This is a genomic window from Streptomyces sp. NPDC048479 (genome assembly GCF_040651435.1).
In the GTDB taxonomy this organism is placed as follows: domain Bacteria; phylum Actinomycetota; class Actinomycetes; order Streptomycetales; family Streptomycetaceae; genus Streptomyces.
Map to the genome: position 1 here is coordinate 1 of NZ_JBEZKA010000025.1, position 102,585 is coordinate 102,585.

The following is a 102,585-nucleotide window of genomic DNA, read 5'->3' on the forward strand; positions in this document are numbered from 1 at the left end:
ACTGGCGACGCCGCCATCAGGCCCGGGCCCGGGCCTGCCACTACCAGCGGCAGGCCGCCCACCAACCATGAAGATCACGATCTACGGCTGGAGTACTAGGCCCGTACCGCCTTCTGGGCGTGCTCGGCGAAGGCGGCATGGGCAAGGTCTACTTCGGCCAGGACAACACAGGCCGGACAGCTGCCGTAAAGGTGCTTCGACCCGAACTGGCACACAATCAGCATCTTGCCCAGCGCTTCGTGCGCGAGGCGCAGATGGCCCAGGCGGTGACCAGCAAGGGCGTGGCCCGGGTCCTGGGGTCGCAGATGGAGGGCGGGCGCCCGTGGATCGCCACCGAGTTCCTGGCGGGCCCGACGCTGGACGAGGCGATCCGCTCGTATGGGCCCATGGACGACGCGACCGTACGGGCTCTCGCCTCGGCCCTCGCCCGCACACTCGACGACATCCACGCGGCAGGTCTTGTGCATCGCGACCTCAAGCCGCCGAACATCGTCCTGACGTCCGCCGGACCTCGCATCATCGACTTCGGCATCGCCCGCCCCGAGCACGGGTTGACGCTCACCACCACGGGCCAGGTCCCGGTCACTCCCGGCTACGGCGCACCAGAACAGATCCTCGGGCAGCGGGTCGGCCCGCCCGCCGACGTCTTCTCCCTCGGAGCCGTACTCGCGTTCGCGTCGAGCGGACGCCGTACTTTCGACGCCGACCATGTTACCGCCGTGCAGTACGAGGTGGTGCACGGCGAGCCGGACCTGACTCAGGTGCCACCGGCGCTCCATCCGCTGATCGGCCCATGTCTCGCCAAGGACGCGGCACTGCGACCCGCACCCGGTCAGATCGCCTCGGCCTTCGCACCGCCGCGTGGCGCGGAACGCGCCTGGCGGCAGGGCAGGTTGGCCGACGACATCAAGACCCGCGAGAAAGAAGTCCAGCAGCTCACCACCCAGCCCGGATCGGACACTTCGGGCACCGTCTCCCGCCGTCGGCTTCTGACCACGCTCGCGGCAGGGGGGACCCTACTGGCGGCCGGCGGAGGCGGGAGCTTGTGGTGGCTGCGGCGCGGCGACGAGAGTTCGGGCTCCGGTACGGAGAGCAAAGCAGCAACCGGCCCCTTCGACATCCCGCCTGCTGTGGAGACCCCAAAGGCCCGCATCCGGGACCAGAGCCAGGCCGAGGTCATCAGCGCCGAGGAACTGAACGCCGGGAAATTGAAGGTCAAGCCCCTGTGGGGCCCCCTGGCCGTGAACGCCAGCGACTCGCCGCCACCCAAGGTTGTGCGCGACGTCATCGTCTTCGGTGCGCGTAACGGCGGCCTGACGGCCCACAGCGTCGTCGACGGGAAGATGCGCTGGAGCGCTCCGGAGGTTGACACTGCCGGCGGGTACATTTCCCTGTCCGACCGGCTGATTGCTGCCGTCGGCCTGGGAGGCAAGCTGGTGACCTTCGTCGCCTCCACCGGCGAACGCAAGTGGACGGCCCCCGCCGCGGCCCGATGCGTCCTCGCGGCCGACGAGGACTCGGTCTACGTGGTCACGACGGACGGCCAAGTGCGGGCCATCGGGCGCTCCGACGCCAAGGTGCGCTGGACGGTCGACAGCCCGGCTGACGTCCTCAAGAAAGCAGGACCCAGTGCGGTCGCCGCCCAGGGGCGTCTGATCTTCGGCGCCAAGGGCGGAGTCGTTGTGGCACTCGACGCGAGCAATGGCAGCAAGGCATGGACATTCCCTTCTGGGGCTGAAACCGTCCACACCCCTGCCGTGCACGGAAGCACCGTCTTCCTCGGCGGCAAGAACCTGACCGCACGCCGCATCTCCAACGGCGATGAAATCTGGACGAACAAGCCTTACGAGGACTACGCGGGCGAACTTCTGCCCTGGTCCACGCCGAAGGTCAACGGTGACTGGGTGTACGCCATGCGCGGCAGATGGGCCCAACGCGTCAAGCTGACGAACGGAAACACCCCCTGGGACGCCACGACGACGGCAAGGGGTGACTTCACGAGCCCTGTCCTGGTGCAGGGCAGCTTCGCCTGGATCGTGCGCTACCCCTGGGTGGAGGGGATGGAACTGAATCAAGGGCAGTCCCTCGCGGTCTACGACCTCGAGGAGATTTCCCCGGCCATGGGCCTGACCGCCGACGGCAACCGCGTCTTCCTGATGACCGAGAAGTCACTCACGGCACTGCCGGTGTTCTGAACCCACCCCCTGGTCCGCCACCTCGGTCAGGCCCCGGAGCGGCGTCGGTCAGGCTAGCGGCCTACGGTCTCTATCACCGCGCCGGAATCGTCCTTTTCCGTCCCGCTGCCCACATCCATGCCGACCACCACCCATGCCCGGGCCACGGGGTGCGAGCCGGACAAGGCCGGACCACACCCGGACCGCTCCGTGCTGACGCCGTCGGCGTTCAGGGTGGGTGCGCTTGGACACGCTGAGTGACGCGAACAAGAAATCACCCAACCCGCGACCACCATCGCCACTTCGCGATCCTGCTGCCCTCGCCCCGCAGAGGCACGCGCCTCGCCCGACGTCTGACGTCGCCGCCCTGCATGGCCGCACATCGGCAGCAACTTCCGCCTCACGTTTACTCTTCGCCGATCGCTAGGAGATCCAACCGGATCCCGCATCCTCCAGATCGGTCTGGGCGGTAATCGATGTCATCGCCCCTGTTTTGCCGGATCGTGGTTTCCACGACCCGGTGCGGCGCTACCTGATAGGGCGCGACGTCAAGAAATTAAGAACCCGGGCAGAGGACCTTTCCCCACCCACCCCCAGCCCCCGTCACTCACACGGGTGATCCGCCCCAACCTGGCTGGCGCATATGCCACTTCACGGTGCAGGCTCAGGCTCGACAACCCCATACATGCAACGGCCCCCGGCCGGGACTGGCATCCCGATCGAGGGCCTGACCACCAAGGAAGTTAGGCTTCCCGATGGCTGACCGGCAGCTTAACGCGCCCCCGCGCGCGCCACATCCCGTTCCCACGTCCGGCATCCGGCACATCAACCACCGCCACCCGGACCGCTTCACCGTGGTCGGAAATCACCTCACCCAGCACCGCGAACTCTCCCTCACGGCCATCGGCCTGGCCGCGCACATCCAGTCGCTGCCCACAGGAGCGAAGGTCTCCATCAAGGCGCTCGCTGAACGCTTCCCGGAGGGCGAGGTCCGCATCGCCACCGCCCTGCGCGAGTTGGAAGCCCACGGCTACCTCGCCCGGACGCGTGAGCGGCTGCCGTCGGGCCGAGTGGTGACCCGTACGGTCTCGTACAACAACCCCACGGCTGGGAGCACGAACTCAACCCCGCCACCAACAGCACGCCCGCAACCTGCTTCCTCCGCTGTCGTCCTGCCACTACCCGCCCCGGCAACTCCGGCCGCCTTCGGCCTCCTCGCGTCCCTACGACGCAACGACCCCCGCCTCCTGCTCGCCGAGCGGGACGTACGCCGCCTCGCCCCGGCTCTCGACGCCTGGCTGGAGCGCGGCATCGACCCGGAGGCCGTACGCCGTACCCTGACGGCGGCGCTCCCCGCAGGCCCGATCCACCACCCGGCAGCGTTACTCTCCCACCGCCTGACAGCGATGCTTCCACCACCGCTCCCGGCCAACCCGGAACAGGCCCGCCCGGACCCGCTCCAGAACTGCGACCGCTGCGACCGGGCCTTCCGCGCGCCGGAACCAGGACGGTGCAGGAACTGCAGTCCGCCTGCACCGCCGGCGCCTTGAGCTGCCTCAGGCCAAAGGCTTGGGCACCCCATTCACCAGCTTGGTGTCGTTCTGGCAGCCCAGATCGGCGGCGACCTTGCGCGCGGCGGCGTTGGCCACCGTCACCTGATTCGCCCTGATGTTCTTCTCCGGGGCCTGGTTCCCGCCAGACCCTTGAAGCTCCGCAGTGATGACGATCTCGTGAGCGGGCGCCTTCATGCGGCACTTGAAGGAGACCAACGCACGAGTGTCGGACGACGACGCCGCCTCACCGGTGGAGAAGTAGGTGACGGACTTCTCCAGGCGGGCATCCCGCTCCGGAACTTCCAAGGCCTCGCGGAACTCGATACGGAGGCCGCCTGCCTCCCCACCCTTGGCCGGGAGCAACCAGCAGAAGGGGATGCCCTGCGGGCGCGCTTTCCCGCTCTGTTCCGTACGGGAAGCCTCGCGGAGGGTATCGAGCACCTTGTCCGACTCGGAAAGGTCACTGGTGAAATTCCCGCCACCCGCGACCGCCTTGAGCGCGGCGGAGGCCGGGGCATCCTTCGCGAAGGCCCCACACACTGTGTCGGCCGGATCACCCTGAACCTTCCTACCCCCGCCGCTGCCGTTGTCGGAGGAACAGCCCGCCGTAACCGCCACGGCGACGACGGGCACCAGGAGCACTCTCAGCATGTATCGCATGTTCACGGCTTCTCGTACGGGTCGGGGAGAGAATTGTCCTTCGCATTGTTGCGCGCGTTCCTGACGTTTTCTACCAATTGCTCATCGAGGTAGTTGGCGTCCTTGTCGCTCCAACCCGGAGCACCTGCGTATGCCTTGCCGGGCAACAGGGAATTCTCCTTGCCCATGCGCAGTGCCTCGTCCGAGAGTTCGTCCGACTTCTGCTTGAGGAGATCGTCCTTCTCGTACTTCTCGCCGATGTCGTCGGCTTCCATGCCGAGGAATGTCACGACGGCACCGCCCACGGTTTCCGTGGCCAGCGGAACGAGCGCTCCGCCCGCTCCTCCGGTCAGCGCCGCGACGCCACCCGCAGCGACTGCGCCCACACCGAACTTGACCCACTCCGTGTTCCTGCCGACCGCCTTCTTGTACTCATCGGAGTCCTTCTCGTAATCCTTGTCGATCTGCTCCATACGCGTCGTGTCCATGATGCCCTGCGCCTCACTACCGATCCGCAGGGTGGTCCTGGCATCTGTGAGGTTCCGGTCGTCCGAGAGGTCCGAACCAGGCTTGGGGCCGACATCGTCCAGGACGCTCGTCGTGTACAACATCTGGGCCTGGGACAAGGTGGCGTGGCCAGTCTCGCTCTGCGCCACGATGCCCATGAAGTTGACCGCGTCGCCTCGCTTCCAGAGCAGTTCGGTGTCGAACTTGTCACCGAATCGCGAGTGGCCGACCTTGTCGTTGTTCCCGAAGGGGGAGTTCCGCTTCTCCTCCATGATCTCGTCGCTGTCCTGCTCCAGCGACCGGTCCAACTCGTCGATGTACGCCGCGCCCATCTTGCCGAGGCTGTCATCGATGCCCGGCTGCTCATGCATGTGCTTCGGGTCGCTGCTGTAGTACTCCACGACCTTCTGCATGACCTCGGCGTTCTCAGCCGTACGGACGTCCTTGAGGCCCTCGGGCGTGGCGTCGTACGGGTGGCCCGTCGTCGCGGACTCCAGCGCATGGCCCAGGGAGTCGTACCCCGGCTCCTTGCTCATATGGCCCTTGTCATTGAGCTCTTCGGGCCAGTCCCGGTCCTTGGAGAAGTAGTCGAACGCGTTGAGCTTCTTGTCGTCCTTGCTGTTCTCCGGCGTGAGGTCGATGTCGCTGTTGAAGAAGTCGGTCGACGCCTTCGGGTTGTGGCCGAGCGCCTCCATGAACCCGGACATCGGGTCCTGGCCCGCGCCGCCGCCGATCCAGTTGAGGTGGCTCTGCGGCGTTTGGTACCAGGCCCGGCCCGGCGGATGGGAGCCGCCGTGCGTGATCTTGTCCTCCATCACGGCGAGCGAGTTCCCGTAGTTGCGCAGGAACTTGTCGTCGTAGTCCCCGACGCGCATCAGGTTGCTCATGACCTGGAAGCCGTACGGATGCGTGCCGCGCGTCTGGATCGGCTCACCGCCGGCCTTGATCATGTCGGCCTTCCACTGCTCCATCTCGGGGCTGGTGGAGTGCGTGGCGGTAGCCAGGGTCATGCTCCAATTCTTCTGGAGCTCAGCCAGCTTGTCACGGTGGTCGATGCCGAGGCGGTTTCCGTCGCTCGCGTCGCCCATGTCCGCCCAGTACTCAAGGTTGCCCTTCGCCCCCACCTCGACGGCAAACCGCTCGGCGAAGTACGGGTCGTCCTTGTTGTCCTTGAAGTACTTATTGAGCTTGTCGATCTCCTCTGGCGTGGCGTCGTCGCCCTTCTTGACGAGCTTCGCCGCCTCCTTGGCGTCCTCGGCGTCCTGCGCCTTCGAGGCTTCCTTGAGGTTGTCGTACTCGGTGCCGGAGAAGTTGTTCTCGTCCGTACCAACGATCGTGCGCAGAGCCCGAGATGCCACATCATCGGCGTCATTCGCCTTGTCGACGGCGGCCTTGATGGCAGACCTCATCGCATCGAAGTCGGCCTGCTTGGGCTCGGGCCCGTCGTAGTTCTTGCTCCTGCGATCGGGGTGAATCAGATAGCCGACGACGCCGTGGGGATCGATACGGATTCCCTTGCCCGGTGCTTCTTCGACCAGCCTCTCGAGGTCTTCCTTTGCCGACTTGAACTCGGCCTGCGCGTCCCGAAGGATGTTCCGGATGCTGTCCGCCACCTTGGCGGCGTCTGCGAACTCCTTGGCGGTCTTCTTCACGAAAGGGCGAGTAACGCCAGCGTTCTCGCCCTCCCAGTCGGCCCTGTCCGCCTTCGCCTGAAGCCCGTTCTCGGCCTTCTCCTGCAGCTTTACGAGCTTGTCGTACGTATCCCCCCAGTCCGTGACTGCCTCTTTGAGGCTTCCGAGCCGGACGTGGAGAACCTGATCGAACCTCGGCATCTGCGCGCCCCTCAGCTGAAGTGCTCGGAAATCTTGGACATGGTGAAGTTGGTGACGAGCACTTCCTCGTGATTGGTGTGGCTGATCACCGTGTCTTCGAGGTGATTGTGGATGTGCGCGCATGCGCTCAGCAGCGTCTCGGATTGCGTACGCCACTTGTCCCAGGCAGTCCACATGCCCGAGCCCGTCGCGAAGCCGTCCTGATCAAGGCTCGTGGAGGCAGTTCCGGTCTGAGCCCCCGCGTGGAAGGCGGCGGTATCGAGGCCGTGGTAGAGCTCCTGGGCTTCGTTGCCGATGGCCTGCAGGTCCTTGGACGTGACCTTGTAATCCGAGGCTCCACCGCTGCTCCCGCCCCCGCCCTCCGCAGGCAACTGGTTGAGTCGCATGCTGGTCGCACCGGAGCGTGCGCTGGCCCATTCCTCGTCGAACGACATCGTTCTTCCCCGTTACTGAGTGTCCGTGGTTACCGGGCTGAAGGCTGGTGGATACGGGATCATGCTGAGCACGAATTCAATGCTGACAGCGTCTTGGGCGGGCACCGCCTCAGGACGGCCTGACACCGACCACGGGCCAGATGCAGAGACTGTGGCCGACAGAGAGTCATCGGCGCTCCGGATGGGAAGGGCTCAGCAGTTCTGTGAGCGGCCCATGGCCCGCCCTCGCTTTGCAGCAAGGCTTCCTCCCCGTGTACCACAGCTTCAACAGCTTCAAGGCCACTGTAGCGAGCGGGCGAGTTGCTACGCACTTCCGGATTGCATACGCAATGGGGGCCGCATCGCCACGAGTTGGACATCACGCACCCGTCTGAGACCTGATTGTGAGGCAGTTACCAAGCCGCCCTTGCTACGGGGCGTATGGCCGAGGTCGCCGCTGAGCGGGCAAGGGTTCCGCGATGCGAATGTGCGGTGCATCCAGGGAGGTTGGGGTATCAAGTCGGCTAGAGGACGAAGCAAGAGGGGCAAAGTCGCCGACAGGCCAGGCGCGTTCAGCACACGCAACCTCAAGGCGACCCAGACCAAGGACTACGTGCATGGTCCCGACCGCGAGGTCGGGACCATGCGTTCCATGACCGCAGGCCACCGTCCCGTCAGGCGGTGCGGCGACGGGAGCGGATGGCGGGGACAGCGACAGCGGCACCGATGAGGGCGGCAGCGCCGACGCCGAGGGCGATCCAGAGGACGGTGTTGCTGTCGTCGCTGTTGGCTGCGGGCGCGGCGGTGTCGGACTGCTTCTTGTCGGACTCGGCCCCGCCTGCGGCAGCCTTGGAGGGCTGCGACGAAGGCGACTGGGGTGCGGCGGCCGCGAGGTCCGGCAGCGGGTACTCGTCGGCGGGACCCGGGTCCCCCGGGGTCTTCAGTGCGATTCGGGGGCGCAATGCTCCGTAGCCGATGAAATCGTTGCGCTTCGCCCCGTCCGTGGGGCCGCCGGCCGTGTTCAACATCACCCGCAGAACCTGGTTGTTGGTCCACTCCGGGTGCTGCGACCAGATGAGTGCCGCGGAGGCAGAGGCGAGAGCGGTCGCATCACTTGTGCCGGTGCTCTTGCAGAGACGCGTCTCGCTCGTGCAGGGCGCGACGATGTCCTGGCCCGGCCCCACAAGGTCAACCAGCGGACCGTGCTGAGACACGTCAATCTTCTTGGCGTCCTTGCCGGTCGCTCCGATGCCCACGACGCCTGGCGTGGCAGCAGGAAATTCGATGTCAGTGTCACCCTGGTTGCCGACCGCGGCAAAGATGAGGGCCCCCTTGTCTAGGGCGTACTTCACAGCACTCGTCAACTCGGGCGATCCGTGGATGACGCCTTGGGAGATGTTGATGACCTTGGCGCCATGGTCAGCCGCGAAGCGGATGGTTTCACTTATGGGCTTTTGGAAGTCGTCGGCCTGGTCCTGCCGACTCCCCGAGAGGTCCGTATCCGTGAAGCGGATGGGGAGGATTTTGGCTCCCGGAGCCAACCCGAAGGCTCCCTGACCGCCGTCCCTCTTCCCAGTGCCGGCGATGATGCCGGCCATGGAAGTTCCGTGGCCATCTGGGTCGGTCCGCTCGTTGCCCGACTGCTCGGATGTGTAGTCCTTACCCTTGAGGATCTGGCCTTGCAGGTCTGGGTGCGTTGCATCAACACCAGTGTCAATGACGGCCACCGTGACGCCCTTGCCCGTGCTGACCTTCCACATCTCCTCAGCGTGCATGGCATCCAGATGCCATTGCGTGGAGCGCGTCGAATCCGCCTGCGCGGGTGCGGCGGCAGAGCCCACCAGCAGTAGGCCCAGCGACGTCGCAACAACAGCCCTGCGCCGACGCGATCGATTTCTGCTGGTAGACATCTGCTTCCTTTGACCTATTTCGTGGGGGAGTCAGTCGATAACCGGCGGGACTACGCGGCGGCTGCCCTGCTGCCAGGTCTCTTCGTCTTCCGAGAGATAGTCCGGGCGCCGACCGTTTCGATCATCACGGTGCGAGTTACTGCCAGTCGACCCCGGATGGACCGCTCCGGGCCGGCCCGCCTGTCCGGGATGCGCGCTATCGGTCGAGGTCGGGTTCGCACCTCGGACCAGGCCGGAGCCTCCGGGCGTGAAAGGTCGGGCGCTGTTCTGCCCGGGCTGCTGAGGTCGGCCGCCGACCACGCCGCCCACCTCGGACGCCAAGCGACGCCCGCCGGAGATGCCGTTTTGGCCAGCACCGCCCATGGGTCCGCCGCCGTGCAATCCGGGCATCCCGCGGCCCATCGGCCCGCGGGTATTGGCCGTCCCTTCATGGCCGATCACCGTGCCGCGGGGAATCCCACCAGTGGGACGGCCCGTGTTCGGCGCCACAGGTCGGCCACCGAGGATGCCGTTCTCACGCGGGAACCTCGAGGCGAGGCCTCCCTGCCCGGGAGGCACAATGCCGCGAGCACTGGGAAGAGTCTTTCCTCCGGGCCCGCCACCACCAGGCACACCGGTCTTGCCGCCGCCGAAAGTAGGCGGGATCACTCCCGGCAGTACGGGGCCCGGCGCATCAGGCCTTCCCGCAGGGGGGACAGTGGGAGTCACCGGAGGAAGTTGGGTCTGCGGTGGCAGCGTGTCCACGCTGTCGATCCCCAGGTGGGTGGGCCGCTCCGGCTGGATCTGCGCATGCCTTTCCGCAGGCGTTACTTGCTGAGAAGGATCCGAAGACGTTGAATGCGGACCGCCATCCGAAGAGGACGTACGGACGATCTGGTCACGGCTCCGCCCTTGAGAGCTCACCGACGCCGAGCTCTTGGCAGGAGCCTCAGGCACAAAACGATCCGGCGGTGCCGGAAACGTCGGCACCGGCAGCGCATTCATCTGGCTGGCGCTCTCCGTGTACGACCCAGCCAAGTTCCTCATATTCTGGATAGCGTCCCGGTGAGCCTGTCTCCTCGCGTCGCTCGCCACCGCCAAGGCTTCAGGAGAAACCTTCCCGTTCTCGTCCGGTGGCGGCTGGAACTTGTTGATAGTCGCCCGCGCGCTCGACCCAATCGGCCCCGAATCGGGGTCGTTGTGGAACTTCCGTGCGGCATCGGCAGTGGCCTTCGCGGTGCCCAGGCTCTCAGGCATGGCGCTGTGGGCATGGGCGATGGCCGTCGAGGCGAGCGAAAGCCAATGGGCCGAATCGTAACTATACTTCGCCAGTCGCCTAGTGGAATTGGCCGTGTCCCCGCCCCAGTTGGTGAAGGAAGTTCCTGCCTCCCCCTGCCAATGCACATCCTCCATATGCTTGGTGAGGTCCCCAGCAAGCTTTTCGAGCGCTGCCGAGGCCTCCCTGAGCCTGTCGGAAATGCCCTGGACCGTCCCGCTACTCGAAGGCGTCAACCACGCCCAGAGTTCGTCATGGGACATGCTCTCAAAGTCGGTCTTCACGCCACCGCTGTTGCCCTTGGCACCGCTACCCACGTGCCATCACCCCTCTCCCCCGTTGCACTCCGTCGGCAGCATCAGTACCCGCCGCCCGCCTCGTCCTTGGTGTGGTCCTGCGCCCACCGGGTGGTGTCCCGGTTCAGCGCACGCATGCGCCTCTTGACGTCGTCGTCCATCTCCTCGTAACCGGACTGAGAAGCCTGGACCGCGATGCTCAGACCGTCAACAGAGTCCGAGAGCATCTTAGAAAGCTGCTTCAGCTGGGTCACTACGCTCTCGTACGCGCCGAAGAGCTCCTGCGCCTCGATGAACGCGCCCTGACCCCCGCCCAGTTCCTCACGCACCATCTTCTCGTCGGCCAGCTGCTTCGGCGAAGCCTGAGACCCCAGCAGCTTGGTCAGGATGTCGTCCGCCTTCTTGCGGAACGTCGTCAGCGTCTCCGCCTCGACCAACATGGCCTGCTGTGGGTTGACCCTCCACAGCGTTTCCATCTCGCTTGGTGGTTTCGGTACCGGCGGGCCGTACACCGGTCGCCCCGTCCCGTCGTCCTGTGCCACGAACGCCTCCCCGTTTACACACGTCTACAGGGATCACTGTACCGAGCCTCAGTGACAGTGCGCACCCTTGGATTGCAGGTGCAATGCGCTTCACACGGTCACGAGTTGGGAACAGCCACGGCCGCCTGAGGCCTGATCGGGAGCCTGTTGACCGGCCTCCCCGTTGCCGCGCGTACCGCCGAAGCCACCGCCGCCGGGGAAGTCACCACCGGGGCCGCGCTCGCCGGCTTCGCCCCGAACGGGGCCACCACGTAGCGGCAGGCCGGATACAGGTCCGGCTCGCCTTCGGTGGAGACTGGATCGACGGCTTCGGTGTCTGAGATTCTGCTTCCCGACCCATGTTGATCTTCCCAACATTGACCCTTCTACCCAGCCCCATGGCTGCACGTCATTCGGTGCAGCCCTGCGCTTGAAGTGCCTCTGGAAGATAGGACTTCAGGAAGTCGGACAGCATCCGACGGCGCTCCTGCGTGTCGTCGGGCACTTCCCCCTTCAGCTCCACCTCCACAGCGAGCTTCCGTCTTACCCCTTTGTACGTGCACGCGCCGACTGACATCGCTCCCCGGTCCGCGATCCGCGCATCGTCCCCGATATCGGCCTTCGCGGGGTTACCGAGGCGCGCCAGGCCCTGGCTGTTGGCCTGGATGGGATCCGTGTCCGCAGGGACCACGTCACCTCGCAGATCCACCGCCAACCGATTGTCCACGAGCAGTCGACAGCGTGGGCTCTCGGAACCTTGGTCGGTGTCCTTCACCTGCAGCTTGTCGCCCTTCGGCAGCAGCGGAGCAAGCAGACCGGCATCCACCGAGACCCCACAGGCCTTGTTCGGGACCGCGTAGTCCCGGGACTCTCCGCAGCCCGCCAGGGCTGCCAGCAGGGTGGCGCCGACAAGCAAAGCACCGCCCTTGGGCACGGCACCGAGCCCCGTCACTGGTCACCAGCCAGGCCTTGGGCTCGGTCATTTCCGTTGAACGCGGCGGTGTTGATTTCGTTCGTCAGCGTGTAACGGTTGTTCGCGTTGTTGGGGTTGGCCTTGGCCCATTGGTCGGCGAGAGCCTGCAGCTGGTGCTCTCGCGCGGTGAAGGTACTGCCGTTCTGCCGCGCGATCTCGTCGTTGATGCGCGCCTGCTCATCCAGCTGCCACTGGTAGGCCAGGGCATCGACACCGCGCTGAGCGGCGTCACCAACGACGGGAATGAAGTTCACCGCGCCGCCGAAGCCATGGTAGAGCCACTTCGCGTTCCAGCTGGGGTCAGCTTTGTCCGTCTTCAAGGCCTGGTAGCGGGCCTCCTCCAGGAACCCGACGGTCTGGCCGGCCCGCTGCAGTGTCTCCTTCGGGTCACTGGTGTGGTCGCCGTGGATGTCCCGCAACATCTCTTGATTGAGGCCCTCGTTCAGAATGCCGTACGCATCCTGGCTGCGGGAAATCTGCTTGGAGACCTCCATCAGCTGATGGCGGTCAAGCAGCTTGGGGTCGTTCGGGTCATCGGCCAGTGCACTGGCAGTGTGGTGCACCTCGTCGCCGTGGTTGACCAGGACGGTGGCCATGTCGTCGCGCATCTCGGAGGGAAAGTCGTTCCCTGCTTCGGAGATGTACTTCAGCGAGCGCTCGAGCACCTCGCGGTGCTCGGGGCTGTGCGCGACGGGGCGGGCGTTCAGATCATTGGGGCTGACGCCGGTGGCGGCGGCGACCAGCGCCTTTCCAGTTGCTTCCCGGGACTGATTGGAATCCTTGTCGTTCAGCGGTGTGTCGTCAAAGACTTCCCGGTCCTTGAGCACGTACTGCGCGTTGTCCTGGGGCTGAGTTGCGTTGAAGAACTCGGTGGACGCGTCAGGGCTGTTGGATAGGGCCGTCATGAAGCCCGTCATCGGATCGCGGCCGAAGTCCTCGCCCATGAAGTTCATTTTCGGCATCGGCGGTCCGCCCATGCCCTGCCAGTAGTTCCGCGGGAGCTTCATCTTTTTCTCGGTGTCGACCAGGGCATTGCCATAGTCGTTAAGGAACTTGTCGTCATAGTTCCCGACCCGCATGAAGTTACTCATCAGCTGGAAGCCATAGACGTTGGCTCCTCGCGTCTTGATCTGCTCATGGCCGAGATTGACCATATCCCGCTCCCAAGCGTGCATTGCGGAACTGTCGGACTGCGTCGCACCAGCAATCGTGAGACTGACGTTCTTCTGGAAGTCGCCGAGTTGATCGTGGCGGGCGCGCTGCAGATCCCCTCCGTCCGACGGGTCGGAGAGGTCGGCCCAGAAGTCCAGCATGCCGCGCGCGCCGAGCGTCGTGGCGAACTTCTCCTGGAAGAGGCGATCGTTCTTGTACGCCGCCAACTGCCGGTTCAGCTCATCAAATTCCTCGGGAGACATATCGTCCCCCTTTTTCTTGATGAGCTCCGCGTAATGCTCGGCATCCTTGATTGCCTTGGCCGCGGTGTCACGATCCTTGTAGGAGGCATCAGAGAAGCCATATGGAGTCTGGTCGACAATCACGAGCAGAGCTTGCGCCGCGGTATTGTCGCTCTCGGTCGCCTTTTTCATGATCCGCTGCACTTCGTCCCGGAGGTTCTCGGCATCAGCGGGGCTGTGATCAGGGAGGGTGGTCCCCTTGGCCGCACGGTCGGGGTGGATGTTCATCGTAACCGTGAAGCCGCCATTGCCTGTACCAACGACCGTCAGATTCTTCTTCAGGCCGTGGCTAATGGCCTCGTTGAGCTTCTCCTGCCAATCAGAAAGCTCACTGTGAGTGTCGCGGAGGATGTTGCGGATAGTGGTCGCCTCAGTCACCGCATCACCAAATTCCTTGGCAGTCTTGGTGATGAAGCTCTGTGTGACAGTGGCGTTTATGCCTTTCCAATCAGCCTTCTTCGAACGCCCGTCGAGTTGATCAACCGCTTCAGACTTGAGCTGCTCAAGCTTGGTGATCATGGTCGACCAGTCAGCAACGGCAGTGCCGAGCTTGGAGAAATTTCCGAAACGGAGTGCGTCCAGATCCATTAGCGCTGCGCTCCGTCCTCGAAGCCCTTTTCCAAGTCTGCAAATGAATACTTGAACCCAGTAGCGATGTAGTACTCGTTGCCCGCGTGCGCCTTTTTCGAGTAGTCCAAGTGGTTGGATATGTGTGCGCACGCCTCCAACAACGTGTTGACCTGATCACCCCACTTGTCAGTTACGGTCGACAGAGCGGCGCCGAGCGCGAAGTCCGGCTTCAAGGAGGCGGCGGCTTCGCTACTGCTCCCTTTGGCATGATCACCGTCCATGTCCAACCGCTGGTAGAGTTTGAACGCCTCGTCGCCAATAGCAGCCAAGTCCCCTTGGTCGACCCTCAGGTCGCCTTCCGGGGTAGGGCCACCTCCTGGATCCACCTGATTGAGACGCATAGAGACGCTCGCTGGCGCGTCGGCTCGTGCACTGGCCCATTCCTCGTCGAACGACATCGATCCCCCGTTTCTGAGTGCCGGTGACTACCGGACTGAAGGCTGACGGTGACGCGTGATCTCCCTGAGCATGAAATTCAAGGCTGACCGGGTCCGGGCGGACCCGGGTACGGCGGGTTCTGGCTCGGGCTGGCCGGCGGCGGGCCGTAGGCCGGGTACTGCAGCTGCTGTTGATTAGCGTTGGGCGGGAAGGGCGGAGCCGACGGGACAGCCGTGCTGCGCCGGCGGGAGCGAATGACGGGGATGGCGACTGCCGCGCCAATGAGGACAGCCGCGCCGATGCCGAGTGCGATGAAGAGGCCGGTGTTGCTGTCGTCCTTGGACGCGGACGCCGGGGCACCGGGCTGGCTCTTGTCGGTCCCGGTGCCGCCCTTGGCCTTGGAGGCGTCCGGGGAAGGTGACTTGGGGGCAGCGGCCGCGAGGTCCGGAAGGGGGTACTCGTCGGCGGGGCCGGGGTCGCCGGGGGTCTTCAAGGCAACACGGGGACGGACTCCGCCGTAGCCGATGAAGTCGGTGCGCTTCGCACCGTTCGCGGCACTGCCGGCCGTGTTAAGCAGGACCCTGAGGATCTGGTTGTTCGTCCAGTCCCGATGCTTGGACCAGACCAGCGCCGCCGAGGCAGATGCTAGGGCGGTTGCGTTGCTGGTGCCGTCACCGTCGCACAGCAGGGTGGGACTGCACGCCGCGAGAGTCTTCACAGCAGGCGCCACGAAGTCGACTTGAGTGCCGGTCTGCGACTTATTCCACCAATTCAGCGTCTTATCCACCCCACCAATCCCGACCACACCGGGAGTCGCCGCAGGGTATTCCGGCGCGTTGCCCTCATCTGCTGTGTTGCCCACAGCGGCGAAGATCAGCTTGTTCTTTTCCAGCGCATACTTGACCGCTTGCGTGAGTTCATCAGATCCCGATTCACGCTGACCCATCGAAATGTTGACGATCTGGGCGGGCGAGTCAGCGGCGTACCGGATCGCCTCGCTCATCTTTTGAGCGTATTCCTTGCGAGGGTCCCCGGGGCCGAACTTCTCATCTGCGTAAGGCATTCGGATAGGGAGGATCTTGACGCCGGGCGCCAAGCCGAAGGAGCCGGTAGTCGGTCCCCGACCTCCGGTTCCCGCGATCAGTGTGGCGATCCCCGTCCCATGGTCGGCGATGTCGTTGTTCTCATCGCCGGACATATGGGAGTAGTTCTTCCCTTTCAGTACCTGTCCCTTGAGGTCAGACAACGTGTCATCGACACCGGAGTCAATGACGGCGACCGTAATCCCCTTGCCGGTGCTGGTCTTCCAGATTTCATCAGCCTTCATGGCGTCGAGATGCCACTGACGCGAACGAACGGTGTCCGCATGCGCCGGAGTGGCCGCGATGCCCACCAGCAGCAGTCCCAGCACCCCCGACATGACGGTCCGGCGGTGGCTATTTCCAATAGTGCTGGTAGGCATCTGCTTCCCTTGGCCTGTTTCTCTGCGGGGTCAGTCGATGACCGGGGGCACTACGCGTCGGCTTCCCTGCTGCCAGGTCTCTTCGTCCTCCGACAGGTAGTCCGGGCGCTCGCCGCTCTGTTCATCACGACGAGAGTTGGCACCGTGCGTGCCCGGAGGGATCGCTCCGGCGCGGCCTCCCTGTCCGGGGTGCGCGCCATCAGTGGAGGGGTTCGGGTTCGTGCCTCGCACCAGGCCTGAACCACCAGGCGTGAAGGGCCGAGCGCTATTCTTCCCGGGCTGGCCAGGTCGGCCTCCGACAACCCCACCCGTCTCGGATGCCAGGCGACGCCCACCAGAGATGCCACTCTGGCCCGCGCCTCCCATGGGACCGCCGCCATGCATACCCGGCATGCCGCCGCGGCCCATTGGTCCGCGGGCAGTGGTGTTTTCATTGCCGATCACCGTGCCACGGGGAATCCCACCAGCGGGACGGCCCGTGTTCGGTACGACGGGACGGCCACCGGCGATGCCATCACGCGGCATTCGCGAGTTGATTCCCGCCCGTCCAGGCGGCACGACACCCCTCGTACTGGGAAGCGTCCTGCCGGGCGAACTAGCACTGGGCAGGCCTGTCTTGCTGCCCCGGAACGTGGGTGGGATCATCCCGGGCAGCACGGGTCCCGAGCCTTCGGGCCGACCAACCGGTGGAACGTTGATGGTCGTTGCGGGGGGCGGCGCCGTGTGAGTCTCAGGCAGCGTCGCCACGCTGTCGATCTCCATGCCCACCGGGCGCTCCGGACGGGCGACTGACGCCGGTGACGTCTCGCCATCGCTCTGGGGCTTGCCCACAGCTACGGAGCGAGTTTCGGAGCTCTCTGATACGCCAGAGCGGGTGGTACCTGCCCCGGTACTACGGGCCGAACCCTGGAACTCCCCATAGCCATAACCGCTCTTGGAGCTCCGCCAAGAGTCACCCAGCTGCATCGCCGGGGGCGGAAAGGTCGGAGGCTGGAGCTTGTTTATCTGCTCCCCGGACTGCGTGTAGGTCTGGCTGAGCTTTGTCAGCCTCTGCACGCTGCTGATCCGAGCCGCCTGCATGGTCGAGTGTGCAAGGTCCATGTCCGATTTGGCGTCCTTCACAGCGCTCTTGCCAGCGCCCGGATCGTGAACAGCCGCGTTGTGCGTCTTCTTGGCGTCGCTGTAGTTGGACTGTGCGGTCGCTGCACTGGTCTTCAGCTCATCGAGCCCGCTGTGCGCCTCGGCAATGGCCTGGGCGACGTCGGTCATCCACTTGCCGGCCTCCTCCGCATAATCCCCCAGGAGCAAGGTGGCCTTCGCCGTCTGACCGGCCCACGCCTTGAACGCATCGGCACCCTCGCCCTCCCACTTCACGAGCGGAACGCGGATCTTGAGGTCCTCGCCGATGTCGTGGATGGCTTCCGACGCCTTGGCCAGCTTCTCGGCGAGGGTCTGCGCCGTTTCCTTGTTGGCAGGCGAGAGCAGCGCGAACAGCTGCTCCTGGGACATGGAGTCGAAGGGCGTCTTCCCTGGAGTCGGCTTCTTCCCGTTCGATTCACCCATTGTGCATCACCCCCGTAATAATTGGTCTGTTACTCATGAGACCTGGGCCTGTCCAGCAGCTTCGGCGTGAGTAGGCTGACTCTTCGGTACCCCGTGGCTCTTGTCACTCACGCCCGCGTTCGGGTCCCGATCCCTGTCGTAGTGCTCGGCGATCTCCGCGTTCAACCGACGCATGCGCTCTTTGATGTCGTCGTCGATCTTGCCGTACCCCGTCTGCGAGGCACGAATAGCCAACTGCATGCTCTCGATCTGCAGGCCAAGCACCTTGGAGAGGTTCTCAAGCTCGTCGTGGACGAGGTTGTACGACGCGTGCAGGAACTCGGCTTCCTTGAAGCCGGCGCCACCCAAGTTGCTCTGCGTCAACCGGTCCTCGGCAACCTTGTTGTGAGCGGCCGGAGACTTGTTGAGCTCCTTCAAGAGCTCGTCGACCCGATTCTTGAAGTTGTCCATCTCGCTGAGCTCGACAAGCAGATTCTGCGCGGCCGCAGCCACCGCCCCGGCAGCCCCGAAAAACGGAACCGCTCCGAACGCCCCCGCAACCGCTGCCGCCCCTGACCCGTTGTCCTCCGCCACGAACGCCTCCCCGTTTACACACGTCTACAGGGATCACAGTACCGAGCAACACTGACACCGCGCACCCCTGGATTGCAGGTGCAATGAGCGTCACACAGTTACGAGTTGGGGACGGCCACGGCGGCCTGAGGCCTTATCGGCAGCCTGTTGATCGGGCGCCCCGTTGCCGCGCGTACCGCCGATGCCACCGCCGCCGGGGAGGTCACCACCGGGGCCGCGCTCGCCGGCTTCGCTCCGAAGGGGGCCACCACGTCCCGCTCCTCGACCAGTTTCACGATGCGAATGTCCGGAGCGTCAAGAGATGTCGGGAGTGCGTAGCCCGTCAGGTCCGGGTGGCGGACCAGGCCGCGGGCCGTGCGGAGGTTTTCCGTCAGGGCCGTGCCGACGCCCTGGGTGACGCCCGCTTCGATGCGGGCGTTCAGCTGGGCCGGGTTCAGGACGCGGCCCACGTCCTGGGCCACCGCCATTTCGACCACGCGGACCGAGCCCAGTTCGATGTCGACGTCCACCACCGCGCGGATCGCGCAGAAGGCGAGGCCCACGAAAGCGTCTCCCTGGCCCGAGTCGTCGAGAGGTTCGGTCGGATGGGGGCGGCACTGGGCCGTTGCCCACAGCTCCTTGCCGTCCATCGCCTCCGTGACGGTGGTCGAGAGGACACCGTCGTACGACGTGATCTTGCCGTCGGTGATCTGGAGCAGCTCCGTGGACATGCCGAACTTGTGGGCCAGAGGCTGCAGAAGCTGGGTGCGGACCATCTTCGCGGCCCTCTCGACCGCGCCGCCCGAGACCCACGTGTGGCGGCCGTGGGCCGCCGGGCCCGCCGGGGGCTGGTCCGTGTCGACCGAGGCCACGCGGACCTCTTCGATGCCCAGCGTCTCCTGGACGATCTGGCGGGCGAGCGTGGCGAAGCCCTGGCCCGTTTCCACTGCCGCGCAGATGACGGTCGCGATTCCGTCGTGGACCTTGACCGTGGCTGTGGAGACTTCGTCGGTGCCTTCCGCGCCGAGCATGTGGACCATGCCCAGTGCGTAGCCGACGCCGCGGCGGATCGCTCCCGGTTCGCCCGCGCCCTCCGGGCCGCCCGGGAGCAGCCAGTCGTTCTCCGGTGAGTCCTTGGGAAGGTCGGGGAGCGGGAAGTCCCGTACGGCGTGCAGGAGTTCCGCGACAGGCGCGGGGCAGGTGACCGTCTGGCCGGTGGGGAGGATGTCGCCGGTGGCAAGGGCGTTGCGGAGGCGGAGTTCGGTGGGGTCGAGGCCGAGCTTCGCGGACAGTTTGTCCATCTGGGCCTCGTAGGCCGCGCACACCTGCATCGCTCCCTCGCCGCGCACATGGCCCGAGGGAGGGTTGTTCGTACGGACCGCCCAGCCCTCGATGAAGGCGTGCGGGACGACGTACGGGCCGCAGGCGAAGGCGACCGCGGCCGCGAGTGATTCGGAGGAGGCATCGGCGTACGCGCCTGCGTCCAGCAGCAGTTGGGCCTCGACCTTGATCAGGTGGCCCTCCGCGTCCGCGTGGTGGCGGTAGCGCAGCAGCGTGGGGTGGCGGTGGGCGTGGCCGAGGAAGGACTCCTCGCGGGTCGCCGTCAGCTTGACCGGGCAGCCCGTCTTCAACGCCAGCAGGCCGAGCGGGAGTTGGAAGCCGGGGTCCTCGCGGTCGCCCGTCGCGCCCGGGACGCCCGTGACGACGACCTTCACCCGGTCCGGCTCCAGGCCGAAGCACGCCGCCGCCAGATCGCGGTCCGTGTGGGGGTCGGTCGAGGCGACGTACAGCTCCACGCCGCCGTCCGGGCGTGGGACGGCCAGGCCGGCCTCGGCGCCGATCGGGGCCGGGTCCTGGCGGCCGATGCGGTAGAGGCCCTCGACGATCACCTCACCCGCCACATCGGGGTCGCCGTAGCGGAGCGGGATGTGACGGATCAGATTGCCGTCGGGGTGCAGTGGGTCGGCGGCGAAGGCCTTCTCCGGGTCGGTGACCGGTTCGAGGAGTTCGTACTCGACCGCGATCGCCGCCGCCGCGAGGCGGGCCGTGTCGGGGTGGTCGGCCGCGACCGCCGCGATCGCCTCGCCGTGGTGGCGGACCAGTTCGGAGGCGAAGACAGGACGGTCGGCGATCCGCCTGCCGTACGACGAATCACCCGGAATGTCCTCGTGGGTGACTACTGCCCGCACTCCCGGCATGTCCAGCGCCGCCGAGGTGTCGATCGAGCCGATACGGGCGTGCGGGTGCGGGGAGCGCAGGATCGCCGCCCACAGCAGGCCCTCGGCCCACAGGTCGGCGGCGTACGGAAACGTGCCCTCGGTCTTGGCGCGGGCATCGGCCGGCGGGAGGGAAGCGCCGAGGCCGAGGGCGGGCGGCTGCGGCTGAGGGCCGTCGACCGCCTGGGGCGTCGCAGTGGTGGCCGCGTCGTTGCTCACGCCATGCCTCCGTCGTGCGGGTGGAGCTGCACACTACCTGCACCGGGGGGCGCCTGGTGCGGGATGCGGGCTTCCTCACTCGCCTCCGCCGCGGCCACGGCGCTCGCTCCGCGCTCGGCGACCACTTCGCGTACGGCATCGAGGACGCCCCGGTAGCCGGAGCAGCGGCACAGGTTGCCGCACAGGGCCTGCCGCGTCTCGAGCTCGGTGGGGGCGTGGTTGCCCTCGAGGAGGTCGTGGAGGGTCATGGCCATGCCGGGGATGCAGAAACCGCACTGGACCGCGCCACAGGCCGCCAGAGCGCGCTGGACGTCGGAGGGTTCGCCGTCGGTGGCGAGGCCTTCGACCGTACGCACCTCGGAGCCCGCCGCGGTCGCCGCGGGGACCAGGCAGGAGGCGACGAGACGGCCGTCGACCTGGACGTTGCACGCGCCGCACTCGCCCTGCGAGCAGCCGTCCTTGGCGCCCGCGAGACCGAGGCGTTCGCGCAGTACGTAGAGCAGGGATTCGCCGATCCAGGCGTCGGTGACGGGGCGGTCGGTGCCGTTGACCCGCAGGACGTAGGAGGTGGGCGGGTGCTCGTCGCTGCCGGTGGAGGAGGTGGGGAGGGGTTCCTCCTCGGGGCTCTCCGCAGGAGCTTCCGCAGCGGCATCCTCAGGGGCTGCGGCGGTCTCCTCGGAGGCTCCTTCGGGCTCGGCCGGCCCCTCCGCCGCCGAAGTCTCCTCCACCGCCGCGGGCTCCTGTGCTGTCGCCCACGGCGCGGGCGCTCCGCCCGGAAGCGTCGCCGGGGCGTCGGGCGAGGGCGCCCACGGGGCTGTCGCACCGCCCGGCAGCGTCGCGGGGGCCGTATCGGCCCACTGGGACTGCAGCGCCGTCGTGGTGAACTCGCCCGACTCCTCCGGCAGGTCGCCGCCCGCCACCGGAATCGTCCACTGGCCGGTCAGCTCCGAGGCGGCCTGGACCGGCTCGGTCTCGTTGAAGGTCCACTGGCCCGTGGCGTGCGGGTCGGCGGGCCCTGTGTACCCGGAAGCCGGTTCCGGCCACCGCACCGCGGCCGGCTCCCCGTCCGCCTGATGCGCGGCCCAGGTGCCCGTCGCCGCCGGATCCGTCGCGTCGGCCGGCGTCAGTGGCGTGATCATCGGCGGTACGTAGCCATGGCCCGGCGCCTCGAGCGGCGCAGCGTCCAGCGCGCCCTCGGGCGGCAGCTGCAGGAAGGCCGTGGCCTCGGCGTCGTACTCGCCGCCGTGCGGAATCGGCTGCCAGCCGCCCTGCTCCGGCGGGAGCTCGTGCGGCAGTTCGTGCGGATTTTCCTCATTGCTCACGACAGCGCCCTCCCCAGTGCACGTCGGGCCAGCGCGGCGACCGTGCGCCGCAGATGCAGTACGGCGGGTGGCAGCGCGGGCGGCTCCTCGCCCTGCGCGGCCGGGGCCGGATCCGGGATGCACGCCGCCGCGACGTACTCGCCGAAGGCCGCCAGCGCCTCGGTCGCCAGGCCCCGCTCGCCGTCCCAGTCGATCAGCGACGCGATCCAGCGCTCCGCCTCCAGCGGCCGCAGCGGCATCGGCGCGATCGCACCCACCGCGCAGCGCACCCCGCGCCGCGCCGGGTCGAGGACGACGGCGACGGATGCCGTGGCGCGGCCGGGTCCGGTCCGGCCGGTCGCCTTCAGGAAGACCTGCGGGGCGTGCAGCAGGGGTACGCGGACGAATCCGATGAGTTCCGCGGGGGCGAGCATCTCGCGGCCGGCCAGCAGATGGGAGACGGGGATCTCGCGGCGTGCGCCGCCGGGTCCCGCGATCACCAGGTCCGCCTCGAGGGCGGCCAGTACGGGCAGGGTGTCGCCGGTGGGGGCGGCGGTGGCGATATTGCCGCCGAGCGTGCCCGCGTTACGGATCTGGGGCGGGCCCGCGGCGCGCGCGGACGCGGCCAGCGCGGGGATGAGAGCCGCGAAGTCGGGCCGTCCCATCCGGGCGTGGGTGAGTCCGGCGCCGAGCAGCGCGTGCCCGTCCATGTAGCGCCAGCCGCGGATCTCGCTGATACGGCCGAGGCCGACGAGGCCCGCGGGGCGGAGTTGGCCCTTGTTGACGGCGGCCATGAGGTCCGTACCGCCGGCGACGGGCACGGCGGCGGGCACGGCGTCGAGCGCCGCCACGGCCTCGTCGAGCGAGGCCGGCAGCGTCACCGACTGCGCCGCCTGCGGTGCGTGCGTGGTCACCCAGCTGCCCCTTCCCGGTGTCCCGGCTGTCCCGCCTGTGTTGCCGTACCGTACGTGCTCACAGCCCGGACGTGGCAACTCTGGCACATCTTCCGAGCCGACCGACGAGAGGGTCCGCGAAGGGCACATCCGTACCGGATGCACCCACTCGTGACGATGGTCCGATTTGCAACACCATCGCCGCCACGTGCGGATTGCCACTCTTCGGAGAGCCTTGTACGACTTATTCCTTACGGGCTTCCACGGTCCCAGGCTCTGCGGCGCAGGACACACAGCTTTACCCCGGGCTCACACGTTTGGGGGCGCACCCTCGATCGGGCGTCCGATCACGCCGGGTCGCTTCTGCCACGGCAACGGGCCGCCGGGCGGGCGGTAATCGACGCCGAGCGCGTCAAGGCGCGCGTAGTGGGCGGTCATTCGCCGCTCGAAGTCCGCGAAGTCGCGCTCGGCGGGCGCAGGGAGTGCGGACCAGGCGACCTCGGCGAAGGCGGCGAGCCGCGGGAAGACCTGGTAGTCGACGCGGGAACGGTCCTGCATCACCTCGGTCCAGACGTTGGCCTGGGTGCCGAGGATGTGCGCGGCGGCCTCGGGCGACAGGGACGGCGGCACGGGCTCGAAGCGGTAGACATCTTCGAGGGTGCGTACGTAGCCGATGGGCATCGGCTCGTCGGGGCCGCCGTGCTGGCGGTGGTCCAAGTACACCTGCTGCTCGGGGCACATGACGACGTCGTGTCCTGCTTCGGCCGCGGCGATGCCGCCGGCGTATCCACGCCATGAGGAGACGGCGGCGCCCGGGGCGAGGCCGCCCTCGAGGATCTCGTCCCAGCCGATGAGACGGCGGCCGCGGTCGGCGAGCCAGCTGTCGAAGTGCCTGATGAACCAGGACTGGAGTTCGTCCTCGTCGGCCAGGCCGAGTTCCTTGATACGGGCCTGGGCGGCCGGAGAGGCCTTCCACTGGTCCTTCAGGCACTCGTCGCCGCCGATGTGGATGAAGGTGGCGGGGAAGAGGCCGAGGAGCTCTTCGAAGACGCCCTCGTAGAAACGGAGGGTGTTGTCAGTGGGGGCGAGTACGTTCGGGTTGATACCCCAGTTGTCCCAGACGGAGAGGGTGGTTGTGTCGATGACGTCGGTATTGCCCAGTTCCGGATACGCGGCGATGGCGGCCTGCGAGTGGCCGGGGATGTCGATCTCGGGGACGACGGTGATATGCCGTTCGGCGGCGTACGCGACGATTTCGCGGATGTCGTCCTGCGTGTAGTAACCGCCGTGCGGCCTCTCGTCCCAGAGCGCGGAGGCGCGGTGGCCGTATTTGGTGCGTTCCCGCCAGGCACCGACTTCCGTCAGCCTCGGATGGCGCTTGATCTCGATGCGCCAGCCCTGGTCGTCGGTGAGGTGGAAGTGGAAGACGTTGAGCTTGTGGGCGGCGAGGAGGTCGAGGTGGCGCAGGACGTCGTCCTTGGGCAGGAAGTGCCGTGAGACGTCGAGCATGAGGCCGCGCCAGGGGAAGCGGGGGCTGTCCTCGATGACCTGGTGCGGGACGCCTCGCCAGGCTTCCGGGTCCGGGCACGCCCGTCGGTGCGCATCAGGACCGAGGAGTTGACGCAGCGTCTGGGCTCCCCAGAACACCCCGGTGGAGCTGCCGCCCACGATCTCGACGGCCGACGAGACCGTGAGGCGGTAGGCCTCGGGCGCCAGGGACGGATCGATCAGCAGCGTGATGGTGTGGTCGGCTCCGGCCGCACCCGGGGGCAGATCGCGGCCGAGGGCGGTGCCCACGACCGTACGGAGCCAGCGGGCGACGCTCTCCGTGCCGGGAGCCGCGGCGAGTGCGGTACCGGTACCGAAAACGAAGGGGGTGCGGTACGGACCGTCGACAGTTCGCGGCGCCGGAATCAGATCCGTGGAAGTCGGCGTAGAGGTCTCTGTGGAGGTCGATGTGGAGCTCTCTGCGGAGGTCATCGCGTCAGTCCTTCACCGCGCCGCCGAGTCCGGAGACCAGACGTCGCTGTACGAGTACGAAGAAGACGAGCACCGGCACGGTCATCACGGTAGACGCTGCCATGATCCCGCCCCAGTCGTTCTCGTCCGGCTTGAAGAAGACCAGCAGCGCCATCGGCAGCGTCGACTGCGAGGTGTCGCTGATGATGAAGGACTTGGCGAACAGGAAGTCGTTCCAGGTCGAGATGAACGAGAACACGCTCGTCGCCACCAGCCCCGGGAAAACCAGTGGGAAGAGGATCTGCCACAGGAAGCGCGTCCGGCTCGCGCCGTCGATGTACGCCGCCTCCTCCAGCGCATCGGGGACCGCCTTCACAAAGCCGCGCAGCATCCAGATCGCGAACGGCAACGAGAAGACGATATGCGGCAGGATCAGCGAGCCGAGGGTGTTCAGCTGACCGAAGTCCCGCATGAGGAAGAACAGCGGGATCGTCAGCGCCTCGATCGGCACCATCTGCGCGCCCAGGAACATGATCAGCAGGGTGGTGCGGTACTTGAAGCGGAACCGGGTGACCGCCGTCGCCGCCAGGAAGGCGATCAGTGCGGAGACAACGACGACCACCCCCGCGACGAACAGGCTGTTGAGGAAATAACGGCCGAATTCCTGCTGTTCGAAGACGCGGCGGAAAGAGTCGAGCGAAGGGGAAAGCGTCCAGGGCCGTGCCTCGGTCGACTGGATCTCGCCTGCCGGCTTGAGGGCGGAGAGCACCATCCAGTACAGCGGGAAGGCCACGACGACCGCGATGACGAGCGTGGATGCCTCGGCGGCGAGGCGCCAGGGGCGGTGGATGCGGGGCAGGCTCACAGCTCTTCTCCCTGGCGTCGCAGCAGTCGCAGATATACGAGGGTGACCACGAGCAGAATCAGCAGCATCACGACGCCGATCGCCGAGCCCAGGCTGTACTGCGAGGACGCGAAGGCTTTCTGATAGGCGTACACGTTGAGCACGAGATTCTGTCCGGCGATGCCTCCGCCGTTCGTCATCACATAAATCTGAGTGAAGACCTTGAAGTCCCAGATGATCGACTGGATGGTGACGACGACGAGAATGGGGCGGAGTATCGGGGCGGTGACGGAGCGCCAGGTCCGCCATTGCGAGGCGCCGTCGAGCGAGGCCGCCTCCAGCACCTCTCCGGGGATCGCCTTGATGCCCGCGTACACCGTCACCATCACGAACGGGAATGAGCACCACACCACTTCGAGGAGCACGAGCGCGAAGGCGCTGTACCGCCCGTACGTCCACGAGAAGTCGCCGAGGCCGAGGAGCCGGTTGACGGGTCCGTAGTCCGGGTCGAAGAGGAAGACCCAGACCGTGGAGCCGGTGATGGCCGGGGTCGCCCATGCGCCGAGCGCGGCAAGCATCAGCGCGAGGCGGGGCAGGGCCCGTACGCGTGTCAGCAGGACGGCGAGGCCGCAGCCCACGGCGAGCGTGGTGACGACGCAGGAGGCGGCGAAGACCAGGGTCGCGAGCAGGACCTGCCAGAACTGGCTGTCGGCGAGGAGGGTGCGGTAGTTGCCGAGCCCCTGGAAGGTGGTCGGTTCGCCGCCGCTGACCTGTGCCTGGGTGTACTCCAGGAAGGAGATCAGGCCGAGCTGGTAGATGGGGTAGACGAGCAGCCCGCCGAGGACGACGAGTGCGGGCGCGAGGTAGAGCCACGGCGTCCAGCCCCCGCGCCCCTGGCCGCGCCGGGGCCCGCGGTATGCGCGCGCCTTCCCGGCACCCTGCGGGCTGTGCGGGCCGCCCTTGCGCCCCGAGCCCGCGGGCACCGCGGCTACCGCGGCTACGCCGGACCGGCCGGCCGAGGTCCCGACGCGCGGGCCCGGGACGTCTCGGACGCCCGCGCTGTCGGTGGCGACCGAGGCGTCGTCAACGCCCGCCCCACCGGCAGACGCGGCCTCGCTCGAAGCGCTCACGGAGCCGCCGGTCTCGTCGACCGCCGCAGGACCACCGACTGCGCACGGGCCCGGGACGTCTCGGGCGCCCGCACTGCCGACAGCGACCGAGGCGTCGTCAACGCCCGCCCCACCGGCAGACGCGGCCTCGCTCGAAGCGCTCACGGAGCCGCCGGTCTCGTCGACCGCCGCAGGAGCACTGCCCGGCCCACCGGACTCGGCGCGCGGGCCCGAGCCATCCGGGACGCCCGCCTCGGCAACAGGCACCGCTGTCCACTCGCGTGCCCCCGCGCTGTCCGGGGCGTCCGGGCCGTCCGGACCCCGGTTCGTACCGTTCGTCATCGCGTTCAGCCCGCGGCAGCGAACGCCGCGTCCATCTTCTTCACCGCGTCACCCGACGCCGCCGCCACGTCCTTCTTGCCGCTCACGATCTCCTGGAACATCGTCGGCAGCACCAGCGACGCGTCGATCTGACCCCAGCCCGGTGAGGCCGGGACGAACTTGGCTCCCGCGCCCAGGGTCTTGACGAAGGGGTCGACGAACGGCTCCTTCTTCGCCACCTCCGACCGGACATCCGTGTACGTCGGCAGGAAGCCCATCGCGTCGAACAGCTTGCGCTGCGTCTCCTTGCCCGCGAACTGCTTCATCAGGTCCACCGCCAGCGTGCGGTGCGAACTGCTCTTCAGCACGCCGATGTTGTTGCCGCCCGCGAAGGCCGGGGCCGTCTCGCCCGCCTTCAGGCCCGGCAGCGGCACCACCGCGTACTTGCCCTTCACCGAGCCCGCCTCCACCGCCTGGTGGCTGAAGTCGCCGCCGATAGCCATCGCCGCCTTGCCGGAGGCAAAGGCCGTCACGGTCGCGTTGCCGCCCATCGAGGCGCACTTCGCGGCCGGACAGTTGTCGTCGCCGAAGAGCGAGGTGTACGCCGTGATGCCCTTCTGTGCGGCCGGGCTGTTGATGGCCGCCTTGTACGAACCGCCGCTCTCCTCGGCGAGCTCGCCACCCTGCGCCCAGATGAACGGCATCGCGCCATAGGTGTACGCGCCGCCGACCGCGAGCCCGTACAGCTCCGGCTTCGCCTTGTGGATCTTCTTGGCGGTGGCGATCAGCTCGTCCTGGGTCTTGGGAGCCGCGATGCCCAGCTCCTTGAAGACATCGGTGCGGTAGTACAGCGCGCGTACGCCGACGAAGAGCGGCGCGCCGTAGATCTTGCCGCCGACCGTGACCGACTGCCTGGCGGTCGGGTCGGTGTCCTTGGCCTCGTCCCAGGCGGTGAACTCCGCGCTGACGTCCGCGAGTCCGCCGTCCTTGACGTATCCGGCCGTGTCGGTGTTGCCGTACTCGATCAGATCCGGCGCGCTCTTCGGGTCGTTGAAGGCGGCCTTGATCTTCTGGGTGCGGGTCTCGACCGGTATGTACTCGATCTCGACCTTCGCGTCCTTGTGCTCCTTGCCGAACGCGGCGACGGCGGCGTCGACGACCTGCTCCTTCGGCTTGTTGTTGACCTCCTGGAAGAGCCAGACGCGCAGGGTGCCGCTCTTCTCGTCCTTCTTGGCGCTGTTGTCGGAGGTCTGGGGCGCGCAGGCGGTGGCGGTGAGGCCCGCCAGCACAAGTGCCGCGGCGGGGGCGGCAATTCGGGCAGACAGCTTCATGCGTTGTCCCCTACGAGTAGGCGTTGCAACATGTGCAACGTACGTTTCGTTCTGCACAACACGCAGGAGGCTAGAGCCGGGCAAACAACCGGACAAGAGGTCTCAACCACTCTGTGACCGGCAGCTGCACCCCGTGCAACGGGAGCACGCACGCAAACGGCCCCCGGGGTACGCACGCATGCGCACCCCGGGGGCCGTTCACGACGGCAGGACCCGAGGAGTTACTTCTTGTCCTTGCCGCCCTTGTCCTTGTCGCCGCCAGGGCCCATGGACTCGTAGATCTCCTTGCACATCGGGCAGACGGGGTACTTCTTGGGGTCGCGCCCCGGCACCCAGACCTTCCCGCACAGTGCCACCACGGGAGTGCCGTCGAGGGCACTCGCCATGATCTTGTCCTTCTGGACGTAATGGGCGAAGCGCTCGTGGTCGCCGTCCGACACCTGCGGCGTCGGCTCCACGAGGGTTCCCGTGCCTGTCCCGCGCTCGGGCTCAAGAGTGCTCATGAGCTCCAAGGGTACTCACGTCGACGCCCCACCGGCCGCCACGGGGCCCCACCCGCGCCCGGGCGCCGTCCACGCGGGAGGTCACGGGAGGCCGCGACACGTCGCGGGAGGTCAGTTGAGCGACGGGTCGTCCGGATACGTCGCGAACATCGCCAGTTCGCTGCGCTGCCGCCGCAGCACCGCCCGCCACAGGCTCTCCGGCTGCGGCGACGACACATCACCCGGCTCCGACTCGACGACGTACCAGGCGCCGCCGTTCAGCTCGTCCTCCAACTGGCCCGGCCCCCACCCTGCGTACCCCGCGAAGATCCGCAGTGAGCCCAGCGCCGCACCGAGCAGCTCCGGTGGCGTCTCCAGGTCGACCAGACCGATCGCGCCGTACACCCGCCGCCAGCCCAGCGGCCCCTCGTCGCCCGGGATCACGGCGACACCGAGCGCGGCGTCGAGCGAGACCGGGCCGCCCTGGAAGACCACGCCGGGCTCACCCGCCAGTGCGGCCCAGGACTCCAGGATGTCGCCGACGACCACCGGCGTCGGCCGGTTGAGGACGACGCCGAGCGAGCCCTCGTCGTCGTGGTCGAGCAGCAGAATCACCGCCCGGTCGAAATTCGGGTCCGCGAGGGCGGGTGTGGCGACAAGCAGCCGCCCTGTGAGCGAGGACACCTCGGTCATGCGAGACATGATCCCGCATCTTCGCCCTCCGCGGGGAGCGCGGGGCACAGTGTGAGCCGACGCAGCTCAGGGCACGGCGGACGCCGCCGACTCGGGAACACCCGGCGGTGACGCTCCGTACAGACGCGCGGACTGAACGTGTTGTGCCCAATTCATTACGTCCCAGGACCGTCCTTGGCCTTACGGGACAGGGGTGTACGCCCCTTACCCTTTTCACTGGCCCCCCGTCCGACCACTCCGGAACGCGAGATTCATGACCGGCACAGACGATGTACTGCTTGTCCACGGCGGAACCCCGCTGGAGGGCGAGATCCGCGTTCGCGGCGCGAAGAACCTCGTGCCCAAGGCGATGGTCGCCGCCCTGCTCGGCAGTGAGCCGAGCCGGCTGCGCAATGTGCCCGACATCCGTGATGTACGCGTCGTACGCGGACTGCTGCAATTGCACGGAGTGACGGTCCGGCCCGGCGACGAGCCTGGTGAGCTGGTGCTCGACCCGTCGCACGTCGAGAGCGCGAACGTCGCTGACATCGATGCACATGCGGGCTCCTCACGCATCCCGATCCTGTTCTGCGGCCCGCTGCTGCACCGGCTCGGCCATGCCTTCATCCCGGGCCTGGGCGGCTGCGACATCGGCGGCCGGCCGATCGACTTCCACTTCGAGGTGCTGCGCCAGTTCGGCGCGACGATCGAGAAGCGGGCGGACGGCCAGTACCTGGAGGCCCCGCAGCGGCTGCGTGGCTGCAAGATCCGCCTTCCGTACCCGTCGGTCGGCTCGACGGAGCAGGTGCTGCTGACGGCGGTACTGGCGGAGGGCGTCACCGAGCTCTCCAACGCCGCGGTGGAGCCGGAGATCGAGGACCTCATCTGCGTACTGCAGAAGATGGGCGCGATCATCTCCATGGACACCGACCGGACCATCCGGATCACCGGTGTCGACAAGCTCGGCGGCTACACCCACCGGGCCATCCCGGACCGCCTGGAGGCGGCGTCCTGGGCATCGGCGGCGCTGGCGACCGAGGGCAACATCTATGTGCGCGGCGCGCAGCAGCGTTCGATGATGACGTTCCTGAACACGTACCGGAGGGTCGGCGGCGCCTTCGAGATCGACGACGAAGGCATCCGCTTCTGGCACCCGGGCGGCTCGCTCAACGCGATCGCCCTGGAGACGGACGTACACCCCGGTTTCCAGACCGACTGGCAGCAGCCGCTGGTGGTGGCGCTGACCCAGGCGGCGGGCCTGTCCATCGTCCACGAGACCGTGTACGAGTCGCGGCTGGGATTCACCTCCGCGCTCAACCAGATGGGTGCGCACATTCAGCTCTACCGCGAGTGCCTGGGCGGCTCGGACTGCCGCTTCGGTCAGCGCAACTTCCTGCACTCGGCGGTCGTGTCGGGCCCGACGAAGCTCCAGGGCGCGGACCTGGTCATCCCTGACCTGCGCGGCGGCTTCTCGTACCTGATCGCGGCGCTGGCGGCGCAGGGTACGTCGCGGGTGCACGGTATCGACCTGATCAACCGCGGCTACGAGAACTTCATGCAGAAGCTCGAGAAGCTCGGTGCGAAGGTCGAACTCCCCGGCGGCGCGCTCATCTGACCCCCAGGGGCTCCGCCCCCGGACCCCCGCGCCTCAAGCGCCGGCGAGGCTGAATTGCGACCCCGGATCCTTCAGCCCGTCCGGCGATTGAGGACACGCCCGAAGGGCGTACGGGGGGTCTGGGGGCGCAGCCCCCGGTAACGGGCCTCCACGGGGCCCTGGAAGGCCCGTAGGCACGCAAAGGGCGGCCACCCGACACACAGGTGGCCGCCCTTCGTGCTGTGCCTCGGGGCTTACTTGCCCTTGGCGGCTTCCTTGAGCTTGGAGCCCGCGGAGACCTTCACGCTGTAGCCGGCCGGGATCTGGATCGGGTCGCCGGTCTGCGGGTTACGAGCGGTGCGAGCGGCACGGTGGGTGCGCTCGAAGGTCAGGAAGCCGGGAATGGTGACCTTCTCGTCGCCCTTGGAGACGACCTCGCCGACCACCTCGGCGAGAGCGGCCAGTACAGCGTCGGCGTCCTTCCGGGTCACCTCGGCACGGTCGGCCAGCGCGGCCACCAGCTCACTGCGGTTCATGTTGTTACTCCCGTGTTCTTCTTGCCTGTGAGGCGTGAGATCGAAGCCGATGCTGCCAGGGCCCTCGGACAGTCCCCGGACCCGGGTCTGCTGTCAGACCCTCGCGCCCGAATACGCATCCTGCCCCCACCAGCGGCGGGAAAGCCAATCCGGCACCCTCCGGAGTCACACGAAAAGCGCCACTGCCTCGTCGTGGTGACGTTCCGTCTACTCACCGGAGACTCCGCGGAGCCGCAGAGCCTCGAGCGCGGGGCTCATGGTCCGTCACCCTAGAGCCGCATTCCCGGCCCCGCGACCCGCGACGCGCCGTACGTCAGGACGACGTGGGGCCCGTCACAGCCGCGCCGGCCGCCTTTGCGGCGTTGCGTACCGCTCCGGCGACCGCTCCCGCGACCTTGTCGTTGAAGACGGACGGGATGATGTAGTTCGGGTTGAGTTCGTCCTCGGTGACGACATCCGCCAGCGCCGCGGCCGCGGCGAGCATCATCTCCGTGTTGACGGTGCGGGACTGGGCGTCCAGAAGACCGCGGAAGACGCCCGGGAAGACCAGCACGTTGTTGATCTGGTTGGGGAAGTCGGAGCGGCCGGTGGCGACAACGGCCGCCGTCTGGCGGGCGATTGCCGGGTCGACCTCCGGGTCGGGGTTCGCGAGCGCGAAGACGATCGCGCCTTCGGCCATCGCAGCGACATCCTCCGCGCCCAGCACGTTCGGGGCGGACACGCCGATGAAGACGTCCGCGCCGGCGACCGCTTCCTTGAGCGTTCCGGTGACACCCTCGGGGTTGGTGTTGTCGGCGATCCAGCGCAGCGGCGAGTCGGGCGCGGCGGCCACCAGGTCCGCGCGGCCCGCGTGCACCACACCGTGGATGTCGGCGACGACGGCGTGCTTGACGCCCGCCGCGATGAGCAGCTTCAGGATGGCCGTACCGGCCGCGCCGGCGCCGGACATGACGACCCGTACGTCCCCGATGGCCTTGCCCACCACGCGCAGCGCGTTGGTCAGCGAGGCGAGGACGACGATCGCGGTGCCGTGCTGGTCGTCGTGGAAGACCGGGATGTCCAGGGCCTCGCGCAGCCGTGCCTCGATCTCGAAGCAGCGGGGCGCGGAGATGTCCTCGAGGTTGATGCCCGCGAAGCCGGGGGCGATCGCCTTGACGATTTCGACGATGGCGTCGGTGTCCTGGGTGTCGAGACAGATCGGCCAGGCGTCGATGCCGGCGAAGCGCTTGAAGAGGGCCGCCTTGCCCTCCATCACCGGGAGCGCGGCCATGGGGCCGATGTTGCCGAGGCCGAGGACGGCGGAGCCGTCGGTCACCACTGCAACGGAGTTGCGCTTGATGGTGAGGCGTCGGGCGTCCTCGGGGTTCTCGGCGATCGCCATGCAGACCCGCGCCACACCGGGCGTGTAGATCATCGACAGATCGTCACGGTTGCGGATGGGGTGCTTGGACTGCATCTCGATCTTGCCGCCGAGGTGCATCAGGAACGTACGGTCGGAGACCCTGCCGAGGACGACGCCCACGATCTTGCGCAGCTCCTCGACGATTTCGTCGGCGTGCGCGGTCGAGGTCGCTGCGATCGTGACGTCGATCCGCAGCTTCTCGTGGCCGGAAGCGGTCACATCCAGGCCGATCACAGAGCCGCCGGAGGACTCCACGGCCGTGGTGAGCTGGGAGACCGCGGTACCGCTCGCGGGGACCTCCAGCCGGACCGTCATCGAGTACGAGACGCTGGGCGCCGTTGCCATGACCGGGTTCCTCTGCTTTCGCTAGCTTCATTGCCATGCGGCCGCGGCTCATGCCCGGCGACGCATTCCGATGGTCGCACCTACCTGCGAGTAGCAGGTAATAGTGGTCATTGAGTTTTCGGAAACAGCTTTCCACCATACGAGATAGGGCTGTCCCGGCGGAAGCCCCCAATGAAACAGGTCCGCGCCACCTTCCGGTGACGCGGACCTGTCTCTCGTACGAAAAGGTGGCACCGACCCGCCATGCTCGCCTCGCGGCAAGTGGTCGCTCGCAGCGACGAAGGTTGGGCCCGGGGGCTTGGATCGAGCCGGTGCCACACCCAGGCTAACACTGTGCTTTTCCCGGGAGACGCCCCCGGACCAACAATCCCGGTAGGCGATTCCAGCATCGCGGGTTGCCTGGGAATCAGTACGGATCAGCCTCCGTTCAGTCCCAGGCCGGCGTCGGACCGGCCCCCCAGCAGTCCCGGATCAGTCCCGCAGGAGGTCAGGCACGCCGTTCGCGTCCGGCTCGTCGCGCCGGTCCGAGACCACCGTCAGCTGCTGGGTCGCCCGCGTCAGCGCCACGTACAACACCCGCAGCCCGGCCGGGGACTCGTCCGCGATCTCCGCGGGCGAGACAACGACGGTCGCGTCGTACTCCAGTCCCTTCGCCTCCAGCGAGCCGAGCGCCACCACGCGCTCGCCGAGCCCGGCCAGCCAACGCGCCGCCTGCTCGCGCCGGTTCATCGCGACGACGACACCGACCGTGCCGTCCACCTGGTCCAGCAGGCGCTTCGCCTCCGCCCGTACGGCCGAGGCCCGGTCACCGTCCTGCACCACCGCGAAGCGCGGCCGTACGCCCGTGGAGCGGACCGCGGACGGCGACTCCATGCCCGGCATCGCCAGCGCCAGCACCTTGGCCGCCAGCTCGGCGATCTCGGCCGGATTGCGATAGTTGACGGTCAGCTCGAAACGGCGGCGCGGACGGCTGCCGAGCGCCTCGTCGCGTGCTTCGGCCGCCTCGTCCGGGGACGACCAGGACGACTGCGCCGGATCGCCGACGACCGTCCAGGTGGCGTGCCGGCCGCGGCGGCCGACCATCCGCCACTGCATCGGAGTCAGGTCCTGCGCCTCGTCGACGATGACATGCGCGTACTCGGTACGTTCCTGCGCCAGCCGCTCGGCACGCTCGCGCTGCGACTCCTGGCGCTGCGGCATCAGCTCCTCCAGACCGGTGAGCTGGTCCAGCGGGTCGAGTTCGCGCATCCTGCGCGGACGGGCCAGGGTGCCGAGCAGTGTCCCCAGCTCGTCCAGGAGGGCCACGTCGTGTACGGAGAGAGGGCCCCGGCCGTCGTCGCCGAGCCGCCGCAGGGAGCGGGCCAGACGGCGCACCTCGCCCGGGTTGAGCACCCGCCGCGCCCACCGGCCCAGCCGCCGCTCGTCGGCCATCGCGACGAGCACGCCGCGCGGCGTCAGCTCCGGCCACCACGCGTCCAGGAACTCGATGAAGCTGTCCTCGCCGCTGATGTCCTCGTCGAAGGAGGACCGCAGCTCGGCCGCGAGCTCGGCGTCGCCGAGAGAAGAAGACGCACCGCGCCCCGCGGATCCGGACTTCGACCAGAGGGCGTCCAGCAGCAGCCTGCGGGCGCGCGGGCGCAGCAGATTGACCGGGGTGGTGCCGCCGAGGACGTTGTGGCGGATGCGATGGAGCTCGTCCGCCTCGATCTCGAGGCGGCGGCCGAAGGCGACGACGCGCAGCCGGTCGGGCGCTCCGGACGGGGCCTGGGGCTCCTCGCCGAAGGCGAGCTGCCCCGTCGGCTCCACCGCGGGTCCCGACAGCTCCAGCGCGCCCCGCGCGGCATGGCGCAGCACTTTCAGCATCCGCGAGGAGCCCTTGATCCGGGCCACGGCCGGCTCGTCGTACGCCGTGGCCTCCGCGCCGTCGACCAGACTGCCGACCGCGCGGATCGCGACCTGCCCCTCCTCGCCCAGCGAAGGCAGCACGCCCTCGGTGTACGCGACGAGCAGCGGGGTCGGCGAGACGATGAGGATGCCGCCCGCGTATCTCCTGCGGTCCTGGTAGAGCAGATACGCCGCCCGGTGCAGGGCCACCGCGGTCTTGCCGGTCCCCGGGCCGCCCTCGACATACGTCACGGAAGCGGCCGGGGCGCGGATCACCAGATCCTGCTCCGCCTGGATGGAGGCGACGATGTCCCGCATCGAGTGGCTGCGGGCCTGTCCGAGCGCCGCCATCAGCGCGCCGTCCCCGATGACCGGGAGCGCGGCGCCGTCCAGCGTGGCGGTCAGCTCCGGGCGCATCAGGTCGTCCTCGACGCCGAGGACCTTGCGGCCCTTGGAACGGATGACCCGGCGGCGTACCACCCGGCCGGGATCGACCGGTGTCGAGCGGTAGAAGGGCGCGGCGGCCGGGGCCCGCCAGTCGATGACCAGCGGCGCGTAGTCGGAGTCGAGAACGCCGATACGGCCGATGTGCAGGGTCTCGCCGATCTCGGCGGTGTTGTCGGCGCGTACGGCGTCGTCGGCGGGCTCGACCGAGGTGTACGCCCCGTCCGGGCCCTTCTCGCCGTCCTTGCCGTACAGCAGGTCGATCCGGCCGAAGAGGAAGTCCTCGAACTCGTTGTTCAGGCGGTTGAGGTGCACACCCGCCCTGAAGACCTGGGCGTCCCGCTCGGCTAGTGCGCCCGGCGTGCCGACCTGGCCGCGTTTGGCGGCGTCGTTCATCAAGAACTCCGCCTCGTGGATCTTCTCCTCGAGGCGGCGGTACACCTGGTCGAGATGTTCCTGCTCAACACCGATTTCATGGTCCCTGACCGTGTCAACGGCGGATTCGACCATGGAATCAACAGCGGCATCCTGCGCGGCCACCGAGGCCCCCTTCTGACGTGCACTGGGCAGCCGTCAACCGTACGCGAAGGGGGCGAATATGTCAGGCTTCGACCTCCACCAGTCGCTTGCCGTCAAACGTACGGACCTCGAAGTGGTCGATGTCGTTGCGGTCCATCGCCGCGCCGCCATGGACGTAGAGCGGGTTCTTGCCCAGGGCGTTCGGGCTGTTCGCGATCCCGTACCCCCACTTCGGCACCGCCCAGGAGGTCACGACCTCCTGCTCGCCGCTCTTGGAGACGGCGACCAGATTGCACTTCAGCGGACCCTTGACGTTCTTCAGTTCGAGAACGGTGTGGGTGCCCCAGGCCTTCTTCTCCATACCGACGGTCGCGCTGACCTTGGTCGTCGCGTCCGTCGCCCGGACCTTCTCCTCCATGTGGTTGAAGAAGGCGTCCTCGGCGGGACTGGTGGGGTGCGGGTCGGTGGTCGCGCCCGCCTCGTTCTTGGTGCCGGCGTCGTTCGCCGTGACGACGACCGCGACGGCGGGACCGCCGATGATCAGCGCCGCGGCGGCCGCGACCAGATACATCCCGCGCCTGCGCTTCTGCGCCCGCTTGGCCGCGACCTCGTCGAGCAGTCCGCCGAGCAGCTTCGGGCTGGGCGCCTTCGGCACCACGGGAACGGGCCTCGGTGGCGGGAATTCCGCCCCCGGCATGGCATGCAGACCGGGCATGCTCAGCACATTCGACTGCTGGACCGGTGCCGGGGCCTCCGCCAGCATGGCCAGCATCGGCTCCATCCCGGAGAACTCCTCGAGGTGGGCGGCGCAAATGTCGCAGCCCGCCAGATGCGCCTCGAAGGCGGAGGCGTCCGCGTCGTCGAGAATGCCGAGCACGTATGCGCCGACCGCATCGTGTACGGATTCCTGCTCATACATGGTCATGCCGTGACCCCCCTCTCCTCCAGAGCGAGCTTCATGGAACGGAGTGCGTAGAACACGCGGGACCGCACCGTCCCGCTGGGTATGCCGAGCGTTTCGGCCGCCTCATTGACCGTACGGCCCTTGAAATACGTCTCGACCAACACTTCCCTGTGGGCGGGCGTCAAATCATCGAGCGCATCTGAGAGCGTCATCAGCCACAACGCCTTGTCGATCTCGTCCTCCGCGGGCATGACCTCCAGCGGCGACGGATCGACCTCCTGCGGCCGGGCCTGCCGGCTGCGGTGACCGTCGATAACGATGCGGCGTGCCACCGTCACCAGCCAGGGTCGGACAGAGCCGGTCGCTCGGTTGAGCTGACCGGCGTTCTTCCAGGCACGGATGAGCGTCTCCTGCACCACGTCCTCGGCGCGCTGGCGATCGCCGGCGACGAGGCGCAGTACATAAGCGAGCAAAGGTCCCGCATGTTCGCGATACAACGCGCGCATGAGTTCCTCGTCAGGTGCTGAGGAGTCGATGCGTGGCTTCTCGCTGCGATGGCGGGCCCTTTGCGGACGGTCATCGGCCACGGCCGCATCCTTGCGCACCTGAACCTCCCGGTCGAGACCCTGATTTCGGCTGACTGCTTCTCCCCCATCACTACGGGGACCACAGACGCATCACTCAACGCACAGCCAAAAAACTTTCAAGATCTTTTACGGCGGCCCCCGGAGGGGTCTCAGGCCCTCGCCACGGCGGCCCTGCGGCGGTGCCTGGCAACCCGCTCGCGGTTCCCGCACACCTCGCTGGAGCACCAGCGGCGCCGCCGTCCCCGCGAGGTGTCGAGGTAGACGCGGCGGCAGCTGTCGCCCTCGCACCGCCGCAGCCGGGCCCGGGAAGCCGGGTCGGTCAGCAGCTCCACGGCGTCGCGGGCGACGGCGGCGAGCAGCGCCTCGCAGTCGGGCGCGGCGCTCAGCGTCCGTACCAGCGAGCCGTCCGGGGCGCGTACGGCTCTGACGCCGGGCGGCGGCCCCGCGGCGAAGACATTGACGCGCTCGAGAGCGAACTCGGCGCAGCGGCCGTCGATCTGGGCCCGCACCAGCTGCCCGACACAGTCCCGCAGTTCGACGAACCCGGCCGCCCAATGGCCGTCGACGGCCGCGAGCGGTGTCCCCGCGGGCACCAGCCCCGCCCCCACCAGCCACTGCCCGAGCCGTCCGGCCTCCGCCAGCGGCTCCTCGGCGCCGGAGGCCGCGCCGGAGGCCGCGCCGGAGGCCGTCTCCGAGGTCGCCACCAGGTCCAGGCAGATGCGCCCTGAGTCGAATCGCCAGTCGTACGAGCCCATGCCCGCCGTCATGCGCCTGTCACCGCCTCGGGGTCTCGGAGCTTGTCTCGGAAATTGCCGGTGGGAGCCGTTCCCTTTCAGAGTGCCCGTCCAAAGGCGCGGCCGGAACCCCTCCTCCTGCCCGGTCCGGCCGCGTTTTCCGGCGTCAGTGGCGTGCGATGCCCGGCGCGATGTCCTCGTACCGTTCGACGTGGTGCTCGGCGTACGGCCCACCCGGCGTCGTGGCGCGTGCGGTGGGCCCTGTCGGCGCGGCGGCCGGCTTGCCGCAGAACGCCGCCTCGAGCGTGCGGGCCATGACGCCGAGGACGTTGCTGTTGTTCGAGGTGTTGGCCACCGCGGTGATACTGCGCTGCCCGTCCTTCGAGGTGAAGGAGTACGTGTAGTAACCCTGGACGGTGCCCGTGTGCCCGTACACGGAGATGCCGCAGGACAGATCACGGCGGCGCAGGCCGAGTCCGTAGCCCTGCGTGCTGTTGACCGGCACCCACTGCTGCATCTGCGTCAGCAGGCCGGCCGGGAGGAGCCGGCCTCGGAGCAGCGCGGAGAAGAACGTGTCCAGGTCCCGTGTGCTGGAGATCATCGCGCCGGCGCTCTGCGCCCAGGAGACGGTCTGCCGGGTCGAGTCGACCAGCGGCGCACCGGTCTCGTCGGGCCTGAGGTAGCCCTTGGTGTGCCGGCCGGGGATGGCCGTGTCCGGGTGTACGTAGGAGGTGTCGCGCAGTTTCAGGGGCGCGATGATCCGGTCGCGGTACTCGGTGCCCAGGGAGTGGCCGGTGAGCTTCTCGATGAGCTGACCGACGACGACGAAATTGGTGTTGGAGTAGCGGAAGGTGGTGCCCGGCTTGTCCGTGAGCGGCTTCCGCAGCGACAGATCCAGCAGTTCCTGGAGGGTGAACACCTTGTTCCGTACGGACTCGAAGCCCGGGACCGTCGCCTCGAACATATCGTTCGTGTAGTCGTACAGGCCGCTGCGGTGGCTGAGCAGATGGCGCACCGTGATCTGGTCGTCGGGGAGCAGGCCGGGCAGATAGGTGTTGACCGAGGTGTCCAGATCGAGCCTGCCCTCGTCGACGAGTTGCAGCAGCACGACGGTGGAGAAGCTCTTGGTGACGCTGCCGACCCGGAAGCGGTCGCCGGTACTGATGGCCCGTCCGGTCTCGCGGTCCGCGACGCCCTCGGCCGCCCGGTGGACGGTGCCGTTGTCGTCGATCCTCGCCATCGCGCCCGGTGCGCCTTCCGCCAGCGCCGAGCGCAGCACCTGCTGAAGGCCCGTCAGATCGGGTGCGGGCATCCCCTCGGCGGCCGAAGTGGTGCTCTTCGCAACGGAAGTGGTGCTCTTCGTGGCCGAACTGGCTCTCTCGGCAGCCGTCGTGGCTGATGCGGCCTGCGCCGGGACCGCCAACAGAGACAGCAGGACCGCGCCCAGCGCCGTACCTCTGCCGACCATGCCTGTGCTCACCATGCCTGAGACCATCTGGTTGTTCTCCATTCCGGTGCGGGCCGCGCCGCTGATGCGGACGTCGGCAACATCATTACGCGCCGGACACCCGGGCAGGTTGCATGCCTCAGGGAGTGAACTTCAGGGCATCGGTGGGTCGTTGTGCAGAATCCGCTGGAAGAGGCGGTGGTCACGCCACTCGCCGTTGATGTGCAGATAGCGCGAGGCCGTGCCGATGACCTCGAAGGAGCACTTGACGAGGACCCGTTGGGAGGCTGCGTTGTCGAGGAGGGTGCCTGCCTGGATGCGGTGCAGGCCGAGCTCCTCGCGGGCGGCCCGGCAGACCTCCTCGACCGCTCGGGTGGCGAGCCCGCGGCCGGTGTACTCGGCGTCGATCCAGTAGCCGAGACTCGCGCTGCGGAAGGGGCCGAGGACGATGTCGGTGAGAGTGAACTGGCCGACAACGCGGCGGCCGTCGGTGAAGTGCCAGCGCCTGACCGCCGGATCGGGCGCGAGCCGGACGGCCTGCCCCTCGGGCGTGAAGAACTCGGCGGGACGGTGCGGCGACCAGGGCCGCATCTGGTCGCGGTTGCGGACCAGGGCGTCGGCCACCGCCTCGGCGAGGCGTGCGGCGTCGTCCGGGCCGTCGAGGCTGAGGCGGACATGATCAGTGCTGATCCTGCGTACCGTAGACGCCCGCACCGTAGACGCCCGCACCGTAGACGCCCGCACCGTAGACGCCCGCACCGTAGACGCCCGCACCGTAGACGCCTGCACCGTAGACGCCTGGACATGGGGTTGCGACGCTCGCCCATGGAGAGCGTCCACTGCCACCGCTTGACTGATGACATGACGCAGAACAAGGCAGAGAACAGGGCGGAGAGCAGGGCAGCCGGCAGGAGCGCTCAGGCCGTCCTCGGGGCGGCGACGGTGGCCAATGGCCTGGTCGCGGGCGTCTGGTACGCGTACGCGACCTCCGTGATGCCGGCGCTGGCGCGCAGCGACGACCGGATCTGCATCGAGGTCATGCAGAACATCAACGAGGTGATCCAGAATCCCGTCTTCTTCGCGGGCTTCTTCGGTGCGCTGATCCTGGCCGCGGTCGCGGCCTGGCAGCAGCGCCGCTCCCCGGCGCGCTGGTGGGCGGTGGCGGCGCTGGTGCTGTACGCCGCGGTGCTGCTGGTGACCACGGCGGTGAACATTCCGCTCAACGACGAGCTGGCAGCGGCCGGTGACCCGGCCCGGATCGCCGATCCTGCCGCCGTGCGCGAAAGCTTCGAGGACCCGTGGGTCGCCTGGAACGTGGTGCGCCTGGTGCTGTCCACGGCCGCGCTTGCCTGCCTGTGGCGGGCGACCGCTCTCGTACGTCAGACGTCGGCGTACTTGGTGTCGGCAGCCGGGTCCAGCGCCAGCCGGTAGCCGCGTTTGACGACGGTCTGGATCAGCTTGGGCGCGCCCAGCGCCGTACGCAGCCGGGCCATGGCGGTCTCGACGGCATGCTCGTCCTTGCCCGCGCCCGGCAGCGTGCTCAGCAGGTCGGAGCGGGATACGACCCAGCCGGGGCGCCGGGACAGGGCGCGCAGCAGGGCCATTCCGGCGGGCGGCACGGGGCGCAGGTCGTTGTCGACCAGGACCGCGTGGCCGCGGATCTCGATGCGGTGTCCCGCGACCGGCAGGGTACGGGCGCGGGAGGGCAGCTCAACGCCGAGCAGTTGGACGAGCGGGCCGAGCCGGAAGCGCTCCGGCTGCACCGTGGTGACGCCCACGGCCTGCAGCGGCAGCGCGGTGACCGGCCCCACGCAGGCCGCCAGCACATCGTGGTCGAATGCGCGCAGCAGCTTGGGGAGCAGGCCGCGGTTCTCGGCGCGGGAGAGCAGCGAGGCGGCGGCCGGGGCGCTGGTGAAGGTGACGGCGTCCAGGGCGCGGGAGACGGTCGCGTCGAGGAGCCGGTCGAGCGGACCGAGATCCTCCGGCGCCATCCACCGGTAGACCGGTACGACGACGACGTCGGCGCCCCCGGCCCGTAGCGACTCGACGAATCCGGGCAGCGGCTCGCCGTGCAGCTGGAGCGCGATGCGGCGGCCGTCGACGCCTTCTCCCAGCAGCCGGTCGAGGACCTCGGCCATGGATTCGGAGGCCGGGGACCACTCCTCGGTGAGCCCTGCGGCGCGGATCGCGCCCCTCACCTTGGGCCCGCGGGCCAGCAGTTCCACACCGCGCAGCCGGGTCAGCAGTTCCTCGCCGTGCCCCCAGCCGTCCGCGGCCTCCACCCAGCCGCGGAAGCCGATCGCGGTCGTCGCGACCACGACATCGGGCGCATGATCGATCAACTCCTTGGTGGCGGCGAGGAGTTCGGCGTCGTCGGCGAGCGGGACGATACGCAGGGCCGGGGCATGGAGAACGTCGCCGCCGCGCCGCCGGAGGAGCGCGCCGAGCTCGTCGGCGCGCCGGGCTGCAGTGACGCCGACGGTGAATCCGGCGAGGGGCCCGTGCTGTTGGTCTTGCATGTGATCGTCCCTACTCTGTCCCACCCTGTACGGATGTGACGGCCGAGCCTGCCAACGGTGCGTGACAGGCTCGGTTCGCCCACATTTCCCAGCCGTTACGGCGGGTCCCTACGGTGTCGTCCCGCTCACACCCGGGCGTAGCCGAGCTGCGGTTCCGCCTCAGCCGCCTCGGCCGCCCCAGCCTGCACAGGGGTGGCGGCGGGTCGGCGAAGGTATACCGCCCAGGTGACCACCGAGCACGCCGCGTAGAAGGCGAGGAAGGCGATGAAGGCGCTGGTCCCCGTCCCGGCGGTCAGGAAGGACTGCCGGAAGGCGAGGTTGATGCCGAGGCCGCCGAGCGCGCCCACGGCGCCGATCAGCCCCATCGCGGCCCCGGACAGCCTGCGGCCGTACGCGCCCGCCTCCTCGCCCGTCATGCCCTTGGCCAGCGCCTTGGCGTTGAAGATGCCGGGGATCATCTTGTACGTCGAGCCGTTCCCGAGCCCGGTCAGAACGAACAGCGCTATGAAGCCGACGAGGAAGACGTTCAGGGACTCCTGGACCGAGGCGGCGACGACCACTCCGGTCGCGGCCGCCATGGCCACAAAGTTCCACAGGGTGATGCGCGCCCCGCCGAACCGGTCGGCGAGCAGACCGCCGACGGGCCGGATCAGTGAGCCGAGCAGCGGCCCGATGAAGGTGAGCGACGCGGCCTGCAGCGGCGTACGGCCGAACTGCGTCTGCAGGACGAGGCCGAAGGCGAAGCTGTAGCCGATGAAGGAGCCGAAGGTCCCGATGTAGAGGAACGCCATGATCCAGGTGTGGGCGTCACGGACCGCCTCCTTGGCCGCTCCGGTGTCGTTCTTCACCGGCGCGAGGTTGTCCATCCACAGCGCAGCGCACACCGCGGCCACCACGATCAGCGGGATGTACACGCCCAGCAGGATGCGCGGATGGGTCGCCCCGATCGTCCCGATCACCAGCAGGCCCACGAGCTGCACCACCGGCACCCCGATGTTGCCGCCGCCCGCGTTGAGCCCGAGGGCCCAGCCCTTCTTGCGGAGCGGGAAGAAGGAGTTGATGTTCGTCATCGACGAGGCGAAGTTGCCTCCGCCGACGCCGGTGAGCGCCGCGACCGCCAGGAAGGTGGTGTACGAGGTCCCGGGCTCCATCACCGCGTACGCCGCGCCGGTCGGCAGCAGGAGCAGCAGTGCGCTGAAGATGGTCCAGTTGCGGCCGCCGAAGCGGGCGACGGCGAAGGTGTAGGGCACCCTGATCACCGCCCCGACCAGCGTCGCCGTGGCGATCAGGAAGAACTTGCCGGCCGGGTCGATGCCGTACTGCGGCCCCATGAAGAGCACCATCACGGACCACAGGGTCCAGATGGAGAACCCAATATGTTCACTCAGAACGGAGAAGGCGAGATTACGCCGGGCGATCTTCTCCCCCGTCGCTCGCCAGAAGGTCTCGTTCTCAGGGTCCCACTGTTCGATCCACCGGCCAGCCATCAGGTGCCTCCACGGTCCTCGGGTCGTGGGAGCGACGTTATGGACGGCGCGTTTCCGCCCAGGTGGTGTGAGGTGACCGGTAGGCAACCTTGCTCTCACCCGGCGGTCAGCGCCGGTGTGAGCCGTTCTCCGCCTTACGGGCGCGGCCCTTACTGGCGCCGGTCGGCCACAGCCGCGGCTTCCGTTTCGCCGCCAGGTCCTCGATCCAGCCCACGGTCACGATCATCAGCCCGATCAGCGGCCAGACCACCACGAACATCAAAGGTGTGTAGACCGCTTCAAGTGCGCCGCCCAGGTGCGCGTCGACGAACGGGATCTCCCACAACAGATCGAGCAGCGGGATCGTCGCCATGATCAGGGTGTTGTGCCAGAGGTAGATCGTCACCGCGCGGTTGTTGGACAGCGTGACGTACTTGTCGACCCGGGCGAGCCTGCCCGGAAGCTGCTGCCACGACGGGGAGTACAGCAGCAGAATCACCACGAAGCCGAGCGACCACGTGGCCTGGGCCAGCGGAATGTCGTTCAGGTCCCAGCCGTCCACGGTCTGGTGGCCCGAGGCCCACCACAGGCCGAAGGCCATCACCAGTGAGCAGCAGGACAGCGCGAGATGGCGCGGGATCTGCTGCAGCAGGCCCTCGTGGTGGGCGAAGCCGAGGACCCAGCAGGCACCGAACGTCGCGAAGTCGACGATGGCGGAGCCCGTCTCGCCGGGGATCTTCACCAGGTCGGTGCCCACCACGGCGCACAGGGCGACCGGGGCGAGCAGCGTCACCCACGGCACCTTGCGGAAGGCCCACAGCAGCAGCGGCGACGCGATCACGAACCAGAGGTAGGTGCGCAGGTACCAGAGCGGTTCGCCGGCCTGCACCGCCCAGGTGGTCTCCACCAGGCCGGACTTGTCGCCGAGGGACCAGGGGAACGGCGGGGCGCCGACCGGGAAGAGGTAGTTGAGCAGGTCGGCCCACCACCACAGGCCGTCCTTCTTGTCGGGCTTCCAGCCGCCCAGGAACATCATCGGCACAAGAACGGCCGCGAACGCCCACAGCGGTGGCAGCAGCCTGCGGATGCGGCCGCGGATCACCCCGAGCGCGGGCCGCGACAGCGAGCGCGCCATCAGCGAGCCCGCGAGCGCGAACATCACACCCATGGACGGGAAGAGGATCGTCAGCCAGGCCCAGCCGAAGAGGTGGTAGACGACGACGCGGACCAGCGCGACGGAGCGCAGGAGGTCGAGATAGCGGTCGCGGCCCGGGCGCGGAGCCGGCCCGGCGGCTGCCAGGTCCGGCTCCGCGGCGGCCGTGGAGCTGTGGCTCACGCGACCGGCCTCCGGTCCTCACTGCTGCGCCGCTGGCTCGGTATCACTCCGGGCGCCTCCACCGTTCCCGTACGCCGCAGCTTCTGCCAGCGCAGCCGGCCGCCGGTGAGCGCCGTGATCCAGGACTGCAGCAGCACGACGTACATCAGCTGCCGGTAGAGGAGCTGCTGGAGTGGCAGCGAGATCAGATGGATCATGCGCTCGCGGTCGAGCCGGAAGGCGTACGCGGCGCAGACGAGCTGGATCGCGAGGACGCCGAGCCAGGCGACGATCGTCTTCTGGGTGGGGCCGAAGACCAGCCCGTACAGCAGGAAGACGTCGATCAGCGGGGCCAGCAGCGGCGCGAGGACCATGAAGAGGGAGACCAGCGGCAGGCCCACCCGGCCGAAGCGGCCCGAGGGCCCGCGTTCCACCAGGGCGCGGCGGTGCTTCCAGATCGCCTGCATGGTGCCGTACGACCACCGGTAGCGCTGGGACCACAGCTGCTGCACGGTCTCCGGCGCCTCGGTCCAGGCACGGGCCCGCTCGGCGTAGACGACGCGCCAGCCGTCGCGGTGCATGGCCATGGTGATGTCGGTGTCCTCGGCGAGGGTGTCCTCGCTCATGCCGCCGACGCGCTCCAGCGCCTGGCGACGGAACGCGCCGATCGCGCCGGGGATGGTGGGCATGCAGCCCAGCAGGTCGTACATCCGGCGGTCGAGGTTGAAGCCCATCACGTACTCGATGTGCTGCCAGGCGCCGATCAGGCTGTCGCGGTTGCCGACCTTGGCGTTGCCAGCGACCGCGCCGACGCGCATGTCGCCGAAGGGCTGGACCAGTTCACCCACGGTGGACGGCTCGAAGACGGTGTCGCCGTCCATCATCACGACGATGTCGTACCGAGCGTGCCTGATGCCGTTGTTGAGGGCGGCGGGCTTGCCGGAGTTCTCCTGGCGCACGACACGGACGCTGGGCAGGCGCAGCGCTTCGACGATGTCGGCGGTGCCGTCGGAGGAGCCGTCGTCGATGACGATGACCTCGATGGGGTGCTCGCTCGCCATCAGGGAGCGGACCGTGTTGGCTATGCACTCGCGTTCGTTGTACGCGGGGACCAGCACGGAGACGCGTTCGTTGATCGGGCGGCCCCAGCTGAAGCCCTTGCGGCGCACCTTGCGGGCGTGCGCGAAGGAGAGGATCAGCATCAGTCCGAAGCGCGCGAAGACCAGGACGCCGACGATGGCGAGGCCGACGACGAGAACCTCGGTGGTGGCCTCGGAGAAGGCCACGGCGGAGACGAAGGCCTTGCCCTTCCACAGCTCGGGGCCGGTGACCTTGGTGTGCGCGGTGGGCGCGCCGAGAGCCTCGGTGAGGTTGGTGAAGCGGTAGCCCCGGTCCTTCATCTGCGGCAGGAACCGGTCGAGCGCGGCGACGGTCTGCGAGCGGTCACCGCCGGAGTCGTGCATCAGCACGATCGAGCCCTGGGTGCCCTTGGGCGTGGCCTGCTTGATGATCGCGTCGACGCCGGGGCGCTTCCAGTCCTCGGAGTCGGTGTTGTTGAGGGCGGTGATGTAGCCGCGGCTGCCGATGTACTGGGTGACCGGCCAGGACTTGTTGTCCATGGCGTCCGAGAAGGAGGAGTACGGCGGCCGGAAGAGGGACGTACGGATACCTGCCGCGCCCGCGATCGCCAGCTGGTTCTGCGAGAGCTCCCAGTCGATGCGGTCGGTGGACTGGAAGGACAGGTCGGGGTGGTTGAAGGTGTGCAGACCCACCTCGTGCCCCTCCCGCACCATCCGTTCCACCAGCTCGGGGTGGCGGGAGGTCATGGTGCCGGTGACGAAGAAGACGCCGTGCGCGTGGTACTCCTTCAGTTTGTCCAGCACCTTCGGCGTCCAGACGGGGTCCGGGCCGTCGTCGAAGGTGAGCACGAGCTGCTTGTCGGGGATACGCAGCGCCTTGGGCGCGGACTTGCCGCGGGCGTCGATGACCGGTCCGCCCTCGAGGATCTCGTCGGGGACCTGGTCGGTGGGCGCCGGCGGACGGACGCGGTGGTCGGCGAGGATCTCGCTGTGCACATAGCCGCGCAGCATCAGCATGGCGAGCAGCGCGACGAGGAAGACCACGGGCAGCAGATAGCGCATGGGCAGTCTGCGCCGTACGGAGCGCCGGGCTCTCCGCCGCTGTCGCGGGGCCCTGTTGCTGGGGAGTGTCATGTGTTAGAGCGCGCCTTCTTGCATGGGTGGCTCGGTCGGACCGCCGGTCGGACCGGGGTCGGGCGGCGTGGGAGCGGTGGGGCTGCCGTCGGGCTCGGGTCCGGGATCGCTTCCGCCGCCGCCCGGGGAGGCGGAGGCGGAGGGCCCGCCGGGAAGCGGAAGGCCGCCGCCACCGGAGGGCTTGGGCGATACCGAGCCGGAGGCCCCGGGACCCGGTGCGGCCGGCCCTCCGACGGAGTTGCCGTTCGACGCACGGCCCGACGGCTGCGGCAGCACGGCGCCGTTGGAGTCGGTCGGGGTGGGGGCGCCGGGTACGCCGCTGGGGGTGGCCGCCACGGAGGCGCCGTCGGTGGGGGCGGGCTGTATCTGGACCTTGTCGGTCTGCTCCTTGCCCTGCTGACCGATGCCGGGCAGCCAGGGCGCGGTGGAGTTGCCGCCGACGAGGGCGGCGACGAGCGTCACGGCGTAGCAGGCGCAGGCGATCGCGAGGACCCAGCCGAGGCGACGGAACTTCTTGCTGCGGCGGCCGCTCTCATCGACGAACACCGGTCCGTCGGAGCCCTCCTGGGCAGCCGGCTCGGGCGGTAGATCCCCCAGTATTCGGCCAAGCCCGTCCAGTTGGACGGTGACTTCGTACGGCTCATGAGTATGACCGATACGGGAATCTTCTTGCCAATTATCCACAGTTGTACACACACCCCCACCTGGCTGAAATACGAGCGCGCATACGACTGACCAGTGTTCGCCGGACCGGGTCCCCACCCAATCCGAACGCCCCTACCCCATGCACCCGGACCAAGAATGTAGCGCACACCGATGACACTCGTGCCCTTGTGTCAGTTGTTGTCACACATCAGCGACATGTCACATTCCGGCAACCATCCGGATGGGTCCCATTCCAGCCATCCTTCTTGCGCGGCGAGTTCGGCGGCCGCCGCTCGAAGCGCGTCCACTCCGGGGTGGCGCGATCCTTTGCGCCACACCAGCGAGAGCGGTGACAGCGGTACGGGGTCGACGATCGGGCGCAGCACGGTGTCCGGCATGGCCGGAAAGTCCACGACAGCCAGGACCGGGTTACGCGTCTTGGCCATCACCCTCCGGAACTCCTCTGCGCCGATCGCCACGGGCGCGGGCGGCGCGATCGCGATCCCTCGTCCCGCGAACAGCCGCCGCGCCAGATCCGTCCACTCCAACGTGCGCGGATTGCCCGCACCGGCATATACGGTCTCGCCCGCCAGAGCGTTCAACGGGATCCGGGGCGTTGTGGCGAGGGGGTGGTCGTGCGGCAGCAGTACAGCCATCCGCTCGTACCGCACGGGCTGGTGGGACAGGAGCGCCCGTATGCCGGGCTCGAGCCCGGCGAACCGCCCGAAGGACACATCGAGCCGACCGGCGACGATCTCGGCGGCGGCGCCGGTCAGCCCGCTCTCGAAGCGGGCCATCAGCTCGCACTCCGGGGCGAGTTCACGGGCCCGCGCCAGCACCCGGCCGGACGCCATGCCCTCGCCGTTGAGGTCGACGAGGAGCGGCCGGGACGCGCCCGAGGCGGCGGCCAGCAGATCGTCCTGAGCCTGAAGCACCCGCCTTGCGTACGGCAGCAGCCGCTCGCCGTCGGCCGTGAGGGTCACCTGGCGGGTGGTCCGTACGAACAGCTCGACGCCCAACTCCCGTTCCAGCCGCCGGATATCGCGGCTGAGGGCCTGCTGCGCGACATACAGCCGGGCAGCGGCACGGGTGAAGTGCAGCTCGTCGGCAACGGCGATGAAGGCGCGGAGCAGCCGGGGGTCCATGTCCTGGGGCACGCGGTGAATTTACAACGTGGGTGCGTCAATGGGTGCCGAGCAGGTGTTGGACGCGGCGGGAGCGCCGCGGCGAGGGTTGCCCCATGCCGCAATCCCGTAACCCGGGGCTTCGTCCCCGGACCCCCAGTCCTCAATCGCCGGACGGGCTGAAAGATTCAGCCCGTCCGGCGGAAGATCAAGCCCCGTCGGCGTTTGAGGCGCGGGGCCCGGGGCGGAGCCCCGGTTACGGGAAGGGGCGGGTAGCGGAAAAGTCCCGCCTCGCGCCCTGCCTCCGGCTCTTCGACCCGCGGGGCGCCACCCGGACCCCGCGGCAGAACCCCTACGCCCGGCTCTTCGCGACCCCCGGCGCCCGCGCCTTCACCGCCGGCAACCTCATCGCCCGCCTCCCCATGGGCATGTTCAGCGTGAGCGCCGTCATCATGATCGCCGGGTCACGTGGCTCGTACGCCCTCGCCGGAGCCGTCACCGCGACCGGCCTCGCCGCCACCGCGCTGGTCGCGCCGTGGACCGCGCGGCTCGTGGACCGGTACGGGCAGGCCCGTATCGCCGTGCCCGCCACCGCGCTCGCCGCTCTCGGCTCTCTCGCGCTGCTGCTGTGCGTACGCTTCGGCGCACCCGACTGGACCCTCTTCGCCGCGTACGCCGCGACCGCCAGCACCCCCAACACCGGCGGCATGTCCCGCGCCCGCTGGGCCCATCTCCACAAGGGCGACGCGGCCGCGCTGCACACCGCGAACTCCTTCGAGCAGGCCGCCGACGAGCTGTGCTTCATGCTCGGCCCGGTGCTCGGGGTGTTCCTGTGCTCCGCGCTCTTCCCCGAGGCGGGCACGCTGACCGGTGCGGTCCTGCTGCTGACGGGCGTACTGATCTTCGCGGCCCAGCGCTCCACCGAACCTCCGGTGTCCGCGCGCTCGACGCACGCCGGATCTCCCCTCCGTACGCCGGGAATGCCCGCGATGCTCGCCGTCTTCCTCGCCACGGGAACGGTCTTCGGCTCCATGGAGGTCGTGACGATCGCGTTCGCGGACGACCGCGGGCATGCGAGCGCCGCGGGCGCGGTGCTCGCGCTCCAGGCGGCCGGATCGTGCGCGGCCGGCCTGCTCTACGGCTCCGTACGCCCCGCCCGCAGCCTTCCACGCCGCCTGCTGACCTGCATCGCCGCGATGACGGCGCTGATGTCGCTGCCGCTGCTCGCCGCCGCCACCGGCTCGCTGCTCACGCTGGCCGGCGCGCTGCTCCTGGCCGGGATGGCCACGGCCCCGACCATGGTCACCGGCATGACGCAGGTGCAACGCCTCACCCCGGAGGGCCAGTTGAACGAGGGCATGACGCTCGCGGTCACCGCGCTGCTCGGCGGCATAGCGGCCGGCTCGGCGACGGGCGGCTGGACGGTGGAGCACGCGAGCGCACCGTACGGATACGTGGTGCCTCTCTCGGCGGCCGCGGTCGCGCTGCTGCTGTCCGCGGCGGTATCCGCCCGGCGGCCCTGACCCCAGCCCCCGGGCGGATACCGCCGCGGACAGGGCGATACGCTGCACCGCCCCCGAAGCGGGGGCCTGCGTTCCGTTCAGGGGAGGGCCCATGGCCATCAAGAAGGCAACCATCCAGCAGCAGGTGGCAGCCGCCATCGCACAGGCCAATCCGGCCGACCGGCCTGTCGTCACCATCCAGGCCATCGCAGGCCCCAGTGTGTGGCTGATGAGCATGCTCGGCCTCATAGGCCAGGCGTTTCTGACGTACTACTTCATCACCGTGACCGAGCAGGCCGTGGTCGTCCACAAGGCGGGCCGAATGAGCAATCGCCCGCAGGAGATCGCTTTCGCACTTCAGCCGGCCGAAGTCGTCGGAATGATCGGTGACGTCAAGCGCAACGCCATCTGGAGCTCGTTCCGCTTCCAGCTGCCCGGGCAGCCGCAGCCGACCCGGATGAATGTGCACCGCATCTGGCGCACCGAGATGGACCACCTGCTCGGACTGCTGACCGGCGGCCACCAGCCGGCGGCCTGAGCCGCGGCAGGCACGTCGGCGTACACGGCAGTGCACACGCCTGAGCACACGCCTGTGCACACGCCGTACGACACGACAAAGGCCCGGCTGCCGTAGCAGCCGGGCCTTCGCCTCACATGGGAATTGTGGAGATGGCGGGAATCGAACCCGCGTCCAACGGTGCAGAAACAGGGCTTCTCCGAGCGCAGTTCGCTGCGATTTTCTCAGCCCCGGAGATCACGCGAACAAGTCTCCGACGGGCTCAGTCACTGTTTGATTTCCCTCTACGCCCCGTGACCGGGCTTAGAGGTTTAGTTCCCTAGCTGATGCCAGGATCCGGGTCGGGAACAGCCCCGGGCTGACACCCGAAGGCCTTCGCTAGCTGCTAATTAGGCAGCGAGCGCGAAGGCGCGGGAATCGCTCTTGGAAGTGGCGATTATTGGTTGCGACATATGGTTTACGAGATCATTGCCGCTTCCTCGGCTCGCTTCCCCTGCTTCGACATCCGCTGTCGAAACCGATCATCCCCATGTTTATTTTTCAAGGTGGTGCTGGTGGTGCACACCCCGTGAGGGGCAGTTGCCATCGTACGTGACCAACGCACGACCGTGCCAGCATATTCCCCCGCGCCCACGGCTCAGGCCCGCTGACGCCGCTTCGCCGCCGAGATCACGCGGTCAGTCTCCCGCCGGTCCTGCTTCTCCCGCAGCGTCTGCCGCTTGTCGTACTCCTTCTTGCCCTTCGCCAGCGCGATCTCGACCTTGGCCCGGCCGTCCTTGAAGTACAGCACGAGGGGCACGATCGTGTGCCCCGTCTCCTGCGTCTTCGACGCGAGCTTGTCGATCTCGGCGCGGTGCATCAGCAGCTTCCGCTTGCGCCGGGCGCTGTGGTTGGTCCACGTCCCCTGGGTGTACTCGGGGATATGCACGTTGTGCAGCCACGCCTCGTGGTCGTCGATCTGGACGAAGCCGTCCACCAGCGAGGCCCGCCCCTGGCGCAGCGACTTCACCTCGGTACCTGTCAGCACGAGACCGCACTCGTAGGTGTCGAGGATGTGGTAGTCGTGCCGCGCCTTCTTGTTCTGCGCGATCAGCTTGCGCCCTGTTTCCTTTGCCATAGTGCGGTCATTTTCGCACTACGACCCTCCCCCGAGGCCACTCAATACCGTCTGGGCCCGTTTCTCGGCCCCCTTGCCCGCCACCAGGTCCGGTGTGATGCCCCGGCCGTCGACGCTGTGGCCCGCCGGCGTGCGGTAGTGGCCGACGGTCAGCTCGGCGACCGAGCCGTCGGGAAGGCGGCTGGGCATCTGGACCGAGCCCTTGCCAAAGGTGCGCGAGCCCACCGTGATCGCGCGACCGCGGTCCTGCAGCGCCCCGGTGACCAGCTCGGCGGCGCTCATGGTTCCGCCGTCGACGAGCGCGACCACCGGTCGCTCGGTGTTACCGCCTGCTGCCGCGTACAGAGCACGCTGCTCGCCTCGTATGTCGTACGTGGCGACCAGGCCGCCGTCGAGGAAGGCGGAGGCCGCGGTGACGGCCTCGGCGACCAGGCCGCCGGCGTTGCCGCGCAGATCGAGCAGGACGCCGGCCCCGGCGGGAGCGGCCCGGACCGCGTTCCGTACCTGCGCGCCCGAGCCCTTGGTGAAGGAGGCGACCTTGATCATCACGGCCCCGCCGGCGAGGTTGCGGACGGTGACCGCCTCGGTGGTCAGTGTGGTGCGCAGCAGTGTCTCGGACCACCTCCGTCCGGCACGCTCGAGGCCCAGGACCACGCTCGTACGGTTGCCGCCGCGCAGCAGCGCCACGACCTCGGTGACGGGACGCTTGTCGACGTCGATGCCGCCGACCGTACGGAGCCGGTCGCCGGCCTTGATGCCCGCCTTGTCGGCGGGCCCGCCGGGCTGGACCCTGGCAACCTCCACACGCCCGTCGGCAGCGCGTCTGGCCCCGAGACCGACGCCCGTGTACTCGCCGTCGAGGGCCTGCTCGAACTCCTCGTACTCGCTCTTGTCGTACACCGCGCCCCAGCGGTCCCCGCTGCGGCTGACGACATCCTCGGCCGCTTTCGTGCCGGACTTGCCGTCGGCCATCGCCTCCGCGGCGGCCCTGGCGACGTCGTCGCGGTCGACGGTCGCGGCAGCGGCACGGGCGGCAAGGGGGCGGGGCGTTTTCTCGTCGTCGCGCGGCAGACCGTCGGTGGCGGCCGCGGTGGCGAGCACGCTGGCAAAGACCAACGTCAGGGCCGCCCCGCGGCGGATGCGGCGGGGCCGAGGGCAGAACTCCGGGCCCGGCATGGCGCCCACTCTAGGACAAGCAAAGGGCGCCGTACGGCCGTTGGCCGTACAGCGCCCGGGGCGCTTGTCACACCTTGAGGTACTTGCGCAAAGCGATAAAAGCGGCCATGGCGGGCATCAACAGCCCGATCGCGATCACCAGCGGCAGCTTGGTGACCACCGCGTCCCAGCCGATGAAGTTGACCAGCTGCATCTTCTGGGAGAGCGCCAGACCGTGGTCGATCAGGAAATACCTGCCGACGAGCAGCATGGCGGAGGCGACCAGACCGCCCAGCAGACCGGCGAAGGCGGCCTCCATGATGAACGGCATCTGGATGTAGAAGCTGGATGCTCCCACAAGTCGCATGATGCCGGTTTCACGACGGCGGCTGAACGCCGACACCCGCACGGTGTTGACGATCAGCATCAGCGCAATCACCAGCATCAGCGCCATCACGAAGAGCGCGGCGACATTCATGCCGTTCATGAGGGAGAAGAGGTTCTCCAGGATGTTGCGCTGGTCCTGGACGGACTGCACACCGTCCCGGCCCGCGAAGGCGGTCGCGACGACCTTGTACTTCTCCGGATCGTCCAGCTTGACGCGGAACGACTCCTGCATCTGGTCCGGCGTGATGGTGGAGGCGATGGGAGTGTCGCCGTACTGCTCCCGGTAGTGCTTGTACGCCTCGTCGGCCGACTCCTTCTGGACGCTGTCGACGACATCCATCTTCTTGAGATCGGCCTCGATCTGCTCCTTCTGCTGGGCGGTGACGGCGCCCTTGGCGCACTTGGGGGACGTCGCCGCGTCGTTCTTGTTGCAGAGGAAGATCGAGACGTTGACCTTGTCGTACCAGAAGTCCTTCATCGTGCTGACCTGCTCGCGCATGAGCAGCGCACCGCCGAAGAGGGCGAGCGAAAGGGCTACCGAAACGATGACGGCGAAGGTCATCGTCAGATTGCGGCGGAGACCGACGCCGATCTCCGACAGGACGAACTGGGCGCGCATGGCGAGCTTTCAGCCTTTCAGTCTGTACGGGCTCAGTGCTGGTAGCCGTAGACGCCGCGTGCCTGGTCGCGTACGAGACGGCCCTTCTCGAGCTCGATGACGCGCTTGCGCATCTGGTCGACGATGTTCTGGTCGTGGGTCGCCATGATCACGGTGGTCCCGGTGCGGTTGATCCGGTCCAGCAGCTTCATGATGCCCACGGAGGTCTGCGGGTCCAGGTTTCCGGTCGGCTCGTCCGCGATCAGCAGCATGGGGCGGTTGACGAAGGCCCGCGCGATCGCGACGCGCTGCTGCTCACCACCGGAGAGCTCACCGGGCATCCGGTCCTCCTTGCCGCCGAGGCCGACGAGGTCGAGGACCTGGGGCACGGCCTTGCGGATCTCACCGCGCGGCTTGCCGATGACCTCCTGCGCGAACGCCACGTTCTCGGCGACGGTCTTGTTGGGGAGGAGGCGGAAGTCCTGGAAGACGGTGCCGAGCTGGCGGCGCATGTGCGGCACCTTCCAGTTCGACAGCCGGGCCAGGTCCTTGCCGAGGACATGCACCAAGCCCTGGCTGGCGCGCTCCTCACGCAGGACAAGGCGCAGAAAGGTCGACTTTCCGGAACCGGACGAGCCCACGAGGAAGACGAACTCCCCCTTGGCGATGTCGAGCGACACATCGCGCAGGGCTGGGCGGCTCTGCTTGGGGTAGGTCTTGGAGACGTTGTCGAATCGGATCACGGGTGCACCACGGTCGGCCGGGGGTAGGTGTGCGTGACACTACGCGAAGGAGACTGGCGCTCGCAGTCGACGTCGCGGGGTTGCGCATTTTGTCCCGTAACGGAACGGGCGTAATCCGGGGCGGCGCGCCGAAACGCGCGGGAGCTGGCACAGTGGTAGGGGAACAGTTGCATTTCCTTGAGCGTTGTCGGGAGAGAACTGTGCTTACGGTCCGCACCTGCGGCTCCGGCGCGCGGGAGGAGGAGAGCGCATGACCTACGACCGATTGGTGTGCGCCAACTGCGCGGCCCCGGTGAACGAGGGCCGATGCCCGGTATGCCGGGCGAACCGCGAGCGGCTGCAGCAGGAGGGCCCCTTCGGCGGCCTGAACCCGGTGGCGCTGCTGACCCTGCTGGTGGTGCTGATAGCGGCGCTGGCGCTGCTGGCCGCGCACCAGACCGCGTAGACATACGTAAGAGGAGGGCCCGGGGCGCTGTAGCGCCCCGGGCCCTCCTCTTACGTGCTCTTACGTGCTGTGTCGCTTAGGCGACGGTGCGTCCGCCACCGACGAGGCGCGGCAGCATACGGAAGCCGATGCCACCGGCGATCATCGTCGCGGCACCGATCAGCAGGAACGTGGTCTCGGCGGCGCCGGTCTCAGCCAGCTCCTCCTTGGCCTTGCCCTGCTCGACCGGCTTGGAGCCGGCGCTGTCGGTGTCGGTGTTGTCCGCGCACTTGGCACCGTCGAGGTCGACGGTGCAGGTACCGGCGTCGCCGTTGTCACCGGTGCCGGTGCCCGGGTTGCCGGTCGGCTTACCGGTCGGCTTGTCCGTCGGCTTACCGGTCGGCTTGTCCGTCGGCTTACCGGTCGGCTTGTCCGTCGGGGTGTCCGTCGGAACATCCGTGGGGACGTCAGTCGGGACGTCCGTGGGGACATCGGTCGGAACGTCGGTCGGAACGTCGGTGGGGACATCCGTCGGGATGTCCGTCGGGATGTCCGTCGGAATCTCCGTCGGGTCGGCGTCGACACCGATACCGGCGTCGATTCCCGACTCGTCGGCGTTGGCCGACACCTCGAGGGGACCCACGTTGATGCCGACACCGACGGCCGAAGCGGCGCCGGCGGCGGTCAGTGACGCACCGGCGGCGATCACCGCGCCGGCGGCAATGCGCGCCACACGGATACGCGTCTTCTTGGTCATCTGGTTGCTACCCCCAGTAGCTATTCGTCAATGGAGCAGCGTCCGGGGCAACTGCCGTTGGGGGCTGTTTCGTTCGGCCCCACTCACACGCGCCCCAGTAGATACGCATGCCGCGCGTCAGCTTTCCCAAGATTTGGTAAGGCGTCAAGGCGGTTGCGCGTGCGATGTCCGGTATGAGGGAGGTTGCCTGACCTGCGGGGATGCAACTGTGACATAAAAGGGAACTGCCGCCTCGGAGGCGGCAGTTCCCTTGTCGACAAAGCGTCCTTTACTTCTCCTGCTGCTTGCGCCAGCGAATTCCTGCTTCGAGGAAGCCGTCGATCTCGCCGTCAAGTACCGACTGGGGGTTGCCCACTTCGAACTCCGTACGCAGGTCCTTGACCATCTGGTACGGGTGCAGGACGTACGAACGCATCTGGTTACCCCAGGAGTTGCCGCCGTCGCTCTTGCCGAGGGAGTCCATGAGGGCCTGCTCCTCCTGGCGGCGGCGCTCAAGAAGCTTGGCCTGGAGGACGTTCATCGCGCTCGCCTTGTTCTGGATCTGGGAGCGCTCGTTCTGGCAGGAGACGACGATGCCGGTCGGGATGTGCGTGATGCGCACGGCGGAGTCCGTCGTATTGACGCCCTGGCCACCGGGGCCGGAGGCGCGGTAGACGTCCACGCGCAGTTCGGACTCGTCGATCTCGACATGGTCGCTCTGCTCGACGACCGGCAGCACCTCGACGCCGGCGAACGACGTCTGGCGGCGGCCCTGGTTGTCGAAGGGCGAGATGCGCACCAGGCGGTGCGTGCCCTGCTCGACGGAGAGCGTGCCGTAGGCGTACGGCGCCCGCACGACGAAGGTGGTCGACTTGATGCCGGCCTCTTCCGCGTACGACGTCTCGTAGATCTCGCTGGAGTAGCCGTGGCGCTCAGCCCAGCGCAGATACATACGCTGCAGGCGCTCGGCGAAGTCGGAGGCGTCGACGCCTCCGGCCTCGGCGCGGATGTTGACCAGCGCCTCGCGCTCGTCGTACTCGCCGGACAGGAGCGTACGGACTTCCATCTCGTCCAGCGCCTTGCGGACCGCGGCGAGCTCGGACTCCGCCTCGGCCTGGGCGTCCGCGTCGTCCTCGTCCTCGGCGAGCTCGAAGAGCACGCCGAGGTCGTCGATCCGCCCACGGAGCGCCTCGGTCTTGCGGAGCTCGGCCTGGAGGTGCGAGAGCTTGCTGGTGATCTTCTGCGCCGCCTCGGGGTCGTCCCAGAGGGACGGTGCCGCGGCCTGCTCCTCGAGCACAGCGATGTCTGCCCTCATCCTGTCGAGGTCCAGGACGGCCTCGATCGACCCCATGGTCGAGGAGAGGGACTTCAGCTCTTCGGATACATCGACGACTGCCACGCCCCCAGCGTAACGGCTGGGCGCGGCGGCCCGACCCGCTAGGGCTCGGAGGGTGCCGACTGCTTCGAGTCCTGCGGCGGCGCTTCCGTATCGCCGTCGCTCGCGGCCAGCCAGCCTCCGACACCCACCACCGCGGCCAGCACCAGTGCCGCCGCCCCCAGCGTGATGCGGCGCTTGCGGACCGCGTCCGACTTGTGGCGGGCCGAGCCCGGGCGGCGTTGGCCGGGAGTACGGGGGGCGCGGGCCGTGCCGCGGGCGCCGCCTGCCAGCTCGTCCGGGGCCGGGACCCGCATCGAGGTGTGGGTGTCGCGGTTGGAGTCCGCGGGGGCGGCGCCGGGGACGAGCGGGACGGCGCCGCGGCGGCGGGGCTCGTCGGGGGTGGCCGGAGTCACCTCCGCGTACGGCTCCGAGGGCGGCTCGGCATCCGGCTCGTCGACATCCAGCGGCGGCATGCCCGCGAGGAGCGGGAGCAGGTCGTGGAGGCGGGTGGCCAGTTCGGAGGCGCGAAGGCGGGACGCGGGGGCCTTGGCCAGGCACTGGACGATGAGCTGCCACAGCTCGTCGGGGATGCCCGGAAGCGGGACCACGGTCTCGGTGACATGGCGGCGCAGGACCGCGCCGGGGTGGCCGCCGCCGAAGGGTGTGAAGCCCGCGAGGAGCTCGTACAGGACGGTGGCGAGGGCGTAGATGTCGACCGCGGCCCGCGGCGGCAGGCCCTCGACGATCTCGGGGGCGATGTAGTCGGGGGTGCCGATGATGCCCGACGGGTTCGGGACGTGTCCCGCCGAAGGGCGCAGTGCCTTGGTGCGGCGCGGGGTGTCGATCAGCTTGGCGACGCCGAAGTCGGTGAGCAGCGCCGGGTGCGAACCGGCAGGGCCGAGCGGGCCCTCCATGTCGAGGAGGATGTTCTCAGGCTTGACGTCGCGGTGGACCACTCCGGCGGCATGGGCCGCGGCGAGGCCGTCGGCGACGTCCGCGATGATCGCGACCGCCGCTTCGGGGGCGAGGCGGCGCTCCCGGTCGAGGCGGGTGCGCAGATCGGTGCCGCGGACGAGGTCCATGACGAGCGCGAGGTCGTTGCCGTCGACGACGAGGTCGCGGACGCCGACGACCTTGGGGTGGTCGAGTCCGAGCAGGGCCGTCCGCTCCTGGACGAAGCGCCCGACGAGCTCCTGGTCCGAGGCCAGGTCCTCGCGCAACAGCTTGATGGCGACGGGCCCTTCGGGTCCCTCGCCGAGCCACACCGTGCCGGCGCTGCCCCGCCCCAGGATCTGGTGGGCCGTGTACCGGCTGCCGATATTCCGTGCCAAGACTGCTCCCTCAGCGGCTGGCGTTGCCCGCTGTGTCTACCCGGGGGACGACCCCCGGACCCCCGGCCCGAAAAGAAGGCCGGGCACCGTGGCGGACGGCGACACGCGAGGCGCACCTGAGTAACGTACGCGGGCATCGGGGGGCTGTGTGCCCCGGATGGCGCCAACCTTCACTTCTGCGGGGGAAATCACCCCGCAGAAGTCGACAAAGCTACTGAGTCACTACTGTCCGGCGCCCGAGCCGTTGCCGGTGCCTCCAGAACCCGGGTCCGAGCCGCCGAGATTCGAGATCCACTTCGTCACCTTCGAGATGCCGTCGCCGATCGCGTCCCAGTAGCTCTGGCCCTGGGAGACCCAGTCCTGGAGGAACAGCTCCCACGCCAGCCAGCCCGCGCCGACGAGAATCAGGACGGTGAAGAGGCAGCCCTTGAGGCAGCCGAGTCCCGGGATCCTCATGCGGTTGGGGTTGGGCTGGCGCGGCTGCCTCGGCTGGCGCGGCGCGGGCTGCTGGGGCGGCGCGTACTGCTGAGGCTGCGGCGGGCGCTGTTGCTGAGGACGCTGCTGAGGGCGCTGCTGCTGAGGCTGCGGCGCGTACTGCTGCGGTTGCCGCGGCGGCTGCTGCGGGGGCCTCTGCTGCTGGCGCTGCGGCCGCCGGCGCAGCGGGTCCTGACTCGGGTCGAGGTACTGGACCTGTGTCTGCTCGTTGCGATCGCGGGCCGCCTGCAGCTGGGACTGCCAGGGGTGCGGGTCCTCCGGACGCGGCTGACCCGGCGGTACGGGCGGCATCACCGTGGTCGGGTCGCCACTCTGCGGGGGTCCGGACTGCGGGGCGCCGGTGTGCGGCAGGAAGCTGGTCGCGGCGTTGGGGTCGTACGACCCCGCGTTGCTCGGCAGGACCTGCGTCGGGTCTGCCGCACCCGGCGCCCCGGGCACCTGAGCGGGCGAAGGGTCGGGCGCGAGCAGCGCGGCGACCCCGAGCGCGGCGTCGACCTGCGCGGGCGTGGAGTGCACGCCGACTCCGGCCGCGACGGTACGCAGTCCACGGGCGAGGTTCTCGGCGCTGGGCCGCTGGGCCGGCTCCTTGCGCAGGCAGCGCTCTATGACCGTCCACAGCGGCTCGGGGACGGTGGTGGGGCGGCGGGGCTCCTCGCTGAGGTGGCGGTGGAGCACCTCGAGGGCTGTGCCGCCCGCGAACGGGGGCCTGCCTGTGACCAGTTCGTACAGCAGGATGCCCGCGCCGTAGATGTCGACGGCGGAGGTCTGCGGACGGCCCTCGGCCGACTCCGGCGCGACATACGCGGGCGTGCCGACGAACTCGTGCGTACGGGTCAGGCCCGGGGAGTCCGCGAGGCGCGCGATGCCGAAGTCGGTCAGCATCGGGTGCATCTGGCCGTCGGTGTCGGTCTTGAGGAGTACGTTCGCGGGCTTGAGGTCGCGGTGGACGACGCCGTCCGCGTGGCTTGCGGCGAGCGCGTCCGCGATCTGGGCGGTCATCAGCGAGGCGGCGACCGGGCTGAGCGGGCCGTTCTCGCGGAGGTAGCGGTGCAGGTCGGGGCCGTCGACGAGGTCCATGACGAGGGCGAGGAGATCCCCTTCGACGACCAGGTCCCTGGTGCGCACGATGTTCGGGTGGGTGAGGCGGAGCAGGACGGAGCGCTCGCGCAGGAAGCGCATCACCACGTCCGCGTCGTTCGCAAGCTCCTCCTTGAGGACCTTGATCGCGACGGTCTCGCCGGGCTGGCCCGCGACGGCCGCCTCGGCGCCCGCGGTCTCCCGCTGGCTGGCTCGCCAGACGGTGCCCGTGGCGCCGCGCCCGAGGGGCTCCTCGAGCAGGTACTTGCTGCCTACCGGCCGCACGTCATGCGCTCCCTGCTGATCGTGGTCCTTGCGTGGTCCCGGGCCACTGTGGGCCTTGCTCGGAGGCGCGGTGGCCCGCCCGGGTGTCCGACCCACTTTAGTGCCGCCGGACACGGCACCGGCCGGTCGTCTGCCCGACTTCCTCCTGCGCATCCCCTCCTGATGGACCGCTGGTCGTGTTCGAAAGGAAGACGCGGGCATCGTACGGATGGTTGCCGAAGAGCCGTGCCGCGAACGTCACGCATGTTCCGGATCAGATCCCAACCAGGCATTTTTACGCCCAGAGCCGACCAATCAAGATCACGTACTGGTGGTCCCCGGGCGTGTTGTCAGTGGCAGGTGCGAAGATGCCCTCAGCACGGAGTCGTGGGGGCGGGAGCCCTGTGGCGCGTGCCGACCTGCCGGGTGGGGGCGATCACATGGCGGCTCCCCTGCCGGGCACCCCGCGCAGAAGGGATTGCTGACGGCGATGCAGATCCGGCTGACTGTCCTCGCGCCGCGCAGCGGCCGATCCGCGACCGCGGGGCATGCCTCCGTGGGACACGCCCCGGCGGGACATGCCGCGGGACACGCCTGCGACGTGCTGATCACCGCGCCCGCCGGGACGGCGCTGGCCGCCGTGGCCTCCGGCCTCGCGGCGGCCGTCTCCGGCCCCGATGTCTCGGGTTCCGTCGTGCTGTACGCGGGCCAGGAGCGGCTCGACGCGCAGCGGCGCACGCTGGGCGAGCCGCCGCTGGTGGACGGCGCGGTGCTCTCCCTTCAGGTCCCCGGTGAGGACGAGTCTCCCGGGGCGGACGCCTCGGCCCAGCTCCATGTGGTCGCCGGTCCCGACGCGGGCGGGGTCCATCTGCTGCACGGCGGCCAGATCAGGATCGGCCGCTCCGCCGAGGCGGACGTACCGCTGGACGACCCGGACGTCTCGCGGCTGCACTGCGCGGTCACGGTCGCCGAGGACGGGCGGGTGACGGTCGCCGACCTCGGCTCGACGAACGGCACCACGCTGGACGGCGCGGCCCTGAGTGCCCGCCCGGTCAGGCTGCCCGCGGGCGCGCTGCTGCGACTGGGCGAGTCGACGCTCCGGGTCACCCCGTGCGACCGGACGCCTGCGCTGCCGACGGCGCCGGACGGCGAGGGGCATCTGCGGGTGACCCGGGCGGACGGGGCTGGTCCGGGCGGGTCCGGTCCCGGTGGCTCCGGTCCCGGTGGAGCCCGTTCCGGTCCCGGTGGTTCCGGTCCCGGTGGAGCCGCGGCGGGGGCGTTCGTTCCTGGCGGGTCGGATCGGGGCGGATCGGCTCCGGGCGGGGCCGCACCGGGCGGAATCGGTCCGGGGGACGACGGTCCCGGCAGGTCAGGCCCCGGCGGCTCCGATTCCGGCGGATCAGCTCCTGGCGGTTTCGGGCCGGGCGGCTCGGGCCTCGGCAGCTCCGGTCCGGCCGACCCCGGACATCGCCGACCGGTTCCCAGGTGGGCCCGCCGGGACGACGCCGGTTCCGGCACCGGCTCCCGCACCGGCGGCTACGGCCCCGACGCATCGGCTCCGGGCGGTTCCGGATCGGGCACTTCCGGGCACGGTGGCTCGGGCGCGCGCGGTGCGGATCCGGGCAGTCCCGGGTCCGCCAACCGGGCTCCCCACGCTTCGGGCCCCCGCGAAGCCCCCCAGGCAGGCGATCAGCGCCGTGTGCCCTTCGAGTACGACCCCACCGCTCCCTCGGCCCCGACGAGCGCCGGGCGCGGCGGTGCCGAGACGCTTTATACATACGGCACATACGGCCCGGACGGCAGCGCCCACGGCGACGCCATGCACTCCAGGGCGGACGAGACCCACGAGGTCCCCGAACCGGCCGAGGCCCACAGCCCCGCAGCTCCCAGCGGCCCGCCGCGCCAAGCCGCCCCCTTCCGCGGCACCAGCCTGCCCGACGGCGCCACCCCCCGCAGACGCGGTATAGGAGCCTGGGCACGGCGGCTCGCCGGAGGCCGGGAGGAGCCTGTCCCGGGGCTCCCGCCGCAGCCCGGACCACGCAGTGCCGCGACGCGCGCCGTCGAGAGCTGGCCCGATCCGGCCGCGGTGCTGCTCACCGCGCTCGGCCCCGGCCCCCGGCTCTGGGAGCGGGGAGCGGGGCATCCCGAGTCCCTTGTGCTCCGCCTCGGCACCACCGACCGGGCCGAGCTGCCTGCCGTGCCGGTGACCGTCGGCCTGCGCGAGGCCGGTTCGCTCGGGCTCGCCGGGCCCAGGGCGCGGCTGGCCGGTCTTGCCAGGTCCGCCGTGGCGCAGCTCGCAGCGCTGCATTCGCCTGTCGATCTGGAGATCGTGCTGATCTCCACGGACCGGTCGCGGAGCCTCGAGGAGCGCAAGAGCGAGTGGGCCTGGCTCGGCTGGCTGCCGCATCTGCGGCCCGCGCACGGCCAGGACTGCCGACTGCTCCTCGCCTACGACCGGGACCAGGCCACCGCCCGCAGTGCCGAACTCACCCGCCGCCTGGACGACGGGCCGCTCGGCCCGGGCTGGCCGAGCGCCGAGCGCAGGGCCGTCACCGAAGCCGCCGCGCGGTACGAAGGCGCGCGTACCGTCGTCATCATCGACGGGGACCCCGGATCGGCCGCGCTGCGCGAGACGACGGCGAGGCTGGCCGGCGCCGGACCCGCCGCCGGGATCCATCTGATCTGTCTGGCCGAGACTCCGGCCGCCTCGCCGCTCTCACCCGTCGCCGCGACCTACGAGGCGGCGTGCGCGGCCTCGGTCGCCTTCCGCGAGTGCGGGGCGGTCGCCCTGCTCAGCGGCGATGTGGCGACCGCGCTGCGGCTGATGCGTACGGCCGGCGGGCAGCCCGTGGGGCACGGCACGGTCGGCGCGGTGGACGCAGTCTCGGCGCCATGGGCGGAGCGCTTCGGGCGCGCCGTCGCGCCGCTGCGCGCCGAGGGCACCGGCACACACCTCGACCGGGTCGCGGCGCTGCCGCGTTCCGCACGGCTGCTGGACGAGCTGGGTCTCGCCCGCGCCACCCCCGCATCTCTGATGGCGCGCTGGGCATCGGCGGGCGACGGCACCGCTGTGCTCGGCGCGGGTCCGCGCGGCCCGCTCACCGTCGATCTCACCGAAGAGGGCCCGCATCTGCTGATCGAAGGCCCGGCGGGCAGCGGCCGCACTGAGCTGCTGCGCTCCGTCGCGGCCTCGCTGGCCGCCGCGGGACGCCCGGACCGGCTCGGGCTGCTGCTGGTCGACGGAGCCGGCGGCGAGCGCGGCGAAGGACTGGCCGCCTGTACCGAACTGCCCCATGTCACCGAGCACCTGGTGGCCTCGGACCCGGTCCGGATGCGAGCGTTCGCGCAGGCGCTCGGGGCCGAGCTGAAGCGGCGGTCCGAGCTGCTGGGCAGCGTCGGTTTCGCCGAGTGGCACGCCCAGCACGAGGTGGCCGACCGGATGGTGGGCCAGCGCCCGCCGAGCGCCGCCGAGCAGCGCGGTGACCTCGACTCCCCCGCCAGCGGCACGCTCCGGCTGCGCCCCGGGGCCCGTACGAAGGCCGAGGGTCCGCCTCCGCTCCCGCGGCTCGTCGTGCTGGTGGACGACTTCGACGCGCTGGTCGCACCGGCGCTCGGCAGCCCCGGGCGGCCCGCGGCCGGTTCGGTCGTACGGGCCCTGGAAACCGTGGCCCGGGACGGCGAGCGGCTCGGCGTACATCTGATAGCGACGTCCGCGCGCCCCGACCGTACGGCCGACACCGAGTTGGCACAGGGTGCGCGGCTGCGTGTCGTGCTGGATGCGCCGCCCGCCGCGCCGGGGCCGGACGATCCTGCCCCCGGTCGAGGCAGGCTCGGGCATCCGGACGGCCGGGTGACACCGTTCCAGAGCGGCCGGGTGACGGGACGCATTCCGCGTACGGCGACCTTGCGTCCCACTGTGGTGCCGCTCGAGTGGGAGCGGATGGGTGACCCGCCGACCCGTCGGCCCGTTCGTGAACTGGGCAATGGGCCAACGGACTTGGCACTTCTGGCCAGTGCCCTGGAGCGAGCTGCACGATCAGTGGACGCGACTCCGGTTCCGCCGCTGAATCCGGCCCGCCCCTGAGCGACAGCACAGACCCGCCCTTTGACCTGACATCACGTCACAAGGCCATCACAAAAGGCTGGTTGACGCCTGGTGCGGTATTGCGGCCCTCCAGTACCGGGCGTACACCTGTCGGCACGGGACAGGGCACGGGAGAGACGGGGCAGTGATGCGCACAACTCTTCGCACGGGCAGGACCGCAGTGGTGTTCGCCGCCATCGGTGCTCTCGCACTCGCCGGTTGCGGCGACAACAAGGACGACAACAAGGCGAAACCGGGCGAGGGCAAGGGCAAGGAGTCCGCGGCGACCGTCCAACTGCCCAAGCTGAGCGGCGAGAAGATCGAGGTCGTGGCCGTCTGGACCGGCCCCGAGCAGGAGAACTTCACCAAGGTCCTCAAGGAGTTCGAGAAGCGCACCGGGGCTTCCGTCACCTTCGTCCCCACCCAGGACGCGATGCTCAACTACCTCGGTACGAAGATCGCCGGCGGTCAGCCCCCGGATGTGGCACTCCTCCAGCAGGTCGGCGCGCTCCAGCAGGCCGTACAGCGCAAATGGGTCAAGCCGCTGGGCGCCGAGGCCAAGGCGGAGCTGGCGAAGAACTTCACCAAGGGCTGGCAGGATCTCGGCGCGGTCGGCGGCACGCAGTACGGCGTCTACTTCAAGGCCGCCAGCAAGTCCTTGGTCTGGTACAACGCCAAGGCCTTCGAGAACGCGGGCGCGAGCGAGCCGAAGACCTGGAAGGAGTTCCTGTCGACGGCCGAGACGATCTCCGCCTCCGGTGTCACCCCGGTCTCGGTCGGCGGCGCGGACGGCTGGACACTCACCGACTGGTTCGAGAACATCTATCTCTCCCAGGCGGGACCCCAGAAGTACGACCAGCTGGCCAAGCACCAGATCAAGTGGACCGATCCGTCCGTGAAGACCGCGCTGACCACGCTCGGCGAGCTCTTCGGCAAGCCGAACCTGATCGCGGGCGGCGCCGACGGCGCGCTCCAGACGGAGTTCCCGGCGTCGGTCACCCAGACCTTCACCGGCGGTGAGCAGCCCAAGGGCGCGATGGTCTTCGAGGGCGACTTCGTCTCGGTCAACATCGCGCAGACCGACGCCAAGATCGGTACGGACGCGAAGGTGTTCCCGTTCCCCGCGGTGGGCGCCGAGCCTCCGGTGGTGACCGGCGGCGATGCGGCCGTGGCGCTGAAGGACTCCAAGGGCGCGCAGGCGCTGCTGACCTTCCTGGCCTCCCCGGACGCCGCGAAGATCTGGGCCGAGTCGGGCGGGTTCATCTCACCGAACAAGTCGCTCGACATCTCCGCGTACCCCAATGATGTGCAGCGCGATATCGCCAAGGCGCTGATCGCGGCGGGCGACACATTCCGCTTCGACATGTCGGACCAGATGCCGCAGTCGTTCGGCGGTACGCCCGGCAAGGGCGAGTGGAAAGCACTCCAGGACTTTCTGAAGAACCCGAAGAACGTCGCCGGGACCCAGCAGAAGCTGGAGTCGGACGCGGCCAAGGCGTACAAGAGCTGAATCGGGTGACAACTGCGGCGACCGCGAGGGGCTCCGTACGTCCGACGCCCCCCGCCGACAAGCGCAAGAGCGTGACAGGCACACCTAAGATCATCGCGGTCGGCTTTCTGCTGCCCGCACTGGTGCTGCTGGGCGCGCTCGTGGTCTACCCGATCGGGTACTCGGTCTACCGGTCCTTCTTCGACCAGTCCGGCAGCGGGTTCGCCGGGATCGACAACTACAAGGAGATATTCACCGAGGACACCATCCTCACCGCGGTCAAGAACAATGTGATCTGGGTGGTGGTCGCGCCGACCGTCTCGACGGCGCTCGGTCTGATCTTCGCCGTGCTCACCGAGCGGGTCCGCTGGGGCACAGCCTTCAAGCTGATCGTCTTCATGCCGATGGCGATCTCGATGCTCGCCGCGGGCATCATCTTCCGGCTGGTTTACGAGCAGGACCCGGACCGCGGTGTCGCCAACGCGGTGTGGGTGGGCGTCCATGACACCTTCGCCGAGTCGGCCGGATTCCCCAAGGCGCGTCCGCTGGCCGTCCATCCGCTCGAGGCAGGTCCGGGCGGGTCCTTCGTCACCAAGGAGCCGGCCACCGCGGGCAAACAGGTCCAGCTCCCGCTGGTCGGTGTCGCGCCCGACAAGATGCCCTCCGACGCCAAGCCCGCGAGGGCGGCGCAGCCGGACGACGGAAAGATCACCGGAACCGCCTGGCTGGACTTCACCAAGGGCGGCGGCGGCAAGCCCAACGCCATCGACGCCAAGGAGCTCGGCCTCAAGGGCATCAAGGTGGAGGCGGTCAAGGACGGCAAGGTCGTCGCATCGGCACGGGCCGGAGCGGACGGTACGTTCAGCCTGCCCGCGTCCGCCGAGGGCGCTCAACTCCGGCTGCCCGCCGACAACTTCCGGGAGCCGTACAACGGCGTCAACTGGCTCGGCCCCTCGCTCGTCACCCCGGCGATCATCGGCAGTTACGTCTGGATGTGGGCGGGCTTCGCGATGGTGCTGATCGCGGCGGGCCTGGCGAGCGTGCCGCGTGAACTCCTCGAAGCGGCGCGGGTGGACGGCGCGAACGAATGGCAGGTCTTCCGCAAGATCACGGTGCCGCTGCTGGCGCCGGTACTCGCGGTCGTCCTGGTCACCCTGATGATCAATGTGCTGAAGATCTTCGACCTGGTCTTCATCATCGCGCCGGGCTCGGCCCAGGACGACGCGAACGTCCTCGCTCTCCAGCTGTACCGCTCGTCGTTCGGTACGGATTCGAACGTGGGGCTGGGCAGTGCCATCTCCGTACTCCTGCTGCTGCTGGTGATCCCGGTGATGCTGTTCAACATCCGCAGGATGCGAAGGGAGAGCCGCCGATGACCACGACCGACGGTGTGGTGAAGGCCAAGCAGTCACTCCCGGCGCGTATCGCGGCAGGCGCCGGCGGTGGCGTGACGCGGGTGTTTCTCATCCTGGTGGGCCTGTTCTGGCTGATGCCGACGTTCGGGCTGTTGCTGTCGTCGCTGCGCGACGCGACGGACATCAGTGAGAGCGGCTGGTGGAAGGTGTTCTCGGCCCCGGCACAGCTGACCACCGAGAACTATTCGCGGCTCCTCGACAACACGGCGATCACCGATTCGCTGCTGTCCACGGTGCTGATCACCGTCCCTGCCACGGTTCTGGTCGTGGTGATCGGCTCGCTCGCCGGATACGCCTTCGCCTGGATGGAATTCCCCGGCCGCGACTGGTGGTTCATGGTGGTCGTCGGCCTCCTCGTGGTCCCGGTCCAGGTCGCGCTGGTGCCGGTCTCCAAGCTGTTCGGCCAGATCGGCATCTTCGAGACGACGATCGGCGTGATCATCTTCCATGTCGCGTTCGGTCTGCCGTTCGCGATCTTCCTGCTGCGGAACTTCTTCGCGGAGATCCCGAGAGAACTGCTGGAGGCGGCGCGGCTCGACGGAGCGGGCGAGCTACGGCTGTTCACGCGCGTCGTGATGCCACTGGGCGGCCCGGCGATCGCCTCGCTGGGGATCTTCCAGTTCCTGTGGGTGTGGAACGACATGCTGGTGGCGCTGATCTTCGCGGACTCCGAGAGCGCGCCGATCACGGTGGCACTCCAGCGCCAGGTAAGGCAGTTCGGCAACAACATCGACGTCCTGGCGCCCGGCGCCTTCGTCTCGATGATCATCCCGCTGGCGGTGTTCTTCGCGTTCCAGCGGCAGTTCGTGACGGGAGTCATGGCGGGAGCGGTCAAGTGAGCGGGCGTGGATGAGTAGTTGAGCGGTGTCGGGGCCGGCCCGGTGCGAACTGTTGGCGCCCGGTCCCCCGCCGGCGGGGGACCGGGCCACGCCGCAAGCGAGGCCGTAGTGGCGGCAGGCCTGCAGCCACTTGGCCGCGGCCGGCCAGCCGGTCCCGCGCGCGGCTCCAGACGGCCCCCCGGCACAATCGGGCCCCGGCGCAAGAGGCTGCACCCCCATCTCGCCAAGCCCGAGACCACCCGGGTCCCCGCCGCAAACCGACCACCCGCCACGTGACGGCACCCCCACCTCGCGCGGTACCGGGCAAACCCGGTCCGGCCGGGAAGCGGTCACCGGGGGGCGCGGCGGTGTGCCACTTCACCGAGGACAGGGCCGCGCCCGGCTGCGCCGCGAAGCAAGCGCCGGGCCCGCCGAACGCTCGGCGCGAAGCTGCCGCCCGGAGGCGTGGGGTGCGCCCCCTCACCTACCCCCGGGGCCCGGGAGCCTGCCCCCGGTTCGGGAAGGGGCGGGGAGGGGAACAACCCCCGGTCACGACCGGAGCGCCGCCACCGCACCGCGCCGGTCACGACCGGAGCGCCGCCACCGCCCCCCGCGCCAGCTCGTCCAGGTACCCCTTCGGCAGCCCCGTCCGCACCACCACCAGCCGCCAGTACAGCGGCCCCACAATCAGGTCCAGCGCCTTGTCCGGGTCCGTCGATTCGGGGAGTTCGCCCCGTGCGACCGCGTCCCGTACCACCATCGCCGCCACGCCCTGCTGGCTGTCCAGCAACGCCGCCTTGATCGCGTCCGAGATCTCCGGGTGGCGCGCCGCCTCCACCAGCAGGTCCGGGATGACCTGCGAGGCCACCGGGTGGCGCAGGGCGTGCGACGCCACCTCGAGCAGCGCCCGTACATCGCCGTACAGCGAACCCGTCGCCGGCGCCGGCAGCCCCTGCGCCGCGAACACCGAGACCAGGTCCAGCACCAGCGACAGCTTCGACTTCCAGCGCCGGTAGACCGCCGTCTTGCCGACGCCCGCCCGCCGCGCGATCCCCTCGATCGACATCCGCGCGAAGCCGACCGCGGCCAGTTCCTCGAAGACGGCGGCGCGGATGGCGTGGGTCACGTCCTCCCGGAGCACTGCGGCTCCCGCCGGCGCGCGACGTGGTGTTCCCGGATCCGTGGTCATGCACAGGAGCATACCGGGACGACGAAACGGTTGCGTTGCGACGTCACTCCGTCCTACTCTCGTCGTAGCGACGATACGGGTCCGTCCCATCGCTGGGCCACTCCCATCGCGGGCGCCGCCAACGCCCGCGCCCGACGTACCCCACCCGTGCCCCTGCCTCCGCGCCTGTCGAAAGCGAGCACCGTGAGCAGCCAGACGATCGGCCGGCCAGAGCCGCATCCAGACCCGAGCGAATCCGCCCCGGACGGCCCGTCCGACCTCGCCGCGCTCGCCGCCCGCCACGGTCTGACCATCAGCGGCGCCCGCCCCACCCTGCGCTCCTACATCGACCAGCTCTGGTCCCGCCGCCACTTCATCGTCGCCTTCGCCACCGCACGGCTGACCGCCCAGTACAGCCAGGCCAAGCTGGGCCAGATCTGGCAGGTCATGACCCCGCTGCTGAACGCGGCGGTCTACTACTTCATCTTCGGCATGCTGCTCGACACCAGTAAGCACGTGCCCGACTTCATCCCGTTCCTCGTCACCGGCGTGTTCATCTGGACCTTCACGGCCAACTCAATCATGGCCGGCACCCGCGCGATCTCCGGCAACATCGGCCTCGTACGCGCCCTGCACTTCCCCCGCGCGAGCCTGCCCATCGCCATCGCGCTCCAGCAGCTCCAGCAGCTGCTCTTCTCGCTCGGCGCGCTGCTCGCCATCCTGGTCTGCTTCGGGCAGCTTCCCCAGGTCGGCTGGCTGCTCGCGATCCCGGCACTGACCCTGCAGGCCGTGTTCAACACCGGCATTTCGATGATCATGGCGCGGCTGGCCAGCAAGACCCCGGACATCGCCCAGCTGATGCCGTTCATCCTGCGCACCTGGATGTACGTCTCCGGCGTGATGTGGTCGATCGACAAGGTGCTCAGCCACGACAAGGTGCCGCACACCGTCAAGCTGGCGCTGCAGTGCAACCCGGCCGCCGTCTACATCGACCTCATGCGCTTCGCGCTCATCGACAGCTTCACCGCCGCCCAACTCCCCCCGCACGTGTGGGCCGTGGCCCTCTTCTGGGCAGTGCTCTTCGGGGCCGGCGGATTCCTGTACTTCTGGAAGGCAGAGGAGGAGTACGGCCGTGGCTGACTCCAGGATTCCCACCGTCGTCGTCGACGGCGTCCACATCACGTACAAGGTGAACGGCGTCCGCACCGGCAAGGGCAGCGCCACCACCGCCCTCAGCCGGATCGTCTCCCGCAAGGGCGCACCCGGCGTTCGCGAGGTGCACGCCGTCAAGGGGGTCAGCTTCGCCGCGTACAAGGGCGAGGCGATCGGCCTGATCGGCTCCAACGGCTCGGGCAAGTCGACCCTGCTCAAGGCCATCGCGGGCCTGCAGCCGCCGTCCAAGGGCAGGGTCTTCACCCAGGGCCAGCCCTCGCTGCTCGGCGTGAACGCGGCACTCATGGGCGATCTGACCGGCGAGCGCAATGTCATCCTCGGCGGACTCGCGATGGGCATGACCCGCGAGCAGATCCGCGACCGCTACGACGACATCGTCGACTTCTCGGGGATCAACGAGAAGGGCGACTTCATCACGCTGCCGATGCGTACGTACTCCTCCGGCATGGGCGCCCGGCTGCGGTTCTCGATCGCCGCGGCGAAGAGCCACGACGTGCTGCTGATCGACGAGGCTCTGTCCACCGGCGACGCCCGCTTCCAGCGGCGCAGCCAGGAGCGCATCAACGAGCTGCGCGAGGAGGCCGGCACGGTCTTCCTGGTCAGCCACAGCATCGGCACGATTTCCGAGACGTGCGACCGCGCGATCTGGCTGGAGGCCGGGACGTTGCGGATGGACGGCCCCGTGAAGGACGTCGTCGCCGCGTACAACGAGTTCACCAGCCCCAAGAAATAGCCCCTAAATCACCTCAAATTATCCCTAACGCGGGCTAAAGTGCAGGCCGATGACGAATCATCGGACTGCACCGCCCGCCCATGGCTCCGCCCGGGTGCCCAGGACCGCGCTCCCCGGCGCCCGGGCGCCCCTCGGCGCCGACCCGCCCCGGCCCACGCAGGCCGTCGCCCTCGGCGCCGTCTGGGCAGCCACCCGCATCGGGATGCTGCTCCTGCTCATCGTCGACCGCCTCGGCGACAGCGGCGTCGCCGGCGAGGTGCACACCATCTACCGGCACTGGTACGAGCAGCTCGGCCAGGGCGCTTTCCCCCTGAACGACGTCACCTGGCAGTACCCGCCCGGCGCCGCGCTGGTGTTCCTCTTCCCCGGCACACTGCCCTGGCTCACCTACTTCCAGGCCTTCGTCGCCATCACCCTCGCCGCCGACGCCGTCGTCACCCTCGCGCTCGCCCGCGCCGGTGTGCCCGGCGCCTGGATGTGGGTGTGCGGACTGCCGCTGCTGCTGCATCTGCCATTCGCGCGGTACGACGTCCAGGTCACCGCCCTCGCCGTGCTCGCGCTGCTGGCGATGCGCGGCCGGCCGCTGCTCGGCGGGGCGCTCGCCGGCCTCGGCGCGATGGTCAAGGTCTGGCCGCTGCTCACCCTGCTCGGCACACCCCGGGGACGTACGACACGCGCCGCCTGGCTCTCGGCCGCCACCTCCGCGGTCGCGCTGCTCGCCGTCCTCACGCTCGTCTTCACGCACTCCCTGGACTTTCTGCGGCAGCAGGGCGCCAGAGGCGTCCAGATCGAGTCGCTCGGCGGAACCGCGCTCCAGCTCGCACGGAAGGCGGGCTGGCCGGGCACGGTCAGGTACCAGTACGGGGCCTTCGAGTTCATCGGTCCCTATGTGTCGAGCGTGGCGCGGCTCTCGCTGCTGCTGACCGCCGCGGCGCTGTGCTGGTTGCTGCTCTGGCGGGTCAGGGCCCGGCGCTGGAGTGCGGCGACACCCCTCGACGCCGCGTTCGCCGCCGTCCTGCTCTTCACCGTCAGCAGCCGGGTGATCAGCCCGCAGTATCTGGTCTGGCTGCTCGGACTGGCCGCGGTCTGCCTCACCTCCCGGCACACCACCCAGCGCCCGGTCGCGCTGTTGATGCTGCCGACGGCCGCGCTGAGCGCGCTGGCCTACCCCTTGCTCTACGACGATGTGCTGGGCGGCACACCGCTCGGCTGTCTGATCATGGTCGTACGGAACGGTCTGCTGGTCACGGCGGCTCTGCTCTCCTGCAGGCGGCTGTGGACGGCCACGGCCGCGCGATAGGCTCCGCTGCCGACGATGGGCAGGGGCACGCCAAGGGGAGTGGGAATGCGGAACGGGGGGCCTCAGCCGCTGCGCGACGACGATCCGCGGGAGATCGCGGGCTATGTGCTCGAGGCGCGGATCGGCGAAGGCGGGATGGGCACCGTCTATCTCACCCGCACCGGCGAAGGACGGCCCGTCGCGCTGAAGCTGATCCGCCGCGAGCACGCACAGAGCGAGAGCTTCCGGAAACGTTTCGCCCGCGAGGTCGAGGCGGTCCGCCGGGTGCACGGACACCACCTCGTACCGGTCGTCGACCATGACGCGGAGGCCGCCCGGCCCTGGCTCGCCACCCGTTATGTACCGGGGCTGCCGCTCGACGACGCGCTGGCCGAACACGGGCCGCTGCCGCTGAAGTGCGTGCTTCAACTGACCGCCTGCGCGGCCCACGCGCTGGACGCCGTACACACCGCCGGGGTCATCCACCGTGATGTGAAGCCGGGCAATCTGCTGCTCACCGCGGAAGGGCCCTGGCTGCTCGACTTCGGCATCGCGCGGGACGTCGGGACGTCATCCATGACCACCGTCGGCCGGATGGTCGGCACACCCAAGTACATGTCTCCCGAGCACGCGCTCGGCAAGCAGCTCACGCCCGCATCCGATGTGTTCACGCTCGGACTCGTCGCCGCCGAAGCCGCCGCCGGGCGCCATCCGTACGGAGAGGGCGGCGGCCTGGTGGTCGCCACCCGGATCGCCGGCACCGACCACGAGCCGCCGGATCTCCGCGCGCATCCGGCGGTGCTGCGCGAGGTGCTGGCGGCCTGCCTCGCCGCCCGGCCCGAGGAGCGGCCGACGGCGGCGGAGGTGGCCGAGCTGTGCCGGCGGGCAGCGGGACGCGACGTACGTGATTTCGACGGCTGGCTGCCGAAGCCGCTCGCGGCGACCCTGGCAGGGATCGAGCGGGCCGCCAAGGACCCGAGGGCGTCCGGCTGGCTGACCAGAATCCGCCGGGCCCCCTGACGGGCTGTCCACGATCGCAGGACGGGCTTGTGCTCAAAAGCCCGTCCGGCGATCGAGGGCGAAGCGCGCCGGACGGACCCGGCGCCCCTCGTTCCCGTACCGCTAGCTGTGCGTACGCAGCAGCTGCCGCATCGTCCGCATCGCCACCGACAGGTTCGCCAGATCGAACGTGTCCGAGCCCTGGATCTCCTCCAGCGTGGAGCGCGCCCGGCCGAGGATCGCCGCGTTCTTCTGCTCCCAGGCCTTGAACCGCTCCTCGGGCGTCGAGCTGCCGTTGCCCACGGAGAGCACGTCCGCCGTCAGCATGGCGTGTGCGGCGTACAGGTCCTCGCGGATGGAGGCGCGGGCCATGGACTGCCAGCGGTCGGCCCGCGGCAGCTCTATGATCCGGTCCATCAGCTGGGTGATCTGCAGCCGGTCGGCGAGGTCGTAGTACACCTCGGCGACCGCCATCGGATCCTTCTTCGTACGGTCCGCGATCGCGACGATGTCGAGCGTCGGGAAGGCGGAGGAGAATCCGGCGACCCGCAGCGCAAGCTCCTCGGGAACACCGGCCTCGGTGAGCTCGTCCAGGATCCCCTGGTACCACTCCAGATCCGCGCCACGCAGCATCTTCGGCAGCTCCGCCCAGACCTGCTCCACGCGCTCGGCGAAGAAGTCGATGGTCTCGGCGAGCTCCAGCGGCTGCGGCCGGTTGCCCAGCAGCCATCGCGTACCGCGCTCGACGAGGCGGCGCGAGTGCAGCCGGATACGGGTCTGGACGTCGGCCGCGACCTTGTTGTCGAGGGCCTCGACGGCGTCCCACACCGCGCTGAGTCCGAAGATCTCGCGGGCCGCGGTCTGCGCCCGCACGACCTCCTCGGTCGACGCACCCGTCTCTTCGCGCAGCCGGTGCAGGAAGGTCGAACCACCGGTGTTCACCGTGTCGTTGACCAGCACCGTCGTGACGATCTCGCGGCGCAGCGCATGCCCGTCGATCGCCTCGGGGAACTTCTCGCGCAGCGGCTGCGGGAAGTACGCGTGCAGCAGCCGGCGCAGGTACGGGTCGTCCGGCAGCCCTGTCCCGATCAGCTCGTCCGCCACCGTGATCTTGGTGTAGGCGAGCAGCACGGCCAGCTCGGGCTGGCTGAGCCCCTTACCGGCGTTGAGCAGTTCACGGATCTGCCGGTCGGCCGGCAGGAACTCCAGGGCCCGGTCCAGATGCCCGTCCCGCTCCAGCCGCCGAATGAAGCGCTGGTGGGCGTGGAGCAGACTCGGCGCCTGGACGACGGCGTTCGCCAGGGCGACGTTCTGCGCGTAGTTGTTGCGCAGCACCAGCGCCCCGACCTCGTCGGTCATCTCCGCGAGCAGCTTGTTGCGCTGCTTGACGGTCATGTCGCCGTCCGACACCAGGCCGTTGAGCAGGATCTTGATGTTCACCTCGTGGTCGGAGGTGTCCACGCCCGCGCTGTTGTCGATGGCATCGGTGTTGATCTTGCCGCCGCTGCGGTCGAACTCGATCCGGCCGAGCTGGGTCAGGCCCAGGTTGCCGCCCTCGCCGACGACCTTGGCCCGCAGGTCCTCACCGTTGACGCGGATCGCGTCGTTGGCCTTGTCGCCGACGTCCGCGTTGGACTCGGTGGAGGCCTTGACATACGTACCGATGCCGCCGTTCCACAGCAGGTCCACCGGGGACTTGAGGATCGTCTTCATCAGCTCGGCGGGCGTCATCTTGGAGATGCCGGGCTCGATGCCGAGCGCCGCGCGCATGTGCGCGTTGATCGGGATCGACTTGGCCGTACGCGGGTGGATGCCGCCGCCCGCGGACAGCAGCTCCTTGTTGTAGTCGGCCCAGGAGGAGCGAGGCAGCTCGAAGAGCCGGCTGCGCTCGGCGTACGAGGTTGCCGCGTCCGGGTTCGGGTCGATGAAGATGTGCCGGTGGTCGAATGCGGCGACCAGCCGGATGTGCTCGCTGAGCAGCATGCCGTTGCCGAACACGTCACCGGACATGTCGCCGACGCCGACGACCGTGAAGTCCTGGGTCTGGGTGTCGTGGCCGAGCTCGCGGAAGTGCCGCTCGACGGACTCCCATGCGCCGCGGGCGGTGATGCCCATCTTCTTGTGGTCGTATCCGGCGGAGCCGCCCGATGCGAAGGCGTCGCCGAGCCAGAAGTTGTACGAGAGCGCGACCTCGTTGGCGATGTCGGAGAAGGACGCGGTGCCCTTGTCCGCGGCAACGACGAGATAGGTGTCGTCCCCGTCGTGGCGTACGACATCGGCCGGCGGTACGACCTCGCCCGCCACCAGGTTGTCGGTGATGTCGAGCAGCGCGGAGATGAAGATCTTGTAGCAGGCGATGCCTTCGGCGAGCCAGGCGTCCCGGTCCACGGACGGGTCCGGGAGCTGCTTGGCGACGAAGCCGCCCTTTGCACCGACCGGCACGATCACGGTGTTCTTCACCATCTGCGCCTTGACCAGGCCCAGGATCTCGGTACGGAAGTCCTCACGCCGGTCGGACCAGCGCAGACCGCCGCGCGCGACCTTGCCGAAGCGCAGGTGCACACCCTCGACGCGCGGGGAGTGGACCCAGATCTCGTACGCCGGGCGGGGCGCAGGCAGATCCGGGATGACCTGCGGGTCGAACTTCATCGACACATAGCTGTGGTGCGTGCCGCCGCCGGCCTCCTGGAAGAAGTTGGTCCGCAGCGTCGCCTTGATGACCGTGAGGAAGGAACGCAGGATCCGGTCCTCGTCCAGGCTGGCGACCTGGTCGAGCGCGCCCTCGAGCTCCTCGAGGAGACCGTCGATCAGCTCGGTGCCCGCGCGCTGGCGCTCCGGGGACATCCTGGCCTCGAAGAGCGAGATCAGCAGCCGGGTGGTGTGGACGTTGGTACGGAGGGTGTCCTCCATGTACTCCTGGCTGAAGGTCGAACCGGCCTGGCGCAGGTACTTGGCGTACGCGCGCAGCACCATCGCCTGCCGCCAGTTCAGACCGGCGCCCAGGACGAGGGCGTTGAAGCCGTCGTTCTCGGCCCTGCCGGTCCAGACCGCGGCGAAGGCGTCCTGGAAACGCTCGCGGGCATCGTCGGCGAGATAGTCGCCGTTGCCGTTGGCCAGCGGCATGCGCAGACCGAAGTCGTAGATCCAGGCGGTCGTACGGTCCGAGCAGCGCAGCTCGTACGGACGCTCGTCGACGACCTCGACACCGAGCCGGTTGAGCGCGGGCAGGACCGCGGAGAGGGAGACCTGCTCTCCGGTGCGGTAGATCTTGAAGCGGCGCTCGCCGGGGCCGGCACCGACCGGTTCGTACAGCGAGAGCGCGAAGCCCCTGCCGTTCTCGGTCAGCCGTTCCAGGTGCACGAGGTCGGCGACGGCGGCACGCGGCGAGTGGTCTGCCTTGTAGCCCTCGGGGAAGGCGGAGCCGTAGCGGCGCAGCAGCTCGGCGGCACGCTCCTCACCGCACTCGGCGTTGAGTGCCTCGGCGAAGCCGTCGGCCCAGGAGCGGGCGGCCTCGACCAGCCTGGCCTCGATGCGCTCGACGTCGGAGTCGGTCAGGTGGGGCAGCTCGGTCCCGGACGGGACGCGGACCACGAAGTGCAGCCGGGAGAGGATCGACTCGGTGTTCCAGGCGGTGAAGTCGACGCTGCTGCCGCCGAGCTCCTCCTTGAGGATGTCGATCAGGCGCAGTCGTACGCCGGTGGTGTAGCGGTCGCGCGGCAGGTAGATGAGGGCGGAGTAGTAGCGCCCGTACTCGTCCTGACGCAGGTAGAGCCGCAGCCTGCGGCGCTCCTGGAGGTAGAGCACGCTCGTGACGATGGAACGCAGCTGGTCGACGGGCGTCTGGAAGAGCTCGTCGCGCGGGTAGGTCTCGAGGATCTGCAGCAGGTCGCGGCCGTCGTGGCTGTTGGGCGAGAAGCCGGCACCCTCCAGGACCTCGGCGACCTTACGGCGGACGACCGGCACCCGGCGCACGGACTCGGTGTACGCGGCGGAGGAGAAGAGACCGAGGAAGCGGCGCTCACCGACGACATTGCCCTCGGCGTCGAACTTCTTCACGCCGACGTAATCGAGGTAGCTGGGGCGGTGCACGGTCGCGCGGCTGTTGGCCTTCGTCAGCACGAGCAGCTTGTGCTCACGGGCCTTGGCACGCGCATCGGCGGGCAGTCGGCTGAAGGACGGGCTGACCGGGTGCGCCTCGTCCGTGCTGTGCTGGGGGTCGGAGCGCAGTATGCCGAGCCCGGTCCCCGGTACGGCGGCGAGCGCGTCGTTCTCGGTGAGCTCGTACTCCCGGTAGCCGAGGAAGGTGAAGTGATCGGCGGAGAGCCAGCGCAGCAGCTCACGCGCCTCCTCGACCTCCTGGTCGCGCAGATCGTCGGCCTTCGGCTCGCTGGGCAGCTCTTCGGCGATGCGCAGCGCGGCGTCGCGCATCTTCTCCCAGTCCTCGACGGTCTCGCGGACGTCGGAGAGGACCCGCAGCAGGTCGGAGGTGATCTGCTTCAGATCGGCGCGGTCGGTCTCGCGGTCGACCTCGACATGGATCCAGGACTCGACGAGCGCGTCGTGCGGCAGCGCCTTGCTGTGGGCCTCGGAGGGCAGTACCTCGATGAGCTTGCCGGTCACATCGCGGCGGACGGTGACCTGCGGGTGGATCACGACATGGATGCCGCGGCCCTGGCGGGAGAGCTCATTGGTGACCGAGTCGACGAGGAAGGGCATGTCGTCGGTGACGACCTCGACGACGGAGTGGCTGCACGTCCAGCCGTTCTCTTCCACGGTCGGAGTGTGGACCCGCACATTGGCCGTCCCCTGGGGGCGGTTCTCGGCCAGCCGGTAGTGGGAAAGTGCCGCGCCGAAGATGTCGACCGGGTCGCGGTCGGCAAGGTCCTCTGGAGCGGTGTGCAGGTAGTAGCGCTGGAGGTACGTGAGCAGAGCGTCCCGGTCAGGACGCTTCCCTTCCTCGGACCCAGTCGGAAGGTTCCCCCCGAGCGGGCTGTTCTCAGCTACCCGGGCGGCCCGTTCGAGCAGCTCGGCCTTGGCTTCGTCCAGCTTGGTCTGCATGTCCTCTGGCTCCTGTCGCGCGCCGTTGCGTGACGTAGGTGAAAGAAGCGACGCAACGCCGTGACGCGGGGTATCCGGTCGGAGTCGACGTTATGCCGCGATGAGAGTCGCCCGAGCGGTTATTGGCCAAGTTCGGCAACCCGGTCGGAACGAGGAGAGCAACGATCGCCCGGGTGCTGTGGCACTCCGGGCGCAGGCCGGGGGCTTCGCTGCCCCCGCGGCGTATCGCGCTGATCACGGGTCAAGGCTATCGTCCCGCCCCCCCGACCCGTCATGAGCCGTATGTGTACAAAAGCGGGGCCTGAAGTTTGACAGTCTGGACAGCGACACAGGCCCTCTTGGCAAGCAGCCCCCTCGCCGTGCACGTTGACGGTGACGACACGGTCACACGTCGACAGCACGACACCGGGAGTACCGTCGACAGCACGACACCGGGAGCAGTCATGACAGCGAAGATCCTGATCGTCACCGGCGACGCAGCCGAGTCCCTCGAAGTCCTCTACCCGTACCAGCGGCTGCGGGAGGAGGGGTACGAGGTGCATATCGCGGCCCCCTCCCGCAAAAAGCTGCAGTTCGTGGTGCACGACTTCGAACCGGGCTTCGACACGTACACCGAGAAGCCGGGCTACACCTGGCCCGCCGACCTGGCCTTCTCGGAAGTCGATCCGGGGCAGTACGCAGCGGTGGTGATCCCCGGCGGCCGCGCCCCCGAGTATCTGCGCAACGACCCGGAACTCCGCAAGCTCCTCAAGTCCTTCTTCGACTCCGACAAGCCGGTCGCCCAGATCTGCCACGGCCCGCTGCTGACGGCGGCGCTCGGCAGCCTGGAGGGCCGGCGCGTCACCGCCTACCCGGCGCTGGAACTGGACATGCAGGCGGCCGGCGCCACCTTCCAGGACGCGGAGGCGGTCGTCGACGGCACCCTTGTCTCCTCCCGCGCCTGGCCGGACCACTCCGCGTGGATGCGGGAGTTCCTGAAGGTGCTGCGCGCGAAGGCCCCGGTGAGCTGACGCCGCGACGCACGCCGCCACGGCGAAGCGTCTGGCGGCGCGCGTCAGACAGCCGGGCGCTGGGCCTCGGCCACTGCCTCAGCGAGTGTGTCCACCACGGGCACGCCTGTCCCCGCCGCCTGCAGGCTGGCGCGGCTGTGTGAGCCGCCCGTGTAGAGGACGGCTCGCGCTCCCACATGCTGCGCCGCAACCGCGTCGTCGACGGCGTCGCCGATGACCACCACGCGCTCCGCCCGTACTCCGTCGAGCCCCGCGAGGTGGCGCGCCATGTGCTCGGCCTTACCGGTGTGCGATCCGCCGACCCGGCCGTCCACCCGCACAAAGTGCTGCTCGATGCCGTGCGTGCGCACGATCGGTATCAGGTTCTCGTGCGGGGCGAGCGAACACATCGACTGCGTCAGCCCGGACGCCTGCCAGTCGACCAGCAGCTCCCTGGCTCCGGCGGCCAGTCCCGCGCTCTCGGCCAGCACCCAGTAGTGCCGGTGGAAGGTCTCGTCCATGACGGCCCACTCCGCATCCGTGGGCAGCCGCCCCATGAGCCGCTCGTAGAAGAGCGGCACCGGCACGCAGTACAGGTCCCGGTAGCGCTCGAGCGTGATCGCGGGCAGCCCTATCTCCGCGAACGAGGCGTTCGTCGCCTGGATGACCGCGTCGATGTCGTGGAACAGCGTGCCGTTCCAGTCCCAGACGATGTGTGTGTCCACGTGCTTCCCCATACCAAAACAGTACCCAGCAGGACTGACAGGCGGCCGGACGGGATGACCGTCGGGAAGGGTCAGGAGGTGCCGGGCGAGGCGGAAGGGGGCGGGCAGGCACGAGGGGGCGGAGAGGGCCGGCAGGCGTCAGGAGATCAGGTTCGGGATCTCCTGCACCCCGAACCAGAGCAGCTCGTGGTCCTCCGCGCCGTCCACTGTGAACTGGGCGTCATCGTCGCCCTGGTCCGCCGCTCCCAGTGCCTCCGCCGCCGCCACCACATCGTCCACCGCGTCGTCGGCGTCCACATGCACCGCCGCCGCCTTGGCCAGTGGCACCGCGGACGCGATCCGCACCTCGCCGAGCGCGCTGGCGACGAGCACCCGGTCGGGATCGGCCACCGCGTCCTGGTCCGGTACGTCGACGGCGACGACGACCCGGCGCCTGGCAGCGGCCGGATCACCCGCGAGCAGCCGCAGCGAGGCGGCCGCGGCACGGTTCAGCGCGGCGTACTCGAGCTCCTCGATGTCGTCGGAGACGTACCACTCGCGCAGTCCCGGGGTCACCGCGTAGGCGGCCAGCGGACCGGGGCCCAGCTTGCCCGCCTTGTGCGCCTCTGCGAGACCGGGGAGGGTCAGGGGGACGTAGACGCGCATGGCTGGCCGCTTTCGTAGTCGGAAGACGCCCTCAGGATACGTGCGACGTCCCCCTTCGGGGTGCCGCTACCGGGCTCGCGCACCGTCCACCGAAATACCCCGCGCACCTGCCCGCCACGGCTCGGGGCCACCGCTCGTCACCCTGATAGGTGAAGTTTCCCGTCGCCCTCCGGCGGTGCCCGCACACGTTGCGGCCGCTCGCCCCGCCCCCGTAGAAGATCACCAGTGAAGTTACCGCCCGGTATCAAGACCGGGCCCGGATATCGGGGGCGATCTGCATGGACAGGACCCGGCCCGCAGGACGGCGCGATCAACGCAGGCCCGCAGTGGTGGCGGCAGCGGCGATGGCCCGCGCACGGCGGCAGCACCAGCCGCACTACTGGTTCGCCGACCGCCTGCTCGCGGTGCTCAGCGGACAGCGACCGGTGCACTGGATGCTCGGGCACACCATCGGGGAGGCGTACGAGCAACTGGTGCGGCTGGCTCCAGGGGCTCCGCTGCGCCCGGCGGAACGGGTCACGCCTGTCGTACGGCACTGCGGCGAGTACCACCCGGGCCCCGGCGTGATCGAAGCCTTCGCCCGGATCGGCTCGGGCGACCGGGTCAGCGCGATGGCCTTCCGCCTGGAGCAGGGCGCGGACCAGCGCTGGCGCTGCGCGGCGGTGGAGCTCGGCGGGGAGCGCGTCGCCGCACGGCCGGCCCGGTAGCGGCCGCCGGTGCCCCGCTCAGCCGCCGTCCACACCGAGCCTGGCCGCCTGCCCCTCCTGCACCTGACGGGCAGCCTGAAGGAAGTCCAGGATCGTGGCGAGCTGGTCCTCGTCGTAACGGCTCAGCGCCGCGGCCCCGGCGGCGCCGACGGGCAGGTAGACCTCGGCCTCGGCGGCACGGGCGGAATCCGTGGCGGTGACGAGTACGCGCCGCCGGTTGGCAGCGTCGCGGCTGCGCGTGACGAGGCCGGCGCGCTCGAGCCGGTCGATGACCGTGGTCGTCGCCGCCGGGCTGAGCTTCAGTGCGGCGCTGAGCTCACCGGCCGACGGCTCTCCGACAGACCCTTCGCCGCCCGACCGCTCGCCCGCACCCAGCACCAGATCGAGGCAGCGCAGGTCGGTGCGGTTCACGCCGAGCCGTGCCGCGGCGGCCTCGTCGAAGGCGTCGAAGCTCTGTTGCAGCAAGCGGAGCTGCTGGGCAACATTCCTCACCAAAGCTTCTTTCGACATTCGAATCTTTCTGTTATCGTAAGTTTCGTCAGCCGAAAGGATATCACTCGCGGAGGACTTGCCATGAGCACCAGCGACATCCAGATCCAGGACCTCTTCCAGCGCTTCATGCAGACCTGGAACGACGGCGACGCGGTCGCCTTCGGCGCCTGCTTCACCGAGGACTCCGACTACGTCTCGTACGACGGCACCCGTGCCGTGGGACGGGCCGAGCACCAGGACAACCACGACCGGCTGTTCCGCGGGGTCCTCACGGGCTCGGCGCTGGTCGGCGAGATCGAGGCGATCCGCTACATCGCCCCTGGGGTCGCCATCGTGTATGGCACCGCCTCCGTACTGATGCCGTGGCGCTCCGAGCTCCCCAAGCGGCGCCTGTCACGCCAGACGGTCGTGGTCGTGAACACCGACGACGGCTGGCGGATCACCGCGATCCACAACGGCCGGGTCCGCCCGGTCACCATCCCCGCCCCCGACTCGATGCCGTCGAAGATGTCCCGGACCACGACCCGCGCCGCCCGCCTCCTCGGCCTGGGCCGCCGCAACACGGCGAGTGCCGGCGCCGGGGCCAGTGCCGGCGTCTGAAGGAAACGGCCGGGGCCCGGAAGGACAGGAACGAAACGGCCGGGGCCGGACACCGCAAGAGGTGTCCGGCCCCGGCCGTTCGCATCGAGCAAGCGCTACTTCTTGCGGCGGCGGCCGGCGCCCTTCTGCGCCTTGCGTCGCTCGGCACGCGTCAGCCCGTCCATCTCCGACCGGGCAGGCTCGCCGTCGTTGTCGAAGTCGCCCTCGACGACACCGCCTTCGCCGTCCACCGTGGGAGCGGAGAAGTGCAGCCGGTCGGGTCGCTGCGGGGCGCCGAGGCCCTTCGCGCGAATCTCCGGACGGGAAGCGCCCGCGGGAACGGCGTCCTCCTTGGCGAGCGAGGTCCGCTCCGCCGTGTCCTGCACCGGGACCTCCTCGACCTGCTGCTCGACCTGGACCTCCAGGTTGAACAGATAGCCGACGGACTCCTCCTTGATGCCCTCCATCATGGCGGTGAACATGTCGAAGCCCTCGCGCTGGTACTCGACCAGCGGGTCCTTCTGCGCCATCGCGCGCAGGCCGATGCCCTCCTGGAGGTAGTCCATCTCGTAGAGGTGCTCACGCCACTTGCGGTCCAGTACGGACAGCACCACGCGCCGCTCGAGCTCACGCATGATGTCCGAGCCGAGCTGCTTCTCGCGCTCGTCGTACTGCTCGTGGATGTCGTCCTTGATGGACTCGGCGATGAACTCGGCGGTGATCCCGGCCCGGTCGCCGGCCGCCTCCTCCAGCTCCTCGACGGTGGCCTTCACCGGGTAGAGCTGCTTGAACGCGCCCCACAGCCGGTCCAGGTCCCACTCCTCCGCGAAGCCCTCGACGGTCTCCGCCTGGATGTAGGCGTCGATGGTGTCGTCCATGAAGTGACGCACCTGCTCCTGCAGGTCCTCGCCCTCCAGGACACGGCGGCGCTCGCCGTAGATGACCTCGCGCTGGCGGTTGAGGACCTCGTCGTACTTCAGGACGTTCTTACGCGTCTCGAAGTTCTGCTGCTCGACCTGCGACTGGGCCGACGCGATCGCGCGCGTCACCATCTTGTTCTCGATCGGCACGTCGTCCGGCACGTTGGCCATCGACATCACGCGCTCGACCATCTGCGCCTTGAACAGACGCATCAGGTCGTCACCCAGCGACAGGTAGAAACGGGACTCGCCCGGGTCGCCCTGACGGCCGGAACGACCGCGCAGCTGGTTGTCGATACGGCGCGACTCGTGCCGCTCGGTGCCCAGCACATAGAGGCCGCCGAGGTTGGTCACCTCGTCGTGCTCGGCCTTGACGGCCGCCTCGGCCCGCTCCAGCGCGGCAGGCAGGGCCGCGGCCCACTCCTCGACGTGCTCGACCGGGTCCAGGCCGCGCTGGCGCAGCTCCGCCTCGGCGAGGTCGTCGGGGTTGCCGCCGAGTTTGATGTCCGTACCACGGCCGGCCATGTTCGTGGCGACGGTGACGGCGCCCTTACGGCCGGCCTGGGCGACGATCGTCGCCTCCCGGTCGTGCTGCTTGGCGTTGAGGACCTCGTGCTGCACACCGCGCTTGTTCAGCTGCTGCGAGAGGTACTCGGACTTCTCGACCGAGGTGGTGCCGACCAGGATCGGCTGGCCCTTCTCGTGCTTCTCGGCGATGTCGTCGACGACCGCCGCGAACTTCGCGACCTCGGTCCGGTAGATCAGGTCGGACTGGTCCTTGCGGACCATCGGCTTGTTCGTCGGGATCGGCACGACGCCGAGCTTGTAGATCTGATGGAACTCGGCGGCCTCCGTCATGGCCGTACCGGTCATTCCGGAGAGCTTGCCGTAGAGGCGGAAGAAGTTCTGCAGGGTGATCGTGGCGAGGGTCTGGTTCTCGTCCTTGATGTCCACCCCTTCCTTCGCCTCGATCGCCTGGTGCATGCCCTCGTTGTAGCGGCGGCCGGCGAGGATACGGCCGGTGTGCTCGTCGACGATCATGACTTCGCCGTCGATGACGACGTAGTCCTTGTCCTTCTTGAACAGTTCCTTGGCCTTGATGGCGTTGTTCAGATAACCGACGAGCGGGGTGTTCACCGACTCGTAGAGGTTGTCGATGCCCAGCCAGTCCTCGACCTTCGCGACACCCGGCTCATGGATGGCGACGGTCCGCTTCTTCTCGTCGACCTCGTAGTCGCCGGTCTCCTCGATGCCCTTGAGCTGGTTGCCCGGCTCGCCCTTGGCCAGGCGCGTCACCAGCTTGGCGAAGTCGCCGTACCACTTGGTGGCCTGGTCGGCGGGGCCGGAGATGATCAGTGGCGTACGGGCCTCGTCGACAAGGATCGAGTCGACCTCGTCGACGATGGCGTAGTTGTGGCCGCGCTGGACGAGCTCGTCCTGGGACCACGCCATGTTGTCGCGGAGGTAGTCGAAACCGAACTCATTGTTCGTTCCGTACGTAATGTCGCAGTTGTACTGCTCGCGGCGCTGGGCGGGCGTCATATTGGCGAGGATGCACCCGACGCTCAGGCCCAGGAACTTGTGGACCCGGCCCATCATCTCGGAGTCGCGCTCGGCCAGGTAGTCGTTGACCGTGATCAGGTGGACGCCCTTGCCCGAGAGCGCGTTGAGGTAGGCGGGGAGGGTGCCGACGAGGGTCTTGCCCTCACCGGTCTTCATCTCGGCGACGTATCCGAGGTGCAGGGCGGCGCCGCCCATCATCTGTACGTCGTAGTGGCGCTGGCCGAGGGCGCGCTTGGCGGCCTCGCGGACGGTCGCGAAGGCCTCGGGGAGCAGGTCGTCCAGACTTTCGCCGTCTGCGTAGCGCTCCTTGTACTCGTCCGTGAGCGCCCGCAACTCGGCGTCGGAGAGGTTGACGAAGTCCTCTTCGATGGAGTTGACCTGGTCCGCGATGCGGTGCAGTTTGCGCAGGATCTTGCCTTCGCCTGCACGCATGAGCTTGTTGAAGACGGACACTGAGGTTGGTCTCCTTGCCGATCGGGCCTGGCACTGGGTCGTGTTATGGACACTGGCGCGGGCGCGGCAGGTGGGCCCCACCGCAACGGCCATCGTAAGCGAGGACCCCGCCGGGTCGGGAGGTCCGCCGTCAGTCCGCCGTCGCTCGGGCCTGCTGTCACCCGCAAGAAGAACGCTCGGGACTCGCGGAAGGTGCCGGTGAGGCCCGAAAAGTGCTCGCATCCGCCCGCGGTCCTGACCAGAATCCGGACATGGAGCCCATCACTCTCACCACCGAGCGCCTGCTGCTGCGTCCCTTCACGACCGATGACACGGAGGCCGTGTACCAGGCCTGCCAGGATCCCGACATCCAGCGGTGGACGACGGTCCCTTCGCCGTACGAACGGCAGCACGCGGCCGAGTTCACCGGGCAGATGGTGCCGGACGGCTGGCGCACCAGCACGATGTGCACCTTCGCGGTGCTGCCGCGCGAGGGCGGTCCGCTGATGGCGTCGGTCGCGGTCACCCTGCGGACCTTCTCGGGCACCTGGGAGATCGGCTTCTGGACGGGCAAGGAGCACCGTGGGCGCGGCGTCATGGCGGAGAGCGTGGCCGCCGTGGCGCACTGGGCCTTCAGCAGGCTGGGGGCGACGCGTCTGGAGTGGCGGGCGGAAGTCGGCAACGCGGGGTCCCGGGCCGTGGCTGAGAAGTCCGGCTTCGTGATGGAGGGCGCGCTGCGCGCGGCTCTGCTGAACAAGGACACCCTCAGGGACACCTGGGTCGGCGCGCTGCTGCCGTCGGACCTGGGGCTGGCGAGCACGCATCCGTATCTCCCGGCCCGTGCCAGGGGCTGACGGGCCCCGAGGGCTGACGGGGGCCGGGCGCGTCGCGAGCGCGGCACGACGGGGCGGTGGGCCGACCTCGGGCGGGACCGGCCCCGGGGCCGGCTGTCAGTGCCGACGTCTATCGTGCGGAACATGACGACGCTGCCGCCTCCCGCCGCCGAACTCTCCGCCGACGAGGCGCGCCGCATAGCGCTGCGCGCCCAGGGGTTCATGGGCGCGCCCGACCGGCGGGGCGGAGTGCGGGGAGTGCTGCGGCATCTCGGCGCCGTACAGCTGGACACGATCTCGGTGCTGGCGCGTTCGCACGAGCTGATTCCGTACGCCCGCCTCGGCGCGGTGGGCCGCAGAACGGTCGAGGACGCGTACTGGACGGAGGGCCACAGCTTCGAGTACTGGTCGCACGCGGCCTGCATCCTGCCCGTAGAGGAGTGGCCGCACTTCGCCTTCCGCCGCCGCGCCTACCGTGGCCGTCCGCACTGGCACCACGACCTGCCGGACGGCTCGTACGACCAGGTGATCAAACAGCTGCGCGCCGAAGGCCCGCTCACCGCGACGGAGTTGGGCGGCGCGAAGAACGGCGGCGAGTGGTGGGACTGGTCGGCGTCGAAGGTAGCCGTCGAGCGCGCGCTGATGTACGGCGAGGTGGTGTGCACCGAGCGGCGCAGCTGGAAGCGGGTGTACGACCTCGCCGAGCGCGCCGTGCCCGATGCGCTTCTGCACGACGAGCTGGACGACACCGAGTGCCTGCGTCGGCTCGTCCGGCTGGCCGGACAGGCACTGGGCGTCGGCACCCGCGCCGACATCGCGGACTATCACCGGCTCAAGGGCGAGCAGTTCGACGCGGTGGTCGCGGACTCCGGTCTTGTCCCGGTCACGGTCCAGGGCTGGTCCAAGCCCGCCTGGGCGGACCCCGAGGCACTCGCCGCGGCGCCGCGCGGCCGGCACCGTACGACCCTGCTCTCGCCGTTCGACTCCCTCATCTGGGAGCGGGCGCGCACCGAGCGGATCTTCGGCTTCACCCACCGCCTGGAGGCGTACGTACCCAAGCCGAAGCGGGTGTACGGCTACTTCGCGATGCCGCTGCTGTCGGGTGGCAGGCTGCTGGGCCGCGTCGACCCGGCGCGCGAGGGGACGACTCTGGTGGCACGCCAGGTGTCCCTGGACACCCCGAAGGCCGTGGCACCCATGGCTCAGGCGCTGCGTGAGGCGGCGGAGTGGGTCGGCTGCGATTCCGTACGGATCGAACGGGTCGACCGCGCCGAGCTCACCGCGGACCTCGTCCGGGCCGTCTCCTCCTGACCGCCGCCGCAGCCACCGCTCCTGCTTGCCGGAGCCGCCGCTCCTGACCACTGCCGCAGCCGCCGGTCGCTGCCCTACCGGATCTCGAGGATCTTTTCCCTCATCGCGTAGACCACGGCCTCCATCCGGGAGTGCAGCTGCAGCTTCTCCAGGATGTTGCGGACGTGATTCTTCACGGTGTTCTCGGAAATGAACAACTGCTTGGCGATATCGCGGTTGTTCATCCCCGTGGCGACCAGCTTGAGCACTTCGAGTTCCCGCTCGGTCAGCCGGGGCGCGGGGACGAGCCTGCGCTCATCGGTGCGCTGGATCATCGACTTGAACTCGGTGAGCAGCTTCGACGCCATGGACGGGCTGATCTGCGACTGGCCGTCGGCCACCGCACGGATCGCCGTGGCCACCTCGTCCGTGGAGATCTCCTTGAGGAGGTAGCCGGTGGCGCCCGCCTTGATCGCGTCGTAGAGGTCGGCCTCCTCGTCACTGATCGTCAGCATGATGATCTTCGCGCTGGGGGCCACCTCCTTGATGGAGGTACAGGCCTCGATGCCGCCGCGCTTGGGCATCCGCACATCCATCAGCACGATGTCGGGCAGCAGATCGGCCGCCTTGTCGACGGCCTCCGCGCCGTCGCCCGCCTCACCGACGACCTGGATGTCCTCCTCCTGCGCGAGGACAATCTCCAGGCCCCGCCGGAAGAGGGCGTGGTCGTCCACCACGAGGACCCGGATCGGCTCCTTGCGTGAGTCGTCGGCGTCCGCGCCGGTCTCGTTGACTGTGGCACCGGCGTCGCCGGCGTCGTCGTGAACCGGGCCGAAGCTGTCCGCCATCGTTCCTCCCCCTGAAGGCCGTGGCCTGAAGATCATGTGTGGTTCGCCAACGTCAGTGCACAGCGCATCGGTTGGCTTGCGACGCCATGCTTTCATGCCCGGACGACAGAGCGGTGATCCCGTGGTCGCACGGTGGTGCCCCTGGGGGCACACAGGGCGCTCCAGGGGCACCAGCCGCCTGCTGACGGGGTCAGCCGCCGAGTGCACCTCCTGCGCCGCCCGCCTCGGACCCGGCCAGCGGGTCGGTCTCCAGGTGGATGACGCCATAGTCATAGGCATGCCGTCGGTAGACGACACTGGGCTGCTTCGTCTCGGAGTCGACGAAGAGGTAGAAGTCGTGCCCGACCAGCTCCATCTCGTAGAGCGCCTGGTCGAGCAACATCGGGGCTGCGGTGTGGATCTTCTCGCGGACCACCAGCGGTCCTTCGCCCTGGACTTCGAGCGAGCCGATCCTGGTGGTGGCAACGGATTGGGGCGCCTCTTCGGCGACGGGCCGGCCATTGGCGTTCAACTCGGCGACGCCGGGAACGACATCGGCCACCTCGGATGCCGAAATGCGGCCGTTGCCGCGGCGGTTGTGGCGCTTTTCGTGCTGCTTGCGCAGCCGCGCCTCCAGCTTGCCCGTGGCGAGATCGAGCGCTGCGTACGGATCGGCTGCCGCTGCCTCCGCCCGGATCACCGGGCCTCGGGAGTGGAGTGTGATCTCCACACGGTCGGAACGGTCGGCCTGCCGCGGGTTGTGCTCCTTGGACACCTCGACGTCCAGGCTGATCACCTTGCCGTCGAGCTTCTGGATCTTGTCCAGCTTCAGCTTCTCGGCCACGTGCTTGCGGAACCGCTCGGGCACCTCGGTCTTGCGGCCCTTGACGACGATGTCCACGCAGAACTCCGTTCCCGGATAGCCCCGCCCGCTCGCAGGCTGCGGAGCATCTCCCTCTTGCACCAGACCCCGGTGATCACCGGAGCCTCGGACGGACTTTCACCTCCTCCTCCCCAGTCGACAAGATCCCCACCCCACCAATTTTCGAGGTTCTCACTTCCTCGAAAGCCTGGCCGGAGGCACGACAGTGCATTCGGTGAGGTAAACAGCTGTCGCCATTCCTCACAACCGAACATAGCTCGATCGGACGGGTGTCGGCACCCGCTACCAGCGCGTACTTCCGATCAGAGCGTTTTCGCCTCTCACTACCTGCAACGACGCAAGTTCTCTGTCAGTTCCAGTTTATTTCGAAAGACAGCGGCGGCACTGCGACAACCGCCGCGCTCAGCTGTACGAATCCAGAAAATTGCCGACCGGAGGCCGCGCGGAGCGCCCGCGCCGCCTCGGCCAGCGAAGCCCCGGTCGTCATGAGATCGTCCACCAGCACCGCCCGGCCGCCCTCCAGAAGCCGTCCGCCCCCCGCCACGACCTCCAGTGCCCCCGCCAGATTCGACACCCGTTCGCGGGCCGTGAGCCCCGACTGGTCGGCCACCGCCCGCCGCTGCCGCGGCACCGGCAGAGCCCTCGCCTCGATCCCCGTACGCCGCAGCTCACCCGCGGCCGCCAGCGCGATCCGCCGCGCGGCGTCGTGCCCGCGCGCCCTCACCGCCCGCCGCGCGGACGGCACGGGTACGAGCAGCAGCGGCCACCGTCCCCCGGCGGCCCGGGACACCGGCAGCGATGCGCGTACCGCCCCGGCGAGCGCGACACCCAGCGGCCGGGCCAGCCCCAGAGCACCCCGCTCCTTGTGCGCCAGCAGCACCGCACGCACGGCGTCCGCATACGGGGCGGCGGCATGCACCACCGGCAGGCCCGCAGGCTCCGGCACAGGCCTCGCCCGGCGCGCCCCGGCGCCGTACAGCGCACCGGCGCACGCCTCACACAGCGGCGTACGAGGAGTGCCGCAGCCGCCACAGGCGGCCGGCAGCACCAGACCGGAGATTTCGCGCCACCACCCCCGCATGGCAACCACTGTGCCAATGCCGGGGGCGCCGTGCCACCCCTGTGGACAACCCGTCCCTGGCGACAGGGCGGCCGGTTCCGCTACCCCGGATAGACCGGCGACGATCCGTCCTCGACCAGCGTCTGCCAGTTGGCACCGGTCGGCAGCCACACGATGCCGTCGTCCTCGGAGTACGCCACCAGGGGCCGGTTCTCGTCGTCCGACGCCGCAACGGCCTTGACCCGGTTGAGCCCCGGCAGAACGCTCGCGGCCGAACTCGAGCCGTCCGTCTGGATGTAGCGCACCTGCTGGACCCCGCCGGACTCCTTGCCGACCACCACGAGCCTGCTGTGACCGGCCCAGGAGACGGCCGTCACGGTCTCCATCTGGGGCGCGGCGGGCCGCAGATCCGCCACGGAGACCACCGGGTTGTCGGTGGCGCCCTGGCGCTCCACGCGTCCGATCTTCAGCGTGGTCGTCCCGTCCTTCGTGAGCAGCAGCGCGATCCGCACACCGTCCGCCGACACCCGCAGCGCCTCGATACGCGCACCCTCAATACCCGGCACGATCTTGACGCTCTTCGGTGCGCCGGAGCCGCCCGCGAGGCGCAGCAGCGCCGGATTCTTGGGGTCGCGGTCCGCCACCCACAAATCGCCCCGGCCGTCCCAGCTGGGCGCCGAGAGGCGATGGGCGGCGTCCTTGCCCTTGCTCTGCACGACCGCGTCGCCCACCTCGCTCCCCGCCTTGATGGACGCCACGAAAAGACGGATGGAGTCGGTGGAAACCGCTGCCGCGGTGCGCTCGTCGCGGGCCACGCCGACCAGGCCGACCGGCAGCTGCCCATTGCCGAACGGCCCAGGCACATGCTGCGATTCGCTGATGTCCTTGGCGCCGCCCGACAGCAGCGTCAGCTGCTTCTTCTTGTCGACGAAGTACTGGCTGACGGGCCTGACCGAGGTGTGGTCCGGCGCGATCGCCTCCGCCTGGCCACCGTCGAGCACGCACAGCTGTGAGCCGTTCGCGCGCTGAATCTCCACCTGCTCGATCCGAGTGGCCGAAAGGTCCTTCAAGGTGAAGAGGATCTGGGCCGCCAGCTTCATACACTGCGGGTGGCCCACATTGGACGCCTTCTCGTTCAACGGCACCTTCAGCGCGTTCCGGTCGTCGAACGCCAGCAACTTGGTGCCCTCCTTCAGCGCCGTACCGGCAGGGAACGGCGATTCGACCACCGGCTTCAGCCAGTTGGTCGGGCCTTCGAGCAGCGCCTTGACCGTCTGCGTGACCGGATCCATCCGGGTCACCGGATCCAGTCGCTGCCGGATGTAGACAGGATCGGCAACGACCACATTCCTCCTGGATGCGGAGGCGAAGTAATACTTGTTAACGGAACGGTAGTTGCGCTGGAAGTCGGATGCTCCGAGCACCAGCCCCGACGGCAGGGCGTCGATGCGCCATTCCTTGCCGTCCGGACCGTTCTGCAGCGAAAGGTGAATGGTCGTGCGGTACGGGGTGGGTGAAACCGCCTGATAGGCGTGCTGCGAGTCCACCGTCGCGATCTGCTTGCCGATGAGCGGATAGTCCATGCCCGGGTTGTCCCGGCCACCGGCTACGGGCTGTCCGGAGTCCGGCGCTGCCGTCAGCACTGTGGTACTCGCCTCCGGCCGCCACCTCTTGGACGTATCCGGCGTCAGATACTTCCGGGCGACGGCGAAGTTCGTGTCGTCGCTGGTCATGGCTTCCAAGAAACCTGCGACGATCTCGGCCGGCGTCGCCCCCTGCCGCGGCGGCACCGCATACACCCGTACCTGGGAGTCCGCACGCTGGGACGCCTTCACCGCATGAATGTCACCGCTGTCCGGCATCGACGCGCACCCGGCCAGCAGCACACCGCTGCAGGCGAGCAGCGCCGACGCGCGCACGGCGCCTGTGCGGCCGGTCCGACGGGGATCAGCGCCCACGAGTCGTGTCCTCACGTTCCGAACGCTCCGAAGAAAGCTGTGGCGCTGAGTCGCCGTCTCGCCGCTCCCCGGCCTGGCGTGCCACCACCCGGGCACCGTTGCCCGGAAGGGCCGCTGGATCCACCCCGCCGGGCCCTGTACGGGGCGGCACGGGGGCGCGCGGTGGTACGGGCAGGGGCGATCGGTCCAGCACCGGCTGCATGGGCACGGACGTCAGCAGCTGCCCGCTCGTCTTCGGCCCCGCGAAATCGGCGCGCTCACGGTTCTGCCGCGAGTCCTCCGGCTCCAGCGGTATCGGAGAACCACGCAGCGGCTCGTCCGCCGTACGCGGCAGGGTCAGCCGGAACTGCGAGCCTCCGCCGGGCTCGCCCCACGCTTGCAGCCAGCCGCCGTGCAGCCGGGCGTCCTCGACCGCGATGGACAGACCAAGGCCGGTGCCGCCGGTGGTACGGGCACGCGCCGGATCGGCCCGCCAGAAGCGGCTGAACACCCGCGTCGCCTCGCCCGGCTTGAGTCCCACGCCGTAGTCCCGCACGGCGACCGCGACGGCGCCGCCGGCCACGGCCATCCGCACCACGACATCCCGGCCCTCGCCGTGCTCGACGGCGTTGACGACCAGGTTGCGCAGCACACGCTCTACGCGCCGGGCATCGGCCTCCACCACAACCGGCTGCTCGTCACCGGTCACCCGTATCAGGGTGCCCTTGCGCTCGGCCAGCGGCTCGGCACCGCCGATCACTCGTCGTACGACTTCGCGAAGGTCTATCGCCTCGGCCTCCAGCGCCGCGGCTCCCGCATCGAAGCGGCTGATCTCGAGCAGGTCGGAGAGCAGTGACTCGAAGCGGTCGAGCTGATCGCCGAGAAGCTCGGCGGAGCGCGCGGTCACCGGGTCGAAGTCGACGCGCGCCTCGTGGATGACATCCGCGGCCATCCGTACGGTCGTCAGCGGCGTACGCAGCTCGTGCGACACGTCCGAGACGAAGCGCCGCTGCATCCTGGAGAGCTCCTCCAGCTGCTGGATCTTCAGCTGGAGGTTCTGCGCCATCTTGTTGAAGGCCTCACCCAGCCTTGCGATGTCGTCCTCACCCGTGACCTTCATCCGCTCCTGGAGCCGGCCCGCCGAGAGCCGCTCGGCGATCCCGGCGGCCATCCGCACGGGCGTGACGATCTGCCGCACCACCAGCCAGGCGATGGCTCCCAGCAGGACGACCACGAACAGCCCCGCCGTGGCAAGGGTCCCCCTGACCAGGTTGAGCGACTGCTCCTCCTGCGCCAGCGGGAAGAGGTAGTAGAGCTCGTAGGGGTTGCCCTCGATGTCGTTCAGCCGGGTGCCGACGACCAGCCCGGGCTCCGGCTCGTGCACATCGTTGTTGTACTTGATCCGAACGTACGTCTCGTACGTCCCGGTGCCCTGGTCGACGGCTTCCCGCAAGGCCACGGGAATGCTCGTGTGGTCCACACCGCCCGAGGTCCGGGGCGCACGGCTGGAACCCGCGTCCTGGGAGTCGGCACTCAGCGCCACCAGGTTGAACGCCCCCTGCCCGCCACTGGCGAGCTGGTCCACCAGATCGGACCGCCAGGAGCTCCGCGCGGTCCGGCCGTCCGTGACGGCACCGTCCTGCCCACCGGGCCCCACCGAGGCATTCGCCTTCTCCCGCGCCACGGCGAAGCCACCGGCCGCCTGGCTCTGCGCCGCCTTGCCCTTGGCGTCGAGCAGACCGTTGCGCACCTGCCCGATGACGACGAAGCCGAGCAGCAGCACCACACCGAGCGACATCAGCAGCGTGCCCGCGACCACCCTGAGCTGGATGTTCCGTCGCCACAGCCGCACCGCGGGCAGCAGCAGACGGCGGATCAAGCGCATGACGAGCCGGAGCACCGGTCCACCCGGCGCCCCGCCCTGGAGCGGCCGTCCGCCCTGGAGCAGACGGCCGAATCGCGAGGCCCCCCACCCCGGTCCGGCAGCCCGCCCCGCACGGACTCCCGGCTGCCCGGGCTTCGGAGCAACACTGCCTCGGGACATGTCAGCTCGGCCCGGCCTTGTAACCGACACCACGGACGGTCACCACGATCTCCGGGCGCTCGGGGTCCTTCTCGACCTTGGAACGCAACCGCTGTACATGCACATTGACCAGCCTGGTGTCTGCGGCGTGGCGATAGCCCCACACCTGCTCCAGCAGCACCTCGCGGGTGAACACCTGCCAGGGCTTACGGGCGAGCGCGACCAGCAGGTCGAACTCGAGCGGGGTCAGAGCGATGGACTGTCCCTCCCGCTTCACGGAGTGACCGGCCACATCGATGACCAGATCCCCGATCGCCAGCTGCTCCGGCGCCGGCTCCTCCGACCTCCTCAGCCGCGCCCGGATCCGGGCGACCAGCTCCTTCGGCTTGAACGGTTTGACGATGTAGTCATCGGCCCCGGACTCCAGGCCGACCACCACATCCACGGTGTCGCTCTTGGCGGTGAGCATCACGATCGGCACGCCGGACTCGGCCCTGATGAGCCGGCACACTTCGATGCCGTCCCGTCCGGGCAGCATGAGATCCAGCAGAACCAGATCCGGTTTGGCCTCACGGAAAGCGGCAAGTGCCTTGTCGCCGTCCGCTACGAACGACGGCTCGAAACCTTCACCACGCAGCACAATCCCGAGCATCTCGGCCAGTGCGGTGTCGTCATCGACGACAAGGACTCGTCCCTTCATAATCGACATCATCCCATTAGCTAATCGTTACCTGGCGTGACCTGGCACACAGCACCGCGATTCCTCCCCCTGTGACCGGGGACAACGCACCCTCCTCGGTGACGATCGCCGTCACCAGATCCGGGGGCGTGACATCAAAAGCCGGGTTGTACGCCTGGGTTCCCAGCGGCGCGACCGGCAGCCCGACGTCCGCTCCGGCCCCGGCCGCCGCTATCTGCGGCGCAGTGACTTCGGTCACTTCATGTCCCGGCCGTTGTTCCACCTCTATCGACGCCCCGTCCGGCGTGTTCAGGTCCACCGTCGTGGTCGGCGCGACCACGATGAACGGCACATGGTGGTACTTCGCCAGCACCGCCAGCGGATAACTGCCCACCTTGTTCGCCACCGATCCGTCAGCCGATATCCGGTCCGCCCCTATGAGTACGGCATCCACCTCCCCCGCCGCGAAGAGCGACCCCGCGGCATTGTCCGTGAGCAGTGTGTACGGCATTCCACTGCGCGCCGCCTCGTAGGCGGTCAGCCGGGCGCCCTGCAGCAGCGGCCTCGTCTCGTCAACCCACAGCCGCCGCAGCCGGCCCACCCGGTGAGCCGCGAGCGCCACCGCGAACGCGGTGCCCTCGCCTCCCGACACCAGCGCCCCGGTGTTGCAGTGGGTCAGGATCCGGTGACCGCCGCCCGGCAGCAGCTCATCAAGGAGCACCAGCCCGTGCTCAGCCATCCGGACACTGTCCTCGGCATCCTCCTGGTGCAGTGCCTTGGCCGCAGCGAGCGCCGCCCGGGCCGCCTGCTCCGGGGCCGCTCCCTTGTCCACCGCCGCCCGGTAGGCGCCCGCCGCCCGCCGCACTCCGCGCCCCAGGTTCACCGCGGTGGGCCTCGCACTCTCCAGCAGGGCCACCGCCTCATCCACGTCGAATCCCCGCACGGCGGCGAGGGCCACACCATACGCACCGGCGATGCCCAGCAGCGGCGCCCCTCGCACAGCGAGCGTCTGGATCGCCCGCACCAGGGCAGGCACATCGGTACAGACCAGTTCGACCTCCTCGGCAGGCAGCCGGGTCTGGTCGAGAAGCACCAGTACGGGCCCTTCCGGTGGCTCGTCCCAGCGCAGAACCGGAAGGGTGGGCGGCTCTGTGCCGGCCGGGTTTTGTACGTACTGATCAGCCATCCGCCCAGTCTGCCCCGTGAGGCACCGACAATGAAGGTACGAAGGAGACACAGGGCCCCGCACACCAGCGGGCAACGCGTGGCACGATGACTGCCAACCTGCCGCCTTGATGGGCGGACGGGCACCGTGAACGTGTCGGCTCGCCGAGCCGGCCCCGCGACCAAGCCATGAGGTGGACGACCGTGAACGACACTCCGGGCTGGGCCTCGCCCGGATCTGCTCCCTCCGACGGGCAGGAAACCGGCGTGCCGCAGCCCGCCGCGCCCGCCGACGAGAGCGGCCCCGCCTCGAAGTGGTCCAAGGCACAGCCGCCCGCGGGACAGTGGTCCGCTCCGACCGCACCTCGTACCGACCCCGTACCGGGGCCACCGCCTGCCCCCGGCTGGGGCGGCGGTCAGCCTCACGGCGGCTGGGGCCGACCGCCGGCCGCGGCGAAGCCCGGCGTCATCCCGCTGCGTCCTCTCGGTGTCGGCGAGATCCTCGACGGCGCGGTGTCGACGCTGCGCGCTCACTGGCGCACGGTGCTGGGCGTCACGATCACCGTCTCCGTGATCTCCCAGATCTGCAACATCCTGGTCGAGCGCTACCTGCTCCCGGATCCGCCCGAGGTCGACCCGAACGCAAGCCCGTCCGAAGCCCTCAGCCAGTCCGTGGACTCGCTGCAGTCCAGCCTGCTCGCCATGGGCCCGTCGCTGCTGATCACCTTGGTCGGCACGCTCTTCACCACAGCACTTCTCACCATGGTGATCAGCCGCTCGGTACTGGGCCGCCCGGTGACGCTCTCCGAGGCCTGGCACGAGGCCCGGCCCCGGCTGCCTCAGCTGCTGGGCCTGACCCTGCTGCTGCCTCTTATGAGCGCCGCCATCATGACCGTGGGCATCCTCCCCGGCGTGCTGCTCGGCAGTGGTGCGGGAATCGCGCTCGCCCTGCTCGGAGGCCTCGCGGCCGGCGGCGTCATCCTCTGGCTGATGATCCGGTTCGCCCTGGCCTCCCCCGCGCTGATGCTGGAGCGCCAGGGCGTCATCCCGTCCCTGCGCCGTTCCGCCAAACTGGTCCAGGGCGCCTGGTGGCGGACTTTCGGGATCCTGGCGCTCACGCTGCTGCTGACCCTGCTGGTGTCGATGATCATCGCCGTGCCGTTCAGCCTCGTCGCGTATGCGGTCGACGGCAGCAGCTTTAGCGACCTCTTCGCCGGGACCACCCCGGACTTCGGCTGGCCCTTCCTGATCATCACGGGAATCGGCTCGGTGATCGCCTCCTCCATCACCTACCCGATCTCCGCCGGCGTGACGGTCCTCCTCTACGTGGACCAGCGCATCCGCCGCGAGGCCCTCGACCTCGAACTCGCACGTGCCGCCGGCGTCCCCGGCTACGGCTCCGAGCCGCCTGGCAACAACTCCACCAGGAGCTGATGCGGTGTCCACGACGGGGGGCGTGACGACAGCGCGGCTACTGATCCGTGCAGGCGATGACGTACCGGTGGACACTCCGCGGATCCCCGCCCGAGAGGCGGCGGAGCGGGAGTTGTCCAAACCGATGTACCACGAGAACGACCCGAGCCTCCTCCAGCGCGCGCTCAACCGCTTCTGGGACTGGGTCGGCAGCATCTTCGACGCCGCGTCCGGCGCCGCCCCCGGCGGTCCGCTCGGTCTCCTCGTCGTCATCCTGGTCGTCATCGGCCTGGTGGCCGCTCTCTGGTGGCGTCTTGGCACGCCGCAACGCGCCCCTGGCTCCGGAGACACCCTTTTCGACGACAGCCCCCGCAGCGCGTCCGAACACCGTGCGGCCGCTGAAAAACACGCCACCGCCGGACGCTGGAACCAAGCCGTCCAGGAACGGATGCGGGCAATCGTCCGCTCCCTGGAGGAACGAGTCGTCCTCGACCCGCGCCCGGGCCGCACAGCCGACGAGGCCGCCGCCGAGGCCGGCCGTTCCCTCCCCGACCACGCCGACGGACTCCGTGCCTCCGCCCGGGAGTTCGACGACGTCACATACGGTGGCCGCACCGCCGACCGGCAGGCATACCTACGCCTTCGGGATCTGGACGTCGAGCTGGAGCGCGCGAAGCCCCGGCTGACCGGCGCGGCCCAAGGAGCAGCCGAATGACCGCGGCCACCCTCAGCTCCACCTCCACGTCTCCCACCACCCGCCAAGTGTGGACCCGCACTCGCGGCCTGCTCCTCGCGCTCGTCATCCTGGTAGTAGCCGGGATCGCCATGGCCGCCCTGCGCTCCGGGGACCAGCACGGCCGCCTCGACCCCCGGTCCGCGGACCGCTACGGCAGCCGCGCGGTGGCCGAACTCCTCAAGGGCCGCGGCGTCTCCACCCGCGTGGTCACCACCCTCGACGAGGCCACCTCCGCAGTCGGCCCCGATACCACGCTTCTCGTCGCCGCTCCCGACCTGCTGACGGACCACCAGCAGCAGACCTTCCACACCGCCACCGCCTCGTCCGGCGGACGCACAGTCCTCCTCTCCGCCGGTCCTGTGTCCATCGACGCGCTGGCCCCCGGCGTCCACACCGAGACCCCAGCTCCGGTTTCGGCGCGCACCCCCCAGTGCGCCCTCCCCGCCGCGCGCGGCGCCGGCAATGCCGACCTCGGCGGTGAGCGGTACGCCACCGGGACTTCCCATGCCGACAGCTGCTACCCGAGCGGTGGCCTGCCCACCCTGCTCAGGATCGACGACGCGAACGATGGCGACACAGTCCTGCTCGGCTCCCCCGACATCCTCTACAACCACCGTCTGGACAAGCACGGCAACGCTTCCCTCGCCCTGCAACTCCTCGGTTCCCGCACTCATTTGGTCTGGTACCTCCCTTCGCTCAGTGACAGCTCCGCCGCTGACGGCAGCACCGACGGCGGCGGCAACAGCTCATTCCTCGACCTGATCCCCCCCGGCTGGCTCTGGGGGACTCTCCAACTCGCCCTCGCCGCCGTCCTGGCCGCCGTCTGGCGCGCCCGCCGACTCGGCCCCCTGGTGACCGAACAGCTCCCCGTGGCCATCCGCGCCTCCGAGGCCACCGAGGGCCGCGCCCGCCTCTACCGCAAGGTGAACGCCCGCGACAGCGCGGCCTCAGCCCTGCGCTCGGCAGCCCGCACCCGCCTCGCCCCGCTCCTCGGCGTCCCCCCGATCGACGCCCACTCCCCCGAGGCCCTGCTCCCCGCGGTGTCGGCCCATCTCCCCGCCGGCGACCGGGACCTCAAGACCCTGCTCTTCGGCCCGGCACCAGCCGACGACACCGCTCTCATCCGTCTGGCAGACCAACTCGACGCCCTCGAAAGAGAGGTACGCACTTCATGAGCGCCCCGACCCCCGAGACAGCTCAGAACTCGGACCGCGCCCGCACCTCCCTCGAGGCACTGCGCACCGAGATCGCCAAGGCCGTGGTTGGCCAGGACCCCGCTGTCACCGGTCTCGTCGTGGCTCTGCTCTGCCGCGGCCACGTCCTTCTCGAAGGAGTACCGGGCGTCGCCAAGACGCTGTTGGTGCGCACCCTCGCGGCCTCCCTCGAACTCGACACCAAACGCGTCCAGTTCACCCCCGATCTGATGCCCAGCGACGTCACCGGGTCCCTCGTCTACGACGCGCGCACTGCTGAGTTCTCGTTCCAGCCCGGCCCCGTGTTCACCAATCTCCTTCTCGCCGACGAGATCAACCGCACCCCGCCCAAAACCCAGTCATCGCTCCTGGAAGCGATGGAAGAGCGGCAAGTCACCGTCGACGGCACGCCCCGCCTGCTGCCCGACCCGTTCCTGGTCGCCGCGACCCAGAACCCGGTGGAGTACGAAGGCACTTACCCTCTCCCCGAAGCCCAACTGGACCGCTTTCTCCTAAAATTGACGATCCCTCTACCCTCACGCGACGACGAGATCAACGTCCTCACCCGTCACGCCGAAGGCTTCAACCCACGCGACCTCCAGTCCGCAGGTGTGCGCCCCGTGGCCGGCCCCGCCGACCTGGAAGCGGCTCGTGCCGCCGTCGCCAAGACCTCGGTCTCCGCCGAGATCGCCGGCTACGTCGTCGATATCTGCCGTGCCACCCGTGAATCCCCCTCACTCACTCTCGGTGTGTCTCCCCGAGGCGCTACAGCCCTGCTCTCCACCGCACGCGCCTGGGCCTGGCTCACCGGGCGGGACTACGTCATACCGGACGATGTGAAAGCCCTGGCTCTGCCGACCCTGCGCCACCGGATCCAGCTCCGCCCCGAGGCGGAGATGGAAGGAGTCACCGCCGACTCCGTCATCACCGCGATCCTCACCCACGTCCCCGTCCCCCGCTGAGGCAGCGACCCATGGCCCTCACCGGAAGGACAGCGCTTCTCGCCGCTCTCGGCTCTCTCCCCATCGGCGTCCTCGCCCCGAGCTGGACGGGGATGCTCGCCGTGAACGCGCCTCTCTCACTAGCAATCCTGTGCGACTACGCCCTCGCCGCGCCAGTGCGAACGCTCCGATTCACCCGAAGCGGTGACACATCAGTTCGATTGGGTGACAGCGCGGAAGTGCAGCTCACCGTCACCAACACCTCCACCCGCCGCCTGCGCGCCCACCTCCGCGACGCCTGGCCACCCAGCAGCTGGCTCACCGGCACCGAACAAACCGCGTCCCGGCACAAGCTGACCATCCCTTCCGGTGAACGCCGACGTCTCACCACCGTCCTCCGCCCCACGCGCCGCGGCGATCGCCAGGCGGAACGCATCACCGTCCGCTCATACGGACCACTGGGCCTCGCCGCCCGCCAGGGCAGCCACAAGGTCCCCTGGACCGTGCGCGTGCTGCCGCCCTTCACCAGCCGCAAACACCTGCCGTCCAGGCTGGCCCGACTGCGCGAGCTCGACGGCCGCACCAGCGTCCTGATCCGCGGACAGGGCACCGAGTTCGACAGCCTCCGCGACTACGTCCCCGGGGATGACACCCGTTCCATCGACTGGCGCGCCACCGCCCGCCAGACCACCGTCGCCGTACGCACGTGGCGCCCTGAACGCGACCGCCACATCCTCGTCGTACTCGACACCGGCCGCACATCGGCCGGCCGAGTCGGAGATGTCCCGCGCCTCGACGCGGCGATGGACGCAGCACTGCTTCTCACCGCACTCGCCTCGCGCGCCGGTGACCGCGTGGACCTCCTGGCCTACGACCGCCGTATCCGCGCCCAGGTCCAAGGCCGCTCAGCCGGCGACCTGCTGCCAGCCGTGGTCAACGCCCTCGCTCCGCTGGAACCCGAACTCGTTGAAACCGACGCACGGGGCCTCAGCGCCACGGCGCTGCACAGCGCCCCGCGCCGCGCCCTCATTGTTCTGCTGACCAGCCTCGACGCCGCGCCCGTCGAGGAGGGGCTGCTCCCGGTCCTTCCTCAGCTCACAAAACGCCACACGGTACTCGTGGCCTCGGTCGCCGACCCCCACATCGAGCAGATGTCCAAGACCCGAGGCACCGTCGAGGCCGTGTACGAGGCCGCGGCCGGCACTCAGGCCCAGGCTCAGCGCCGCCGCACAGCAAAACAGCTCCAGCGCCACGGAGTCACGGTCGTTGACGCCACTCCTGACAAACTCGCCCCTGCCCTTGCGGATGCGTATCTGGCATTGAAGGCCGCCGGCCGTCTCTAAGGGCGGGCGCCACATGAATTGAGAGGGGTTGAAGCAATGGGTCCTGAACGCAGGAAAGCCCCGCACCATGACGGTGCGGGGCTTTCCCACAATGATTGTTCGGCGGCGTCCTACTCTCCCACAGGGTCCCCCCT

The 102,585-nt window shown here is 69.1% G+C and carries 79 protein-coding genes, 1 other RNA gene and 1 pseudogene; 25 read left to right on the forward strand and 56 right to left on the reverse strand.

Translation table 11 applies throughout. The annotated features are described in order from the left end of the window. Positions 1 to 113 precede the first annotated feature (113 nt). Both AB0D12_RS31055 and AB0D12_RS31060 read left to right on the forward strand, forming a co-directional pair. Positions 114 to 2,195 (forward strand): serine/threonine-protein kinase, encoded by a 2,082-nt coding sequence (locus AB0D12_RS31055; RefSeq protein ID WP_362690287.1) that lies wholly within the window; start codon positions 114 to 116, stop codon positions 2,193 to 2,195. A 734-nt stretch (positions 2,196 to 2,929) separates the two neighbouring features. Beyond that, positions 2,930 to 3,724 (forward strand): helix-turn-helix domain-containing protein, encoded by a 795-nt coding sequence (locus AB0D12_RS31060; RefSeq protein WP_362690093.1) that lies wholly within the window; start codon positions 2,930 to 2,932, stop codon positions 3,722 to 3,724. 6 nt (positions 3,725 to 3,730) lie between these two features. Here the strand turns inward: AB0D12_RS31060 and AB0D12_RS31065 are convergent, their stop codons facing one another. From AB0D12_RS31065 to AB0D12_RS31160, 20 genes are all read right to left on the reverse strand, one after another. Next, positions 3,731 to 4,378 (reverse strand): hypothetical protein, encoded by a 648-nt coding sequence (locus tag AB0D12_RS31065; protein ID WP_362690096.1) that lies wholly within the window; start codon positions 4,376 to 4,378, stop codon positions 3,731 to 3,733. A gap of 11 nt (positions 4,379 to 4,389) precedes the next feature. Continuing rightward, positions 4,390 to 6,705, reverse strand: coding sequence for a DUF6571 family protein (locus tag AB0D12_RS31070; RefSeq protein WP_362690099.1), 2,316 nt, complete (start codon positions 6,703 to 6,705; stop codon positions 4,390 to 4,392). An 11-nt stretch (positions 6,706 to 6,716) separates the two neighbouring features. Continuing rightward, entirely contained in the window at positions 6,717 to 7,139 is a 423-nt protein-coding gene (locus AB0D12_RS31075) for a hypothetical protein (protein ID WP_362690102.1), read from the reverse strand. Positions 7,140 to 7,792: 653 nt separating this feature from the next. Continuing rightward, entirely contained in the window at positions 7,793 to 8,959 is a 1,167-nt protein-coding gene (mycP, locus tag AB0D12_RS31080) for a type VII secretion-associated serine protease mycosin (RefSeq protein ID WP_362690105.1), read from the reverse strand. A 1,682-nt stretch (positions 8,960 to 10,641) separates the two neighbouring features. After that, positions 10,642 to 11,121, reverse strand: a complete 480-nt coding sequence (locus AB0D12_RS31085; RefSeq protein WP_362690108.1) for a hypothetical protein — start codon at positions 11,119 to 11,121, stop codon at positions 10,642 to 10,644. A gap of 388 nt (positions 11,122 to 11,509) precedes the next feature. Beyond that, complete coding sequence (locus AB0D12_RS31090) at positions 11,510 to 12,034, reverse strand: hypothetical protein (protein ID WP_362690110.1); 525 nt, start codon at positions 12,032 to 12,034, stop codon at positions 11,510 to 11,512. 14 nt (positions 12,035 to 12,048) lie between these two features. Next, positions 12,049 to 14,115 (reverse strand): hypothetical protein, encoded by a 2,067-nt coding sequence (locus tag AB0D12_RS31095; RefSeq protein ID WP_362690113.1) that lies wholly within the window; start codon positions 14,113 to 14,115, stop codon positions 12,049 to 12,051. Then, a complete protein-coding gene (locus tag AB0D12_RS31100; protein ID WP_362690116.1) occupies positions 14,115 to 14,555 on the reverse strand; it encodes a hypothetical protein in 441 nt (146 codons plus the stop codon). The genes AB0D12_RS31095 and AB0D12_RS31100 overlap by 1 nt, the downstream gene beginning before the upstream one ends. A gap of 77 nt (positions 14,556 to 14,632) precedes the next feature. Next, positions 14,633 to 15,955, reverse strand: coding sequence for a type VII secretion-associated serine protease mycosin (mycP, locus tag AB0D12_RS31105; RefSeq protein ID WP_362690290.1), 1,323 nt, complete (start codon positions 15,953 to 15,955; stop codon positions 14,633 to 14,635). 72 nt (positions 15,956 to 16,027) lie between these two features. Then, on the reverse strand, positions 16,028 to 17,506 hold the full coding sequence (locus AB0D12_RS31110) for a hypothetical protein (protein ID WP_362690119.1): 1,479 nt from the start codon (positions 17,504 to 17,506) through the stop codon (positions 16,028 to 16,030). Between the two features lie 87 nt (positions 17,507 to 17,593). Then, positions 17,594 to 18,133: a hypothetical protein gene (locus AB0D12_RS31115; RefSeq protein WP_362690122.1), complete on the reverse strand. Its 540-nt coding sequence runs from the start codon at positions 18,131 to 18,133 to the stop codon at positions 17,594 to 17,596. Positions 18,134 to 18,231: 98 nt separating this feature from the next. Next, complete coding sequence (locus tag AB0D12_RS31120; RefSeq protein ID WP_362690125.1) at positions 18,232 to 20,547, reverse strand: xanthine dehydrogenase family protein molybdopterin-binding subunit; 2,316 nt, start codon at positions 20,545 to 20,547, stop codon at positions 18,232 to 18,234. Next, positions 20,544 to 21,869, reverse strand: a complete 1,326-nt coding sequence (locus tag AB0D12_RS31125) for a 2Fe-2S iron-sulfur cluster-binding protein (RefSeq protein ID WP_362690128.1) — start codon at positions 21,867 to 21,869, stop codon at positions 20,544 to 20,546. The genes AB0D12_RS31120 and AB0D12_RS31125 overlap by 4 nt, the downstream gene beginning before the upstream one ends. Continuing rightward, positions 21,866 to 22,762: an FAD binding domain-containing protein gene (locus tag AB0D12_RS31130; RefSeq protein WP_362690131.1), complete on the reverse strand. Its 897-nt coding sequence runs from the start codon at positions 22,760 to 22,762 to the stop codon at positions 21,866 to 21,868. Before AB0D12_RS31130 ends, AB0D12_RS31125 begins: the two co-directional genes overlap by 4 nt. Positions 22,763 to 23,050: 288 nt before the next feature. Further along, positions 23,051 to 24,721 carry a beta-N-acetylhexosaminidase gene (locus tag AB0D12_RS31135; RefSeq protein ID WP_362690134.1) on the reverse strand — a complete coding sequence of 557 codons (1,671 nt, stop codon included), beginning with the start codon at positions 24,719 to 24,721 and terminating at the stop codon, positions 23,051 to 23,053. 4 nt (positions 24,722 to 24,725) lie between these two features. After that, on the reverse strand, positions 24,726 to 25,601 hold the full coding sequence (locus AB0D12_RS31140; RefSeq protein WP_362690293.1) for a carbohydrate ABC transporter permease: 876 nt from the start codon (positions 25,599 to 25,601) through the stop codon (positions 24,726 to 24,728). Next, positions 25,562 to 26,527, reverse strand: coding sequence for a sugar ABC transporter permease (locus AB0D12_RS31145; RefSeq protein ID WP_362690296.1), 966 nt, complete (start codon positions 26,525 to 26,527; stop codon positions 25,562 to 25,564). Before AB0D12_RS31145 ends, AB0D12_RS31140 begins: the two co-directional genes overlap by 40 nt. 473 nt (positions 26,528 to 27,000) lie before the next feature. Next, entirely contained in the window at positions 27,001 to 28,305 is a 1,305-nt protein-coding gene (locus AB0D12_RS31150; protein WP_362690137.1) for an extracellular solute-binding protein, read from the reverse strand. A 221-nt stretch (positions 28,306 to 28,526) separates the two neighbouring features. Further along, on the reverse strand, positions 28,527 to 28,808 hold the full coding sequence (locus AB0D12_RS31155; protein WP_362690140.1) for a DUF3039 domain-containing protein: 282 nt from the start codon (positions 28,806 to 28,808) through the stop codon (positions 28,527 to 28,529). Between the two features lie 111 nt (positions 28,809 to 28,919). Beyond that, positions 28,920 to 29,480, reverse strand: coding sequence for a YqgE/AlgH family protein (locus AB0D12_RS31160; protein ID WP_362690143.1), 561 nt, complete (start codon positions 29,478 to 29,480; stop codon positions 28,920 to 28,922). 253 nt (positions 29,481 to 29,733) lie between these two features. Here AB0D12_RS31160 and murA point away from each other — a divergent pair, with 253 nt between their 5' ends. After that, positions 29,734 to 31,074, forward strand: coding sequence for a UDP-N-acetylglucosamine 1-carboxyvinyltransferase (murA, locus tag AB0D12_RS31165; RefSeq protein ID WP_362690146.1), 1,341 nt, complete (start codon positions 29,734 to 29,736; stop codon positions 31,072 to 31,074). 233 nt (positions 31,075 to 31,307) lie between these two features. On the opposite strand, the gene AB0D12_RS31170 is transcribed toward murA, so the two are convergent. The 8 genes from AB0D12_RS31170 to AB0D12_RS31205 all read right to left on the reverse strand — a co-directional run bounded on the left by AB0D12_RS31170 (position 31,308) and on the right by AB0D12_RS31205 (position 40,545). Then, entirely contained in the window at positions 31,308 to 31,589 is a 282-nt protein-coding gene (locus tag AB0D12_RS31170) for an HU family DNA-binding protein (RefSeq protein WP_326650212.1), read from the reverse strand. A gap of 313 nt (positions 31,590 to 31,902) precedes the next feature. Then, entirely contained in the window at positions 31,903 to 33,336 is a 1,434-nt protein-coding gene (locus AB0D12_RS31175) for an NAD-dependent malic enzyme (protein ID WP_362690150.1), read from the reverse strand. Between the two features lie 471 nt (positions 33,337 to 33,807). Continuing rightward, a complete protein-coding gene (locus AB0D12_RS31180; protein WP_362690299.1) occupies positions 33,808 to 36,174 on the reverse strand; it encodes a UvrD-helicase domain-containing protein in 2,367 nt (788 codons plus the stop codon). Positions 36,175 to 36,265: 91 nt separating this feature from the next. Next, positions 36,266 to 37,108: a zf-HC2 domain-containing protein gene (locus AB0D12_RS31185; RefSeq protein ID WP_362690153.1), complete on the reverse strand. Its 843-nt coding sequence runs from the start codon at positions 37,106 to 37,108 to the stop codon at positions 36,266 to 36,268. Continuing rightward, on the reverse strand, positions 37,105 to 37,692 hold the full coding sequence (locus AB0D12_RS31190; RefSeq protein ID WP_108148995.1) for a sigma-70 family RNA polymerase sigma factor: 588 nt from the start codon (positions 37,690 to 37,692) through the stop codon (positions 37,105 to 37,107). The genes AB0D12_RS31185 and AB0D12_RS31190 overlap by 4 nt, the downstream gene beginning before the upstream one ends. A gap of 131 nt (positions 37,693 to 37,823) precedes the next feature. After that, a complete protein-coding gene (locus tag AB0D12_RS31195; protein ID WP_362690156.1) occupies positions 37,824 to 38,441 on the reverse strand; it encodes an ABATE domain-containing protein in 618 nt (205 codons plus the stop codon). A gap of 133 nt (positions 38,442 to 38,574) precedes the next feature. Further along, on the reverse strand, positions 38,575 to 39,891 hold the full coding sequence (locus AB0D12_RS31200) for a serine hydrolase domain-containing protein (protein ID WP_362690159.1): 1,317 nt from the start codon (positions 39,889 to 39,891) through the stop codon (positions 38,575 to 38,577). Positions 39,892 to 40,008: 117 nt separating this feature from the next. Then, the gene (locus tag AB0D12_RS31205) at positions 40,009 to 40,545 is read right to left on the reverse strand and encodes a GNAT family protein (protein WP_362690302.1); all 537 of its coding nucleotides are present in this window, start codon (positions 40,543 to 40,545) and stop codon (positions 40,009 to 40,011) included. A 171-nt stretch (positions 40,546 to 40,716) separates the two neighbouring features. Between AB0D12_RS31205 and AB0D12_RS31210 the strand changes: the two genes are divergently transcribed. Continuing rightward, positions 40,717 to 41,286, forward strand: coding sequence for an anthrone oxygenase family protein (locus tag AB0D12_RS31210; protein WP_362690162.1), 570 nt, complete (start codon positions 40,717 to 40,719; stop codon positions 41,284 to 41,286). Here AB0D12_RS31210 and AB0D12_RS31215 read toward each other — a convergent pair. The 6 genes from AB0D12_RS31215 to AB0D12_RS31240 form a co-directional block, all read right to left on the reverse strand. After that, on the reverse strand, positions 41,235 to 42,374 hold the full coding sequence (locus AB0D12_RS31215; RefSeq protein WP_362690165.1) for a uroporphyrinogen-III synthase: 1,140 nt from the start codon (positions 42,372 to 42,374) through the stop codon (positions 41,235 to 41,237). The genes AB0D12_RS31210 and AB0D12_RS31215 overlap by 52 nt on opposite strands. Positions 42,375 to 42,499: 125 nt before the next feature. Further along, the gene (locus AB0D12_RS31220; protein WP_362690168.1) at positions 42,500 to 43,861 is read right to left on the reverse strand and encodes a nitrate/nitrite transporter; all 1,362 of its coding nucleotides are present in this window, start codon (positions 43,859 to 43,861) and stop codon (positions 42,500 to 42,502) included. Positions 43,862 to 43,967: 106 nt separating this feature from the next. Next, positions 43,968 to 45,176, reverse strand: coding sequence for an acyltransferase (locus AB0D12_RS31225; protein ID WP_362690171.1), 1,209 nt, complete (start codon positions 45,174 to 45,176; stop codon positions 43,968 to 43,970). Then, positions 45,173 to 47,296 (reverse strand): glycosyltransferase, encoded by a 2,124-nt coding sequence (locus tag AB0D12_RS31230; RefSeq protein ID WP_362690305.1) that lies wholly within the window; start codon positions 47,294 to 47,296, stop codon positions 45,173 to 45,175. The genes AB0D12_RS31225 and AB0D12_RS31230 overlap by 4 nt, the downstream gene beginning before the upstream one ends. A gap of 75 nt (positions 47,297 to 47,371) precedes the next feature. Further along, positions 47,372 to 48,052, reverse strand: coding sequence for a hypothetical protein (locus tag AB0D12_RS31235; protein ID WP_362690174.1), 681 nt, complete (start codon positions 48,050 to 48,052; stop codon positions 47,372 to 47,374). A 152-nt stretch (positions 48,053 to 48,204) separates the two neighbouring features. Further along, the gene (locus AB0D12_RS31240) at positions 48,205 to 49,158 is read right to left on the reverse strand and encodes a LysR family transcriptional regulator (protein ID WP_362690308.1); all 954 of its coding nucleotides are present in this window, start codon (positions 49,156 to 49,158) and stop codon (positions 48,205 to 48,207) included. A 326-nt stretch (positions 49,159 to 49,484) separates the two neighbouring features. Between AB0D12_RS31240 and AB0D12_RS31245 the strand changes: the two are divergent. Together AB0D12_RS31245 and AB0D12_RS31250 are read left to right on the forward strand one after the other, a co-directional pair. Further along, positions 49,485 to 50,660 (forward strand): annotated as a pseudogene (locus AB0D12_RS31245) (MFS transporter); the annotation flags it as partial. Between the two features lie 91 nt (positions 50,661 to 50,751). Next, positions 50,752 to 51,177 carry a hypothetical protein gene (locus AB0D12_RS31250; RefSeq protein WP_362690177.1) on the forward strand — a complete coding sequence of 142 codons (426 nt, stop codon included), beginning with the start codon at positions 50,752 to 50,754 and terminating at the stop codon, positions 51,175 to 51,177. Between the two features lie 123 nt (positions 51,178 to 51,300). On the opposite strand, the gene ssrA is transcribed toward AB0D12_RS31250, so the two are convergent. The 5 genes from ssrA to ftsE form a co-directional block, all read right to left on the reverse strand. Further along, positions 51,301 to 51,685, reverse strand: a transfer-messenger RNA (tmRNA) gene (ssrA, locus tag AB0D12_RS31255). Between the two features lie 108 nt (positions 51,686 to 51,793). Beyond that, the gene (gene smpB / locus AB0D12_RS31260; protein WP_362690180.1) at positions 51,794 to 52,273 is read right to left on the reverse strand and encodes an SsrA-binding protein SmpB; all 480 of its coding nucleotides are present in this window, start codon (positions 52,271 to 52,273) and stop codon (positions 51,794 to 51,796) included. Between the two features lie 18 nt (positions 52,274 to 52,291). Then, positions 52,292 to 53,449, reverse strand: coding sequence for a S41 family peptidase (locus AB0D12_RS31265; RefSeq protein ID WP_362690183.1), 1,158 nt, complete (start codon positions 53,447 to 53,449; stop codon positions 52,292 to 52,294). A 67-nt stretch (positions 53,450 to 53,516) separates the two neighbouring features. Further along, a complete protein-coding gene (gene ftsX / locus AB0D12_RS31270; protein ID WP_362690186.1) occupies positions 53,517 to 54,434 on the reverse strand; it encodes a permease-like cell division protein FtsX in 918 nt (305 codons plus the stop codon). Between the two features lie 32 nt (positions 54,435 to 54,466). Further along, positions 54,467 to 55,156, reverse strand: a complete 690-nt coding sequence (gene ftsE, locus AB0D12_RS31275; protein ID WP_266475950.1) for a cell division ATP-binding protein FtsE — start codon at positions 55,154 to 55,156, stop codon at positions 54,467 to 54,469. Between the two features lie 250 nt (positions 55,157 to 55,406). Between ftsE and AB0D12_RS31280 the strand changes: the two genes are divergently transcribed. Then, entirely contained in the window at positions 55,407 to 55,601 is a 195-nt protein-coding gene (locus tag AB0D12_RS31280) for a hypothetical protein (protein ID WP_362690189.1), read from the forward strand. Between the two features lie 76 nt (positions 55,602 to 55,677). Here AB0D12_RS31280 and AB0D12_RS31285 read toward each other — a convergent pair whose 3' ends face one another. The 4 genes from AB0D12_RS31285 to AB0D12_RS31300 all read right to left on the reverse strand — a co-directional run bounded on the left by AB0D12_RS31285 (position 55,678) and on the right by AB0D12_RS31300 (position 60,882). Then, entirely contained in the window at positions 55,678 to 56,337 is a 660-nt protein-coding gene (locus tag AB0D12_RS31285) for a hypothetical protein (RefSeq protein WP_362690192.1), read from the reverse strand. 268 nt (positions 56,338 to 56,605) lie between these two features. Continuing rightward, entirely contained in the window at positions 56,606 to 57,715 is a 1,110-nt protein-coding gene (gene prfB / locus AB0D12_RS31290; RefSeq protein ID WP_362690195.1) for a peptide chain release factor 2, read from the reverse strand. Between the two features lie 38 nt (positions 57,716 to 57,753). Beyond that, positions 57,754 to 59,025, reverse strand: a complete 1,272-nt coding sequence (locus AB0D12_RS31295) for a serine/threonine-protein kinase (RefSeq protein WP_362690198.1) — start codon at positions 59,023 to 59,025, stop codon at positions 57,754 to 57,756. 222 nt (positions 59,026 to 59,247) lie between these two features. Beyond that, positions 59,248 to 60,882, reverse strand: coding sequence for a serine/threonine-protein kinase (locus AB0D12_RS31300; RefSeq protein ID WP_362690201.1), 1,635 nt, complete (start codon positions 60,880 to 60,882; stop codon positions 59,248 to 59,250). A gap of 469 nt (positions 60,883 to 61,351) precedes the next feature. Here AB0D12_RS31300 and AB0D12_RS31305 point away from each other — a divergent pair, with 469 nt between their 5' ends. The 4 genes from AB0D12_RS31305 (at position 61,352) to AB0D12_RS31320 (ending at position 68,688) form a co-directional block, all read left to right on the forward strand. Beyond that, complete coding sequence (locus tag AB0D12_RS31305) at positions 61,352 to 64,945, forward strand: FHA domain-containing protein (RefSeq protein WP_362690204.1); 3,594 nt, start codon at positions 61,352 to 61,354, stop codon at positions 64,943 to 64,945. A gap of 148 nt (positions 64,946 to 65,093) precedes the next feature. After that, positions 65,094 to 66,455 (forward strand): extracellular solute-binding protein, encoded by a 1,362-nt coding sequence (locus AB0D12_RS31310; RefSeq protein ID WP_362690207.1) that lies wholly within the window; start codon positions 65,094 to 65,096, stop codon positions 66,453 to 66,455. A gap of 5 nt (positions 66,456 to 66,460) precedes the next feature. Next, positions 66,461 to 67,810: a sugar ABC transporter permease gene (locus AB0D12_RS31315; RefSeq protein ID WP_362690210.1), complete on the forward strand. Its 1,350-nt coding sequence runs from the start codon at positions 66,461 to 66,463 to the stop codon at positions 67,808 to 67,810. Then, the gene (locus AB0D12_RS31320; protein ID WP_362690213.1) at positions 67,807 to 68,688 is read left to right on the forward strand and encodes a carbohydrate ABC transporter permease; all 882 of its coding nucleotides are present in this window, start codon (positions 67,807 to 67,809) and stop codon (positions 68,686 to 68,688) included. The genes AB0D12_RS31315 and AB0D12_RS31320 overlap by 4 nt, the downstream gene beginning before the upstream one ends. A 562-nt stretch (positions 68,689 to 69,250) precedes the next feature. Here the strand turns inward: AB0D12_RS31320 and AB0D12_RS31325 are convergent. Further along, on the reverse strand, positions 69,251 to 69,856 hold the full coding sequence (locus tag AB0D12_RS31325; protein WP_362690216.1) for a TetR/AcrR family transcriptional regulator: 606 nt from the start codon (positions 69,854 to 69,856) through the stop codon (positions 69,251 to 69,253). A gap of 198 nt (positions 69,857 to 70,054) precedes the next feature. On the opposite strand from AB0D12_RS31325, the gene AB0D12_RS31330 reads away from it, so the two are divergent. Genes AB0D12_RS31330 through AB0D12_RS31345 form a run of 4 tightly spaced genes read left to right on the forward strand, consistent with a single transcriptional unit; the run spans position 70,055 to position 74,040 of the window. Next, positions 70,055 to 70,975: an ABC transporter permease gene (locus AB0D12_RS31330; protein WP_362690311.1), complete on the forward strand. Its 921-nt coding sequence runs from the start codon at positions 70,055 to 70,057 to the stop codon at positions 70,973 to 70,975. Further along, positions 70,968 to 71,741, forward strand: coding sequence for an ABC transporter ATP-binding protein (locus AB0D12_RS31335; protein WP_327323936.1), 774 nt, complete (start codon positions 70,968 to 70,970; stop codon positions 71,739 to 71,741). The genes AB0D12_RS31330 and AB0D12_RS31335 overlap by 8 nt, the downstream gene beginning before the upstream one ends. Positions 71,742 to 71,790: 49 nt before the next feature. Continuing rightward, on the forward strand, positions 71,791 to 73,041 hold the full coding sequence (locus AB0D12_RS31340) for a glycosyltransferase family 87 protein (RefSeq protein ID WP_362690220.1): 1,251 nt from the start codon (positions 71,791 to 71,793) through the stop codon (positions 73,039 to 73,041). Positions 73,042 to 73,086: 45 nt separating this feature from the next. Beyond that, a complete protein-coding gene (locus tag AB0D12_RS31345) occupies positions 73,087 to 74,040 on the forward strand; it encodes a serine/threonine-protein kinase (RefSeq protein ID WP_362690223.1) in 954 nt (317 codons plus the stop codon). Between the two features lie 102 nt (positions 74,041 to 74,142). Here the strand turns inward: AB0D12_RS31345 and AB0D12_RS31350 are convergent, their stop codons facing one another. Further along, the gene (locus tag AB0D12_RS31350; protein ID WP_362690226.1) at positions 74,143 to 79,077 is read right to left on the reverse strand and encodes an NAD-glutamate dehydrogenase; all 4,935 of its coding nucleotides are present in this window, start codon (positions 79,075 to 79,077) and stop codon (positions 74,143 to 74,145) included. 443 nt (positions 79,078 to 79,520) lie between these two features. On the opposite strand from AB0D12_RS31350, the gene AB0D12_RS31355 reads away from it, so the two are divergent. Continuing rightward, positions 79,521 to 80,087 carry a DJ-1/PfpI family protein gene (locus AB0D12_RS31355; RefSeq protein WP_362690229.1) on the forward strand — a complete coding sequence of 189 codons (567 nt, stop codon included), beginning with the start codon at positions 79,521 to 79,523 and terminating at the stop codon, positions 80,085 to 80,087. A gap of 44 nt (positions 80,088 to 80,131) precedes the next feature. On the opposite strand, the gene AB0D12_RS31360 is transcribed toward AB0D12_RS31355, so the two are convergent. Together AB0D12_RS31360 and AB0D12_RS31365 are read right to left on the reverse strand one after the other, a co-directional pair. Next, on the reverse strand, positions 80,132 to 80,803 hold the full coding sequence (locus AB0D12_RS31360; protein WP_362690232.1) for an HAD family hydrolase: 672 nt from the start codon (positions 80,801 to 80,803) through the stop codon (positions 80,132 to 80,134). A 126-nt stretch (positions 80,804 to 80,929) separates the two neighbouring features. Continuing rightward, a complete protein-coding gene (locus AB0D12_RS31365; protein ID WP_327323942.1) occupies positions 80,930 to 81,436 on the reverse strand; it encodes a hypothetical protein in 507 nt (168 codons plus the stop codon). Between the two features lie 278 nt (positions 81,437 to 81,714). On the opposite strand from AB0D12_RS31365, the gene AB0D12_RS31370 reads away from it, so the two are divergent. Beyond that, on the forward strand, positions 81,715 to 82,143 hold the full coding sequence (locus tag AB0D12_RS31370) for an Rv3235 family protein (RefSeq protein ID WP_362690236.1): 429 nt from the start codon (positions 81,715 to 81,717) through the stop codon (positions 82,141 to 82,143). An 18-nt stretch (positions 82,144 to 82,161) separates the two neighbouring features. On the opposite strand, the gene AB0D12_RS31375 is transcribed toward AB0D12_RS31370, so the two are convergent. Further along, a complete protein-coding gene (locus AB0D12_RS31375) occupies positions 82,162 to 82,635 on the reverse strand; it encodes a MarR family transcriptional regulator (protein ID WP_362690239.1) in 474 nt (157 codons plus the stop codon). Positions 82,636 to 82,716: 81 nt separating this feature from the next. On the opposite strand from AB0D12_RS31375, the gene AB0D12_RS31380 reads away from it, so the two are divergent. After that, positions 82,717 to 83,235 carry an SgcJ/EcaC family oxidoreductase gene (locus AB0D12_RS31380; protein WP_362690242.1) on the forward strand — a complete coding sequence of 173 codons (519 nt, stop codon included), beginning with the start codon at positions 82,717 to 82,719 and terminating at the stop codon, positions 83,233 to 83,235. A 95-nt stretch (positions 83,236 to 83,330) separates the two neighbouring features. Here AB0D12_RS31380 and secA read toward each other — a convergent pair whose 3' ends face one another. Beyond that, positions 83,331 to 86,150 (reverse strand): preprotein translocase subunit SecA, encoded by a 2,820-nt coding sequence (gene secA / locus AB0D12_RS31385; protein WP_362690245.1) that lies wholly within the window; start codon positions 86,148 to 86,150, stop codon positions 83,331 to 83,333. A 251-nt stretch (positions 86,151 to 86,401) separates the two neighbouring features. Between secA and AB0D12_RS31390 the strand changes: the two genes are divergently transcribed. Continuing rightward, a complete protein-coding gene (locus tag AB0D12_RS31390; protein ID WP_362690248.1) occupies positions 86,402 to 86,983 on the forward strand; it encodes a GNAT family N-acetyltransferase in 582 nt (193 codons plus the stop codon). A 123-nt stretch (positions 86,984 to 87,106) separates the two neighbouring features. Then, a complete protein-coding gene (locus tag AB0D12_RS31395; RefSeq protein ID WP_362690251.1) occupies positions 87,107 to 88,273 on the forward strand; it encodes a crosslink repair DNA glycosylase YcaQ family protein in 1,167 nt (388 codons plus the stop codon). A 74-nt stretch (positions 88,274 to 88,347) separates the two neighbouring features. Here the strand turns inward: AB0D12_RS31395 and AB0D12_RS31400 are convergent, their stop codons facing one another. From AB0D12_RS31400 to mtnA, 7 genes are all read right to left on the reverse strand, one after another. Continuing rightward, positions 88,348 to 89,100, reverse strand: coding sequence for a response regulator transcription factor (locus AB0D12_RS31400; RefSeq protein WP_362690254.1), 753 nt, complete (start codon positions 89,098 to 89,100; stop codon positions 88,348 to 88,350). 190 nt (positions 89,101 to 89,290) lie between these two features. Next, positions 89,291 to 89,980 carry a ribosome-associated translation inhibitor RaiA gene (gene raiA, locus AB0D12_RS31405; protein ID WP_327323950.1) on the reverse strand — a complete coding sequence of 230 codons (690 nt, stop codon included), beginning with the start codon at positions 89,978 to 89,980 and terminating at the stop codon, positions 89,291 to 89,293. A gap of 331 nt (positions 89,981 to 90,311) precedes the next feature. Continuing rightward, positions 90,312 to 91,043, reverse strand: a complete 732-nt coding sequence (locus tag AB0D12_RS31410; protein WP_362690257.1) for a ComF family protein — start codon at positions 91,041 to 91,043, stop codon at positions 90,312 to 90,314. An 80-nt stretch (positions 91,044 to 91,123) separates the two neighbouring features. After that, positions 91,124 to 92,980, reverse strand: a complete 1,857-nt coding sequence (locus tag AB0D12_RS31415) for an LpqB family beta-propeller domain-containing protein (RefSeq protein WP_362690260.1) — start codon at positions 92,978 to 92,980, stop codon at positions 91,124 to 91,126. Continuing rightward, the gene (mtrB, locus tag AB0D12_RS31420; RefSeq protein ID WP_362690263.1) at positions 92,970 to 95,003 is read right to left on the reverse strand and encodes an MtrAB system histidine kinase MtrB; all 2,034 of its coding nucleotides are present in this window, start codon (positions 95,001 to 95,003) and stop codon (positions 92,970 to 92,972) included. The genes AB0D12_RS31415 and mtrB overlap by 11 nt, the downstream gene beginning before the upstream one ends. A 1-nt stretch (position 95,004) precedes the next feature. Beyond that, entirely contained in the window at positions 95,005 to 95,694 is a 690-nt protein-coding gene (mtrA, locus tag AB0D12_RS31425; RefSeq protein WP_187438793.1) for a two-component system response regulator MtrA, read from the reverse strand. A 4-nt stretch (positions 95,695 to 95,698) separates the two neighbouring features. Next, positions 95,699 to 96,847, reverse strand: a complete 1,149-nt coding sequence (gene mtnA / locus AB0D12_RS31430) for an S-methyl-5-thioribose-1-phosphate isomerase (protein WP_362690268.1) — start codon at positions 96,845 to 96,847, stop codon at positions 95,699 to 95,701. Between the two features lie 182 nt (positions 96,848 to 97,029). Here mtnA and AB0D12_RS31435 point away from each other — a divergent pair, with 182 nt between their 5' ends. Genes AB0D12_RS31435 through AB0D12_RS31455 form a run of 5 tightly spaced genes read left to right on the forward strand, consistent with a single transcriptional unit; the run spans position 97,030 to position 102,451 of the window. Then, complete coding sequence (locus AB0D12_RS31435; RefSeq protein ID WP_362690271.1) at positions 97,030 to 98,259, forward strand: hypothetical protein; 1,230 nt, start codon at positions 97,030 to 97,032, stop codon at positions 98,257 to 98,259. 4 nt (positions 98,260 to 98,263) lie between these two features. Beyond that, the gene (locus AB0D12_RS31440) at positions 98,264 to 98,953 is read left to right on the forward strand and encodes a DUF4129 domain-containing protein (protein WP_362690274.1); all 690 of its coding nucleotides are present in this window, start codon (positions 98,264 to 98,266) and stop codon (positions 98,951 to 98,953) included. Next, positions 98,950 to 100,149 carry a DUF4350 domain-containing protein gene (locus tag AB0D12_RS31445; protein ID WP_362690278.1) on the forward strand — a complete coding sequence of 400 codons (1,200 nt, stop codon included), beginning with the start codon at positions 98,950 to 98,952 and terminating at the stop codon, positions 100,147 to 100,149. The genes AB0D12_RS31440 and AB0D12_RS31445 overlap by 4 nt, the downstream gene beginning before the upstream one ends. Continuing rightward, the gene (locus AB0D12_RS31450; protein ID WP_362690281.1) at positions 100,146 to 101,129 is read left to right on the forward strand and encodes a MoxR family ATPase; all 984 of its coding nucleotides are present in this window, start codon (positions 100,146 to 100,148) and stop codon (positions 101,127 to 101,129) included. The genes AB0D12_RS31445 and AB0D12_RS31450 overlap by 4 nt, the downstream gene beginning before the upstream one ends. Positions 101,130 to 101,140: 11 nt before the next feature. Further along, positions 101,141 to 102,451 (forward strand): DUF58 domain-containing protein, encoded by a 1,311-nt coding sequence (locus tag AB0D12_RS31455; protein ID WP_362690284.1) that lies wholly within the window; start codon positions 101,141 to 101,143, stop codon positions 102,449 to 102,451. The last annotated feature ends 134 nt before the right edge of the window (positions 102,452 to 102,585 follow it).

Excerpts from the sequence above, each read along its gene's own strand:
- AB0D12_RS31060 (WP_362690093.1), top strand. The coding sequence starts at position 2,930 with ATGGCTGACCGGCAGCTTAACGCGCCCCCGCGCGCGCCACATCCCGTT.
- AB0D12_RS31065 (WP_362690096.1), bottom strand. The coding sequence starts at position 4,378 with ATGCTGAGAGTGCTCCTGGTGCCCGTCGTCGCCGTGGCGGTTACGGCG.
- AB0D12_RS31070 (WP_362690099.1), bottom strand. The coding sequence starts at position 6,705 with ATGCCGAGGTTCGATCAGGTTCTCCACGTCCGGCTCGGAAGCCTCAAA.
- AB0D12_RS31075 (WP_362690102.1), bottom strand. The coding sequence starts at position 7,139 with ATGTCGTTCGACGAGGAATGGGCCAGCGCACGCTCCGGTGCGACCAGC.
- AB0D12_RS31095 (WP_362690113.1), bottom strand. The coding sequence starts at position 14,115 with ATGGATCTGGACGCACTCCGTTTCGGAAATTTCTCCAAGCTCGGCACT.
- AB0D12_RS31100 (WP_362690116.1), bottom strand. The coding sequence starts at position 14,555 with ATGTCGTTCGACGAGGAATGGGCCAGTGCACGAGCCGACGCGCCAGCG.
- mycP (WP_362690290.1), bottom strand. The coding sequence starts at position 15,955 with ATGTCGGGGGTGCTGGGACTGCTGCTGGTGGGCATCGCGGCCACTCCG.
- AB0D12_RS31110 (WP_362690119.1), bottom strand. The coding sequence starts at position 17,506 with ATGTCCCAGGAGCAGCTGTTCGCGCTGCTCTCGCCTGCCAACAAGGAA.
- AB0D12_RS31135 (WP_362690134.1), bottom strand. The coding sequence starts at position 24,721 with ATGACCTCCGCAGAGAGCTCCACATCGACCTCCACAGAGACCTCTACG.
- AB0D12_RS31150 (WP_362690137.1), bottom strand. The coding sequence starts at position 28,305 with ATGAAGCTGTCTGCCCGAATTGCCGCCCCCGCCGCGGCACTTGTGCTG.
- AB0D12_RS31155 (WP_362690140.1), bottom strand. The coding sequence starts at position 28,808 with ATGAGCACTCTTGAGCCCGAGCGCGGGACAGGCACGGGAACCCTCGTG.
- AB0D12_RS31160 (WP_362690143.1), bottom strand. The coding sequence starts at position 29,480 with ATGACCGAGGTGTCCTCGCTCACAGGGCGGCTGCTTGTCGCCACACCC.
- murA (WP_362690146.1), top strand. The coding sequence starts at position 29,734 with ATGACCGGCACAGACGATGTACTGCTTGTCCACGGCGGAACCCCGCTG.
- AB0D12_RS31170 (WP_326650212.1), bottom strand. The coding sequence starts at position 31,589 with ATGAACCGCAGTGAGCTGGTGGCCGCGCTGGCCGACCGTGCCGAGGTG.
- AB0D12_RS31175 (WP_362690150.1), bottom strand. The coding sequence starts at position 33,336 with ATGGCAACGGCGCCCAGCGTCTCGTACTCGATGACGGTCCGGCTGGAG.
- AB0D12_RS31180 (WP_362690299.1), bottom strand. The coding sequence starts at position 36,174 with ATGGTCGAATCCGCCGTTGACACGGTCAGGGACCATGAAATCGGTGTT.
- AB0D12_RS31185 (WP_362690153.1), bottom strand. The coding sequence starts at position 37,108 with ATGACCATGTATGAGCAGGAATCCGTACACGATGCGGTCGGCGCATAC.
- AB0D12_RS31195 (WP_362690156.1), bottom strand. The coding sequence starts at position 38,441 with ATGACGGCGGGCATGGGCTCGTACGACTGGCGATTCGACTCAGGGCGC.
- AB0D12_RS31200 (WP_362690159.1), bottom strand. The coding sequence starts at position 39,891 with ATGGTGAGCACAGGCATGGTCGGCAGAGGTACGGCGCTGGGCGCGGTC.
- AB0D12_RS31210 (WP_362690162.1), top strand. The coding sequence starts at position 40,717 with ATGACGCAGAACAAGGCAGAGAACAGGGCGGAGAGCAGGGCAGCCGGC.
- AB0D12_RS31215 (WP_362690165.1), bottom strand. The coding sequence starts at position 42,374 with ATGCAAGACCAACAGCACGGGCCCCTCGCCGGATTCACCGTCGGCGTC.
- AB0D12_RS31220 (WP_362690168.1), bottom strand. The coding sequence starts at position 43,861 with ATGGCTGGCCGGTGGATCGAACAGTGGGACCCTGAGAACGAGACCTTC.
- AB0D12_RS31230 (WP_362690305.1), bottom strand. The coding sequence starts at position 47,296 with ATGCGCTATCTGCTGCCCGTGGTCTTCCTCGTCGCGCTGCTCGCCATG.
- AB0D12_RS31240 (WP_362690308.1), bottom strand. The coding sequence starts at position 49,158 with ATGGACCCCCGGCTGCTCCGCGCCTTCATCGCCGTTGCCGACGAGCTG.
- AB0D12_RS31250 (WP_362690177.1), top strand. The coding sequence starts at position 50,752 with ATGGCCATCAAGAAGGCAACCATCCAGCAGCAGGTGGCAGCCGCCATC.
- smpB (WP_362690180.1), bottom strand. The coding sequence starts at position 52,273 with ATGGCAAAGGAAACAGGGCGCAAGCTGATCGCGCAGAACAAGAAGGCG.
- AB0D12_RS31265 (WP_362690183.1), bottom strand. The coding sequence starts at position 53,449 with ATGCCGGGCCCGGAGTTCTGCCCTCGGCCCCGCCGCATCCGCCGCGGG.
- ftsX (WP_362690186.1), bottom strand. The coding sequence starts at position 54,434 with ATGCGCGCCCAGTTCGTCCTGTCGGAGATCGGCGTCGGTCTCCGCCGC.
- AB0D12_RS31280 (WP_362690189.1), top strand. The coding sequence starts at position 55,407 with ATGACCTACGACCGATTGGTGTGCGCCAACTGCGCGGCCCCGGTGAAC.
- AB0D12_RS31285 (WP_362690192.1), bottom strand. The coding sequence starts at position 56,337 with ATGACCAAGAAGACGCGTATCCGTGTGGCGCGCATTGCCGCCGGCGCG.
- AB0D12_RS31305 (WP_362690204.1), top strand. The coding sequence starts at position 61,352 with ATGCAGATCCGGCTGACTGTCCTCGCGCCGCGCAGCGGCCGATCCGCG.
- AB0D12_RS31310 (WP_362690207.1), top strand. The coding sequence starts at position 65,094 with ATGCGCACAACTCTTCGCACGGGCAGGACCGCAGTGGTGTTCGCCGCC.
- AB0D12_RS31320 (WP_362690213.1), top strand. The coding sequence starts at position 67,807 with ATGACCACGACCGACGGTGTGGTGAAGGCCAAGCAGTCACTCCCGGCG.
- AB0D12_RS31325 (WP_362690216.1), bottom strand. The coding sequence starts at position 69,856 with ATGACCACGGATCCGGGAACACCACGTCGCGCGCCGGCGGGAGCCGCA.
- AB0D12_RS31340 (WP_362690220.1), top strand. The coding sequence starts at position 71,791 with ATGACGAATCATCGGACTGCACCGCCCGCCCATGGCTCCGCCCGGGTG.
- AB0D12_RS31345 (WP_362690223.1), top strand. The coding sequence starts at position 73,087 with ATGCGGAACGGGGGGCCTCAGCCGCTGCGCGACGACGATCCGCGGGAG.
- AB0D12_RS31350 (WP_362690226.1), bottom strand. The coding sequence starts at position 79,077 with ATGCAGACCAAGCTGGACGAAGCCAAGGCCGAGCTGCTCGAACGGGCC.
- AB0D12_RS31355 (WP_362690229.1), top strand. The coding sequence starts at position 79,521 with ATGACAGCGAAGATCCTGATCGTCACCGGCGACGCAGCCGAGTCCCTC.
- AB0D12_RS31360 (WP_362690232.1), bottom strand. The coding sequence starts at position 80,803 with ATGGGGAAGCACGTGGACACACACATCGTCTGGGACTGGAACGGCACG.
- AB0D12_RS31365 (WP_327323942.1), bottom strand. The coding sequence starts at position 81,436 with ATGCGCGTCTACGTCCCCCTGACCCTCCCCGGTCTCGCAGAGGCGCAC.
- AB0D12_RS31370 (WP_362690236.1), top strand. The coding sequence starts at position 81,715 with ATGGACAGGACCCGGCCCGCAGGACGGCGCGATCAACGCAGGCCCGCA.
- AB0D12_RS31380 (WP_362690242.1), top strand. The coding sequence starts at position 82,717 with ATGAGCACCAGCGACATCCAGATCCAGGACCTCTTCCAGCGCTTCATG.
- AB0D12_RS31390 (WP_362690248.1), top strand. The coding sequence starts at position 86,402 with ATGGAGCCCATCACTCTCACCACCGAGCGCCTGCTGCTGCGTCCCTTC.
- AB0D12_RS31395 (WP_362690251.1), top strand. The coding sequence starts at position 87,107 with ATGACGACGCTGCCGCCTCCCGCCGCCGAACTCTCCGCCGACGAGGCG.
- AB0D12_RS31400 (WP_362690254.1), bottom strand. The coding sequence starts at position 89,100 with ATGGCGGACAGCTTCGGCCCGGTTCACGACGACGCCGGCGACGCCGGT.
- AB0D12_RS31410 (WP_362690257.1), bottom strand. The coding sequence starts at position 91,043 with ATGCGGGGGTGGTGGCGCGAAATCTCCGGTCTGGTGCTGCCGGCCGCC.
- mtrB (WP_362690263.1), bottom strand. The coding sequence starts at position 95,003 with ATGTCCCGAGGCAGTGTTGCTCCGAAGCCCGGGCAGCCGGGAGTCCGT.
- mtrA (WP_187438793.1), bottom strand. The coding sequence starts at position 95,694 with ATGATGTCGATTATGAAGGGACGAGTCCTTGTCGTCGATGACGACACC.
- mtnA (WP_362690268.1), bottom strand. The coding sequence starts at position 96,847 with ATGGCTGATCAGTACGTACAAAACCCGGCCGGCACAGAGCCGCCCACC.
- AB0D12_RS31445 (WP_362690278.1), top strand. The coding sequence starts at position 98,950 with ATGACCGCGGCCACCCTCAGCTCCACCTCCACGTCTCCCACCACCCGC.
- AB0D12_RS31450 (WP_362690281.1), top strand. The coding sequence starts at position 100,146 with ATGAGCGCCCCGACCCCCGAGACAGCTCAGAACTCGGACCGCGCCCGC.
- AB0D12_RS31455 (WP_362690284.1), top strand. The coding sequence starts at position 101,141 with ATGGCCCTCACCGGAAGGACAGCGCTTCTCGCCGCTCTCGGCTCTCTC.